The 110,919-nt window shown below is 73.6% G+C and carries 111 protein-coding genes and 1 pseudogene (2 of these 112 cut by a window edge); 54 read left to right on the plus strand and 58 right to left on the minus strand.

The genetic code is table 11. The annotated features are described in order from the left end of the window. The 5 genes from crtI to IO29_RS07745 all read left to right on the plus strand — a co-directional run. On the plus strand, positions 1-283 hold the final stretch of the coding sequence (crtI, locus tag IO29_RS07725) for a phytoene desaturase family protein (RefSeq protein WP_234307402.1). Its footprint begins 1,286 nt before the window's first position; 283 of the gene's 1,569 nt are visible here — the last part of the coding sequence; the start codon falls outside the window, past its left edge; its stop codon occupies positions 281-283. After that, positions 280-1,308, plus strand: a complete 1,029-nt coding sequence (locus IO29_RS07730; RefSeq protein WP_030377971.1) for a phytoene/squalene synthase family protein — start codon at positions 280-282, stop codon at positions 1,306-1,308. Before crtI ends, IO29_RS07730 begins: the two co-directional genes overlap by 4 nt. Beyond that, a complete protein-coding gene (locus IO29_RS07735; protein ID WP_030377972.1) occupies positions 1,305-2,336 on the plus strand; it encodes a Rieske (2Fe-2S) protein in 1,032 nt (343 codons plus the stop codon). Before IO29_RS07730 ends, IO29_RS07735 begins: the two co-directional genes overlap by 4 nt. 145 nt (positions 2,337-2,481) lie before the next feature. Further along, the gene (locus IO29_RS07740; RefSeq protein WP_030377973.1) at positions 2,482-2,661 is read left to right on the plus strand and encodes a hypothetical protein; all 180 of its coding nucleotides are present in this window, start codon (positions 2,482-2,484) and stop codon (positions 2,659-2,661) included. A 128-nt stretch (positions 2,662-2,789) separates the two neighbouring features. Beyond that, positions 2,790-4,175 carry a phosphoinositide-specific phospholipase C-related protein gene (locus IO29_RS07745; RefSeq protein WP_030377974.1) on the plus strand — a complete coding sequence of 462 codons (1,386 nt, stop codon included), beginning with the start codon at positions 2,790-2,792 and terminating at the stop codon, positions 4,173-4,175. Positions 4,176-4,248: 73 nt separating this feature from the next. On the opposite strand, the gene IO29_RS07750 is transcribed toward IO29_RS07745, so the two are convergent. Beyond that, entirely contained in the window at positions 4,249-4,959 is a 711-nt protein-coding gene (locus IO29_RS07750) for a dienelactone hydrolase family protein (RefSeq protein WP_030377975.1), read from the minus strand. Positions 4,960-5,082: 123 nt separating this feature from the next. Here IO29_RS07750 and IO29_RS07755 point away from each other — a divergent pair, with 123 nt between their 5' ends. Both IO29_RS07755 and IO29_RS07760 read left to right on the plus strand, forming a co-directional pair. Then, entirely contained in the window at positions 5,083-5,487 is a 405-nt protein-coding gene (locus tag IO29_RS07755; protein ID WP_030377976.1) for a VOC family protein, read from the plus strand. Between the two features lie 57 nt (positions 5,488-5,544). Continuing rightward, positions 5,545-6,633, plus strand: a complete 1,089-nt coding sequence (locus IO29_RS07760; protein ID WP_030377977.1) for an adenosine deaminase — start codon at positions 5,545-5,547, stop codon at positions 6,631-6,633. A 9-nt stretch (positions 6,634-6,642) separates the two neighbouring features. Here the strand turns inward: IO29_RS07760 and IO29_RS07765 are convergent, their stop codons facing one another. Beyond that, entirely contained in the window at positions 6,643-7,158 is a 516-nt protein-coding gene (locus IO29_RS07765; RefSeq protein ID WP_030377978.1) for a mycothiol transferase, read from the minus strand. 186 nt (positions 7,159-7,344) lie between these two features. Then, positions 7,345-8,247, minus strand: a complete 903-nt coding sequence (locus tag IO29_RS07770; RefSeq protein WP_030377979.1) for a LysR family transcriptional regulator — start codon at positions 8,245-8,247, stop codon at positions 7,345-7,347. Positions 8,248-8,385: 138 nt separating this feature from the next. Between IO29_RS07770 and mgrA the strand changes: the two genes are divergently transcribed. Together mgrA and IO29_RS07780 are read left to right on the plus strand one after the other, a co-directional pair. Beyond that, positions 8,386-9,378, plus strand: coding sequence for an L-glyceraldehyde 3-phosphate reductase (gene mgrA / locus IO29_RS07775; protein WP_030377980.1), 993 nt, complete (start codon positions 8,386-8,388; stop codon positions 9,376-9,378). Between the two features lie 359 nt (positions 9,379-9,737). Then, a complete protein-coding gene (locus IO29_RS07780) occupies positions 9,738-10,148 on the plus strand; it encodes a hypothetical protein (protein WP_030377981.1) in 411 nt (136 codons plus the stop codon). A 15-nt stretch (positions 10,149-10,163) separates the two neighbouring features. Here IO29_RS07780 and IO29_RS07785 read toward each other — a convergent pair whose 3' ends face one another. The 4 genes from IO29_RS07785 to IO29_RS38830 all read right to left on the minus strand — a co-directional run bounded on the left by IO29_RS07785 (position 10,164) and on the right by IO29_RS38830 (position 12,710). Beyond that, positions 10,164-11,366: a streptophobe family protein gene (locus IO29_RS07785; protein WP_030377982.1), complete on the minus strand. Its 1,203-nt coding sequence runs from the start codon at positions 11,364-11,366 to the stop codon at positions 10,164-10,166. 194 nt (positions 11,367-11,560) lie between these two features. Next, positions 11,561-11,980 (minus strand): PRC-barrel domain-containing protein, encoded by a 420-nt coding sequence (locus IO29_RS38450; protein ID WP_051707381.1) that lies wholly within the window; start codon positions 11,978-11,980, stop codon positions 11,561-11,563. Beyond that, a complete protein-coding gene (locus IO29_RS07795; protein WP_030377984.1) occupies positions 11,980-12,567 on the minus strand; it encodes a PRC-barrel domain-containing protein in 588 nt (195 codons plus the stop codon). Before IO29_RS07795 ends, IO29_RS38450 begins: the two co-directional genes overlap by 1 nt. After that, positions 12,564-12,710: a hypothetical protein gene (locus IO29_RS38830; RefSeq protein ID WP_199806840.1), complete on the minus strand. Its 147-nt coding sequence runs from the start codon at positions 12,708-12,710 to the stop codon at positions 12,564-12,566. Before IO29_RS38830 ends, IO29_RS07795 begins: the two co-directional genes overlap by 4 nt. A 230-nt stretch (positions 12,711-12,940) precedes the next feature. On the opposite strand from IO29_RS38830, the gene IO29_RS07800 reads away from it, so the two are divergent. The 3 genes from IO29_RS07800 to IO29_RS07810 all read left to right on the plus strand — a co-directional run bounded on the left by IO29_RS07800 (position 12,941) and on the right by IO29_RS07810 (position 15,155). Next, positions 12,941-13,393, plus strand: a complete 453-nt coding sequence (locus IO29_RS07800; protein ID WP_030377985.1) for an ATP-binding protein — start codon at positions 12,941-12,943, stop codon at positions 13,391-13,393. Positions 13,394-13,479: 86 nt separating this feature from the next. Further along, positions 13,480-14,718, plus strand: coding sequence for a PP2C family protein-serine/threonine phosphatase (locus IO29_RS07805; RefSeq protein WP_033224726.1), 1,239 nt, complete (start codon positions 13,480-13,482; stop codon positions 14,716-14,718). Further along, positions 14,715-15,155, plus strand: a complete 441-nt coding sequence (locus IO29_RS07810; RefSeq protein WP_030377987.1) for a response regulator — start codon at positions 14,715-14,717, stop codon at positions 15,153-15,155. The genes IO29_RS07805 and IO29_RS07810 overlap by 4 nt, the downstream gene beginning before the upstream one ends. Positions 15,156-15,286: 131 nt before the next feature. On the opposite strand, the gene IO29_RS07815 is transcribed toward IO29_RS07810, so the two are convergent. Both IO29_RS07815 and IO29_RS07820 read right to left on the minus strand, forming a co-directional pair. Further along, positions 15,287-16,174: an RNA polymerase sigma factor SigF gene (locus IO29_RS07815; protein WP_030377988.1), complete on the minus strand. Its 888-nt coding sequence runs from the start codon at positions 16,172-16,174 to the stop codon at positions 15,287-15,289. 137 nt (positions 16,175-16,311) lie between these two features. Further along, on the minus strand, positions 16,312-16,692 hold the full coding sequence (locus IO29_RS07820; protein ID WP_158709291.1) for a hypothetical protein: 381 nt from the start codon (positions 16,690-16,692) through the stop codon (positions 16,312-16,314). A gap of 216 nt (positions 16,693-16,908) precedes the next feature. On the opposite strand from IO29_RS07820, the gene IO29_RS07825 reads away from it, so the two are divergent. Then, the gene (locus IO29_RS07825) at positions 16,909-17,292 is read left to right on the plus strand and encodes a helix-turn-helix domain-containing protein (protein ID WP_030377990.1); all 384 of its coding nucleotides are present in this window, start codon (positions 16,909-16,911) and stop codon (positions 17,290-17,292) included. A 65-nt stretch (positions 17,293-17,357) separates the two neighbouring features. On the opposite strand, the gene IO29_RS07830 is transcribed toward IO29_RS07825, so the two are convergent. Together IO29_RS07830 and IO29_RS07835 are read right to left on the minus strand one after the other, a co-directional pair. Further along, the gene (locus IO29_RS07830) at positions 17,358-17,960 is read right to left on the minus strand and encodes a ClpP family protease (RefSeq protein WP_030377991.1); all 603 of its coding nucleotides are present in this window, start codon (positions 17,958-17,960) and stop codon (positions 17,358-17,360) included. 2 nt (positions 17,961-17,962) lie between these two features. Beyond that, on the minus strand, positions 17,963-18,601 hold the full coding sequence (locus tag IO29_RS07835) for an ATP-dependent Clp protease proteolytic subunit (RefSeq protein WP_030377992.1): 639 nt from the start codon (positions 18,599-18,601) through the stop codon (positions 17,963-17,965). Between the two features lie 309 nt (positions 18,602-18,910). Between IO29_RS07835 and IO29_RS07845 the strand changes: the two genes are divergently transcribed. The 6 genes from IO29_RS07845 to IO29_RS07870 all read left to right on the plus strand — a co-directional run bounded on the left by IO29_RS07845 (position 18,911) and on the right by IO29_RS07870 (position 24,752). After that, positions 18,911-19,393 carry a VOC family protein gene (locus tag IO29_RS07845; RefSeq protein ID WP_030377994.1) on the plus strand — a complete coding sequence of 161 codons (483 nt, stop codon included), beginning with the start codon at positions 18,911-18,913 and terminating at the stop codon, positions 19,391-19,393. A 137-nt stretch (positions 19,394-19,530) separates the two neighbouring features. After that, entirely contained in the window at positions 19,531-20,334 is an 804-nt protein-coding gene (locus IO29_RS07850) for a VOC family protein (protein ID WP_030377995.1), read from the plus strand. A 74-nt stretch (positions 20,335-20,408) separates the two neighbouring features. Then, entirely contained in the window at positions 20,409-21,083 is a 675-nt protein-coding gene (locus IO29_RS07855) for a ribonuclease H family protein (protein WP_030377996.1), read from the plus strand. A gap of 231 nt (positions 21,084-21,314) precedes the next feature. Continuing rightward, a complete protein-coding gene (locus IO29_RS07860; protein WP_030377997.1) occupies positions 21,315-22,541 on the plus strand; it encodes an FAD-dependent monooxygenase in 1,227 nt (408 codons plus the stop codon). Between the two features lie 196 nt (positions 22,542-22,737). Then, complete coding sequence (locus IO29_RS07865; RefSeq protein ID WP_051707372.1) at positions 22,738-24,168, plus strand: MFS transporter; 1,431 nt, start codon at positions 22,738-22,740, stop codon at positions 24,166-24,168. Positions 24,169-24,173: 5 nt separating this feature from the next. Then, positions 24,174-24,752, plus strand: a complete 579-nt coding sequence (locus IO29_RS07870; RefSeq protein ID WP_030377999.1) for a TetR/AcrR family transcriptional regulator — start codon at positions 24,174-24,176, stop codon at positions 24,750-24,752. Between the two features lie 18 nt (positions 24,753-24,770). On the opposite strand, the gene IO29_RS07875 is transcribed toward IO29_RS07870, so the two are convergent. The 3 genes from IO29_RS07875 to IO29_RS07885 form a co-directional block, all read right to left on the minus strand. Beyond that, positions 24,771-25,397, minus strand: a complete 627-nt coding sequence (locus IO29_RS07875) for an alpha-ketoglutarate-dependent dioxygenase AlkB (RefSeq protein WP_030378000.1) — start codon at positions 25,395-25,397, stop codon at positions 24,771-24,773. Between the two features lie 114 nt (positions 25,398-25,511). After that, positions 25,512-26,183 carry an AIM24 family protein gene (locus IO29_RS07880; RefSeq protein WP_030378001.1) on the minus strand — a complete coding sequence of 224 codons (672 nt, stop codon included), beginning with the start codon at positions 26,181-26,183 and terminating at the stop codon, positions 25,512-25,514. Positions 26,184-26,291: 108 nt separating this feature from the next. Then, the gene (locus IO29_RS07885; protein WP_051707373.1) at positions 26,292-27,281 is read right to left on the minus strand and encodes a LysR family transcriptional regulator ArgP; all 990 of its coding nucleotides are present in this window, start codon (positions 27,279-27,281) and stop codon (positions 26,292-26,294) included. Between the two features lie 66 nt (positions 27,282-27,347). Between IO29_RS07885 and IO29_RS07890 the strand changes: the two genes are divergently transcribed. The 3 genes from IO29_RS07890 to IO29_RS07900 all read left to right on the plus strand — a co-directional run bounded on the left by IO29_RS07890 (position 27,348) and on the right by IO29_RS07900 (position 29,866). Further along, positions 27,348-27,962, plus strand: coding sequence for a LysE/ArgO family amino acid transporter (locus IO29_RS07890; RefSeq protein WP_030378003.1), 615 nt, complete (start codon positions 27,348-27,350; stop codon positions 27,960-27,962). Positions 27,963-28,034: 72 nt separating this feature from the next. Beyond that, positions 28,035-29,411: an MFS transporter gene (locus tag IO29_RS07895; RefSeq protein ID WP_106969715.1), complete on the plus strand. Its 1,377-nt coding sequence runs from the start codon at positions 28,035-28,037 to the stop codon at positions 29,409-29,411. An 83-nt stretch (positions 29,412-29,494) separates the two neighbouring features. Continuing rightward, positions 29,495-29,866: a DUF6479 family protein gene (locus IO29_RS07900; RefSeq protein ID WP_030378005.1), complete on the plus strand. Its 372-nt coding sequence runs from the start codon at positions 29,495-29,497 to the stop codon at positions 29,864-29,866. Positions 29,867-30,005: 139 nt separating this feature from the next. On the opposite strand, the gene IO29_RS07905 is transcribed toward IO29_RS07900, so the two are convergent. From IO29_RS07905 to IO29_RS07915, 3 genes and pseudogenes are all read right to left on the minus strand, one after another. Beyond that, complete coding sequence (locus IO29_RS07905) at positions 30,006-30,977, minus strand: ATP-dependent DNA ligase (protein WP_037840527.1); 972 nt, start codon at positions 30,975-30,977, stop codon at positions 30,006-30,008. Between the two features lie 70 nt (positions 30,978-31,047). Then, a pseudogene (locus IO29_RS36390) lies at positions 31,048-32,685 on the minus strand (ArnT family glycosyltransferase); the annotation flags it as partial. Positions 32,686-32,742: 57 nt separating this feature from the next. Continuing rightward, positions 32,743-33,243: a hypothetical protein gene (locus IO29_RS07915; RefSeq protein WP_030378008.1), complete on the minus strand. Its 501-nt coding sequence runs from the start codon at positions 33,241-33,243 to the stop codon at positions 32,743-32,745. A 281-nt stretch (positions 33,244-33,524) separates the two neighbouring features. Between IO29_RS07915 and IO29_RS07920 the strand changes: the two genes are divergently transcribed. Then, positions 33,525-34,055, plus strand: coding sequence for a hypothetical protein (locus IO29_RS07920; RefSeq protein ID WP_030378009.1), 531 nt, complete (start codon positions 33,525-33,527; stop codon positions 34,053-34,055). 43 nt (positions 34,056-34,098) lie between these two features. Here IO29_RS07920 and IO29_RS07925 read toward each other — a convergent pair whose 3' ends face one another. Then, positions 34,099-35,067 carry a TauD/TfdA dioxygenase family protein gene (locus IO29_RS07925; protein ID WP_030378010.1) on the minus strand — a complete coding sequence of 323 codons (969 nt, stop codon included), beginning with the start codon at positions 35,065-35,067 and terminating at the stop codon, positions 34,099-34,101. 121 nt (positions 35,068-35,188) lie between these two features. Then, the gene (locus IO29_RS07930; protein WP_030378011.1) at positions 35,189-37,120 is read right to left on the minus strand and encodes an AMP-dependent synthetase/ligase; all 1,932 of its coding nucleotides are present in this window, start codon (positions 37,118-37,120) and stop codon (positions 35,189-35,191) included. Positions 37,121-37,405: 285 nt separating this feature from the next. Between IO29_RS07930 and IO29_RS07935 the strand changes: the two genes are divergently transcribed. The 3 genes from IO29_RS07935 to IO29_RS07945 all read left to right on the plus strand — a co-directional run bounded on the left by IO29_RS07935 (position 37,406) and on the right by IO29_RS07945 (position 38,666). Beyond that, positions 37,406-37,891 carry an ATP-binding protein gene (locus tag IO29_RS07935; protein ID WP_030378012.1) on the plus strand — a complete coding sequence of 162 codons (486 nt, stop codon included), beginning with the start codon at positions 37,406-37,408 and terminating at the stop codon, positions 37,889-37,891. Between the two features lie 90 nt (positions 37,892-37,981). Beyond that, complete coding sequence (locus IO29_RS07940; RefSeq protein WP_033225648.1) at positions 37,982-38,230, plus strand: DUF5133 domain-containing protein; 249 nt, start codon at positions 37,982-37,984, stop codon at positions 38,228-38,230. Between the two features lie 70 nt (positions 38,231-38,300). Continuing rightward, positions 38,301-38,666 carry a hypothetical protein gene (locus IO29_RS07945; RefSeq protein WP_030378014.1) on the plus strand — a complete coding sequence of 122 codons (366 nt, stop codon included), beginning with the start codon at positions 38,301-38,303 and terminating at the stop codon, positions 38,664-38,666. A gap of 73 nt (positions 38,667-38,739) precedes the next feature. Here IO29_RS07945 and IO29_RS07950 read toward each other — a convergent pair whose 3' ends face one another. The 11 genes from IO29_RS07950 to IO29_RS08000 form a co-directional block, all read right to left on the minus strand. Continuing rightward, entirely contained in the window at positions 38,740-39,174 is a 435-nt protein-coding gene (locus tag IO29_RS07950) for an ATP-binding protein (RefSeq protein ID WP_030378015.1), read from the minus strand. A gap of 103 nt (positions 39,175-39,277) precedes the next feature. Beyond that, positions 39,278-41,104, minus strand: a complete 1,827-nt coding sequence (locus IO29_RS07955; protein ID WP_030378016.1) for a PP2C family protein-serine/threonine phosphatase — start codon at positions 41,102-41,104, stop codon at positions 39,278-39,280. A 7-nt stretch (positions 41,105-41,111) separates the two neighbouring features. Further along, entirely contained in the window at positions 41,112-42,227 is a 1,116-nt protein-coding gene (locus IO29_RS07960; protein ID WP_030378017.1) for an ATP-binding SpoIIE family protein phosphatase, read from the minus strand. After that, entirely contained in the window at positions 42,224-42,619 is a 396-nt protein-coding gene (locus tag IO29_RS07965; RefSeq protein WP_051707646.1) for an anti-sigma regulatory factor, read from the minus strand. Before IO29_RS07965 ends, IO29_RS07960 begins: the two co-directional genes overlap by 4 nt. A 47-nt stretch (positions 42,620-42,666) precedes the next feature. Next, positions 42,667-43,086, minus strand: a complete 420-nt coding sequence (locus IO29_RS07970; protein WP_030378019.1) for an STAS domain-containing protein — start codon at positions 43,084-43,086, stop codon at positions 42,667-42,669. Next, the gene (locus IO29_RS07975) at positions 43,083-43,988 is read right to left on the minus strand and encodes an STAS domain-containing protein (RefSeq protein ID WP_078618101.1); all 906 of its coding nucleotides are present in this window, start codon (positions 43,986-43,988) and stop codon (positions 43,083-43,085) included. The genes IO29_RS07970 and IO29_RS07975 overlap by 4 nt, the downstream gene beginning before the upstream one ends. Before the next feature lie 150 nt (positions 43,989-44,138). Further along, positions 44,139-44,534 carry an STAS domain-containing protein gene (locus IO29_RS07980; RefSeq protein WP_051707645.1) on the minus strand — a complete coding sequence of 132 codons (396 nt, stop codon included), beginning with the start codon at positions 44,532-44,534 and terminating at the stop codon, positions 44,139-44,141. A 303-nt stretch (positions 44,535-44,837) separates the two neighbouring features. Continuing rightward, complete coding sequence (locus IO29_RS07985; protein WP_030378022.1) at positions 44,838-45,086, minus strand: hypothetical protein; 249 nt, start codon at positions 45,084-45,086, stop codon at positions 44,838-44,840. 204 nt (positions 45,087-45,290) lie between these two features. Then, entirely contained in the window at positions 45,291-46,151 is an 861-nt protein-coding gene (locus IO29_RS07990; protein ID WP_030378023.1) for an RNA polymerase sigma factor SigF, read from the minus strand. A 111-nt stretch (positions 46,152-46,262) separates the two neighbouring features. Continuing rightward, positions 46,263-48,704, minus strand: a complete 2,442-nt coding sequence (locus IO29_RS07995; protein WP_051707644.1) for a SpoIIE family protein phosphatase — start codon at positions 48,702-48,704, stop codon at positions 46,263-46,265. A 1,131-nt stretch (positions 48,705-49,835) separates the two neighbouring features. After that, positions 49,836-54,101 carry a HAMP domain-containing protein gene (locus tag IO29_RS08000; RefSeq protein ID WP_030378025.1) on the minus strand — a complete coding sequence of 1,422 codons (4,266 nt, stop codon included), beginning with the start codon at positions 54,099-54,101 and terminating at the stop codon, positions 49,836-49,838. 293 nt (positions 54,102-54,394) lie between these two features. Here IO29_RS08000 and IO29_RS08005 point away from each other — a divergent pair, with 293 nt between their 5' ends. Together IO29_RS08005 and IO29_RS08010 are read left to right on the plus strand one after the other, a co-directional pair. After that, the gene (locus IO29_RS08005; protein ID WP_030378026.1) at positions 54,395-55,486 is read left to right on the plus strand and encodes a glutamate--cysteine ligase 2; all 1,092 of its coding nucleotides are present in this window, start codon (positions 54,395-54,397) and stop codon (positions 55,484-55,486) included. 320 nt (positions 55,487-55,806) lie between these two features. Then, on the plus strand, positions 55,807-56,457 hold the full coding sequence (locus tag IO29_RS08010) for a GAF and ANTAR domain-containing protein (protein ID WP_051707643.1): 651 nt from the start codon (positions 55,807-55,809) through the stop codon (positions 56,455-56,457). Between the two features lie 70 nt (positions 56,458-56,527). On the opposite strand, the gene IO29_RS08015 is transcribed toward IO29_RS08010, so the two are convergent. Next, entirely contained in the window at positions 56,528-57,343 is an 816-nt protein-coding gene (locus tag IO29_RS08015) for an MIP/aquaporin family protein (RefSeq protein WP_030378028.1), read from the minus strand. A 149-nt stretch (positions 57,344-57,492) separates the two neighbouring features. Between IO29_RS08015 and IO29_RS08020 the strand changes: the two genes are divergently transcribed. The 7 genes from IO29_RS08020 (at position 57,493) to lhgO (ending at position 64,698) form a co-directional block, all read left to right on the plus strand. Further along, positions 57,493-57,855 carry a DoxX family protein gene (locus IO29_RS08020; RefSeq protein WP_030378029.1) on the plus strand — a complete coding sequence of 121 codons (363 nt, stop codon included), beginning with the start codon at positions 57,493-57,495 and terminating at the stop codon, positions 57,853-57,855. 84 nt (positions 57,856-57,939) lie between these two features. Continuing rightward, positions 57,940-58,593, plus strand: coding sequence for a GntR family transcriptional regulator (locus IO29_RS08025; protein ID WP_030378030.1), 654 nt, complete (start codon positions 57,940-57,942; stop codon positions 58,591-58,593). 125 nt (positions 58,594-58,718) lie between these two features. Next, positions 58,719-59,429: a 4-carboxy-4-hydroxy-2-oxoadipate aldolase/oxaloacetate decarboxylase gene (locus IO29_RS08030; RefSeq protein ID WP_030378031.1), complete on the plus strand. Its 711-nt coding sequence runs from the start codon at positions 58,719-58,721 to the stop codon at positions 59,427-59,429. Then, on the plus strand, positions 59,426-60,532 hold the full coding sequence (locus IO29_RS08035; RefSeq protein ID WP_030378032.1) for a 4-oxalomesaconate tautomerase: 1,107 nt from the start codon (positions 59,426-59,428) through the stop codon (positions 60,530-60,532). The genes IO29_RS08030 and IO29_RS08035 overlap by 4 nt, the downstream gene beginning before the upstream one ends. Next, positions 60,529-61,479 (plus strand): catechol 2,3-dioxygenase, encoded by a 951-nt coding sequence (locus IO29_RS08040; RefSeq protein WP_030378033.1) that lies wholly within the window; start codon positions 60,529-60,531, stop codon positions 61,477-61,479. Before IO29_RS08035 ends, IO29_RS08040 begins: the two co-directional genes overlap by 4 nt. A gap of 280 nt (positions 61,480-61,759) precedes the next feature. Continuing rightward, a complete protein-coding gene (locus IO29_RS08045; protein WP_030378034.1) occupies positions 61,760-63,088 on the plus strand; it encodes an MFS transporter in 1,329 nt (442 codons plus the stop codon). A 410-nt stretch (positions 63,089-63,498) separates the two neighbouring features. After that, entirely contained in the window at positions 63,499-64,698 is a 1,200-nt protein-coding gene (gene lhgO, locus IO29_RS08050; RefSeq protein WP_030378035.1) for an L-2-hydroxyglutarate oxidase, read from the plus strand. Positions 64,699-65,038: 340 nt separating this feature from the next. Here lhgO and IO29_RS08055 read toward each other — a convergent pair whose 3' ends face one another. Together IO29_RS08055 and IO29_RS08060 are read right to left on the minus strand one after the other, a co-directional pair. Next, complete coding sequence (locus IO29_RS08055) at positions 65,039-65,533, minus strand: DUF1360 domain-containing protein (protein WP_030378036.1); 495 nt, start codon at positions 65,531-65,533, stop codon at positions 65,039-65,041. A 463-nt stretch (positions 65,534-65,996) separates the two neighbouring features. Next, entirely contained in the window at positions 65,997-67,439 is a 1,443-nt protein-coding gene (locus IO29_RS08060) for a helix-turn-helix domain-containing protein (protein WP_051707641.1), read from the minus strand. A gap of 392 nt (positions 67,440-67,831) precedes the next feature. Here IO29_RS08060 and IO29_RS08065 point away from each other — a divergent pair, with 392 nt between their 5' ends. The 3 genes from IO29_RS08065 to IO29_RS08075 all read left to right on the plus strand — a co-directional run bounded on the left by IO29_RS08065 (position 67,832) and on the right by IO29_RS08075 (position 70,381). Beyond that, entirely contained in the window at positions 67,832-68,800 is a 969-nt protein-coding gene (locus tag IO29_RS08065) for an aldo/keto reductase (protein WP_030378038.1), read from the plus strand. Positions 68,801-68,918: 118 nt separating this feature from the next. Next, positions 68,919-69,470 (plus strand): cysteine hydrolase family protein, encoded by a 552-nt coding sequence (locus tag IO29_RS08070; RefSeq protein ID WP_030378039.1) that lies wholly within the window; start codon positions 68,919-68,921, stop codon positions 69,468-69,470. After that, positions 69,467-70,381, plus strand: a complete 915-nt coding sequence (locus tag IO29_RS08075) for a GlxA family transcriptional regulator (RefSeq protein WP_030378040.1) — start codon at positions 69,467-69,469, stop codon at positions 70,379-70,381. Before IO29_RS08070 ends, IO29_RS08075 begins: the two co-directional genes overlap by 4 nt. 18 nt (positions 70,382-70,399) lie before the next feature. Here IO29_RS08075 and IO29_RS08080 read toward each other — a convergent pair whose 3' ends face one another. The 10 genes from IO29_RS08080 to IO29_RS08125 all read right to left on the minus strand — a co-directional run bounded on the left by IO29_RS08080 (position 70,400) and on the right by IO29_RS08125 (position 80,321). After that, the gene (locus IO29_RS08080) at positions 70,400-71,002 is read right to left on the minus strand and encodes a GTP-binding protein (protein ID WP_030378041.1); all 603 of its coding nucleotides are present in this window, start codon (positions 71,000-71,002) and stop codon (positions 70,400-70,402) included. Beyond that, on the minus strand, positions 70,989-71,345 hold the full coding sequence (locus IO29_RS08085; protein WP_030378042.1) for a DUF742 domain-containing protein: 357 nt from the start codon (positions 71,343-71,345) through the stop codon (positions 70,989-70,991). The genes IO29_RS08080 and IO29_RS08085 overlap by 14 nt, the downstream gene beginning before the upstream one ends. A 1-nt stretch (position 71,346) precedes the next feature. Continuing rightward, positions 71,347-71,778 (minus strand): roadblock/LC7 domain-containing protein, encoded by a 432-nt coding sequence (locus tag IO29_RS08090; protein ID WP_030378043.1) that lies wholly within the window; start codon positions 71,776-71,778, stop codon positions 71,347-71,349. 92 nt (positions 71,779-71,870) lie between these two features. Next, the gene (locus IO29_RS08095) at positions 71,871-74,582 is read right to left on the minus strand and encodes a sensor histidine kinase (RefSeq protein WP_234307403.1); all 2,712 of its coding nucleotides are present in this window, start codon (positions 74,580-74,582) and stop codon (positions 71,871-71,873) included. 209 nt (positions 74,583-74,791) lie between these two features. Next, positions 74,792-75,805, minus strand: coding sequence for a substrate-binding domain-containing protein (locus IO29_RS08100; RefSeq protein ID WP_030378045.1), 1,014 nt, complete (start codon positions 75,803-75,805; stop codon positions 74,792-74,794). Positions 75,806-76,035: 230 nt separating this feature from the next. Beyond that, positions 76,036-76,251, minus strand: a complete 216-nt coding sequence (locus IO29_RS08105) for a hypothetical protein (RefSeq protein ID WP_030378046.1) — start codon at positions 76,249-76,251, stop codon at positions 76,036-76,038. 142 nt (positions 76,252-76,393) lie between these two features. Beyond that, positions 76,394-76,693 carry a DUF5133 domain-containing protein gene (locus tag IO29_RS08110; protein WP_030378047.1) on the minus strand — a complete coding sequence of 100 codons (300 nt, stop codon included), beginning with the start codon at positions 76,691-76,693 and terminating at the stop codon, positions 76,394-76,396. A gap of 136 nt (positions 76,694-76,829) precedes the next feature. Beyond that, the gene (locus IO29_RS08115) at positions 76,830-77,690 is read right to left on the minus strand and encodes a SigB/SigF/SigG family RNA polymerase sigma factor (RefSeq protein ID WP_030378048.1); all 861 of its coding nucleotides are present in this window, start codon (positions 77,688-77,690) and stop codon (positions 76,830-76,832) included. An 873-nt stretch (positions 77,691-78,563) separates the two neighbouring features. After that, a complete protein-coding gene (locus IO29_RS08120; RefSeq protein WP_030378049.1) occupies positions 78,564-79,184 on the minus strand; it encodes an L-threonylcarbamoyladenylate synthase in 621 nt (206 codons plus the stop codon). 9 nt (positions 79,185-79,193) lie between these two features. After that, on the minus strand, positions 79,194-80,321 hold the full coding sequence (locus IO29_RS08125; protein ID WP_030378050.1) for a PP2C family protein-serine/threonine phosphatase: 1,128 nt from the start codon (positions 80,319-80,321) through the stop codon (positions 79,194-79,196). Between the two features lie 191 nt (positions 80,322-80,512). On the opposite strand from IO29_RS08125, the gene IO29_RS08130 reads away from it, so the two are divergent. Further along, positions 80,513-81,331, plus strand: a complete 819-nt coding sequence (locus IO29_RS08130; RefSeq protein ID WP_030378051.1) for an SAM-dependent methyltransferase — start codon at positions 80,513-80,515, stop codon at positions 81,329-81,331. 75 nt (positions 81,332-81,406) lie between these two features. Here the strand turns inward: IO29_RS08130 and IO29_RS08135 are convergent, their stop codons facing one another. Together IO29_RS08135 and IO29_RS08140 are read right to left on the minus strand one after the other, a co-directional pair. Next, positions 81,407-82,327, minus strand: coding sequence for a helix-turn-helix domain-containing protein (locus IO29_RS08135; protein WP_030378052.1), 921 nt, complete (start codon positions 82,325-82,327; stop codon positions 81,407-81,409). A gap of 190 nt (positions 82,328-82,517) precedes the next feature. After that, on the minus strand, positions 82,518-82,748 hold the full coding sequence (locus IO29_RS08140) for a DUF397 domain-containing protein (protein ID WP_033225643.1): 231 nt from the start codon (positions 82,746-82,748) through the stop codon (positions 82,518-82,520). Positions 82,749-83,074: 326 nt separating this feature from the next. Between IO29_RS08140 and IO29_RS08145 the strand changes: the two genes are divergently transcribed. From IO29_RS08145 to IO29_RS08160, 4 genes are all read left to right on the plus strand, one after another. Then, positions 83,075-83,614, plus strand: a complete 540-nt coding sequence (locus IO29_RS08145) for a hypothetical protein (protein ID WP_030378054.1) — start codon at positions 83,075-83,077, stop codon at positions 83,612-83,614. Positions 83,615-83,831: 217 nt separating this feature from the next. Continuing rightward, positions 83,832-84,110, plus strand: a complete 279-nt coding sequence (locus tag IO29_RS08150) for a GlsB/YeaQ/YmgE family stress response membrane protein (RefSeq protein WP_030378055.1) — start codon at positions 83,832-83,834, stop codon at positions 84,108-84,110. A gap of 536 nt (positions 84,111-84,646) precedes the next feature. Next, entirely contained in the window at positions 84,647-85,942 is a 1,296-nt protein-coding gene (locus tag IO29_RS08155; protein ID WP_030378056.1) for a glycoside hydrolase family 16 protein, read from the plus strand. 140 nt (positions 85,943-86,082) lie between these two features. Then, on the plus strand, positions 86,083-87,285 hold the full coding sequence (locus IO29_RS08160; RefSeq protein ID WP_030378057.1) for a glycoside hydrolase family 64 protein: 1,203 nt from the start codon (positions 86,083-86,085) through the stop codon (positions 87,283-87,285). Positions 87,286-87,340: 55 nt separating this feature from the next. Here the strand turns inward: IO29_RS08160 and IO29_RS08165 are convergent, their stop codons facing one another. Further along, positions 87,341-89,395: a SpoIIE family protein phosphatase gene (locus tag IO29_RS08165; RefSeq protein WP_030378058.1), complete on the minus strand. Its 2,055-nt coding sequence runs from the start codon at positions 89,393-89,395 to the stop codon at positions 87,341-87,343. Positions 89,396-89,619: 224 nt separating this feature from the next. Between IO29_RS08165 and IO29_RS38835 the strand changes: the two genes are divergently transcribed. From IO29_RS38835 to IO29_RS08185, 4 genes are all read left to right on the plus strand, one after another. Beyond that, the gene (locus tag IO29_RS38835) at positions 89,620-90,081 is read left to right on the plus strand and encodes a hypothetical protein (protein WP_199806841.1); all 462 of its coding nucleotides are present in this window, start codon (positions 89,620-89,622) and stop codon (positions 90,079-90,081) included. 91 nt (positions 90,082-90,172) lie between these two features. Further along, a complete protein-coding gene (locus tag IO29_RS08175) occupies positions 90,173-91,045 on the plus strand; it encodes an SDR family oxidoreductase (RefSeq protein WP_030378060.1) in 873 nt (290 codons plus the stop codon). Between the two features lie 94 nt (positions 91,046-91,139). Next, positions 91,140-91,616, plus strand: coding sequence for an SRPBCC family protein (locus IO29_RS08180; protein WP_030378061.1), 477 nt, complete (start codon positions 91,140-91,142; stop codon positions 91,614-91,616). Positions 91,617-91,662: 46 nt separating this feature from the next. Then, positions 91,663-93,291 (plus strand): phytoene desaturase family protein, encoded by a 1,629-nt coding sequence (locus IO29_RS08185; RefSeq protein ID WP_030378062.1) that lies wholly within the window; start codon positions 91,663-91,665, stop codon positions 93,289-93,291. Positions 93,292-93,467: 176 nt separating this feature from the next. Here IO29_RS08185 and IO29_RS08190 read toward each other — a convergent pair whose 3' ends face one another. The 3 genes from IO29_RS08190 to IO29_RS08200 all read right to left on the minus strand — a co-directional run bounded on the left by IO29_RS08190 (position 93,468) and on the right by IO29_RS08200 (position 96,069). Continuing rightward, on the minus strand, positions 93,468-93,842 hold the full coding sequence (locus IO29_RS08190; protein WP_030378063.1) for a hypothetical protein: 375 nt from the start codon (positions 93,840-93,842) through the stop codon (positions 93,468-93,470). Next, complete coding sequence (ctaD, locus tag IO29_RS08195) at positions 93,835-95,532, minus strand: aa3-type cytochrome oxidase subunit I (RefSeq protein ID WP_078618103.1); 1,698 nt, start codon at positions 95,530-95,532, stop codon at positions 93,835-93,837. The genes IO29_RS08190 and ctaD overlap by 8 nt, the downstream gene beginning before the upstream one ends. Before the next feature lie 180 nt (positions 95,533-95,712). Next, complete coding sequence (locus IO29_RS08200) at positions 95,713-96,069, minus strand: hypothetical protein (protein WP_030378065.1); 357 nt, start codon at positions 96,067-96,069, stop codon at positions 95,713-95,715. Between the two features lie 138 nt (positions 96,070-96,207). Here IO29_RS08200 and IO29_RS08205 point away from each other — a divergent pair, with 138 nt between their 5' ends. Both IO29_RS08205 and IO29_RS08210 read left to right on the plus strand, forming a co-directional pair. Then, positions 96,208-97,395, plus strand: a complete 1,188-nt coding sequence (locus tag IO29_RS08205) for a spore photoproduct lyase family protein (protein ID WP_030378066.1) — start codon at positions 96,208-96,210, stop codon at positions 97,393-97,395. A gap of 99 nt (positions 97,396-97,494) precedes the next feature. Then, positions 97,495-97,986 (plus strand): flavin reductase family protein, encoded by a 492-nt coding sequence (locus tag IO29_RS08210; RefSeq protein ID WP_030378067.1) that lies wholly within the window; start codon positions 97,495-97,497, stop codon positions 97,984-97,986. Here the strand turns inward: IO29_RS08210 and IO29_RS08215 are convergent. From IO29_RS08215 to IO29_RS08230, 4 genes are all read right to left on the minus strand, one after another. After that, positions 97,961-98,359, minus strand: a complete 399-nt coding sequence (locus IO29_RS08215; RefSeq protein WP_106969819.1) for a YkvA family protein — start codon at positions 98,357-98,359, stop codon at positions 97,961-97,963. The genes IO29_RS08210 and IO29_RS08215 overlap by 26 nt on opposite strands. Before the next feature lie 117 nt (positions 98,360-98,476). Then, positions 98,477-100,945, minus strand: a complete 2,469-nt coding sequence (locus tag IO29_RS08220) for a SpoIIE family protein phosphatase (protein WP_051707640.1) — start codon at positions 100,943-100,945, stop codon at positions 98,477-98,479. Between the two features lie 122 nt (positions 100,946-101,067). Next, complete coding sequence (locus tag IO29_RS08225; RefSeq protein ID WP_030378070.1) at positions 101,068-101,448, minus strand: hypothetical protein; 381 nt, start codon at positions 101,446-101,448, stop codon at positions 101,068-101,070. 80 nt (positions 101,449-101,528) lie between these two features. Next, positions 101,529-102,455 carry a MurR/RpiR family transcriptional regulator gene (locus tag IO29_RS08230; RefSeq protein ID WP_030378071.1) on the minus strand — a complete coding sequence of 309 codons (927 nt, stop codon included), beginning with the start codon at positions 102,453-102,455 and terminating at the stop codon, positions 101,529-101,531. A 217-nt stretch (positions 102,456-102,672) separates the two neighbouring features. Between IO29_RS08230 and IO29_RS38840 the strand changes: the two genes are divergently transcribed. The 5 genes from IO29_RS38840 (at position 102,673) to IO29_RS08250 (ending at position 105,799) form a co-directional block, all read left to right on the plus strand. Continuing rightward, complete coding sequence (locus IO29_RS38840; protein WP_199806842.1) at positions 102,673-102,834, plus strand: hypothetical protein; 162 nt, start codon at positions 102,673-102,675, stop codon at positions 102,832-102,834. A gap of 15 nt (positions 102,835-102,849) precedes the next feature. Beyond that, on the plus strand, positions 102,850-103,266 hold the full coding sequence (locus IO29_RS08235; RefSeq protein WP_051707639.1) for a DUF3662 domain-containing protein: 417 nt from the start codon (positions 102,850-102,852) through the stop codon (positions 103,264-103,266). A 68-nt stretch (positions 103,267-103,334) separates the two neighbouring features. After that, positions 103,335-103,718: a hypothetical protein gene (locus tag IO29_RS08240; protein WP_030378073.1), complete on the plus strand. Its 384-nt coding sequence runs from the start codon at positions 103,335-103,337 to the stop codon at positions 103,716-103,718. Positions 103,719-103,919: 201 nt separating this feature from the next. Then, the gene (locus IO29_RS08245; protein ID WP_030378074.1) at positions 103,920-104,756 is read left to right on the plus strand and encodes a DUF1206 domain-containing protein; all 837 of its coding nucleotides are present in this window, start codon (positions 103,920-103,922) and stop codon (positions 104,754-104,756) included. A gap of 59 nt (positions 104,757-104,815) precedes the next feature. Continuing rightward, positions 104,816-105,799 (plus strand): aldo/keto reductase, encoded by a 984-nt coding sequence (locus IO29_RS08250; RefSeq protein ID WP_030378075.1) that lies wholly within the window; start codon positions 104,816-104,818, stop codon positions 105,797-105,799. 191 nt (positions 105,800-105,990) lie between these two features. On the opposite strand, the gene IO29_RS08255 is transcribed toward IO29_RS08250, so the two are convergent. The 5 genes from IO29_RS08255 to IO29_RS08275 all read right to left on the minus strand — a co-directional run. Then, on the minus strand, positions 105,991-106,380 hold the full coding sequence (locus tag IO29_RS08255; protein ID WP_234307413.1) for a hypothetical protein: 390 nt from the start codon (positions 106,378-106,380) through the stop codon (positions 105,991-105,993). A 140-nt stretch (positions 106,381-106,520) separates the two neighbouring features. Further along, a complete protein-coding gene (locus tag IO29_RS08260) occupies positions 106,521-106,946 on the minus strand; it encodes an SsgA family sporulation/cell division regulator (protein WP_030378077.1) in 426 nt (141 codons plus the stop codon). 109 nt (positions 106,947-107,055) lie between these two features. Beyond that, on the minus strand, positions 107,056-108,741 hold the full coding sequence (locus tag IO29_RS08265; RefSeq protein ID WP_234307404.1) for a protein kinase domain-containing protein: 1,686 nt from the start codon (positions 108,739-108,741) through the stop codon (positions 107,056-107,058). A gap of 164 nt (positions 108,742-108,905) precedes the next feature. Then, a complete protein-coding gene (locus tag IO29_RS08270; protein ID WP_030378079.1) occupies positions 108,906-110,153 on the minus strand; it encodes a 4-hydroxybenzoate 3-monooxygenase in 1,248 nt (415 codons plus the stop codon). Positions 110,154-110,235: 82 nt separating this feature from the next. Next, a protein-coding gene (locus IO29_RS08275) for an LLM class F420-dependent oxidoreductase (protein WP_030378080.1) crosses the window boundary here: on the minus strand, positions 110,236-110,919 show its 3' portion. Its footprint extends 288 nt past the window's final position; 684 of the gene's 972 nt are visible here — the last part of the coding sequence; the start codon falls outside the window, past its right edge — the gene reads right to left on this strand; its stop codon occupies positions 110,236-110,238.

The following is a 110,919-nucleotide window of genomic DNA, read 5'->3' on the forward strand; positions in this document are numbered from 1 at the left end:
CGACTGGGCGGCCGGCGGGCACGCGGCCGGCACGCCCTTCTCCGCCGCGCACACCTTCGCCCAGACCGGCCCGTTCCGGCCCCGCAACCTCGTGCGCGGCACCGACAACGCCGTCCTCGCCGGCTGCGGCACGACCCCCGGCGTCGGCGTCCCGACGGTCCTCGTCTCCGGCCGCCTCGCCGCCGAACGCGTCACGGGCGTCACCGCCGGGCGCCGCACGGGCGGCCGCACCGTCCCGGCCCGCCGACGTCCGCGCCCCGCCGGACAGGGGACCGCCCCGTGACCCGGCGCGAGCTGGACGCGGCCGGCATCACCGACCCCGCGCTGCGCGCCGCGTACGCCACCTGCCGGGAGCTCAACGCCCGCCACGGCCGTACGTACTTCCTCGCCACGCGGCTGCTCCCCGCCGAGCGCCGGCCCGCCGTGCACGCGCTGTACGGGTTCGCCCGCTGGGCCGACGACCTCGTCGACCTCCCCGACCCGGCCACCGGCCCGGCGGGCAGCGCGGCCGCCCTGGACCGGCTCGAACAGCGTCTGACGGCCGGGCTGCGCGGCGGCGGCAGCGACGAACCCGTGGTCCGCGCCCTCGCCGACACCGCCGAGCGCTACGCCATCGACCACCGGCACTTCACCGACTTCATGGCGTCCATGCGCAGCGACCTGACCGTCACCGACTACCCCACCTACGACGACCTGCGCGGTTACATGCACGGCTCGGCGGCCGTGATCGGGTTGCAGATGGTGCCGGTCCTCGGCACCGTCGTCCCGCGCGCGGAGGCCGAGCCCTACGCCGCCGCGCTCGGCCTCGCCTTCCAGCTCACCAACTTCCTGCGCGACGTGGGCGAGGACCTCGACCGGGGCCGGATCTACCTCCCCGCCGACCTGCTGGCCGCCCACGGCGTCGACCGCGCCCTGCTGCGCTGGAGCAGGGACACCGGCCGCCGCGACCCCCGCATCACCGCGGCCCTGCGCGCCGCCGAGGACCTCACCCGGGGCGTCTACCGGCAGGCGGTGCCCGGGCTGGCCCTGCTCGACCCCGTGGCCCGGCCGTGCATCAGGACCGCGTGCGTGCTCTACGGCGGCATCCTGGACGCCGTCGCCCAGGACGGTCACGCCGTGCTGCACCGCCGGGCCGTCGTCCCCCGGCGCCGCCGGCTCGCCGTGGCCGTCGACGGCCTGACCCGGGTGACGAGCGCCCGGCTGCACGCCCGCCGTGCCCGCCGCACCGGCACCGGCTTCGACGGCATCCCGCACGCCGCCCTCGTGGCCCCCGCACCCGAGGAGCCCAGAGAGAAGGAGACCGTATGAACCCCGCCCCGGGCGGCGGGAGCCGTCCGCCCCGCGCCGCCCGGCTTCCGCTGCGGCTGCGGCGCCACGCACCCGCCTGGGCAGCACAGCGCCCCACCTGGCAGGAGGCCAAACCCGCCCTGATCGGCGGACTGTTGAAGCAGGCGCTCGCCCGCCCCGCCGGCAACTGGTTCGTCGTCGGCGCCACCCGGGACGTCCCCGCCGACCGGCCCCTCGCCCGTACCGTCGCCGGACGCGAGGTGGTCCTGTGGCGCGACGCCGAGGGCACCCTCGTGGGCGGCCCCGGCAGCTGCCCGCACCTGGGCGCCCCGTTGCGCGAGGGCCCCGTCCGCTGCGGCACCCTGGTGTGCCGCTGGCACGGTCTGGCCCTGGACGGCACCGCCCGCGCGGGCTGGCGGCCGTACCCGGTGCACGACGACGGCGTCCTGGTCTGGGTGCGCCTGGACGACGCCGGAGGCGAGGACCCGCTGCCCGCCCCGCTCGTGCCGCCCCGCCCCGCCGCCGCCCGCGCACTGGCCGCCGTCCATGTCGCCGCCGGCACCTGCGAGCCGGAGGACGTCGTCGCCAACCGGCTCGACCCCTGGCACGGGGCCTGGTTCCACCCCTACTCGTTCGTCGACCTCACCGTCGTCTCCGTGCCCGACGCCAGGAGCGGGGACCCGGAGGACGGACTGGTCGTGGACGTGGCGTTCAAGGTGGCCGGACGGCTCGTCGTGCCGGTCCGCGCCGTGTTCACCGCGCCCGGACCCCGCACCGTCGTCATGCGCATCACCGAGGGGGAGGGCGCGGGTTCCGTCGTCGAGACGCACGCCACCCCGCTCGGCACCGACGCCCGGGGCCGCCCGCGCACCGCCGTCGTGGAGGCCGTCGTCGCCGTCTCCGACCGGCCGGGCTTCGCCCTCGCCCGCCGCGCCGCCCCCGTCGTACGGCCGCTGATGCGCGCCGCCTCCGGACGGCTGTGGCGCGACGACCTCGCCTACGCGGAGCGCCGCTGGGAGCTGCGCGCCACGGGCCGCTTCCCGGGCTGAGGCCCGGCCCCGCGTCCGACCCTCCGTCAGCATCCGGGGACGAAGGGCGTCGTGACCCGCACATGTCCAGGCGGAACCGGGGCAAGCGCATGAATACGACGGTGGACGGCAGGAAACGGAAGTCGAATCGGAGGTGGCATCCGCGATGAGCGCGAAGGTGCTGGAGTGTTTCCCCGCAGGGGCCCCGCGCGGATCGTGGCCGGCGGAGGAGTTCGCCGCCCAGCGCCGCGCCGAGGGCGAGGCGGCGACCGTGGTGATGGACCTCGAACAGGACGCGTTCCTCGTGGTGGTCCCCGCGGCGGAGGACGAGCAGCGACCGGCGTGACCCCGGGCAGGGGGAGGGGCGTTCGTACCGCTGACGGACGCCCCTTCCGCATGGTGTCATGTACCTGATCTGATCCTGTTCCACCGATCCGATTCACTGTCGTGCACCGCCCCGCCGAAGGGCCCGCCATGCGTACCCCCCGCACCGTCGCGCTCGCCGCGACCTCCGGCGCCGCCGCACTGGCCGCGCTGCTCACCGCCCCCGCCCCCGCCGCCGCCCTGCCCGCCGGCACCGTCCCCGCCGACGGCACCTACTACGTCCAGAGCGTCACCACCGGACTCGCCGCCGCCGACGCCTCCGGCACCGTCGCACAGCACAACCCACGCGGCGACGAGGACCACCAGCAGTGGACCCTGCGCGCCGACGGCTCCGCGTACCGCCTCGAAAGCACCGACACCGCGGGCAGCTGTCTGGGCCGCGCGGGCGACGCGGCGAGAACCGTCGCCTGTACGAGCCCCGACGCCGCCTGGGAGATCACCCCGGCCGGCGACGACACGTACACCCTCGAGGTACCCGGCACCGAGCGGTACCTCACCGTCGCCGCCAAGCCCTCCGGCGCGAACTACCCGGCCCCGCTCGCCGTCGGCGCCCCGGGTGACCTGGCCTCCTGGTACCTGACCCCGGTCACCTCACCCACCCGCCCCATGCCGCCCGCCGACCAGCGCACCCTGGACCAGGTCACCTTCCTCACCGCGCACAACGCCTACGCCAACGGCGTCGACGGCGGCTTCGCCCCGCCCTTCGTCAATCTCGTGCCCAACCAGACCCGCGGCATCGACCAGCAACTCGCCGACGGGGTACGGGGGTTCATGCTCGACCTGCACCAGACACCGGACGGCGCGATCCTCTGCCACGACAGCTGCACCCTGGTCAGCCGGCCGGTCGCCCTCTGGGTGGACCTCCAACGCATGGTCGACTTCCTCGCCGCCCACCCCGACCAGTTCGTCACCGTCTTCATGGAGGACTACGTCGACCCCGGCGTCCTGCGCGCCGAACTCGCCCGCGTCCAGGGCCTGTCCGACGTCCTCTACCGCCCCGACCGCACGGGTGTGAGGGAGAACGGCTGGCCCCGCATGGCCGACCTCGTCGCCGCGGGCCACCGGCTGCTGCTCTTCACCGACCACAGCCGCGCCGCCGACGAGTCCGCCGGACTCACCCGGGACAGCTTCGGCGTGATGTACCAGCGCGAGTGGACGGTGGAGAACTACTGGTCCATGGGGTCCGGCATCGGCTCCTCCGACTGGTCCTGCTACAGCCGCTGGTACGACGCCGGCACCACCCTCCCGCTCACCCGCACCGAACCCGGCTTCCGCCCGCTGTTCGTCATGAACCACTTCCGGGACGCCACGATCACCTCCACCGCCCGCACCGACAACACCAAACTCGCCGACCGCGCCCGGCGGTTCTGCCAGCCGGCCGCCCGCAAGAAGCCCACGTATCTCGCCGTCGACCGCTACGACCTCGGCGACCCGGCCGCCGCGGTGAACACCCTGAACACGTACGTGTATCCGTGACGCGGGCGTGACGGGCGGGCGGTCAGGCACGACCGCCCGCCCGTGACCTCCTCGTGCGGGAGACCGCCGGGGGCTATCCCAGCCGGCGTCGGAGGAACGCGAGCGTGCTCTCCCATGCCGCCGCCGACGCCTCCGCGTCGTACGCCTCCGGCCGGCCGTCGTTGAAGAACGCGTGACCCGCGGGATACACCCGCAGATCCGGCTCGACGCCCGCGCCCCGCCGGATCGCCTCCGCCAGTTCCTCCAGCCGCTCCTGCGGAATGCTCTCGTCCCGCTCCCCGTAGTGCCCCAGCACCTCCGCCCGCAGCCCGGAGAAGTCCGGCATCTCCCCCTGGATGACGCCGTAGAACGGCACCGCCGCGCTCACCCGCGGGTCCGCCGCCGCCTGGTACAGCACGAACCCGCCGCCCATGCAGAACCCGACCGACCCGACCGTCTCGGAGGTCACCTCCGGCAGCCCCAGCAGATGGTCGACCGCCCCGGACAGCAGCTCCACCCCGCGCGCCACCGGCAGCGCCCGCATCATCCGCAGGGCTTCGTCACTGTCGTGGGCGACATTGCCGCCGTACAGATCGGGGGCGAGGGCCACGAACCCCTCCGCGGCCAGCCGACGGGTGACGTCGGCGATGTGGTCGGTCAGCCCCCACCACTCCTGGATGACGACGACCCCGGGCCCCCGCCCGGACGGCGGGAGCGCCAGATACCCGTGGGCCGTCGTACCGGCGCTCGGGAAGGTCACGTTCTGGTGGGCGGGGGCACCGGTGGACTTCGGCAGTTCGGACAACGTGCTCAACTCCTGTGGGGGAGGCGGTGAAGAACGCCTTCGCTGCGGGCGCCGGGACCGCACGCCCGGCGTGATCTTCAACCATGCCACGCACCCGCCCCGTGTTACGTATAACCTACGCCCATGAACCGCATCGCCCTGGTCACCCTCGTCGTCGCCGACTACGACGAGGCGATCCGCTTCTACACCGACGCCCTCGGCTTCCGGCTCGTCGAGGACGCGCCCCGCCCCGACGGCTCCCGCTGGGTCGTCGTCGAACCCGCCGGGACGCCCGCCGGCGGCACCGGGCTGCTGCTCGCCCGCGCGAAGAACGACCCCCAGCGCGCCCGCGTCGGCGACCAGACCGGCGGCCGCGTGGGCCTCTTCCTGCACACCGACGACTTCGCCGGCGCCCACGCCCGGATGCGCGCCGCCGGCGTCACCTTCCTGGAGGAGCCCCGGCACGAGCCGTACGGCACGGTCGCCGTCTTCCAGGACCTCTACGGCAACCGCTGGGACCTCCTCCAGCCCGCCACCCCCGCCACCTGAACGACGACAACCTCACCGACCACCGAAACCACCCAGAGACAGGCAGCACCGACCGGCATGACCACCACCCTCGAACCCCGCACCCTCGACACCGACACCCTCCGCCGGCTCCCCAAGGCCGTCCTGCACGACCACCTCGACGGCGGACTGCGCCCCGCGACCCTCGTCGAACTGGCCGCACGCGTCGGCCACCCCCTCCCCGCCACCGACCCGGCGGCCCTGGCCGACTGGTTCCGCGCGGCCGCGGGCTCCGGCGACCTCGTGCGGTACATAGCCACCTTCGAACACACCCTCGCCGTCCTGCGGACCCGCGAGGGCCTGCTGCGCGTGGCCGAGGAATACGTCCTCGACCTCGCCGCGGACGGCGTCGTCTACGGCGAGGTCCGCTACGCCCCGGAGCTGATGGTCGACGGGGGACTGGGCCTCGCGGAGGTCGTGGAGACCGTGCAGGAGGGCCTCGCCGCCGGCATGGCGAAGGCGGCGGCCGACGGCACCCCGGTCCGCGTGGGCACCCTGCTCTGCGGGATGCGCATGTTCGACCGCTGCCGCGAGGTGGCCGAACTGGCGGTGGCCTACCGCGACGCGGGCGTCGTCGGCTTCGACATCGCCGGCGCCGAGGACGGCTTCCCGCCCGCCGACCATCTCGACGCCTTCGCCCACCTGCGCCGCGAGAACATGCCGTTCACCATCCACGCCGGCGAGGCCCACGGACTGCCCAGCATCCACCAGGCGCTCCAGGTGTGCGGCGCCCAGCGCATCGGCCACGGCGTCCGCATCATGGACGACATCGTGGACGGCCGGCCCGGCCGCCTCGCGAGCTGGATCCGCGACCGCCGCGTCGCCCTGGAGATGTGCCCCACCTCCAACCTCCAGACCGGCGCGGCCGGCTCGATCGCCGGGCACCCGATCACGGCCCTGCGCGACCTCGGTTTCCGGGTCACCGTCAACACCGACAACCGGCTGGTGTCGGGCACGACGATGACCCGGGAGATGGAACTCCTCGTCCGGGAGGCCGGCTGGACGGCCGCGGACCTGCGGACGGTCACGGTCGACGCGCTCGAGAGCGCGTTCCTGCCGTACGACGAGCGGCGCGCGCTCATCGAGGACGTGGTGCTGCCGGGGTACGCGGCCGTGCTCCGCTCCTGACCGCGTCCGTCAGCCGGCCGAGGCCTCCAGCAGCCCCCGTACGTAGGCGGCCTGGCCGGCGTGCTGGAGGTCGTCGGAGACCACGCTCACCAGGCGCGCGCCCAGCGTGACGGGCGGGTCCCAGCGCTCGTCCACGATCCGGTCCAGGTCCTGCGCGCCGATCCCGCGGAGGTGGGCCAGGGTCTGTTCGTGGACGGCGTCGTAGTACCCGGTGAGCAGGTCGGCCGAGTCGACGCGCACCTCGGCGACCTTCGCCGGGGTGTGGCCGTAGCCGGTGTCCTCGGCGGGCAGGTCGAGGGCGAACCGCTTCCGCCAGCCCCCGGAGAGCCAGACCTGGTCGCGCCCGGCGACCTCGGCGATGTGGTCGTCCTGGACGCGGGTGAGGTGCCAGACGAGCCAGGCGATGGAGTTGGTGCCGTCGGCGGGGGGCGCGTTCAGGGTGTCGGGGGAGAGGCCGTCGACGGCGGCGTGGACCTCTTCCCGGATGCGGCTGTACGCGTCGATGAGGATGTCCTTCGCATGCATACGTCCACCATGACCCATCCGAGTGCGCACCGCGACCACCGACGGGTTCGCGGCCGGCAAGGGGCGCGGGGAACTGCGCGAGAAGCCCCACCCACGCGCACGTACGGGGTCCAAGGGGCAGCGCCCCTCGAAGGGACGGGAAGGGTAGGGGCGGCGGGGGCGAAAAACCCCGTCCCGCACTCCCACTCAGCCTCCCGCACCCCCACCCCCGTCCGCCTCCAGCAATCCCATCAGCGCCCGCGCGGCGGGACTCGTCGCCGCCTCCGCCGGCAGCAGCGCCACCGTCTCGTACGCCCGCTCACCCACCCCCTTCAACGCCAACGACACAAGCCCCCCGGCCTCCCGCTTCACCCCGAAGTGCCGCGGCACCACCGCCACCCCCAGCCCCTCCTGCACCAACTCCAGCAGACTGTGCACGTCGCTCACCTCCAGCGCCACCGTCCGCCGCACCCCCGCCTCCCCGAACACCGCGTCCGTCGTCCGCCGCGGTCCCCAGTCCGGGTGGAAGTCCACGAACTCCTCCCCGCCCAGTTCCTCCGGCGTCACCGGCCCGCCCCCCGCCAGCCGGTGCGCCGGATGGCACAGCACCGTCATCGGCTCCGCCGCCAACGGCACCGACCGCAGCTGGTCCCCGGCCACCGGCGTCCGTACCGCGAACGCCAGATCGACCCCGCCCGCCGCGACCTCCTCCGCCAGCGCCCCCGACCCCGCTTGCCGCAGCCGTATCTCCACGTCCGGATGGCGCCGCCGGAACCCGGCGAGCAGCCGCGCCACCCGCACCCCCGCTATGCACTGCTCGGTCCCCACGCACAGCGTGCCGCGCAGCACGCCCTGCACCGCCGCCACCGCCTCCTGGGCCGCCCGTACCCGGTCCAGGATGCGGACCGCCTCGGCGTACAGCGCCCGCCCCGCCTCGGTGAGCGTCACACTGCGGGTGGTGCGCACGAACAGCGGCGCCTGCAACTCACGCTCCAGCGCCCGTACGGAGGCGGACAGACCCGACTGCGAGACCAGCAGCCGGTCCGCCGCGCGGGTGAAGTGCCGGTCCTCGGCGACGGCCACGAAGTGCCGCAGATGGCGCAGTTCCATGATTGAGAAGCGTAACCGCTGAGTTCCATCCGATTCTTCTGTTGGACCGCTGGCGGTCGGCGGACGAGAGTGGAGCGCGCGCCGGTGACCACCCCGCGCCGGCCCCATGACGAGACAGACAGCCTTCCTGGAGTGCACGTGTACACGGCAGATCCCGCACGCTACGAGGCCATGCCCTACCGCCGCACCGGGCGCAGCGGCCTGAAGCTGCCCGCGCTCTCGCTCGGCCTGTGGCACAACTTCGGCCCCGACCGGCCCGCCGAGACCCAGCGGCAGATCCTGCGCCGCGCCTTCGACCTCGGCGTCACGCACTTCGACCTCGCCAACAACTACGGCCCGCCGCCCGGTGCCGCCGAGTCCGCGCTCGGCGAGGCCCTGACGGCGGACTTCACGCCGTACCGCGACGAGCTGGTGATCTCCACCAAGGCCGGCTATCTGATGTGGCCGGGCCCGTACGGCGAATGGGGCTCGCGCAAGTACCTGCTGTCCTCGCTCGACCAGAGCCTCACGCGGATGGGCCTGGAGTACGTCGACATCTTCTACTCGCACCGCCCCGACCCGGAGACTCCCCTCGAGGAGACGATGGGCGCGCTGCACTCCGCCGTGCAGCAGGGCAAGGCGCTCTACGTCGGCGTCTCCAACTACTCCCCGGAGCAGACCCGCGAGGCCGCCCGCATCCTCGGCGAGCTGGGCACCCCGCTCCTCATCCACCAGCCGCGCTACTCGATGCTCGACCGGCGCCCCGAGGACGAGGGGCTCCTGGACGCGCTGGACGAGCTGGGCGTCGGCTCCATCGCCTACTCGCCGCTGGAGCAGGGCCTGCTCACCAGCCGCTACCTCGACGGCATCCCGGAGGACTCCCGGGCCGCGAGCGACAGCCCGTTCCTCACCGCCGACAAGGTCACCGAGGACCTGGTGAGCCGGCTGCGCGCACTCAACGGCCTCGCCCGCGACCGCGGCCAGAGCCTCGCGCAGCTCGCGCTCGCGTGGGTGCTGCGCGGCGGCCGCGTCACCTCGGCGCTGGTCGGCGCGAGCAGCGCACGGCAGCTCGAGGACAGCGTGGCGGCCACGCGCGCGCTCGACTTCGACACGGAGGAACTCGCCCGGATCGACGAGCTCGTCAAGGGCTGAGGGGCTGAAGGGCCGGAGGCGTCAAGGGACTGAGAAGGCTGCAAGGTCCGACGGGCCGGAAGGGGCTCAACAGGCCCCGTGGGCCGACGAGTTGACCAGCGGTGGGAGGGGGCGGCGCCCCTCCCGCCGCTTTTCGGCCATCGCCGCCGCGGAATATGTCAGGAGACTGGCCGAAACCGCATGGTGACAGTGAGTCAGGAGTGACGATACTCGAACTCAGGGCAATTCGGCGACGATCGGAACGCGCTGCGGCATTTCACCGTCGGCCCGCACAGGCCCTGGGTGCACAGCGACAGCGAGCGAAGACGAGGGAACGACGGGTCCGACCCGGCAGTGAGCGCCGCACTGGGGGAACGAACGTGCACGACGAATTCCTGTGCCATGTGACCGCCTACGGCATCTGCGGCGGCAGGCGGGTCGGAGTGCCGCTGGGCACCTACCGGGCCCCCACCCTGGCGCTCGCCCTGTGGTGGATGCGCGACCGGGCGTTATGGATCGCCGAACGCCTCGACCCGCACCCCGACAACCCCCTCTATCCGCCCAACGCCATCGCCCCGGTCGGCGAGACCGTCCCCGACGTCCCGACCCTGCTGCGCGGCTGGTGCGGCGACGACGGCCAGCAGGAACTGGCCGCCGACGAACTGGCCGCCGGGCGCCTCGTCCGGATCGCCACCAGCGACGACACCACCGAGTACGAACTGCTGGCCGAGTCCGTCGACGCCCTGCGCATCCAGCGCTTCGCCTCCGCGCTGTCGACGCCGGCGGCCTGACCGGGGACGCTCCGCTCACGTGGAGCGGTGCCCGCGCACCCGCCGGGCCGCGAGCCCGCCCAGCAGGCCCGCGACCAGCCCCCACCCCAGCGCGAGCCCCACCGCCGACCAGGGCTCCGGGCGCAGGAACAGGACACCGGAGAGCCCGCCGCCGAGGTCGCCGATGCCGATCAGTGACAGCCCGTAGTGCGCCGAGATCCGGGCCGTCAGACAGACGGCGAGGACCGTGAGCGCCAGCGCGACCGCCGTCCGTACCGCGTGCCGCCACAGCGGGGTCCGGGCGGGGGAGCGGACGGCGGCCACGTACGCGGCGGACAGCACCAGCACCGCGTCCACCGCGACCAGCCACCAGACCCGCCCGTCGTGCCGGGCCAGGGTGGTGAGGTTCAGGGTGGAGACGTCGGGGGCGCGCAGCACCTCGTCGAGGAGGTGCGGCATCGGCAGTCCGAAGGGGCCGTCCACCCTGCCGTGCCAGGTCGCGCCGAGGCCGAGAGTGAAGACCGGCCACACGACGTTCGGCAGCCCCAGCAGGACGACGGCGAGGGTGCGGGCGGGCTGACCGCGGGTGCCGGCCACGACCAGTGCGATCACGGCGCCGATCGCGACGTACGCGAGCAGCAGCCCCACCATGGCGTACGCCGCCGGGCGCGCCCCTTCGAGGGGGCGCGGCAGCGGCACCGTGCGGGACACGGCGACGGCGAGGGCGAGGACGCCCGCGAGCCAGAGCATCCCGAAGAGCACGGTCACCGGCACGTCCGTGGTGAAGCCGACCTCGGGAGTGAGGCCGAACAGCTCGCCCAGGTCGCCGAGGGTGCCCTCGCCGAGGGGGACCTCGAAGGTGTGGTGCGCGGTGAGGGCGAGGGCGAGCAGAGCGGGCAGCCAGAGGACGGCGATACGGGCGGCGTGGGCGGCGGGGCGCACCGTACGGGCGTGGCGGCGGAAGGCGGCGCCGAGGACGAGGGCGCCGACGAGGGTGACCGACAGCGGCATCAGGGTGAGCCCGGCGCGGGAGCCGGCGAGGTCGCCGGCGTGGCCGTCGAGGGTGAGGGCGCCGCCCACCGCCGCCACCACGGCGGCCTCGACGACGCGCGGGTAGGCGCCGGCGGGCAGCCCGGTCGCACCGGCCGCCGCGAGACCGAGGGCGGCGGTGACGGCCATGGCGAGGAGTGTGCCGAGGACGGCGGTGAGGGCGTGCAGCCAGTTACGGAAAGTGCGCACCTTTTCACGTTATGCATGCGGAAGGGGTGGCGCGCGTCGGGTCTTCTCGCCCCCGCCGCCCCTGATAGGGGCGCGGGGCTGTGTCACCATGCGGCTCCGCCGCGTGGGCGCGAAACGGGGCGAAGCCCCGTGTCGGGGTCCAAGGGGCGGAGCCCCTTGAAGGGATGGGAAGGGCAGGGGCGGCGGGGGCGGAATCAACCGGCCGTCACCACCCACGCGTAGTCGCCCAGCCCCCGCACCGCCCCCGCCGGAATCTCGCCCAGGTCCGTGAGGAGCTTCTCCAGGCGGCCGGTCACCGCGTCGAACGCTACGTCCGTCACCACGCCCCGTTCCTCCCCCTCCTCCGACAGCACCCGCAGCCCCACCACCTTCGGCACGGCCCCGCGCCGCCGCTCACCCTCCGCGCCCGCCCCCGACTCCACGAGCACCGCGTCCGCCCCCACCGCGTGCAACGCCGCCCACGGCAGCACCGTCGTCCCCCGCCCGCGCCCCGAGACCCGCACCCCCGCGATCCCGCTCCGCGCCACGTCCACCTCGAGCCCCGCCACCGTGCCGAGCTCCGCCGCCTCGCCCAGTGTGACCACCGGCAGCCCGACCACCCCGGAGTACAGCATCACGGATGGATCTCCTTCCCGTCCCGCACCCGGTACGCGGCCACCTGGTCCGCGAACTCCGCGAGGTCGTCCGCGACGAAGCGGGTGGCGTCGGCCGGGATCACCAGCGCGCGCCCGGACACCGCGAGGGTCTCCCCGCGCGGCAGATACACCTTGCGCCGGCGCCGCCGCGACCCCGGCACCACCGCGTCCCGCGCCGAGACCCGGAAGCCCACGACCCGTCCGCCGACCCCGCCCTCGACCACCACGTCCAGCACCACCCCGACCTCCGCGCCGGTGTCCGTGAGGACCCGCGCGCCCAGCACCCGCCCGCGTGCCGCCTCCTTGCGCGCCACCACCGCGGCCGGCTCGGCGAGCACCTCCCGGCCGCGGATCATCACCGCGTGCGGGCCGAGCGCGTGCACCGCCGTCCACGGCAGACTCTGCCGCAGCGGCCCCGCCAGCAGCCCCCGGCCGCTGAGCGTGAACCCCGTGACCCGTCCGGCCGGGCCGTCGAAGACCGTGTCCTTCACCTGGGCGACGACGTCCCCGCCCAGCGTCACCACCGGGCGCCCGGACAGCCGTCCCGCCTCCATCAGCGCGCTCATCGCACGCCCCACCTCCCGCCCCGGCGCCCCCGCTGCACGGCGATGACGGTCCCCGACCGCCGGCTCGCCTGCAACCACAGGAGGAGCCCGGAGAGCACCGCCACGGCCACGACCGCGACGACCAGCCACACCCACCAGCCCATCGCGCACCTTCCTCACCCCGGCCCGGCACCCGCCGGCCGGACGCGTCACAGTGCGTCTGCCCCGCCCGGGCCGCCCGATGCGCCACGGGCGCGGCACGCCGTGCCAGGACGTGACGTACGCGGCATTTCCGGTGGGACTGCACCGCCGATCGCTGGGTACGAGCACTCGTGCGGCGCCTGTGGACGCGGGTGCCGCACGGCACGGAACAGGCCCGGCGAGAGAGAACCGAATGACCGAGTACCTGGACGGAGCGGTGATACCGACTGACTTCGACATGCCCGTCGAGCCGCTGCGACGGGCCGCGCACTACTCGGGAGAACCGGGCTCCATCGCCGAGGCCCGGACCTTCGCGGAACAGTTCCTCGGACAGCTCCGCTCCGAATGGTGCGCACCGGTCGACAAACGGGCGGTCGGCGACCTGCTCCTGGTGGTGAGCGAGCTCGTCACCAACGCGGACCGGCACAGCCACGGCCCGTACATCCTCGAACTGGAGGGCACCGACTCCGACGTGACCGTCGCGGTCTACGACAGCAGCGCCGCCCTGCCCCGCCGCTTCCCCCGGGACCCCGCACGCGTGGGCATGCACGGACTGGAGATCGTGCACGCCGTCGCCGCCCGGGTGACCGCGGAACGGGTCCCGGTCGGAAAGTGCGTCAGGGCCGTCGTCGCACTGCGCCGTTGATCGGACCACCCGACCGTCCGACCAGTATGCTCACGTCGTCGACACGAGGCGCCGGCACAGGGCGCCGGCCGTCCGAGGGAGTGAGCGTGGCGGACCGTCCGCTGCCGCACGGCGGATTACGGGTGGGCACGGCGGATCCCGTGTGGGTACTGGACCCCACAGCCGCCCTGCTGCTGGTCGAGGACGACGCCGGGGACGCCTTGCTGGTGCGCGAGACGCTCGCCGACAGCGGGCTGTCGATGGACGTCACCTGGTGCAGGACCCTCGCCGAGGCGCGCGCCTTCCTCGAACGTCGCCGTCCCGCGCCCGTGTGCGTCCTGCTCGACCTGCACCTGCCGGACACCCAGGGCCTGGACGCCGTACGGCTCGTGCGCGAGGACCACCCCGCGGCCGCCGTCGTGGTGCTCACCGGGCTCGCCGAGAACGAGGCCGGGCTCGCCGCGGTCGCCGCGGGCGCCCAGGACTTCCTCGCCAAGGACGGCCTCGGCCCGGAGGCCCTCGGCCGCGCCGTGCGCTACGCCCTGCAACGCAAACAGGTCGAACGCTCCGCCGCCGAGGTCCAGGCCGGCCGGCTGCTCGCCCGGGAGAACGCCCGGCTGGAGCGCGGGCTGCTGCCCGTCCCGCTGCTCCGCTCCGACCGGCTGAAGGTCTTCTCCCGCTACAGCCCCGGCCGAGACCACGCGCTGCTCGGCGGGGACTTCTTCGACGTCGTGGAGACCGCCGACGGCACCCTGCACGCCGTCATCGGAGACGTCTCCGGGCACGGCGCCGTCGAGGCCGCCCTCGGGGTGTGCCTGCGCGTGGCCTGGCGGGCCGCCGTGCTCACCGGCTGCGTCGGCATCGAACTGGTCCGGCTCCTGGAGGAGATCCTGTGCGCCGAGCGCGGCCAGGAGTACCTCTTCGCCACGGTGACCGTGCTGCGGCTCGACGCGGACCACCGCCGGCTGCACACCCTCCGCGCCGGACACCCCGGGCTGCTGGTGCGCACCGGCACCGGCATGGAACTCCACGAACCGGCGCCGGGCCCCGCGCTCGGCGTGGTCCCCGGGTACGTCCACTGGCCGGAGACGGCCCGGCCCGCCGCGGACATCGAGGCGGTGACGCTGTTCACCGACGGCCTCTTCGAGGGCGTCGTCGCCCCCGGCCGGCGGCTGGGCGAGGACGGGCTGCTCGCCGTGGCCCGCTCCCACGCCGGGCTGCGCGGCCGCGCCTTCGTCGACGCCGTCGTCGAAGAGGTCGCCACCCGCACCGCCGACCACGGCGGCCTCGCCGACGACGTGGCCGTCCTGCATCTGACGAAGAGCACCGAAGGAGCACGTCCGTGACCGCACCCGTCGAACCCATCCAGGTCCTGCTCGTCGAGGACGACCCCGGCGACGAGCTGATGACCCGTGAGGCGTTCGAGGACAACAAGATCAACAACACGCTGCACGTCGTCCGGGACGGCCAGGAGGCACTCGACTTCCTCTACCGCGACGGCGCGTACGGCGACGCGCCCCGCCCGGACCTCATCCTGCTCGACCTCAACCTGCCCAAGTACGACGGCCGGCAGGTGCTCCAGCGGATCAAGTCCGACGAGGAGCTCGCCCACATCCCCGTCGTGGTCCTCACCACCTCCTCCGCCGAGGAGGACATCCTGCGCAGCTACCGGCTGCACGCCAACGCCTACGTCACCAAGCCGGTCGACCTCAACCAGTTCATCGCGGCGGTGCGGCAGATCGACGAGTTCTTCGTGTCGGTGGTGAAGCTGCCGCGGAACTGACGTCGGCGGACGCGCATGCGCACGCGGGTGGTGCCGGCCCCTCACCTCGACGATCGGTGAGGAACCGGCACCACCCGCGCGTAACGGCGTCCCTGTGAGCGCTCCCCGTCGGACGGACTCGAACGCCTCCGTCAGGCGGACTCGACCCGCTCGACGTCGGCCAGCATCCCGGTGCGCAGCTGCTCGATGATCCGCTTGATCAGCCGCGAGACGTGCATCTGCGAGCAGCCCAGCTGCGCGCCGATGTCGGCCTGCGTGGCCTCCTCGACGAACCGCATGTGGATGATCCGGCGGTCGCGCTCGCTCAGCTCCGCGACCAGCGGGGCCAGCGTGTGGAAGTCCTCGACGAGGCCCATCGCCTCGTCCTCCTCGCCGATGAAGTCCGCCAGCACGGCCTCGCCGTCCTGGTCCTCACCGGAGAGGGCGGCGTCCAGCGAGGAGGAGTTGTAGCCGTTGGCCGCGATCTGGGCCTCGACGACATCCTTCTCGGGCAGGTTCATCAGCGTGGCCAGCTCGGCGACGGTCGGGTCGCGGTCCAGCCGGCTGGACAGCTCCTCGCGCGCCTTGGCCAGCTCCACGCGCAGCTCCTGGAGCCGGCGCGGCACGTGCACGGCCCATGTCGTGTCGCGGAAGAACCGCTTGATCTCGCCGACGATGTACGGCAGCGCGAACGAGGTGAACTCCACCTCGCGGGAGATCTCGAACCGGTCGATCGCCTTGATCAGACCGATCATGCCGACCTGGACGATGTCCTCCATGTCGTCACCGCGGTTGCGGAAGCGCCCCGCCGCGAACCGCACGAGCGACATGTTCATCTCGATCAGCGTGTTGCGCGCGTACTGGTACTCGTGCGTGCCCTCCTCCAGCGTGTGCAGGCGCTGGAAGAACTGGCGGGACAGCTCCCGTGCGTCACGGGGGGCCACCGCACGCGGTTCGACGACGGTGGGCAGCGGGTCCTCACCAGTCGCGGTGCCGATCGTGCTCGCGGCGACCGTCGGCCTGCTCATGGCGGTTTCCATTACTACCTCTCCCACGGAACTCGAACTTTCGGCTCTGACCGGGCGTGTCCAAAGCGTCGTGTCAGCGCGAATACCCGGGATCCCGGATCGCATGTCCCCCACGCGAAAAATTTTTCCGGCGCGCTCTCGGCAGCGGGCTACGCGCTCTCCAGAGCCTTGATCACGCGGTCCAGATCCTCCGGCATGACCGCGATCAGGATCTCCCCGTCGGACGACACGCACCGCACGATCCGGGACCCCGGATTGATACTGACCGCCTCCCGCAGCGAGGGCGTGCGGACCCCGGCCTGCCGCAGCCCGCCCGGCAACGCCACCTCCCGGCTGCCGAACGCGGGCTTCCAGACGAGAGGACCGACGCCTCCCACGGCCAGCCGCCCCGCCTTCCACCGAGCCCTCCGGCCCGGCCACCTCACCATGCACGGCACCCCGACGGACTCCCCACCGGCCACCGCGTCCGCCCGCCGCCGCTTCCGGCGCACCAGCCACCCGACGAGAACCGCGGCTCCGACAGAAAGCACGATGTCGATCACCCGGGCATTCAAGCATCTTCCCGAGCCGCACCGGCGGGGGCGATGCACAACGGCTGGTGGGCTTCGGGCCGGCAGCACGTCCCGCCCGGGCCCGTCTCCGCTCCCGGGCGGAACCGGGCTTTCGCGTCGGTCGACTTCTCCCAGGGCGGAACGCCGCCGGGTTCCCTCGGCGGCGGGCGTCCCTAGGGTGGGAGGATGCAGCCGATGAGCCCTCGTGCCGCCCAACAGGTCCGTGTTCTTCCCCTTCGTTCCGTGCCCGCCTCGGTGGCGCCGGATGCCCCGGTGCGGGCGCCCGGCGGGCGGGAGCCGTTGTGGCGGGATCTCGTCGGGGGTGTGCTGCGGCGGGAGCGGCTCGCACAGGAGCGGACGCTCAAGGACGTGGCCGAGGCGGCGCGGATCTCGATGCCGTACCTGTCCGAGCTGGAGCGCGGCCGCAAGGAGGCCTCCTCGGAGGTGCTCGCGGCCGCCGCCCGGGCCCTCGGGCTCGGGCTCGGTGACCTGCTCTCCCTGGCGCAGAGCGAGCTGAACCGGTACCCCCGGTCCGCGGCGCCGACCGCCTCCCACGGCGGTCTCTGCCTGGCCGCCTGAGCCGACGCACGGCAGCGCCCCCGCCCGGACGGCGTCCGGTGGCGGGGGCGCTGCCGCGAGGGCCGTCAGACGGAGACCAGCCTGCGGCTCAGTACCTCGTCGGCCAGCCCGTAGGCGACCGCCTCTTCCGCGGTGAAGATCTTGTCCCGGTCCATGTCCGCCCGCAGCGTCGCGACGTCGTGGTGAGTGTGCCGGGAGAGCACCTCCTCCACCTGGGAGCGGATCCGCACCATCTCCTTGGCCCGCACGGAGAGGTCCGAGACCGTGCCCTGCGACCCGCCCGAGGCCGGCTGCCCCAGCAGCACCCGCGCGTGTTCCAGGACGAACCGCCGCCCCGGATCGCCGCCCGCGAGCAGCACCGCCGCCGTCGACGCCGCCTGCCCGACGCAGAACGTGGAGATCGGCGCCCGCACGAACGTCATCGTGTCGTAGATCGCCATGAGGGAGGTGAAGGAGCCGCCGGGGGAGTTGAGGTAGACCGAGATCTCCTGCTCCGGGTTGGCGGACTCCAGGTGCAGCAGCTGCGCGATCACCACATTGGCGACCCCGTCGTCGATCTCCGTGCCCAGGAAGACGATCCGCTCGCTGAGCAGCCGGCTGAAGACGTCGTACGAGCGCTCGCCCTGCGCGGTCCGCTCGACGACGTACGGCACCGTGTACGAACCCATGATCACAACCCCATCTTCCGGCGCGAGGCGGCCGGGCGGACGTCGGCGAGCGACTCCACCACCCGGTCCACGATTCCGTACTCCCTGGCCTGCTCGGCGGTGAACCAGCGGTCCCGGTCGCCGTCGCGGGAGATCGTCTCCTCGCTCTGGCCGGTGTGCTCGGCGGTGATCCGCTCGATGGCCTTCTTGGTGAACTCCAGGTTCTCCGCCTGGATCTCGATGTCCGCCGTGGTCCCGCCGATCCCGGCCGACGGCTGGTGCATCATGATCCGCGCGTTCGGCAGCGCCAGCCGCTTGCCGGGCGCGCCGACGGTCAGCAGGAACTGGCCCATGCTGGCCGCGAAGCCCATCACCAGCGTCGAGACGTCGTTGGGGATCAGCCGCATGGTGTCGTAGATGGCCAGCCCGGCCGTGACCGAGCCGCCCGGGCTGTTGATGTAGAGACCGATGTCGGTGCGCGGGTCCTCCGCGGACAGCAGGAGCAGCTGCGCGCAGATCCGGTTGGCGGAGACCTCGTCGACCTGGGTCCCCAGGAAGACGATCCGCTGGTTGAGCAGCTGCGCGGCGAGCTGGTCGTCGAAGCGGTTCGGCGGGGTGTCGCCCTCCCCGGCGCGGGGCGCGAACGTGAGCGGTGGAGCCATGGGTCCTCCTCGGTGCGGCGTGCTCGTACTGCCTTCACTGTCGGCCGCGCGGGGCCGTCGCAGTCGCGTTCTCGGCCGTCGGCGAATTCGCCAGGGGCAGAGCGGAGGCCGCCAGCCCCCTCGTGCGGCGGGCCACCGAGGAGTCGCGGCGGGCCACCGAGGAGTCGTGGCGGGCCACCGAAAAGTCGTGGCGGGCCGCCACCGATGAGTTTCCGGGCCGGGATCGGTCGTAGGGGGTGACGGTCCTCGTGCACGGCGAGGACGGGACGAGAACCGAAGCGCGACGGAGCGCGACCCGAGGAGGAACCCATGGCCGGCGACGGATTCATCACATGTCTGTGGTTCGACGGCAAAGCGGAGGAGGCGGCCGGCTTCTACGTGTCGGTGTTCAAGAACTCCCGGCTCGGCCGCACGGTCACCTGCACCGAGAACGGCCCCGGACCCACCGGCTCGGTCCTGACCGTGGAGTTCACGGCCAACGGCCAGGAGTTCGTGGCGCTCAACGGCGGGCCGCAGTTCACCTTCAACGAGGCGGTCTCCTTCCAGGTCATGTGCGACGACCAGGAGGACGTCGACCACTACTGGAACCGGCTCACCGAGGGCGGCGGGGAGCACGGCCCCTGCGGCTGGCTCAAGGACCGGTTCGGCGTCTCCTGGCAGGTCGTCCCGCGCCGGCTCCTCGACATGGCCGCCGACCAGGACCGGGAGAGGGCCGACCGGGTCGTACAGGTGATGCTCTCGATGTCCAAGCTGGACATCGCGCCGCTGGAGAGGGCGTACGCGGGGGAGTGAGCGAACCCGGCCGCCGCGGTGCCGGCGGCCCACCAAGAGCGGTGCGGGCCGCTCGGGGGGCGGCCCGCACCCACCCTGACTAGCGTGGGACATGAGCGACGGGACCCGTCCGACACGAACCGGGAAAGGTGATCGACATGGCCGCACCACCCGAGGGAACGCCCGTCTGGGCGGACGCGATGTTCAGTGACGTGGAGGGAGCCAAGAGCTTCTACGGCGATGTACTCGGCTGGACCTTCGGCGAGACGTCCAGCGAGTACGGCAACTACACGCAGGCGTACTCCGACGGCAAGGCGGTCGCCGCCGTCGTACCGCCGATGCCGGGGCAGGAGGGGCACTCCGCGTGGTGCCTGTACCTGGCCTCGTCCGACGCCGCCGCGACCGCCGGCCGGATCCGGGACAACGGCGGCGAGATACTGCTGGAGCCGATGCGTGTGGGCGACTTCGGCACCATGGCGCTCGCCCGCGATCCGAGCGGCGCCGTCTTCGGCGTCTGGCAGGGCGGCACCCACGAGGGCTTCGAGGCCACCGGTGTGCCCGGGGCGTACTGCTGGGCCGAGGTCTTCACCCGCGCACCGGAGAAGTCCGACCCCTTCTTCACCGCCGTCTTCCCCTACCGCGCGCAGCGGATGGCGGACGACGCCGTCGACTTCCTGGTCTTCCGCCACGGCGAGGGCGGCGATCCGGTGCTCGGCCGGATGCGGATGACCGACGACTTCCCGCCGGAGGTCCCCTCGTACGTCAACATCTACTTCGCGGTGGACGACTGCGACGAGGCGGTCCGGCGCGCCACCGGGCGCGGGGGCGTGCTGCGGTTCGGCCCGATGGACAGCCCGTTCGGGCGGTTCGCCGCGCTGAGCGACCCGCAGGGGGCGGCGTTCACCGTGATCGACATGACGAAGCGCGAGGGGGAGATGCCGGAGCTGTCGGACGTGTCGTAACGCCGGGCGCCGCGCCGTGGCGCCGCCCGCCCGGGGGAGTGGCCGGCCGTACGGGGCGGCCGGCCGGGCGTGGCATGATCGGGGGCATGCTGGAACGTGTGGTGGCCGCCTGTGACGGGGCGTCGAAGGGAAACCCCGGACCCGCGGGCTGGGCCTGGGTCGTCGCGGACGACGCCGAGATCCCGGCCCGCTGGGAAGCCGGGCCGCTGGGGAAGGCGACCAACAACGTCGCCGAACTGACCGCCCTGGAGCGGCTGTTGTCGGCGGTGGACCCGGACGTGCCGCTGGAGATCCGGATGGACTCCCAGTACGCGATGAACGCGGTCACCAAGTGGCTGCCGGGGTGGAAGCGCAAGGGCTGGAAGACGGCGGCGGGCAAGCCGGTCGCCAACCAGGAACTGGTCGAGCGGATCGACGCGTTGCTCGACGGCCGCGAGGTCGAGTTCCGGTATGTGCCGGCCCACCAGGTGGACGGCGACCGGCTCAACGACTTCGCGGACCGGGCGGCGAGCCAGGCGGCGGTGGTGCAGGAGCCGGCGGGCAGCGAGCTGGGGTCCCCGGAGCCGGCGCCGTCGTCCGCGCCGGTGGCCACGGCTCCCCGGAAGCGAACGGCCTCCCGCGGTGCCGCCCGCACGATCAAGGCGAAGTTCCCCGGCCGGTGCGTGTGCGGCCGCTCCTACGGAGCGGGCGAGGACATCGCCAAGAACGACAAGGGCTGGGGCCACCCGGAGTGCCGCACCGCGACGTGACCTCGGGGCCCCGCCCCGAGGCGGGACGCCGGGGCCGCTGACGGCCCGTGGCGGCTTGTCGCGCGGTTCCCCGCGCCCCTCGAGGGGCGCGGGGAACCGCGCGATCTTTTCGCGGGGGGTCCGGGGGCGGGAAGGGCAGGGGCGGCGGGGCGGAAAAGGGTCTCGACGCGCACCCCGACTGCTACGCTCCGCAACCGATCGCACCCGTACCGCAACCCCAGAAGGACCCGCGTGAAGATCACGTGCATCGGCGGCGGCCCCGCGAACCTCTACTTCGCGATCCTGATGAAACTCCAGGACCCGTCCCACCACGTCACCGTCCACGAACGCGACCCCGCCGGCTCCACCTACGGCTGGGGCGTCACCTACTGGTCCCCCCTCCTCGACCGCCTCCGCACCCACGACCCCGCCTCCGCCGACACCCTCCGCGCCCACTCCGTCCGCTGGAGCGACGGCACCGCCCACCTCCGCGGCCGCACCACCGTCCACCACGGCGACGAGGGCTTCGGCATCGGCCGCCACCGCCTCCTCGACCTCCTCGCCGCCCGTGCCACCGCCCTCGGCGTCACGATCGCCTACGAGGACGAGATCCCCGCCGACGGCCCGCTCCCCGACGCCGACCTCGTCGTCGCGGGCGACGGCGTCCACAGCGCCGTCCGCACCCGCCACCCCGACCACTACGGCAGCGACCTCACCCACGGCCGCAACCGCTACATCTGGCTCGGCACCACCAAGGTCTTCGACTCCTTCACCTTCGCCTTCGTCGAGACCGACCACGGCTGGATCTGGTGCTACGGCTACGCCTACGCCGCCGACCGCAGCACCGTCGTCGTCGAGTGCGCCCCCGAGACCTGGGCCGGACTCGGCCTGGACCGGGCGACCGAGGCCGACGGCCGCGCCCTGCTGGAGAAGCTGTTCGCCGACGTGCTCGACGGCCACCCGCTCCTGAGCCGCCCCCGGCCCGACGGCGCCGCCCAGTGGCTCACCTTCCGCACCCTCACCAACCGCACCTGGCACCGCGGCAACACCGTCCTGCTCGGCGACGCCGCCCACACCACCCACTACTCGATCGGCGCCGGCACCACCCTCGCACTGGAGGACGCCTGCGCCCTGGCCGAGTCGCTGCACACGCACGGCGCCGGCGGCGACCGCACCGCGCTGCCCGCCGCGCTCGCCGGGTACGAACGCCGGCGCCGGAGCGAGCTGCTGCATGTGCAGAGCGCCGCCCGGCACAGCGCCCAGTGGTACGAGAACCTCACGCGCTACATCGATCTGCCGCCCGAGCGGATGTTCGCCCTGCTCGGCCAGCGGCACTCCCCGCTGCTGCCGTACGTGCCGCCGCAGCTCTACTACCACCTGGACCGGGCGGCGGGACAGGTCGAGGCGCTGCGCCGGCTGAAGCGCTGGCTCGGCCCGCGGCTGGCCCGCACCGTGCACGCCGCCCGAACGCCGCGCTGAGGCGGGCCGGTTGCCGGGTGACCGAGAGGGGTGAATGGCGATTCACCCGGTAAGGTGAATAACCATTCACCCGCTTTCCGCGCGGCCCCGCCGCGCCGCACCGCCCTCTGGAGCATCCGTGGCCCCGATACCCACCCCGTCCACCGGCCCCGGCACACCCCCGGAGCCCGGCGGACGGGCGGGGCTGCGGGAGCGGATGACGATTCCGGCGCTGGCCTACGGCGGCATCCTCATGGCGGTGATGCAGACGGTCGTCGTGCCGCTGCTGCCCGACCTGCCCCGGCTCACCGGCTCCTCGCCGGGCGCCGTCTCCTGGACGGTCACCGCCACCCTGCTGTCCGGCGCGGTCCTCACCCCCGTGCTGGGCCGCGCCGGTGACATGTACGGCAAGCGGCGGGTACTGCTCGGCGCCCTCGCGCTGATGACGCTCGGCTCCGTGATGTGCGCCCTGACCTCCACGATCGGTGTCCTCATCGCGGCCCGGGCGTTGCAGGGCGCGGCCGCCGCCGTCGTCCCGCTGTCGATCAGCATCCTGCGGGACGAACTGCCGCCGGAGCGGACCGGTTCGGCGGTGGCGCTGATGAGTTCCACCGTCGGCATCGGCGCCGCGCTCGGGCTGCCGCTCACCGCGCTGATCGTGCAGTACGCCGACTGGCACGTGATGTTCTGGGTGACCAGCGCGCTGGGCGCGAGCGGCGTCGCGCTGGCCTGGTGGGCGGTGCGCGAGTCGCCGGTGCGCGAGCCCGGACGCTTCGACGTGCTCGGCGCGCTCGGCCTGGCCGCGGGGCTCGTCGCGCTGCTCCTCGCGGTGTCGCAGGGCGGCACCTGGGGCTGGACGAGCCCGCGCGTCCTCGGCCTGTTCGGCGCCGCCGTGCTGGTGATGAGCGCGTGGTGGGTCCAGCAGCGGCGTGCCGCGCGGCCGCTGGTCGATCTGCGCCTCGCCGTCCGGCCGCGCGTGGCGCTGCCGCACCTCACCGCGCTCCTCGTCGGCTTCGGCTTCTACGCCAACTCGCTCGTCACCGCCCAGCTCGTCCAGGCGCCGAAGGCCACCGGATACGGGCTCGGGCTGTCCATCGTGGCCAGCGGCCTGTGCCTGCTGCCCAGCGGGGTGATCATGCTGCTGTTCTCGCCGGTCTCGGCCCGGATCTCCACCGCGCGCGGCCCCCGCGTGACACTCGCCCTCGGCGCCGGCGTCATCGTCGCCGGCTATGTCATGCGGATCGCGGACAGCACCGACCTGTGGATGATCATCACGGGGTCGGCGGTGGTGTCCCTCGGCACCACGCTCTCCTACTCGGCCCTGCCCACGCTGATCCTGCGGGCGGTGCCGGCCGGGCAGACGGCGTCCGCGAACGGCGTCAACGTCCTGATGCGCACGATCGGGCAGGCCACGTGCAGCGCGGCCGTCGCCGCCGTACTCGTCCACCACACCCGTGGCATCGGCGGCGCCCCGGTGCCCACGCTGCACGGCTATCTGCTGTCGTTCGCGATGGCGGGTACCGTCGCCCTGGTGGCCTGCGTCGTCGCCCTCGCCATCCCCGGCTCGCCCGCCGGCCGCCGCGACGGGGGCGGGAGCAGGACCGTACGGGAGCGGGTCCCCGAGGACGGGGCGCTGGAAGGAGCGTGACGCCGGTGACCACGCAGCGCACGCCCGCGCCGCCCGCCCGGCGGGACGCCCGGGCCACCCGGGCGGAGATCCTGCGGGCCGCCCGCTACCTGCTGGCCCGGCACGCGCACGCCGACATCACCCTCAAGGCGGTCGCCGACCGGGCCGGGGTCAGCGCGCCGCTGATCCTGAAGTACTTCGGCAACAAGGACACCCTCTTCTCGCAGGTGATGTCCTTCGAGGCCGACGCCGACGCGCTGCTGGACGCGCCGCTCGCCGGACTGGGCCGGCACATGGTCCGCCATCTGCTGGTCAGCCAGTCCGAGCGCGGCGCCGACCCGCTGCTGCGCCTCGTCTTCGCCCCGCTCCAGGGTGCACAGGGCGACATCCTGCGCGCCAACTTCCGCACCCAGGTCGCCGGCCGGCTCGCCGCCCGGCTGACCGGCCCCGACGCCGGACTCCGCGCCGAACTGGCCGTCGGCATGCTGCTCGGGCTCGGCGTGATCTACGGCATCGCCCGCGGGGTGCGGGTGCGCGGCGCCGACATCGAGGAGATCGTCGACCGGTACGCCCCGGCGGTGCAGGCGCAGCTGGATCCCCGCTGAGCCGGGCGGACCACTGCCTCAGCGCACCCCGCGTGTCCGGAACTGGACGCTGATCCGGGGCCCCGCCGCCCGGCCGGACTTGGGGATCGCGTGCTCCCAGGTCCGCTGGCAGGAGCCGCCCATCACGATCAGGTCGCCGTGCCCGAGCGGACGGCGCAGGACCGGCCCGCCGCCGCGCGGCCGCAGCGCCAGATCGCGGGGTGCGCCCACCGAGAGGATGGCGATCATCGTGTCCTCGTGCGCGCTCCGTCCGATCCGGTCGCCGTGCCAGGCCACACTGTCCCGGCCGTCCCGGTAGTAGCAGAGCCCCGCCGTGACGAACGGCTCGCCCAGCTCGTCGGCGTAGTGCGCGGACAGCGCCTCGCGCGCCTCGGCGAGCAGCGGATGGGGGAGCGGGACGCCGGCGCCGTAGAAGCGGAGCAACCGGGGTACGTCGACGGTCTGGTCGTACATCCGGCGCCGCTCGGCCCGCCACGGGACGTCGACGGCGAGGCGTTCGAACAGGATGTCGGCCCCGGTGAGCCAGCCCGGCAGCAGATCGATCCAGGCACCGTCGTCCAGCCGGGTACGGCGCAGCCCCTCCAGCGGGCCGAGCCGGAGGTCGTCGGTCTGGTCGAACAGGGAGCCCTGGAGGTGCGTGGCCATACGACCAGCGTACCCGGCATTCGAACATATGTGCAGAAGGGGCTGCGGGCACGCCCTACGCACGGCGAGGGGCCCGCCGCACCCGCGACGGGCCCCTTGTTCCCCGCGAAAGCGTCAGTGGTCCTGCTGCGGCTTCTGCTCGCTCGGCCGGACCACCACGAACCCCTCGCCGTCCAGCCGCAGTTGGACCGCCTCGCCGGAGCCGCCGCGCAGCATCGAGCCCACCGACTGCGAGCGGTGCAGCGAGGTCGCCAGGTGGGCGCTCCAGCCGACCACCGCGTCCGTGTCCACGAACACCGGCTGCTGCGAGGAGACCGGGATGACCAGCGGGTTGCCCTCGCACACCAGCCCGAGCCTGCCGTGTCCGGAGAAGACGCTGTTGAACAGGCCGCCGCCCGCGATGCCGGACCCCTTCACCGTCTTGATCTCGTACTGGAGCGTCGAGTCGAAGCACAGCACATTGCGCCCGTTGACGGTGAACAGGTCACCGGGCTCGACGTCCACCACGAAACAGTTCTGCGCCTCGTGCGCGAACCAGGCCTCGCCCTGCCCACGCACGGTCATCAGCGGCAGCCCCTCCCCGGTGACCGCCCGCTTGAGCATGCCGCCGACACCCTGGCCCTTGCGCTCGAACTGCAAATTGCCGCGGTAGGCCACCATGGCGCCCTGCCGCGCGAGCATGTCGCCGTTCACCACATAGCGCAGGCACTTGGCGTTCTCCACGCTCATCCCGGGCGCGACGGCGGGCTGTACGACGTGGTCACTGGAAAAGAGGTCACCCTTCATGTGCGCATCGTGGCCCGGAACCAATCCTTCCGCCAACATCGCGGAGGTACGCGTACGGCAACGATCCCGCCCGCGCCCACCCGCCGCGTCGTCCCGCCCGGCCCCGGCTCACCCCGCGCCCCGGAGCGCCCGGGCCGCACCCGCGAGCACGGCCTCCGCGACCGCCGCGAGCGCGGGGGAGTCCAGCTTCCACTGCTGCCAGTACAGCGGCACGTCCAGCGGCCGGCCCGGCGCCAGTTCCGTCAGCACACCGGTCCGCAGCAGTTCCCCGGCCTGCGTCACCGGCACCATGCCCCACCCCAGGCCGGCGGCCACCGCGTCGAGGAACCCCTCCGACGTCGGCACGTAGTGCCGCCAGGCGCCGGCGCCCCGGCCGCCGAGGCGCCGTACGAACATGTCCTGGAAGTCGTCCCGCCGGTCGAAGACGATCACCGGAGCGGCGGCGAAGGCCGCCGCCGAGGCCCGCCCCGTGCCCGTTCCCCGCGCGTCCCCGTCACCGGGCCCCCGCCCGTCCCCGTCACCGAACCACCGCGCCGCGAACTCCGGCGCGGCCGCCGCCACGTACCGCATCCGCCCGAGCGCGCGCACCGAGCAGCCCGTCACCGCGTCCGGCGACGACGTCACCGCCGCCATCACCCGCCCCTCCCGCAGCAGCGTGGCGGTGTGGCTCTCGTCCTCCCGGCGCAGTTCGTAGCTGAGCCGCAGCTCCCCGGGCACCTGTTCGAGCGCGGGCAGGAACCAGGTGGCCAGCGAGTCGGCGTTCACCGCGACCGACACCCGGGTCGGCTCGGCGTCGGCGGTCATCCCCAGCTCGTCGCGCGCGTCCTTCTCCAGCCGGGCGAGCTGCCGGGCGAACCGCACCACCACCTCGCCGGACTCGGTGGCCCGCACCGGCTTGGTGCGCGTCAGCAGCACCCGCCCGGTGCGCCGCTCCAGCGCCTTCACCCGCTGGCTGACCGCCGACGGCGTCACATGCAGGACGGCGGCGGCCGCGTCGAACGTGCCCTCGTCGACCACCGCGAGCAGTGTCCGCACCTGGTCCAGGGGCAGCTCCGCCAGCCCGCGCCCGCCCGCCTCTCCGCCGTCGCTCATCTTCATATCAGCTAAAGGTACCTAAGAATCATTAGCTGTACTGCTGATCCGATTCTTCTTACGGTCTGCCGTATGAACCACACGCAGGCCCTGACCGCCGCCGCCGGATTCGGCACCGGCCTCTCCCTCATCGTCGCCATCGGCGCCCAGAACGCCTTCGTCCTGCGCCAGGGCATCCGCCGGGAGGCCGTGCTCACCGTCGTCGGCATCTGCGCCCTCTCCGACGCGGTGCTCATCGCGCTCGGGGTGGGCGGCATGGGCGCGGTCGTGGTCGCCCGGCCCGGCGTGCTCACCGCGGTCGGCGTGGTCGGCGGACTGTTCCTGCTCGGCTACGGAGCCCTGGCCGCCCGCCGGGTACTGCGCCCCGGGGTGATGAAGGTGGAGGGCGCACCGGAGCGCTCACGGCGGCGCGCGGTCCTCACCTGCCTGGCGATGACCTGGCTCAACCCGCACGTCTACCTCGACACCGTCTTCCTGCTCGGCTCGGTCGCCGCCCACCGCGGCGACCTCCGCTGGAGCTTCGGGGCCGGCGCGGCCCTCGCCAGCCTGTGCTGGTTCGCCGCGCTCGGCTTCGGGGCGCGTCCGCTCGGCCGGTTCCTGACCCGGCCGTCCGCCTGGCGGGTGCTCGACGGCCTGGTCGCGGCGACCATGCTCACCATGGGCACCCTGCTCCTCGTCGGTGCGTGACCTTGCTCGCGTTCGGTCACCGTCCGGCGGGGGTATCGCCCGGATGAGCGATAGTGAACCCTGACCAAAAAGATGTACCGAGCATCCAGGGATTCCGTGGACACCAGCGAGAGCAGTACGGCAGAACCGGAGAACGACAGCTCCACGGCGGCCCCCGGCCCCGGGGCCGCCGCACCACCCGCCACCTCCGCGGACGCGGACGGCCCCCGCCGGGGCTGGCGCCGCTTCGCCATGGACACCCGGCCGCTGCGCCACCTCGCGTTCCGCCGGCTGTGGTCCTCCACCATCGTCACGGCGGTCGGCAGCCAGCTCACCGCGGTCGCCGTGCCCAAACAGATCTACGACATCACCGGCTCCTCCGCCTGGGTCGGCTACGCCAGCCTCGCCGGACTCCTCCCGCTGATCGTCTTCGCGCTGTGGGGCGGCGCGATCGCCGACAGCATGGACCGCCGCAGACTGCTGCTGCTCACCAACTCCGGCATCGCCGTCACCTCCGTGCTGTTCTGGGCGCAGGCGGTCACCGGGCTCGACTCGGTGGCCGTACTGATGGTGCTGCTCGCCCTCCAGCAGGCCTTCTTCGGCCTCAACTCCCCGGCCCGCAACGCCTCCATCGCCCGGCTGGTGCCCGAGGAGGAACTGCCCGCGGCCAACGCGCTGGGCTCCACCGTGATGCAGACCGGCCTCGTGGTCGGCCCATTGCTGGCCGGCGTGCTCATCCCGGTCATCGGCCTCTCGGAGCTGTACCTCATCGACGCGCTCGCCCTGTGCGTCACCGTGTGGGCGGTCGTACGGCTCCCCGCGCTGCCCCCGCTGACGGCGACCGCGAAGGCCGCCGGACGCGCGGGCCTGGGCGCGATAGCGGAGGGCTTCCGCTACATCTCGCTCCACAAGGTGCTGCTGCTGTCGTTCCTCGCCGACATCATCGCCATGGTCTTCGGCATGCCCCGGGCCCTCTTCCCGCAGCTCGCCGCGGAGACCTACGGGAGCTACGGGGAGGGGCTGGCGCTGGGGCTGCTGTTCGCGGCCATCCCCATCGGCGCGGTGCTCGGCGGACTGATGTCCGGCACGTTCTCCCGCGCCCGCCGGCACGGCCTCATGGTGATCGTCGCCGTCGTGGCCTGGGGCGCGGCCGTCACCGGCTTCGGGCTCAGCGGCAACCTGTGGGTCGCGGTGGCCTGCCTCGCGGTGGCCGGCGTCGCCGACATGGTCTCCATGGTCTTCCGCGGCGCCATCCTGCTCTCCGCGGCCACGGACGAGATGCGCGGGCGCATGCAGGGCGTCTTCACGGTGGTCGTCGCGGGCGGCCCCCGCCTGGCCGACGTACTGCACGGCACGGGCGGCTCCCTCCTCGGCGCGCGGGCGGCCGTCGCGGGCGGCGGCCTGCTGGTCGTGGCGGCGACGCTGGTGCTGGCGGCGGTGACACCGGCGCTGCGGAACTACCGCGTCTGACGGGGCCGACGGGTCGGAAGGGTCGGAAGGGAAGGGGTACTTCATCCCTCGAATTCCGTTTTGGACCGGAGTACGGTCAATGTATGGGTACGGAAAACATCCTTCTGCTGGCCGCATCGAGCCACGCGTTCAATCTCGTCGGCGCCTTCGTCGGCGGTCTCGTCATCGCGGGGCTGCTGATCTGGGCCGTCACCTTCGGCATCACGGTGCGCACCCGGGAACCGGGCCCGCCGCAGCCGGACGAACAACCACATCTCCCGGACGGCGGGGCCATCCGTGAGGAGAGCGAGATGAGGGAGGCGGACGAGGTCCACCGCTGCGGCGAGGGCGAGGACCGCATCCTTCCGCACGACATGCACCGCGCCTCGACGCGGCACGCGGAGGACCAGCACCGGAGGCGCTGGGACCCGGGGTCCAGCGGGTCGTTCGGGAGTGGGGGCCTGGGCCACGTGTGAGCGGCTGCCCGGCGGGGTGGTGCGTGTGCGGTGCCGAGTGCGGGTGAGCCGTGGCTGATCGCGCAGTTCCCCGCGCCCCTTCCAGGGCGCGGGGCTGCGAGTTCCAGGGCGCGGGGCTGCGAGGGTGTAGAAACGCCCGTCACAGCAGCCGCGCCGCCGACTCCTCCGGTGTCAGGTCCGGCCGCAGCCGGCCCCACGCCGGCTGCCGCAGCATCCCCGCCCGCGTCCGCTCCCCGTACCGCACTTCCCCCACCACCCCCGGCACCACCCACCGCGCCCCCGCCACCCGCGGAGCGGGATCGAACGGGCACACCCCGGATGCCCCGGCCGCCAGCAACCCCGCCAACTCCCGCCGCTCCGCCTCGCTCCACCCCGTCCCCACACTCCCCACGTACCGCAGCCGCCCCTCCTCGTCCCACTGCCCCACGAGGACCGCCCCCGGCAGCCCCGTCAGCCGCCCCCGGCCCGGCAGCCATCCCCCGACGATCACGTCCACCACCCGCAGGTTGCGGATCTTGATCCAGGCCCGCGACCGCACCCCCGGCTCGTACACCGAGTCGAGCCGCTTGCACACCAGCCCCTCGAGCCCGCTCTCCCGGGTCGCGGCCAGCGCCCGCTCCCCGTGGCCCACCAGCGCGGCCGGCGTCGACCAGTGCGTCCCGGACAGCCCGAGCCCCTCCAGCAGGGTCCGCCGCCGCGCGTACGGCAGGCCGGTCAGCGACTCGCCGCCGAGATGCATGACGTCGAACAGCACCAGATGCGCGGGCGCACGCGCCGCCCGCCGGGCCGCCTGTGCCGGCGCGTGCGCCAGCCCCATCCGCGACTGCAACAGCTGGAAGTCGCCGCGCCCCCGCTCGTCCAGGACCACCACCTCCCCGTCGAGCACGGCCGGGGTGCCGCCGAGCGCCGCACCCAGCGGCGCCAGCTCCGGATAGGCCCCGGTGATGACCTGCCCCGAGCGGGCCCGCAGCTCGATCCGGCCGTCGCCGGGCAAATAGAGCACGACACGCTGGCCGTCCTGCTTGGTCTCGTACGCCCACCGCGCGTCCTGCCGGGCGGGCGGCAGGGAGCCGGGGGTGGCGAGCATCGGGGCGATCAGCGGCAGCTCCACGGCACAGATGTCGACACCCCCGCCCGCCCCCCCGCCCCCCCACCCCCCCAACCCCCCCAACGAGCGAACCGCGCCCCCGTGCCTTCGCGATCGACGAGTCGGACACCACCAGCAGCCCCCGCACCCGCGCCGGCCGCACCCTCAGCGGATCGGCGGCGTCGATGCCGTACCAGGACGGCACCCCGCTGCCCTTGTAGACCAGCCACACCTTCTCGCCGGGATACCGCTCCCGCAGCCGGTCGGCCAGCCGTCCCAGGTCCTGCCCCCAGTCGACGTTCGCGTCGTGCAGCCGGAGACGCGTCTTCGCCGGGCCCCCGAACGCCTCGTTGGAGTACGGCAGATAGAAGGGGTACGTCCGCAGCGAGCTGACCGCCACGAAGGCGACCAGCGCCGCCACCGCCCCGTACGCCCACCGCCGCCGCGGCGCGAGCACGCACGCCCCCGCGACGGCCAGGAAGAGCGGCATGAACAGCGCGTAGCGGGTGCCGAAGTCCCGCGCCCCGTCCATCGCCACCACCAGCAGCACGGCCGGGGGCAGCAGGACGTACGGCGCCGCCGCGCGCAGCCGGGGGACCACGAGCATCGCCGCCGCGCCCGGCAGCCACAGGGCGAGCATGCCGAGCGGTGTCTTCACCAGCAGCGCGGCCGGCAGGTAGTACCAGCGGTTGCCGGTGTAGACGTGCCCGAACAGGAACCCCTGCCAGGGCTTGTTCTCGAAGCCGAACTGGAGCCGCATCCCGTCCCGGTACGGCTCCGGGAACGGCAGGAGCCGCACCAGGAGCCCGCGGGGACCGTGCACCTCCGGCACCCCGTGGGCCGCCGCCGACCAGCGCAGCCCGGGGTCGACCGCGAGGTAGGCCGCCCACACGACGGCCACCGCGAGCAGTCCCACCCCCGCCGCCGTCCCGGCCGCCCGCAGCAGCGGCCGCAGCCGGGCCCGACGGCCGGTGGCCGGGGGAGCCTGGTCCGAGGAGCGCCGGGCCGTGGCGTACGACCACGCCGCTAGGCCCAGCACCACCGGGATCGCGGGCAGCGTGTTCATCTTCGTCGCCGACGCCGCGCCCAACGCCAGCCCGGCGACGGGCAGATACGGCAGCGGGCGGGTCCGCGCCCGCCACACCGCCCACACCGACACCAGCACGAAGCCCACCGCAGGCACGTCCAGTGTGGCGAGCGAACCGTGGGCGATCAGGTCCGGCGAGAACGCGTACAGCGCCAGCGCCGCGAGCCCGCCGACGGAGCCGGTGAGATCACGGGCGAAGGCGAACACGACCAGGCCGAACAGCAGCGTCAGCACGATCACCGGCAGCCGCGCCCAGAACATCACCCGCCACGCGTCGTTCCCCGACTCGTACAGGAGCCGCCGTCCGAGGGCGCCCTGGTCCCCGTCGAAACCGGGCGTCAGACGGGGCCGGGCGAACACCTCGCCGCCCGCGACGATCAGCTTGCCCAGGGGAGGGTGCTCGGGGTTGAAGCGCAGGCTGTGCTCGCGCACGTAGACCAGGGCGGTGCCGGCGTAGACGGGCTCGTCGATGGTGGGGGTCTGCTGCGCGGCGGCGGTGAGCATGCCGACGGCCATCTGGACCAGCAGGGCGAGCACGGCGGCAGCCGTCAGCCGACGGCGGTGCCGTACGGCCACCGTGCGGCCCCGCGGCGCCGGGGGAGGGGCGGCCTCGCGCGGGCGGCGGACGGGCAGGAAGGTGGGCATGTCCTGGCTTACGGCTGTGGTGGGCCGGGCGCTCAACGGGGCGGGCCCCGCACCCCTTCATGGCCGCGCGTACTCCTGCCGTACCAGCGCCGCCAGGCGGGCCAGGGCGTCCTGTGCGGCGGGGCGGTCGGCCTCGTCGAGTACGGCGAGCGCGTCGGCGGCGGCCTCGCGGACCGGTTGCGGTACCTCGTCCAGCGCGGCCGTGCGGTAGGCGACGGTCCGGCGGGCCTCCCGCTCCTGGGCGGTGACCCCGCCAGGGCCCGTGCACGGGAAGACGGCGGCCTCGTACGCCGTGATGTGGGCGAGTACGCCGTGGGCGATGCCCTCGGCGTACCCCTGGGCGCCTGCCCGGCGTTGGGCGGCGGCGAAGTGGGTGAGGGCGCGGTGGCGGGCGAAGAGGGCGGCGGTCAGGCCGACGGTGCCCGCGCAGGCGGCGGTGACGAGGGTGGCGGCCGGGCCGCCGAAGAGGGCGCCGATCAGGGCGCCGCTCGCTGTCGTCAGGCAGACGAGGCCGGTGACGAGCAGGAGGAGGGCGCGGGTGGGGGTGAACGGGGCCATGGCGTGCAGTTTGCCAGGGGGTGGCGGGGGCGGGGGAGTCTTTCGCCCCCGCCGCCCCTGCCCTCCCGGGCACAGCCCCCCGCGCCCCATGTCGGCCCTCCTGTGCGTGATGTGTGCCACGTGTGAAGGACGTGCCGTGCCTGCGCGGGGGCGGATCGTGGCTGGGCACGGCTTGATCAGTGATCAAGTGGGGCAAAGGGGCAGGCCGTAACGGGTTGCGTGCATTTGACACTCTGTTCCGCGCGCGGATAGGAAGCTTCGCGGAAGTGGAGAGGTGAAACGTGCGCGAGCCCAATGTGATCGGGGACTGGCAGGAGTACGACCAGGACCGGAGCGGTCTGCGCGTGCGCGTCCACGGGCTGGAGAAGGCGGAACCCCCACGGGGCCGTGAGGACGCCGCCGAGGGGCTCACCTACTTCCGGTTCCGGGTGACCGTCGAGAACCGCGGCGGCGCCCCGGTCGGTGTCTCCCTCGAGGACGGGCAGCTCGACGTGCGTACCGGTGCCGACGGCGAGAGCGCCTTCCTGGACTGGCGGAACTCGCAGTTCATCGAGGGGTACGACGTCTATCCGCTGCGGCGGGCCACGGCCGTGCTCTACGCGGCCGCCGCGGACGCCTCCCTGAACCGGGTCGACATCCAGGTGCAGGTGCGGATGGACGAGGAGTGGACCGACCGGCACCTGTGGTCGGCCGACCTGACCCTGCCCGCGGGCCCGGCCGACTCCGCCGCCCGCGCCGACGCCGGCGCGGCCGACCTCGCCGGACAGGTCAGCAACTTCCTGCGTCAGGAGGCGGAGAGGGGGCAGGGCTGAGTCCGAAGGGTCGCGAAGGGGCTCGCGGGTCACGCCCGTCCGCTCACCAGCGGCCCGGTTCCGTCCCCGTGAGCGGTGTCGACGGGCGGCCGTCGACACCGACCGGCACCTCGCCCTCCAGCATCACCCGGTGCATCACACGCGGATGCCCGAGGTGGGCGGTGTCGCCGGGGGCGAGATGGATGGTGGCCCGGTTGTCCCAGAACGCCACGCTGCCCGGCTCCCAGCGGAACCGCACGGTGTACTCGGGCCGTACCGCCTGCTCCAGGAGCATCTCGAGCAGCGCCGCGCTCTCCGCCCGCGAGACGTCGCTGATCTGCTCGACGTAGTAGCCGTTGACGTACAGCAGCCGCTCCCCGCTCTCCGGGTGCACCCGGACCAGTGGGTGCTCGGTGGCGACCTGATGGTCCAGCAGATGGCGCAGGTAGGCGTCGTCCCCGGGGCGCGGCTGGTAGCCCACGCCGAGCCGGTGCTCGGCCCGCAGCCCGTCGACGAACTCCCGCACCGGCCGGGAGAGTCCGGCGTACACGGCGGCCAGGTTGGACCAGGTGGTGTCGCCGCCGTACGGCGGTACGGTCTCGGCGCGCAGGATGGTCGCCGCGGGCGGGTCGATCCGGGCGCCGTGGTCGCAGTGCCAGCCGCGCAGCAGCGAGTGCCGGCGCCGGCGCAGCCACTCCTCGTGCTCCATCCCGAACCGTCCGCCCAGCTCCAGCCGGTCGGCGGTCGTCTCCACCTCGGGCACGTCCTTGGGCGAGGCGCTGCCGCGGCGGCCGAGCCGTACGGGCGTGCCGAAGCGGCGGGCGAGGGCCACGTGGCCGGCGTGGTCCAGGCGCTGGCCGCGGAAGAAGAGGACCTTCCAGCGCAGCAGCGCCGCGCGGATCGCCGCGACCACCGTGTCGTCGAGCGGCGCGGCCAGGTCCACGCCGTGGATCTCGGCCCCGGTGTGCCCCGCGGCCGGCCGTATCTCGAAGTCCCGGGTGTCGCGCTCCGTCCGGTCCGTCTGCGTCGTCATGTGTTCCGGCCTCCCGGTGATCGTCCGACGTCCGGGCCCAGCATGGCCGTTCGACGCGGGACGGGACAGACCGCCCGGGGCCGCGCGCACGAGGGCGTGCGGGGTGGCGGCCGCGTGTGTGTCAGCGCACGCGGCGGAAGACGTCGTCCTCCGCCTCCTCCCAGCCGGCCGCCGCCTCCGGGGCGGGGGCCGGGTCACGGGGGTGCGGCGGGGCGTCGTACGAGGACTGGTACATCGCCTCGATCTCCGTGGCGTACCGGCGGGTGATCTCGTCCCTGCGCAGCTTCATGGACGGGGTGAGCAGGCCGTTGGCCTGGTCGAAGGGTTCGGGCAGGACGCGGAAGACGCGGATGGACTCCGAGCGTGAGACGGCGCTGTTGGCCGCGGCGACCGCCCGGGTCACCTCCTGCCGCAGCGCGTTCTCCTCCCGTGCCTCGCGGGACTGCCCCTCGCCCTGGCCGGCCAGCACCGTACGCCAGTGCGGCAGGTACTCCGGGTCCAGGGTGATCAGCGCGCCCACGCACGGGCGGTTGTCGCCGACCACCACGGCCTGGTGGATCAGCGGGTGCATCCGCAGCCGCTCCTCCAGGGCCGCCGGGGCCACGCTCTTGCCGCCGCTGGTGACGATGATGTCCTTCTTGCGGCCGGTGAGCGTCAGATAGCCCTCGGAGTCGAGCCTGCCGAGGTCGCCGGTGGCGAGCCAGCCCTCCTGGAGCACCTCCTGGGTGCCGGCCTCGTCGTTGATGTACCCCTGGAACAGGGACGGGCCGCGGACCAGGATCTCGCCGTCCTGGGCGACGTGGACGTCGATGCCGGGCAGCGGTCTGCCCACCGTGCCGAACTTCTCCCGGCCCAGCGGCTGCATGGTGACCCCGCCGCTGGTCTCGGTCAGCCCGTAGCCGTCGTGCACGAGGATGCCGATGCCGGCGAAGAAGAGGGCGAGTTCACGGTTGAGCGAGGAGCCGCCGGAGACGGCGCCGCACAGCCGACCGCCGAGCGACTCACGGAGTTTGCGGTAGACGCTCTTCTCGTACAGGGCGTGCTGGAGCCGCAGATCGAGTCCGGGCCCGGAGCCGGTGCCCAGCCGCTGCCGTTCCACGGCCTCGGCGTGGTCCCGGGCTGTCCGCGCCGCGCGTTCGAACAGCGCGCCCCGGCCGGCCCGCTCGGCCGAGGCCAGGAAGCTCTTGTAGACCCGCTCGAAGACCGAGGGCACCCCGTGCAGATAAGTGGGGCGGAAGGAGAGCAGAGCGGCGGCCAGGGTCTCCGAGTGCAGATCGGGTTCGTGCGCCATCAGGAAGCCGCCGCGCAGGCACAGCGCCTGGATCATCAGCCCGTACACGTGGGAGAACGGCAGGAAGACCAGGACGGCCGGCTGCTCCCCGGGCGGGGCCGCGGTGTGGCGCCAGCCCTCGAGCAGGGTGTCGCAGGGGCTGGCCAGGCTGCGGTGGGAGAGCGCGCAGCCGCGGGGCCGGCCGCTGGTGCCGGAGGTGTAGGCGACGACGGCGGTGGAGTCGGGCAGCACGATCCGGCGCAGTGAGTCGACCGTCGCCGTCGGCACCGGGCGGCCGCGTTCGACCAGTTGCTCAAGACCGCCCGCGTCCAACTGCCACACGTGCCGCAGCCGGGGGAGCCGGGCGCAGACCGAGCCGACGGTCATGATGCCCTGCTCGTCCTCGACCACGACGCCCACGCAGTCGGCGTCCCGCAGGATCCACTCGACCTGCTCGTGCGAGGACGTCGGGTAGAGGGGGACGACCTCGGCGCCCAGCGTCCACAGGGCGCAGCTGAGGACCGTCCACTCGTACCGGGTGCGGGCCATGATGGCGATCCGGTTGCCGGGCGAGATCCCGGAGGCGACCAGCCCCCGGGCCACGTCGACGACCTCGTCGCGCAGCTCGGCCGCGCTGACGTGGATCCATCCGCCGGGGGCGTCCGGCGCGCGGCGGGCGAGCTGTGGCCGGCCGGGATCACGCGCGGCCAGCTCGAAGACACTTTCGCCGAGACCGCCGGTCATGACGGGGGCGTCCCATGGAGCGAGCCCGGAGTTGTGCATGCGCCGCCCCCCGACGTGCTTGCTTGTTGCCGGCGCCGATCAAGAGGGGACCGGCGGGGGCTCGAATCTAGCCGACGCGGACCACCGTTGGCCATGAATCCGGCGGCAATTCCCTTTCGTTGAGCGACACCGGCGACACGGTGGGTGCACCCGTGGGGGTACCGCCCGATTCGGGCACACGAAGGGAGGAAGGAGCTCTCATACTCTTCGGGGCGGAGGGTAGTCGGAAGAAGTATCGATCGGGACAGAAAGTAACAAATCCTACCGCGTAAGGCTTATCATCCCATGGTCATTCCGCTGAGGCAGCAGCTGTCGGAGGGAACCGGCCCGGGCGCGCGAGCGGCACGGCTGCGACACGTCACCTGGGAAGCCGGCTCGGTGACCGCCGCCCAGGCCCGCGAGGCCGCCCTCGCCTTCCTGACCGAGGTCGGCGACGGACGCACCCCCCTCCCGGACCGTACCCGCGACGACGTCCAGCTCGTCGTGAGCGAGCTGGTCACCAACGTCCTCCGGCACGCCCCGGGCGCCTGCGGGCTGCGGGTGGAGATGCCGCCGGACGGCCACGCCGTGCGCGTCGCCGTGTGGGACACCTCGGCCGACGTCCCCGTGGCCCAGCCTCGCAACGGCGGCCGGGTCGGCGGGCACGGACTGGAGATCGTCGAGGCGGTCAGCCGGGCGCTGACCGTGGAGTCGCTCACGGCGGGCCGCGGCAAGGAGGTCACCGCCGAGATCGAGATTCCCCGCGCCGCCCGCACCGGACCCGCCTGCTGAACACCGCACAGGGTCTCCGTCGCCGCGTGGTCGGGGTGTGCGCGCGGCGAAACGGGATATGAGCAGGACAGCCCGCAAAGGAGCCCTGCCGTGACGACGCCCAGCCCCACGCGCCTGCGTGAACTGCTCACCCACTACGCGACCGTGCGCATCGCACTCGCCGAACGGGACACCCAGGAACTACGAAGAACCCTGCGGGAGGTCAGCCGCCAACTGTGCGCGGCGACCGGCACCGAGGGCATACGCGAGGCCATCGAGGCCGCCGACGCCGCACTGGCCAGGGCCTGCTGCGCCCGGCGGACCGCCCGCCTCGCCCGCGAGACCCGCCTGGCGGCCTGACCCGCCCACCCACACGGTCACGTGGAACGACACAGCACCACACAGCACGCGGAACGAAGGGGGAAGCGCCATGACCATCGACAGACCATGGGCGTACGCACCGGACAGCGGCCACACGGAGGGACAGGTGCTCACGGGGTTCTCCGTCGCCGCGGCCGACGGGACCATCGGGCACGTGGACCGGCAGGTCGAACGGGACGGCATGCGGCATCTGATCGTGGACACCGGGGTGTGGGTGTTCGGCAAGAGCATGCTGATACCGGCCGGCCTGGTCACCGCCATCGACGGCGAGGCCCGGCGGGTGACCCTGGCCTGCACCAAGGACGAGGTGAAGTCCGCGCCCGTGTTCCGCACGGACAGCGAGACCCTCGACCCCGCGTACCTCGACCGCGTCGACGCGTACTACCGGGGTCTGCCGGCCCGCTCCCCGGAGTAGCCGCCACCGGCAGCGAAACGGCCGCCACCACCGCGGGAACGGTGGGGGCGGCCGTCGCGGTGTGCGGGGCCGGTCACCACGGCAGGAAGACGTGCACGTCCTTGCCGTCCGACTGCGTCACCACGCTCACCTGGTGGCACAGGGTGTGCACCAGATGCCACCCGATGCCGCCCCCGCCCGTGCTGGGACGGAACGGCCGCGGGGCCGGCGGCGTGGGATTGGTGTCGTGCAGCGTCACATGGACGCCGTCGAAGGTCGGGCGCATCCGCAGCTCGAACGGGCCCGGCGCGTACTGGACGGCGTTGGCGGCCAGCTCGTTGACCACCAGCAGGATGTCGTTCCAGCACTCCGGACTCCGGGGAGGGGAGACGTCCGCCAGAGTGCGCAGGAAGTCCTCCGCGGCGAACCGTGCGTCCGTCACGTTGTGCAGCTCGCCCTCGAAAGTGGCGGTGAGGTTATCGACCATGTCTATGGAAAGCCTGTCGTCCCAACGCTGCCCGGTTGCCATCTCACCCCGTTCTCGCCTGCGGTGTCACCGCTTCCGGTTTCCCTTCCTGCCCGGCCTCTCACCTCCTGAGCCACGGCTGCCCGTCGGCGCGTGCGCCTACGCATCACGTCCGGCCCCCGTCCGTCGTCGTACGTCCGGACGATCCGCCGCGCGCCACGACGGGGTCCGGCGCCGCCGCGTCCCCCGTGCGGCAGAGCAGCAGACACACGTCGTCGTCGCGCTCGGAGTCGTGCAGCATGGGCGTGAGGATCCGGTCGGCGGCGCCCGTCAGATCCCCCTCCGCCCCGTTCAGCGCGCTCTCCGGCAGCGCCGCCAGCGCCTCGGCCAGCCGCCCGATCCCCGGGTCGATGCCGAGCGCCCGCCGCTCCACCAGACCGTCGGTGTACAGCGCGAGCGTCGACCCGGGCGGCAGCTCCAGCGTGTGGTCGGCGATGTCCTGGCGCAGCGGGATGCCGAGCATCGCGCCCGGCTTGGCGTCCAGGGTGCGCACCGCACCGTCCGGGGTGCGCAGCACCGGCGGGGGATGCCCGGCGGCGGCCCAGGTCAGCACCGGCTCGTCCGGGCGGAACCGGGCGATCACGGCGGTGGCGTACAGATCGGGCTGGAGGTGGTGCAGGAACACGTGCAGCCGGGTCAGCAACTGCCCGGGGCTGCCGCCGTCCACCGCGTACGCCCGCAGCGCGGTGCGCAGCTGACTCATCATCACCGCCGCGTGCAACCCGTGGCCCGTCACGTCGCCGACCACCGTGATCAGACTGCCGTCGGGCTGCCGGAACGCGTCGTACCAGTCGCCGCCGATGTTCAGCCCGTGTGTGGCCGGCAGATAGCGGGCGGCCAGCCGCAGCCCGGGTGTCGTGGGCAGCTCGGTCAGCAGCGCCCGTTGCAGCGTCTCCGCGATGTCCCGGTTGTGCTCGAAGCGCTGCGCGTTGTCGATGGCCGTGCCCGCCCGGCGGGCCAGCTCGATCAGCATCACCGCGTCGTCCGGGTCCCAGCGCTCCCCGGGCGGTGTCAGGGTCAGCACCCCCAGCGTCGAACGCCGGGAGACCAGCGGCACGCACAGCAGCGGCCGGTCCGGGCACAGCGCGGACGCCGGCCGGTCGTCGACCCCCGGCAGCCCGCCCGGATGGTCCGCCGCGTACTGCGGACGGCCGGTGCGGGCGGCGACCACCGCGGCCGCGGGCCGCGCCGCCCGCCGCCGCTCCCGCTCCCCGTTGGTGAACAGCCACACATCGGCGCTGCCCGCGTACGCCGGGACCAGCAGCCCGGTCAGCAGCCGCAGGATCTCCTCGTGGTTGAGGGAGGAGGTCAGCGCCGCGCTCGCGTCCGCCAGGAACGTCAGCCGGCGGCGCGCCTCCTCCGCCTCCGTGCGGGCCGCCCGCTCGGCCGCGAACAGCTCGCGCTGCGCCTGCCCGGCGGCGTCCAGCTCCGCGTGCAGCGCCAGCACGCCCTGATTGGTCTGGTGCAGCTCCTCGCGGTGGAAGGCGACCAGCGCCTCCTGCTCGGCCAGCCGGTCCAGGAGGTGCGAGGTGTCCTCGTCGGCGCCGAGCAGCGCCTCGGCGAACTCGTCGGGCCCCGGCCGCACGGACGACGGGCCGACGCCCCCGGAGGCGCACCCGCCGTCCGCGGGCCCGGGCAGGTCGACGGAGGTCTGCCAGGCCGGCGGCTCCCCGGTGCCGGTCCCGCCGCCCGCGTCGGGTACGACGACGGCCCACAGCCGGGCGCGCCCCGTGCCGTCGGCGGGCACCTCGGTCTTCAGGACCAGCCGGCACGTGGCGCCCTTGGTCAGGCACTGTCGCAGCTGCGCCGAGAGCGCGCCGACCAGCCGGGCCCGCTCGACGACGGGCACGCCGTGCGCGGCCGCGGCGCGGGCGGCGGCCGTCCGGGCCCGGGCGGCGTCGACGGCGTCGGTGATCTGCCAGGTGTCGGTCATGAAGGGCTCACGGTCCCTCGGGCGGCGGGCCGGTCAGCACCGCCACCGTGGTGTCGTCGCGCGCGGGCCGCGCGGAGCTGCTGGCGTCGCGCACGAGCACGGCCGCGGTCACCGCGGGGTCCTGCGCGGGGGAGACGGCGTCGGCGGCGGGCGCCCAGCGGCTGGGCAGGCCGTCGCTGTGCAGCACCAGCACGCTGCCGGACGTCCACGGCAGCCGGTGGTGCGGCAGCCGGGCGGGGGAGTGCACGCCGGCTATCCCGGGGTGCGACAGCAGCGGCCGCCAGTCGTCCCCGGAGCGCAGCCGGGCGCCGATGTTGCCGAGCCCCGAGAAGCCCAGCTCCCCGGCGGCCAGGTCCAGTTGGGCGACGGCGACGGCGGCACCGCGGGTGCGGCGCAGCGCGGTGTGGAGCTGCCCGAGCAGCTCCGGCGGCGGCAGATGCGCGCACTCGCGCAGCCGCCGCACGGCCGCGTCCGAGGCCAGGGCGGCACCGGCGCCGTGTCCGAGACCGTCGGCCAGGAGCAGGGTGACCCGGTCGGCGGCGCGCACGCACGCCCACGCGTCCCCGGACTGCTCGGCCGCCGCGAAGGGGATGTTGACCCCGCCGGCCCGGACCGCCGCCGGACGGGCGCCGGGCGCCGGGCCCCGGCCCCGGGCGACCGCGCCGATCCGGGCGAGCGCCACCGTGCCCCGCCCGGGCGCGCTGTGCACGTCGAAGTCGTGGGCGACGCGCAGACAGGTGCCGAGCCCGGCGCCCAGCGAGTGCGTCGTCGACCAGCCGTCGCCGAGGGCGGCCGGCAGATCGGGGATGCCGGGGCCGTGGTCGAGCGCGACGATCTGCACCAGCCGGTTCCGCTCCCCGGCCGGGAGCGGTCCCCGGACGCCGGGGGCCGCTCCCGGGCCGGGCGCCGCCGGCGCGGTGTCGGCGGCGTCCACCGTGTCGACCAGGATCTGGCCGCCGCCCGCGTGCTTGAGCAGATTGGTGGCCAGCTCGGTGGCGACCAGCGCCGCCACCGCCCGGCGGGCCTCGTCGAAGCCCAGCAGGCCGGCCGCGCTCTCGGCGGCCACCCGGGCGTCCCGCACCCGGGTCGAGTCGTGCACCGGCACGTCCCAGACGCGGGTCATCGGACGCCCCCGCGCGGGTGCGGCGGGGCCGCGGCCCAGCAGATGACCGTCACCGAGGTGCCCTCGCCCGGCCGGCTGTCCAGGGAGAACTCGTGCACCAGCCGGCGCGCTCCGCCCAGGCCCAGGCCGAGCCCGCCGCCGGAGGTGTAGCCGTCGCTCAGCGCCAGCTCCACGTCGGGGATGCCCGGGCCCTCGTCGGAGAACGTCAGCTTCAGGCCCCGGGTCCGGCCGTCGTCGAGCGGGACGCAGTCGACGTGTCCGCCCCCGCCGTGGACCAGGGTGTTGCGGGCCAGTTCGCTGGCCGCGGTGACCAGTTTGGTCTGCTCCACCAGGCCGAAGCCGAGCTCGGCGGCGGCCTGCCGCACATGCTGCCGTACCCACGCCAGATCCATGTCCGAGCGGATCGGCAGCCGGGCGGCCACCCGGCCGGAGGTCTCGGTCACGCGCTCTCCCGGCGTTCGGCCCCGCGCGGGAGGGCGGCGGACGCCTCCGTCAGCATGCGCAGCGCTTCCTGGGTGTCGAGCGCCGTGCGCAGCCCGGGCAGGGTGAGCCCCAGCTCGACCAGGGTGATCGCCACCGCGGGCCGCATCCCGGCCACGACGGTCTGCGCCGCCAGCAGCCGGGCGTTGGCGGCGATCTCCGCGAACACCCGGCCGAGGAACGAGTCGACGATCTCCACGCCCGAGACGTCGAGGACGACACCGGTGACCGAACTGCGCGCGATCGCCTCGACGATGTCCCGCTGCAACTTCTCGGCCGCGTGGTCGTGGAGATCGCCCTGCAACGTCACCAGCAGGACGTCGCCGAGCTTGAGGACGGGCACATGGCTGCCCAGCGGGTCCGGGCCACCGCCGGTCACCGCGGGTCGCCCCCCGCGCTCGGCTGGTCGACGATCATGGCGCCCTGGCGGTGCAGGGCGTACCCGAGGGCGTCCGCCAGGGTCGCCCGGGTCACCACCGAACCGAGGTCGATCCCCAGGTGGACGATGGTCTGCGCGATCGCCGGCCGGATGCCCGAGACGATGCACTCCGCGCCCATCAGCCGGGCCGCCGCGACCGTCTTCATCAGATGCTGGGCGACCAGCGAGTCGACCGTCGGCACCCCGGTGATGTCCAGGATGGCGAACCGGGCCCGCTGCGCGACGACGGCCTCGAGGAGGCTCTCCATCACCACCTGGCTGCGGGCGCTGTCGAGCGTGCCGATCAGCGGGACGGCGACGATGCCGCTCCACAGCTTGATCACCGGCGTGGCCACCTCCAGGAGCTGCATGCGCTGCCGCTCCAGGAGCTCCTCGCCCGCGGTGAGGGCCGTCTCCATGACCAGGACGCGCAGGGTCCCGAGCAGCACGGTGAGCGTCACCATGCACTCCTCGCGGGCCGCGCCGTCCGCCTCCGCCAGGTCCGCCGTCAGCTGCTCGACGACGGAGGGGCGCAGGGCCGCGACCTCGCCGGCGATGCCCGCGGCCGTGGCCCCCGAGCGCGCCCGGGACGACGCCATGCGGCCGATCTGCTCACGCACCCCGGCGAAGCCGGCCGCGCCCAGGCTCTCCACCTGGCCGGAGGCGGCCACCGCGGCGAGCGCCTCGACGACGTTCCTGGCCATCTCCACGGCCTCGTCGCGGGAGACCGTGAAGACCGTGCGGAACAAGGTCTCGTCCGCCCAGCGCTGGGCGATCTGTTCCCGGCGGCGCAACAGGAACTCACCGACGGCTCGTGCCGCTGCGCCCTTGTCCACGGCCACTGCCGGCTCCTGGTCCGTCACGTTTCCTGTCTCCTTCGAGGTCACGGGCTGTCGGCGGGGCTTGCGGGCGGGCTTCCCGCCGAAATGGTACGACCGGGTCTTCCCGCGCACGGCGGAAGGGGCCTCCTGCCGTCGGAGACCGGAACCGTGCGCGGGCGGGGGCGGTGGTCGTCAGCCGCCGGCGGCGGTCGTGCCGCCGGGTGTCGTGCCGTTCAGGTCGGCGAGCGCGTCGTCCACGGTCTTGGCGGACGGGACGGTCAGGCTCACGCCGGTCAAATCCAGGATGCGCTGGACGGCGGGGGCCGGGTCCACCAGGCGCACGCTGCCGTCGACCCGCCGCGTCTCCTTGTACGCCTTGAGAATGATGTTGATGCCGGAGGAGTCCATGAACGGCACGGCGGACAGGTCGAGCAGCAGATGGTGCCGGCCGTGGTGCACCTGGTTGGCCAGGTGGTGGTGCAGCTCGGTCGCCGTGTCGACGTCGAGGAATCCCTTCACGGTGACCAGCGCGACATCCTCCCGGGGCAGGGTCACGTCGATGGAAAGGGGGGCTTGTTCAGTCGACACATCGTCCTCCACGAAGCACTTCCTACGAGAGCCTGCCTACCCCGGGGTGGCGTCCGGATGCGCCGCGGACGCGTCCCTTGGCAGTGATCAACGTCTCGCCGCGGGGCGTGCGGGCCGTGGCGAGCAGAGCCCGCCTACCCGGAGCGGGGCGGGGCATGCCTCGCCGGCGCGGAACCCGGACGCCGCCTCCGCAGGCCGCTGCGGCGGGGTCGCCGGGCCGGGACGTGGAAGCGCCCGGGCCCGGCGCACGTGGTGCGTGTGCGGCGGGCCCGGGGCGGGTGGGTGCGGTGTGGCGCGGTGCGGTCAGTCCGTGCCCCTGACGGGCTGGGCGTCCTCGGGGCCGCGGAGTTCGCCGAGGAAGCGGTGGCACTGGGCGGCGCGCTCGGAGTCCTGCTCCATGACGGAGCGGAAGAAGTCGGCGATGTCCTTCTTGCCGGCGTTCTCCGCGTCGCGGACGTACTGGCCGTAGTCGTGGCCGGCCTTCAGGGAGTGGTACTGGACGGAGATGAGGTCGAAGACGACGTCGCTGAAGCCGGTCTCTCCGGTGGCCATGGGGACTCTCCTGTCTGTGCGTCTCGGTCTGCCCCTGGGCGGGGCGGGCGGTGACTGCCGGGTGCCACGGGAGGATCGCGCGAAACGCGGGGGTGGGGCGGGGGCGGGGGGGGTTTTCGCCCCCGCCGCCCCTGCCCTTCCCGTCCCCCGGGGGCTGCCCTCAGACCCCGCCCAAAAGACCGCGCGGTTCCCCGCGCCCCTTCTTCAGGAGGTGCCCAGCAATCCCTGGCGCAGGGTGGTGACGATGCGGTTGAGGAGGCGGGAGACATGCATCTGGGAGATGCCCAGCCGGTCGCCGATCTGGGCCTGGGTGAGCTCCTCCACGAAGCGCAGGTGCAGGATCGTGCGGTCGCGTTCGGGGAGGCCGGCGACCAGGGGGGCCAGGGAGTGCAGATCCTCGACCAGCTCCAGGCCGCGCTCCTCCACGCCGATGAAGTCCGCGAGGGCGGTCTCGCCGTCCAGCGCGCCGTCCCCGCTCAGTGACGCGTCCAGCGACGAACTGCGGTACGCGTTCGACGCCTTGCGCGCCTCGATGACCTCCTCCTCCGGCAGCGACATCAGCGCCGACAGCTCCCGCACCGTCGGCTGTCTGCCGGTGCGGCGGCTCAACTCCTCCGTCGCCCGGGCCAGTTCGACCCGCGCCTCCTGGAGCCGGCGCGGCACGTGCACGGCCCAGCTGGTGTCCCGGAAGAAACGCTTGATCTCACCCACGATGTACGGCACCGCGAACGAGGTGAACTCCACCTCCCGCGTCAGCTCGAACCGGTCGATCGCCTTGATCAGACCGATCGTGCCGACCTGGACGATGTCCTCCATCTCGTCCGCGCCCCGGCTGCGGAACCGCGAGGCCGCGTACCGGACGAGCGAGAGGTTCATCTCGATCAGGGTGTTGCGCACGTACTGGAAGTCGGGCGTGCCCTCCTCCAGCGTGGCCAGCCGGGCGAAGAAGTGCCGGGACAGCTCCCGCGCGTCCTTGGGGCTGACGCTCTGGGGATCGGCGACGGTGTCCGGAGCTGGGGTCACATGCGTCGTACGGGCTGCGGCGTGGGCGGCCACGGCTGTCATCTCATTCACCCTCATTCAATGGGGTTGGCATGGGCCACGCTTCAGTACCCCCCTTGCCGATCTTCACACCGCCCTTTTCGCTCTCTCGTACGAAGGGTTCCCCGTCGCCGGTCACAGCACGCGTATGCCCACGATGCAGGTGTCGTCGTCGGTGTCCGATCTGCTGTACGTCAGCAGCCGGTCCAGCTGCTGCGGCAGCGGCGAGGCGGGGGTGCCGGCCGTGGTCAGCAGATGCGCCAGCGACTCCTCCACCGGCAGGTCGCGGCGCTCGATCAGGCCGTCGGTGTACATCAGCAGCGTGTCGTCCGGGGCGAGCCGCACCTCGGCCTCCTCGTACGTCGTCTCCGACACCGCGCCGAGCAGCAGGCCCCGTACCAGCGGCAGAGCGGTGGCCTCCGCGTTCCGCACCAGTACGGGCGGGAGGTGGCCCGCCCTGGCCCAGCGCAGGGAGCGGGTGACGGGGTCGTACAGGCCGCACACGGCGGTGGCGGTGACGGCGCCGGTGAGGTGGTGCGCCACTATGTTCAGCCAGGACAGCAGCTGGGCCGGGCCCGCGCCGGTGACCGCGAGGCCCCGCAGCGCGTTGCGCAGCACGACCATGCTGGTCGCCGCGTCGATGCCGTGCCCGGCGACGTCGCCCACGCACAGCAGCACCTTCTTCGACGGCAGCACGACCGCGTCGTACCAGTCGCCGCCGACCAGCTGCTCGGTCTCGGCGGGCCGGTAGCGCACGGCGAGCCGCAACTGGGGAATCTCCAGCGGCGCCTGGGTGGGCGGCATGATCGCGTGCTGCAATTGCAGCGCCAGCCGGTTGCGTTCGGCGGACTGCTGCTCGCTGTGGGCGAGCTGGTCGCGGGTGGCGGCCAGTGCGACCTCCGTCCAGTGCTGGGCGGAGATGTCCTGGTACGCCCCGCGCACGGCGAGCAGCCCGTCGTCGGCGTCCAGCACCGGCTCGGCCACCACCCGCATGTGCCGGGTGACGCCGTCCGGGCGCTGTAGCCGGAAGGCGACGGAGGCGGGGCGCAGGTTGTGCAGCACGGTCCGCAGAAAGCGGCCGAGGGCCACGGCGTCGTCGGGGTGGGCGTGCGCGGGCAGGTCCTGGAGCCGGACCGGGACGCCGTAGGAGGGGCGGCCGAAGAGCCCGTAGAGCTGGCTGTTCCAGGTGACGCCGTCGGTGAGGAGGTTCTCCTCGAAGCCGCCGATCCGGCCGAGCCGCTGGGCGTGCTGGAGCAGGCTGGCCAGCCGGGCCGCCTCGTCCTCGATCCGCCAGATGAACAGCAGGCTGCTGCCGTGCCGGCTGATGTGCACGTCCGCCACGGCGGACAGCGCCACCTCCTCGACCAGCGCGGTGAGCGTCATCCGCTGGGCGCGGAACGGCTCGCCCGTGGCGTACACCCGCTCGATCCGCTGGAACAGCTCGCTCTCCCCGGCGGCCATCGGATAGGCCTCCAGGAGCAGCGCCCCGTTGACGGCACCGCGCGGCCGGCCGGCCGGGTCGAGGAAGCGGGAGTTGACGTAGTGGATGCGGAAGTCGACGAGGTGGCCGTCGTCGTCGAAGCAGGGGACGAGCACCAGCGCCGGGTCGTGCAGGCCCTCGGCGAGGTGGACGAGTTCGGAGACACCGGGCTGGGCGGGCGGCTCGCCGGGGGTGACGACGGGCGGGGTGTGGGTCTCCAGGGTGTGCGCGCACAGCTCGGCCAGTGCCTCGACCTGGCGGACGATCTGCGGGGGCTGCGGGGCGAGCGGGGAGGCCCAGCCGATCTCCAGGACGCCGTGGATGCGGCCGCCGGTGCCGGCGGGTACGGCGACCCGGCCGCCGTGCGGGAACTCGGTGTGGCCGATGCTGGGGACGCCGGCCTCGTCGAGGGAGGAGTACCACTGGGTGCCGCGCTCGGTGAGCGCGCAGCGGGCGACGGTGGCGACGCCCGGCGGGACGTAGCACCAGCGCTCCGCCTCCGCGGCGGAGAAGCCGGCGCTGCCGGCCAGCGCGAGGGAGCCGTCGGAGCGGGCCGCCCACACGGCGACCGCGCAGGCGCCCAGCGGGGCGAGGGCGTGCTGGAGGAGGGAGTCGGCGACGGCCTGGGCGTCGGCGGCGGCCAGCGCGCCGCTCTCCGCCGTGCGCAGCCGGACCACCGCGGAGGAGGCCGCACGGGGGCCGGCCGGGGTGCCGGGTGCCTCGGTGGCCTCGGCGACGAACTCCGCGGCGACCTCGGAGAGGCGGTCGCGGGCCGCCTGGTTGATGACGTCGACGGCCAGTTCCAGGGGCGCCACGCCGGCCTGCTCGGCGAGGGCGGTGAGATGCCGGGCGGCTTCGACGGGGCCGAGGCCGAGCCGCTCGATGAGGATGCCGCGCGCCAGGTCGACCAGGGCCCGCCCGTCGGCGGCCGCCTGCGCGGCCCACACCTCCTGCCGCAACCGCCGCACGGTCGCCGCGAGCCGCCCCACGGCCGACCGCGCGTCGCCGTCGCCGGTCCCGGCGGCGAGGCCGGCATCGCCGTCGGCGCCCTCGACGACGGACGGCGCCCGGCGCCCGCCACCGTCCGCACCCGACACGGCATCCGCCTCCGGCGCGCCACCGGCTCCGCCCGGCAGCGGGCCGGGGCCCGTGGCGGAGCCGGCACCGGCTGCCGGGGCGTCGGCGCCCCCCGGTCGCGGGGCGCGGCTCGTCCCGGGGGCGGCCGCCGGCCGGCCGGGGCCGTCGGGCCGTACCGCCGGGTCCGCGCCGGAGCCGACGGCGTCCGTCGGCGCCGCGGCGGCGCCTGCCGGGACGGGGCTCGCCGGGGCGGCGCCTGCCGGGACGGGGCTCGCCGGGGCGGCGACCGCCGGGACGGGGCCTGCCGGGACGGGGCTCGCCGGGACGGGGCCCGCTGGGACGGGGCCCGCTGGGACGGGGCCGTCGGCCCCGGCCCCGGCGGTGGCACCGGATGCGGCTTCGCCGCCGGGGGCGGACCCGGCGGGGGCCGTGGCGGGTGTGGTCCCGTCGGCCTGGCGTGCCGTCGTGTGGGGCGCGGTCGTGCCGGCCGGTTCGGGGGCCGTACCGGGTGTGGTCCCGTCGGCTCGGTGTGCCGTCGTGTGGGGCGCGGTCGTGTCGGCCGGTACGGGGCCCGTGCCGGGTGTGGTTCCGTCGGCCTGGCGTGCCGCCGTGCGGGGCGCGGTCGTGCTGGCCGGTACGGGGCCCGTGCCGACGGGGCCCGTGCCGAGTGTGGTTCCGTCGGCCTGGCGTGCCGTCGTGCCGGGCGCGGTCGTGTCGGCCGGTTCGGCGGCCGTGCCGGGTGTGGTTCCGTCGGCCTGGCGTGCCGCCGTGCGGGGCGCGGTCGTGCTGGCCGGTACGGGGCCCGTGCCGGGTGTGGTTCCGTCGGCCTGGTTCCGTCGGCCTGGCCTGCCGTCGTGCGGGGCGCGGTCGCGTCGGCCGGTACCGGGGCCGTGTCAGGTGACGGGGTGTCGGCCGGTACGCGGGCCGTGCCGGGTGAGTGGGCGTCGGACGGTTCGGCGGCGGGGGGTTGGGCGTCGGGGTGCCCGGTGGCGTCCGCCGACGGGGTGTCCGCCGTGGGAGGCGGGGGCTGCGGTGGGTCCTCGGCCGGGGGCCCGTCGGGTCCGTGGGGTGTGGTCACTGCGGTCGTGCTCCTCGGCTGGCGGTCGGAGAGGTCCGTGCGGCGGGCGGGGCGGTGCGGGCACCGCCCGGCCTCAGCCGGTCAGCCAGCGGCGGACGCAGGCGATCAGATCGTTGGCGTCGACCGGTTTGGTCACGTAGTCGCTCGCGCCGGACAGCAGGCTCTTCTCCCGGTCGCCGGGCATCGCCTTCGCGGTGACCGCGATGATCGGCAGATCGGCGTAGCGCGGCAGGCCGCGGATCTCCGCGGTGGCCGCGTAGCCGTCCATCTCCGGCATCATCACGTCCATCAGGACCAGGCAGACCTCCGGGTGGGCGAGCAGCGCGTCCACCCCCTTGCGGCCGTTCTCCGCGTGCAGCACCCGGAAGCCGTGCAGCTCCAGGATGCCGCTCAGGGCGAACAGATTGCGGGCGTCGTCGTCGACGACGAGGACCGTACGGCCGGCGAACGAGCCGTCCACCACCGGCGACTCCGGCTGCGGCTTCTCCGTGCGCACCAGCGGCAGTACGTCGCCCGGCTCCTCGGCCGACAGGTGCAGGGCGATGCGCTCGCGCAGCTCGTCCAGGCTGGAGAGGATCTCCAGGGCACCGCTCTCGGTGCGTCCGCGCAGCACCGGGTCCCGGTCGACGTCGACGCGCCGGCCGTTGTGGACCAGCACCGGCACGGAGGCGGGCGCCGGGTCCCCGTCGAGCGCGTCCAGGAAGCGGGAGGCCTCGTCGTCGCCCATGCCGAGGTCGAGCACCACGCAGTGGCACGGCTCGGCGGCCAGTGCCCCGGCCGCCTCCTGCGCGTCGACGGTGGTGATGATGTCGATGACCTCGCGCGGATCGGTCCCGCCGTGCCCCCGCGACAGATTGGCGACGGTGCTCTCGGCGACCAGCGTGAGCAGCCCGCGCGGCCGCTCCTCCAGGATGAGCAGCCGGCGGCGCCGCGCGGCCGGCGGCGTGGCCGTGGCCGGGGCGGGCGGCGCCTCGGACGCCTCGCCGGACCCGGCCGGCAGCGCCGCCGGCTGCGGCGCCCGGTTCAGCTCCTCGAAGTCGGCCCGGGCGACCGGCAGATACAGGGTGAACGTGCTGCCCTGCCCCGGCGTGCTCTCCACCGTCACCGCGCCGCCCAGCAGATGGGCGATCTCCCGGGTGATGGACAGACCGAGGCCCGTGCCGCCGTACTTGCGGCTGGTGGTGCCGTCCGCCTGCTGGAACGCGCCGAAGATGGTCTCCAGCTGGTGCGCGGCGATGCCGATGCCGGAGTCCTTGACGTGGAACGCCACCACGGCGCCCTCGCGGTGCACGGCGGCCGGCACGTCCTGGGCCTGCGCCGGTTCGATGCGCAGCTCCACGCTGCCCCGCTCGGTGAACTTCACCGCGTTGGACAGCAGATTGCGCAGCACCTGCCGCAGCCGGGAGTCGTCGGTGAGCAGGTCCACCGGCACACCGGGCGCGGTGGAGACCGTGAACTCCAGGCTCTTCTGGCTCGTCATCGGGCGGAACGTGGCCTCGACGTAGTCGAGCAGCCGGCGCAGCGGCACCCGCTCGGGGCTGATGTCCATCTTGCCCGCCTCGACCTTGGACAGATCGAGGATGTCGTTGATCAGTTGCAGCAGGTCCGAACCGGCGGAGTGGATGATCCCGGCGTACTCCACCTGCTTCGGCGTGAGGTTGTGCGAGGGGTTCTGCGCCAGCAACTGGGCGAGGATCAGCAGGCTGTTGAGGGGGGTGCGCAGCTCGTGGCTCATGTTGGCCAGGAACTCCGACTTGTACTTCGAGGCGAGGGAGAGCTCCTGCGCGCGGGTCTCCAGCTCCTGCCGGGCCTGCTCGATCTCCAGGTTCTTCGTCTCGATGTCCCGGTTCTGCTCGGCCAGCAGCGTGGCCTTCTCCTCCAGCTCCGCGTTGGAGCGCTGCAATTCGTCCTGCTGGACCTGCAACTCCTCGGAGCGGGCCTGGAGTTCGGTGGTGAGCCGCTGCGACTCCAGAAGCAGTTCGTCCGTACGGGCGTTGGCGACGATCGTGTTGACGTTGACGCCGACCGTCTCCATGAGCTGTTCGAGGAAGTCCTCGTGGATCTGCGTGAACCGGGTCACCGAGGCCAGTTCGATGACACCGAGCACCTGCTCCTCCACCACGATCGGCAGCACCCGCAGCGCGGTCGGCTCGGTCCGGCCGAGCCCGGAGGAGATCGTCACGTAGGCGGACGGCAGCGCGTCCACGGTGATCGCACGCCGGTTGCGCGCGGCCTGCCCGACCAGGGACCGCCCGAGGGGGATCCGCTCGGGGCGCCCGTCGTCGGCCGGGTAGCCGTAGGAGCCGATGAGTCGCAGCTCGGTGCCGCGGCCCGTCTCCTCCGCGAGGTAGAACGCGCCGTACTGGGCGGAGACCAGCGGCGTCAGCTCGTCCATGATCAGCTCGGCGACGACGGCGAGGTCCCGGTGGCCCTGCATGAGCCCCGAGATCCGGGCCAGGTTGGTCTTGAGCCAGTCCTGCTCCTGGTTGGCCCGCGTGGTCTCGCGCAGCGAGCCGACCATCGAGTTGATGTTGTCCTTGAGGTCGGCGACCTCGCCGGAGGCGTCCACGGTGATCGACCGGGTCAGATCGCCCTCGGCGACCGCGCTGGTCACCTCGGCGATGGCCCGCACCTGACGGGTGAGGTTGCCCGCCAGCTCGTTGACGTTCTCGGTGAGCCGCTTCCATGTGCCGGAGACGCCCTCCACCTCGGCCTGCCCGCCGAGCCGGCCCTCGCTGCCCACCTCGCGGGCGACCCGGGTGACCTCGGCGGCGAACGAGGAGAGCTGGTCGACCATCGTGTTGATGGTCGTCTTCAGCTCCAGGATCTCGCCCCGCGCGTCCACGTCGATCTTCTTCGACAGGTCGCCGTTGGCCACGGCGGTCGTCACCAGGGCGATGTTGCGGACCTGACCGGTCAGGTTGTTCGCCATGGAGTTGACGTTGTCGGTGAGGTCCTTCCAGGTGCCGGCCACGTTCGGGACGTGCGCCTGCCCGCCGAGCCGGCCCTCGGTGCCGACCTCGCGGGCGACCCGGGTGACCTCACCGGCGAACGCGGAGAGCGTGTCCACCATCGTGTTGATGGTGTCCGCGAGCGCCGCGACCTCGCCCTTGGCCTCCACCGTGATCTTCTGCGACAGATCGCCCTTGGCGACCGCGGTGGCCACCTGGGCGATCGAGCGGACCTGACCGGTGAGGTTCGACGCCATCACGTTGACGTTGTCGGTGAGGTCCTTCCACGTCCCCGACACCCCCCGCACCTGCGCCTGACCGCCCAGGTTGCCGGCCGTGCCGACCTCGCGGGCGACGCGGGTGACCTCGTCGGCGAAGGCCGAGAGCTGCTCGACCATCGTGTTGATGGTGTCCTTCAGGGCCAGGATCTCGCCCCGCGCGTCCACGGTGATCTTCTGCGACAGATCGCCCTTGGCGACGGCCGTGGCGACCTGGGCGATCGAGCGCACCTGGTCGGTCAGGTTCCCGGCCATGGAGTTCACCGAGTCGGTGAGGTCCCGCCAGGTGCCCCGTACGTCCTTGACGTCCGCCTGGCCGCCGAGCCGTCCGTCGGTGCCGACCTCGCGGGCGACCCGGGTGACCTCGGCGGCGAACGAGGAGAGCTGGTCGACCATCGTGTTGATGGTGCTCTTCAGCTCCAGGATCTCGCCCCGCGCGTCCACGTCGATCTTCTTCGACAGATCGCCGCGTGCCACCGCCGTCGTCACCTGGGCGATCGAACGCACCTGCGAGGTGAGGTTGCCGGCCATGTGGTTGACGGAGTCGGTCAGGTCCCGCCACACCCCGCCGACCCCGGGCACCTGCGCCTGGCCGCCGAGGCGGCCCTCGCTGCCGACCTCGCGGGCGACGCGGGTGACCTCGTCGGCGAAGGCGGAGAGCTGGTCGACCATCGTGTTGACGGTCTCCTTCAGCTCCAGGATCTCCCCGCGGGCCGGCACGTCGATCTTCTGCGACAGGTCACCCCTGGCCACCGCCGTGGCGACCTGGGCGATGTCACGGACCTGGGTGGTGAGGTTGCCGGCCATCGCGTTCACGGAGTCGGTCAGGTCCGCCCATGTGCCCGAGACGCCGGGGACCTCCGCCTGGCCGCCGAGCGTGCCCTCGGTGCCCACCTCGCGGGCCACCCTGGTGACCTCGGAGGTGAACAGGGACAGCTGGTCCACCATCCCGTTGAAGACGGTGGCGATCTCGCCGAGCAGCCCCCCGCCGTCGTCCGGCAGCCGGGTGCCGAAGTCGCCGTCCCGGACCGCCGTCAGACCGGCGAGGAGCCGGCGCAGCTCCTGGTCGCCCGAGCCACGGCTCGTGGTCTCGTCCGTCGCCCTGCTCATGCCCACCCTCGTCCCGCTCTCCAGGAGCCGCCGGCCATGGCGTACGAACGCAGCGGGGCCGGGGTGGGGATCGCCCGTCCGGCTCCGAGGGTTCCCCGCCGTACCGGCGATCCGCCTCATGAGAAATACGCGGCAGGCTAACCCACTTTCCCGAAGGGCAACAAAGTGTTCGCGGGGAGCACGCGCCGACCCGGGCGCCGGTTTCCGCGGGGGGCGGCGGGGCACTCGCGGGACAGGCCGTGGGGACGGCGCGGGCCGTCGCGTGACCCGGTGCAGGGAGGGAGAACAGCGACGTGCGTACGGTCGGCGTGGAGGAGGAGCTTCTCCTGGTGGATCCGGAGAGCGGGGAGCCGCGCGCCCTGGCGGCCGCGGTGCTGGCCCGCGCCGCGCACGACGCCGGGGGCGGGGACGACGTCTTCGAGAAGGAACTCCAGTCCCAGATGCTGGAGTTCGCCACGCACCCGCAGTCGGACATGGAGGCGCTCGGCGCGGAGATCCTGCGCTGCCGCAAGGAGGCGGCCCGGCATGCCGGGGACGTGGGCGCGGTGGTCGCCGCGCTGGCGACGTCACCGCTGCCGGTCACCCCGCAGCTCACCGTGAACAGCCGCTACCAGTGGATGGCGGAGGAGTTCGGGCTGCTGCCCCGGGAACAGCTCGTGTGCGGCTGCCATGTTCATGTGGCGGTCGACTCGGACGACGAGGCGGTCGCGGTCCTCGACCGCGTCCGGCCGTGGCTGCCCGTGCTGACCGCGCTCAGCGCCAACTCGCCCTTCTGGCAGGGCAGGGACAGCCGCTACGCCAGCTATCGCAGCCGGGTGTGGGCACGCTGGCCCATGGCGGGGCCCACCGCGCTGTTCGGCTCCGCCGAGGGGTACCACCGGCTGGTCGGCGACATGGTCGCCACCGGGGTGCTGCGGGACGAGGGGATGGTCTACTTCGACGCCCGGCTCTCCCGGACGTACCCCACGGTGGAGATCCGGGTCTCGGACGTCTGCCTGGACCCGTCCACGACCGTGCTCGTCGCCACGCTGGCGCGCGGGCTGGTCGAGACGGCGGCGCGGGAGGCGGCCGCGGGGGTCGAGCCGGTGCCGCACGACGTGAGCCTGATGCGGCTGGCGGCGTGGCGGGCCGCGCGGTCGGGCGCCGAGGGCGAGCTCCTCGACCCGGTGACGATGCGGCCGCGGCCGGTAGCGGACGTGGTGGGGGCGCTGCTGGACCACGTGGGCGCGGCCCTGGAGGAGACGGGCGACGCGGAACGGGCGCGCGAGGCGGCGGCGGGGGTGCTGCGGGAGGGGAACGGCGCGGTGGTGCAGCGGAGGCTGCTGGAGGAGAGGGGCAGCCTGGGCGACGTGGTCGCGGAGTGCGTACGGCGGACGCAGGGCTGAAGGGACGCCCGCACGGGCGGAAAACGCCCGCACGGGCGGAAAAAAAAGGGGGGAGCCTCGGCTGGACGGGGGAGACCAGCCGAGGCCGTTCGTGGTGGCCGGGGGCCACATGTTGGTGAACGGTAAAGCATTGGCCAGGGTTCCGGTATCCGGGAAGAGCGCGGTGTGACCTGTGCCACGTTTCGCACGCGGCTTCGCCGCCGGGGCCGGTGCAGTAGTGTGACCGGAGAAGTTACGTCCAGGGAGGTCATGGCGTGGGCGATGTCTCCCCTCAGGCGGCGGACGGCGGCTGGCCGAAGCTCGCCGACCGGCTCGCGGCGATGGCACGGGACCTGCTGGCGCAGGAGTCCGTGCAGGACACCGTCGACCGCATCTCCGCCCACGCGGTCGCGCTGATCGACGGCTGCGACGTGGCCGGGATCCTCACCCTGCGGCGCAGGGCCGTACGGACGATCTCCGCCACCGACGACGTGGTGCGCGCCTCGGACGCCGTGCAGGGTGAGCTGCGGGAGGGGCCCTGCTTCGACGCGGTCACCCTCGAGGGGGCGGTGCAGCACATCCCCGATCTGCGGGACGCGGGGGAGTCCTGGCCGCGCTTCGCGCCGCGCGCCGTCGAACTCGGACTGCGCAGTGCCATGGGGTTCCGGCTGTTCGACCGGCACAACACGCTGGGTGCGCTGAACGTGTACTCGTACAAGCCGAACGCCTTCACCCACCAGGACGAACACGTGGGCTGGCTGCTCGCCTCGCACGCCGCGGTCGCCTTCGCGCACGCCCGTACCGAGGACCAGTTGCAGACGGCGCTGCAATCGCGGGACGAGATCGGCCAGGCGATCGGCATCGTGCGGGAGCGGTTCAACCTGGGGCAGGACCAGGCGTTCTCCGTGCTGAAGCGGACCTCCCAGGACCTCAACATCAAGCTGCGGGAGATCGCCGAGAAGATCATCCGGGGCGAGGAACTGCCGCGCTGAGCGCCCCCGGCGGGCGGCGCACCGAGGTGTGGCGGGCGGGGCCGCCTCCGGCGGGCCCCGCCCGGTTCCCTCACTCCTCCGGTGCCGGCACCCGGCCGGGTTCCTGTTCCTCCTCCGAGGGCAGGAACGGCGTGATCATGTACCGGTAGACGGCGGCGCCCAGGATGCCGCCGATCAGCGGCCCGACGATGGGCACCCAGAAATAGAGATCGCCGTACTGATCCCGCCAGGCCGAGCCGTAGCCGGTGAGGTAGCTGGCCAGGCGGGGGCCCAGGTCACGGGCGGGGTTGATGGCGTATCCGGCGTCGGTGCCCCAGGCCATGCCGATCGCCACGACCACGAGACCGATGATGAACGGGGCCATGTTGGCGCCCGGGGGCGTGTTCAGCAGGTCGGTGATGGCGAAGATCAGGAGCAGCAGGATGGCCGTGCCGATGATCTGGTCCCGCAGCGCCCCCCACTCGCTCACCGGGAACGTGCCGTTGCCGGGCAGGGTGGAGAACACGATCTGCGTCTTGAGGGTGTGGCCGGGGTCGGCCTTGCCGAGGACCTCCGTGTAGTTCCACCGCACGAGCAGCGCGGCGATGAAGGCACCCAGCGTCTGGGCGAGGGAGTAGGGGATGACCTTGCGCCAGGAGAAGCCCTTGAAGCAGGCCAGGGCCACTGTCACGGCCGGGTTGAGATGGGCACCGCTGAGCCTGGCGGCCACGTAGACGCCCAGCGTGACGCCGAGGCCCCACGCCCAGGCGATGCTGTCGTGATCGCCGACTCCCGCGGCCACGACCTGCGCGACCACGCCGCAGCCGAAGAGGATGAGGATCAGGGTGCCCAGGAACTCCGCGGCCAGTTCACCCGCCAGTCCCCGCCCGGATGTTCGCTGTGCCATAGGGGCGCCGCCTTTCGCCGGAAACCATGGTCTTGTTCTGTGTCAGTGTCCGCTCAACTCCCCGGTGGTGCATCCGCGTATGCGGCGACCAATTCGCCTCGACCGCTCCTTTACTCTCGGGTAACCACTCGCGTCCCGTAGGAGGAACCGTGTCCCACCGCTCGCCCCTGCTGCTCGCCGGCCTGCTGGCCACCGCCGGAGCCGCCCACTTCGCCCGGCCCCGGAGCTTCGACGCGATCGTCCCCCGCGCCCTGCCGGGGCCGGCCCGGGCCTGGACGTACGCCAGTGGTGTGGCGGAGCTGGCACTGGCGGCCGGGGTGGCGCTGCCCAGGACCCGGCGGCGTGCGGCGCTGGCGACGGCCGCGTTCTTCGTGGGGGTGTTCCCGGCCAACGTGAAGATGGCCGTCGACTGGCGCGACAAGCCGGGGCCGCTGCGGGCCGCGGCCCTCGGCCGGCTGCCGGTGCAGGTGCCGTTGGTGTGGTGGGCGCGGGGGGTCGCGAAGGGCGCCTGAGCGGGCGCAATCTGTCGAACAAAATTGTTGACAATCTTGTTTGGATAGATTTACGTTCGACAGGCACTCATTCAGGGAGGGCACATGCCGAACGAGGCCCGGCCGGGCACCGGGGAGCAGGCCAAACAGCTCGCGCTGACGAAGCTGCGGCAGGCGATCCTGCGCGGCGAGATGGCTCCGGCACAGCGGCTGGTGGAGAACGAACTGGCCGAGGAGTTCGGGGTCACCCGGGCCAGCATCCGGGCGGCACTGATCGATCTGGCCTCGGAGGGCCTCGTCGAACGGATCCGCAACCGCGGGTCCCGGGTGCGGGTGGTGTCGGTGGAGGAGGCCGTCGCCATCACCGAGTGCCGGATGGTGCTGGAGGGGCTGTGCGCGGCCAAGGCGGCCGTCATGGCCACCGACGAGCAGCTCGGTGAACTGGCCGAGCTGGGCGAGGCGATGACCAAGGCCGTCGCCGCCGGCGAGCCCCTGACCTACTCGGAGCTCAACGCCGAACTGCACAGCCGCATCCGGCAGATCTCCGGCCAGCAGGTGGCCGTCGAACTGCTGGACAGGCTCAACGCCCAGCTGGTGCGGCACCGCTTCCAGCTGGCGCTGCGCCCAGGGCGTCCGCAGCAGTCCCTGAACGAGCACCTGGCCATGGTCGAGGCGATCCGGGCCAGGGACCCGAAGGCGGCCGACGCGGCCGTCCGCGCCCACCTCAGCAGCGTGATCGAGGCCTACCGCCACGACTGACGCCGGGGGGCGCGCCCATCTGTCCACCGAGGAGATCGCAGCATGACCCACGGCAACGCGCCCGCCGTTCCCCCCTCCACCGCCCCCGCCGGGGCGGTCCCCGCCCGTGGCACGGGGGAGGCGGCATGAGCGGAGTGATCGTCACCGGGCCGCCGAAGGCCGCGGCGAAGGACGTCGACGCGCTCGCCGGGTACGGCGTGGCCACCGTGCACGAGGCGATGGGCCGCACCGGTCTGCTCGGCACCCACCTGCGCCCCGTCCAGCAGGACACCCGGGTCGCGGGCACCGCCGTGACGGTGCTCTCGTGGCCCGGCGACAATCTCATGATCCACGCGGCGGTCGAACAGTGCGGCGAGGGCGACCTGCTGGTCGTCACCACCACCTCGCCCTCCACCGACGGCATGTTCGGCGAGCTGTTCGCCACCGCGCTCCAGCGGCGCGGGGTGCGCGGCCTGGTCATCAACGCCGGCATCCGCGACACCGCCGAACTGCGCGCCATGGACTTCCCCGCCTGGGCCGCCGCCGTCAGCCCGCAGGGCACCGTCAAGGCCACCGGCGGCTCCGTCAACGTCCCCGTCGCCATCGGCGGCCAGGTGGTGCGTCCCGGCGACGTGATCCTCGCCGACGACGACGGCGTGGTGTGCGTACCGCGCGAGCGCGCCCGGCAGGCCGCCGAGGCGTCCGAGGCCCGCGAACGCAAGGAGGCCGCCTCCCGCGCCGCCTTCCAGGAAGGACAGCTCGGGCTCGACCGCTACGGACTGCGCGAGACCCTCTCGCGGCTCGGGGTGCGCTACCAGTCCCACGAGGAGTACGCCCGTACGGGGGAGGAGGCATGACCGGCCACGACGAACTCCGCTGCATGCTCATGCGCGGCGGCACCTCCAAGGGCGCCTACTTCCTCGCCGGCGACCTCCCCGCCGACCCGGCCGCGCGGGACGACCTGCTGCTGCGCGTCATGGGCAGCCCCGACCCCCGGCAGATCGACGGCCTGGGCGGCGCACATCCACTGACCAGCAAGGTCGCCGTCGTCTCCGCCTCCGAGCACCCCGGGGCGGACGTCGACTACCTGTTCCTCCAGGTCGGCGTGGACGCCCCCGAGGTGTCCGACCGGCAGAACTGCGGCAACCTGCTCGCCGGGGTCGGCCCCTTCGCCGTCGAACGCGGACTCGTGCCCGCCGGGGAGACGGAGACCTCGGTCCGCATCCGCATGGTCAACAGCGACGACCTCGCCACCGCGACCTTCCCGACCCCCGGCGGCCGCGTCGACTACACCGGCGACGCCGAGATCTCCGGCGTCCCCGGCACCGCGGCGGCCGTGGTGATCGAGTTCCCGCCGGGCGGCAGCCCCCTGCTGCCCACCGGCAACGTCCGGGACACGATCGCCGGCACCGAGGTCACCTGCGTCGACAACGGCATGCCGACGGTCCTGCTCGCCGCCTCCGATCTGAAGATCACCGGCTACGAGGCACCCGAGGAGCTGGAGGAGGACCTCGCCCTCACCGACCGGCTGCGGGAGATCCGCCTGGCAGCGGGCCGGCTGATGGGGCTCGGCGACGTGGAGCACACCACCGTGCCCAAGCTGACGCTGCTCGCCCCGCCCCGCGACGGCGGCGCCGTGACCACCCGGACCTTCATCCCCGTGCGCTGCCACACCTCCATCGGTGTGCTCGGCGCCGCCAGCGTCGGCGCCGGACTGCGCATCGGGGGCGCCGTCGGCCACGACCTGGCCCGGCTGCCCGACGGGGACCGGCTGCGCATCGAGCACCCCACCGGTTTCCTCGACATCGAGACCAGCGTCGCCGACGGCGCCGGGGGAGCCCTCCCGGTGGCCCGGCGCACCGCCGTCGTCCGCACCGCCCGCAAGCTCTTCGACGGCACGGTGTTCCCCCGGTCCGCCGGCACCGCCCCCGTCCGCCACGCACAAGGAGAAGACGGATGACTCCGCCGCTGGGAGACATCGCCCACCTCGGGCATGTCGAACTGCTCACCCCCGACCTCGACGCCAGCCTCGCCTTCTTCACCGACTACCTCGGGCTGACCGTCAACGGGCAGGAGGGCGACAAGGTCTACCTGCGCACCTTCGACGACTACGAGCACCACAGCCTGGTCCTCGTCGCCCACGAGAAGGCGGGCATGCGCCGCACCGCCCTGCGCACCTCCAGCGAGGAGGCGCTGCACCGCCGGGTGAAGGAACTGGAGGCGGCCGGTCACCAGGGCCGCTGGACCGAGGACGAACCCGGCCTCGGCCGGATCTACGTCACCGCCGACCCCGACGGCCACGAGATCGCCCTCTACTGGGAGTCCGAGTACTACCGGGCCCCCGAGCACCTCACCCCCGGCCTCAAGAACCAGCCGCAGGCCAAGCCGGGGCACGGGGTGGGCGTACGGCGCCTGGACCACGTCAACTTCCTCGGCGCCGACGTGGCCGCCAACGCCGACTTCCACCAACACGTGCTCGGCGCCCGGCCCACCGAGCAGATCCGCCTCGACAACGGCCGGATCGCCGCGAAGTGGCTGACGTACACCAACAAGTCGTACGACGTCGTCTACACCGAGGACTGGACCGGCTCGCAGGGCAGGCTGCACCACATCGCGTTCGCCACCGACACCCGCGAGGACATCCTGCGCGCGGCCGATCTCGCCCTGGACACCGGGGTGTTCATCGAGACCGGCCCGCACAAGCACGCCATCCAGCAGACGTTCTTCCTCTACGTCTACGAGCCCGGCGGCAACCGGATCGAGCTGTGCAACCCGCTCACCCGCCTCGTGCTGGCCCCCGACTGGCCGCTGATCACCTGGACCGAGGCCGAGCGCGGGAAGGGCCAGGCCTGGGGCCTGAAGACCATCGAGTCCTTCCACACCCACGGCACGCCGGTCGTCGACTGAGCGGACCGGCGGGGGTTGCGGGGACGGTCGAGGCCGCGGGAGACGGCCGAGGGGGTGGGGCGCGCCACGGGGGCGCCCCACCCCCTCGGCCGTGCGTCGTCCGGGGCTGGTCGAGGAAATCGGCACCCAGGTCGTTGCTGTGATTGTTGACGAAAACGTTGACACTTTCTGACGGTCAACTTAGCGTCTAGCCACCAACGGGTCGGCCGCTGTCAGCCGCAACGATCCGCGTCAGATCCCCTCCAGGGGCGCTCGCCCCCTGGACGAGAGGAAAACAACGATGTCCTCCTCACCCACCGCCGTGTCGTCCCGCGGGAGCAGACTGGCCCTCCTCGTCGTCGGCCTGTGCTGGGTGGCCGTCCTCTTCGACGGCCTCGACATGTTCATCTACGGCTCGGTGCTGCCGCACATGCTCGACGAGCACGCCCTCGGCCTCACCTCCGGCCAGGCCGGTGACCTGGGCAGCTACGCCACGTTCGGCATGCTCGTCGGCGCCCTCGCGGCCGGTACGGTCTCCGACCGGGTCGGCCGAAGGAAGCTGATGATCGGCTGCGTCACGCTCTTCTCGCTCGCCTCCGGCCTGTGCGCGGTCTCCGGCGGCGTCGCCGTCTTCGGCCTCGGCCGCACCCTGGCCGGCATCGGCCTCGGCGGGCTGCTGCCGACCGCGATCAGCATGGTCTCCGACTACGCCCCGCGCGGCCGGGGCGCCCTCACCATCGGCCTGCTGATGACCGCCCACCACGCCGGCGGCATCCTCTCCGCCTACGTGGCCCTGTGGATCGTCGAACCGCTCGGCTGGCGTGCGGCGTTCTGGGTCTGCGTGGTGCCGCTGCTCTTCGTGCCGGTGCTCGCCAAGGTCATGCCGGAGTCGCTGAGCTTCCTCGTCGCCCAGGGCCGCACCGAGGAGGCCGGGGCGCTGGCCCGCCGCTTCGAGGTCGAGCTGCCCGCCGCCGCGTCCGGCCGCTCGGTCGCCGGCGAGCGCTGGGCCGCCTTCTTCAACCTCTTCCGCGGTGGCGAGTGGATCCAGACGCTGCTGTACTGGCTCGCCTCCTTCGGCGGGCTGCTGCTCGTCTACGGTGTCGCCACCTGGCTGCCCACCCTGATGCGGAGCGAGGGGTACGAGCTGGGGTCCGCGCTGACGTTCGTGGTGCTGTTCAACCTCGGCGGGATCGTCGGCATGCTGGTGGCGGGGCGGGCCTCCGACCGGTTCGGGGCGCCGCGCGTCTCCGCACTCTGGTTCGCGCTGACCGCGGCGGGGGTGTTCCTGCTCAGCGTCCACATGCCGCTGGCGCTGACGTTCGTGGTGGTCTTCCTGACCGGGGTGTTCCTCAACAGCGCCCAGACGATGATCTACGCGACGGTGTCGATCCGGTCCAGTGCGGCGAACCGGGCCACCGCGGTGGGGTGGACGTCGGGGATGGGGCGGTTCGGGGCGGTGTTCGGGCCCTGGCTGGGCGGGCAGCTGCTCGCGGCGGACCGCGGCGACTGGGGCTTCACGGCGTTCGCCCTGGCGGGCGCGGCGTCGATGGTGTTCATCGGGGCGGCGGCGCTGCGGAGCGCCAGGCCGACGCGCCCCGACACGGCGAGGCCCCTGGCGACCACGGCCTGAGTTCTCCGCCCCCGCCGCCTTTCGACCCCATTGCGCAGTTCCCCGCATCCCTGATCCAGCGGCGCGGGGAACTGCGCAATCCTTTCGGGGGTTTGGGGGCTTGCCCCCGGGGAGGGAAGGGGAAGGGGCGGCGGGGGCGGAAGAAATCCCCCCGCCCCGCACCACCTCCGCGGTCCACGTACCACTCGTACAGCACGAGACTCCCCGGCACCCCCACCTCCGCATGCGTGCTCGCCGACGTCACCCCCGAGTCGTCCACCTGCCCTCCGGAGGGTTCCGGGACGCCGGGACGGCGTACAACGAGCAGGGAGAGGAAGTCCCGCGCTTCTCCACCCGCGTCAAGACGGTCGCCGTCCACTCCGGCGTCCGGGACCGCGGCGGGAGCGGCACCAACAGAGAGGAGGCTGCCGATGGCTGACGAGACGATCGGCATCGTCGGCGCCGGCATCGTGGGTCTGGCCACCGGACGCCACATCGCCCTGAGCCGCCCCGGCACCCGTGTGGTCGTCCTGGAGAAGGAGTCGCAGGTCGCCGTCCACCAGACCGGCCACAACTCCGGTGTGGTGCACGCCGGTATCTACTACGCGCCCGGCAGCCTCAAGGCCGGCCTGACCGTGCGGGGCGTGGCCCTGCTGCGCGAGTACTGCCAGGACCGGAAGCTGCCGTACGAGGAGATCGGCAAGCTCGTCATGGCGGTCCGCCAGGACGAACTGGGCCGGATGGAGAACCTCTACGAGCGGGCCAGGAACAACCACGTGCCCGAGCTGCGCAAGGTCTCCAGGGAGGAGATCAAGGAGATCGAGCCGCACGCCGGCGGTCTCGCCGCCCTGCACTCCCCGCGCACCGCCATCACCGACTACCCGGCGGTCGCACGGGAGTTCGCCAGGGACATCGAGGCGGCGGGCGGCGAGGTACGGCTCGGCTTCCCGGTCACGTCGCTCACCCACGTCCCCGGCGGCATCGAGGTGGCCTCCGGACAGGAGAGGGTGCGCGTCGACCGGCTGGTGCTCTGCGCCGGGCTGCATTCCGACTCCGTCGCCCGGCTCGCGCAGGACAGGAAGGAGCCGCGGATCATCCCGTTCCGGGGCGAGTACATGCTCCTCAGACCCGAGCGGGCGCACCTCGTGCGCGGGCTCATCTACCCGGTGCCCGACCCCCGTTACCCGTTCCTCGGCGTGCACTTCACCCCGCGCGTCGACGGCTCGGTCGAGGTCGGCCCCAACGCGGTCCTCGCGCTGGCCCGGGAGGGCTACAAGCTCTCCCAGGTCTCCCCGCGGGACCTGGCGCGGCTCGCGGCCTACCCGGGGTCCTGGCGGATGGCCGCCCGGCACTGGCGGACCGGCATCAAGGAGTACCGCGGCTCGCTGTCCCGGACGGCCTTCATGAGGGACGCGGGCCACTACGTGCCCGGGGTCGGCGTCGCCGACGTCGTCCGCGGCGGCGCCGGCGTGCGCGCCCAGGCGCTGGACCCCGACGGCACCCTCGTGGACGACTTCCGCATCCACCGGGTGGGCCGGATCACCGCTGTGCGCAACGCGCCCTCGCCCGCCGCGACGGCCTCCATGGCGATCGCCGAGCACCTCACCGAGGCCGTCTTCACCGACGCCTGACGACGTCCCGGACGAGGCCGGACCGGGACCTCCTGACAGCTCCGGCCGAGGGGGACCGGAGGACCGGCGGTCGTGGCGCCAGCGGCCGGCCGGCCCGGGGCGGAGGCCGCGGCGGGGGCCGGCCGCCTCGGCCGTGAGGTCGGCCGCGCACAGGGTGCCCGTCCGCTCGTCGGCGGCCGGTCCGGAGCCCTCGCAGACGGCGCGCCCTCTGGGGGCGGGCCGTGTCACTGTGCGGCTCCGCCGCGCGGGCGCGGCCCGCCACACTCCATCCGCACCCGCCGACGGACCAACTCCCCCCGAGCCCCGAAGCGAACCCCCCGCCCGACCCCGGAGGGGACCGTCACCCCTCCACCTTCTCCTGCGTCCACGTCCACGCGTACTGCAACCAGTCCGCCAGCGTCATCGCCCCGAAGCCCGCGCACACCAGCCGCGCGGCGCGCGGCGCCACCGCGTACGTCGCCACCAGGCTGCCCGCCGTCCACGCCCCCGCGCAGAACGGGCAGGACAGCAGGTCCCCCACCGCCAGCCGCAGCCCACTGCCGCGGGGCTCGTCCATCACCTCGCCCGCGGTGGTGTCCTCCTCGCGGCGGGTGAACGGGGCGCGCAGAAAGCTGGTGATCTTGTCCTTGGTGAGCAGCCGGGACGTCTTGTACGTCGCCGCGCCCAGGAGCAGCAGGTCCCACGGTGGTACGCGCTCCGGCAGGGTCACGCCGCGTCGGTTGACGACGACGGCGAACGCCGCGAGGGAGGCGCCGAAGGCACCGGCGACGGTGGCGTAACCGGCGAGGGGAACCCTCTCCTGTGCGTCGTAGTCGTGTGCGGCGATGTCGGTCATGGCGCCTCCGTCCGGGCACGGGTGTGTGCGAGCGGCGTCCGGGTGCCCCGGTCACCCACGGTCACACCAGGGCGGCGCCCACAGAGGCCCACGCTGTTCTCGCGCCCGCGCGGCGGAGCCGCGATGCGGCACGGCCCGCGGTGTTCGCAGAAGCGCGAGGAACCGCGCGACCCGCCACAACCCGCCCGCACCCGCCCACGAAAACGACCCCGCGCACCCTCACGCGCCCGGGGGTCGCAAGGGGAACCCCCCCTCCGCACGCCCCCGGGAGCGCTTCGCGCGACCGGACCCCCGTGCCGGTCGCGTCCGTCGCATCCCGGGAGCGGCGTTCCTGCAAACTAAGCCGCCCCCCGCCTGTTCGGCCATCGCACGGATGCCCGCCCCCGTCCGTCACGCACTCAGCCGTGCACAGCCCCATCCGGGATGCCCCGTTTCGCCCGGCCCGGTGGTGGCCCTCCCGAGGTCACCCGAGGGCCGGTGCCTCCAGTTCCCGTACCGCGAGATGGGCGAGGACGACCTCGTACAGATCGCTGCCCCCGGCCAGCAGCCGGCGCTCCAGCGCCTTCTCACCCGCGCGCACATGCTCGCGGACCGTCTGCACATGCACCCCGAGATCCTGCGCCGCCCGCTCGGCGTTCGCCCCCGCGGCGATCCACGCGCGTAGCGTGCCGCGCAGATCCCGGGAGTCCTCCGCGAGCCGGTCCAGGAGCTCCTGCGCCCAGGAGCGCAGATGCGGGGCGCGCAGCAGCTCCGCCAGGCCCGGGGCGGCCGCGCCGTCGGGGGTGGGACCGGTGAGCCCCGGCCCGTCCGCCAGCGCGGACAGCGCGAGGTGGACCACGGCCCGGGTGCGCAGGTCGCCGAGGTCGGCGCCCAGCAGCTGCCCGGTGCGGTCCATCCGGGCCCGTACCGTGTTGCGGCTGACGCCGAGCACCTTCGCCGCCTTCACCGCCGTGAACTCCAGGCCCAGCCGGGTCGTCGCCTGAAGTTCCGCGTGCGTGGCCAGCGGGAGCCTGCCGAGCGGCAGCAGCAGCCGGTCGGCCCAGCCGTGCAGGGCGCCCGGCGGTATCAGCCGCTGGGGATGCGTGCGCTCGGCGTACATCGCCGCCGCCTCCGGGCGGAACCGGGCGACGACCAGAGCGCTGACGGCCTGCCCGTACGCCAGTGCCGTCTCGCCGAGCTCCTGGCGGACGCTGCCGCCGAGGAACACCCCGGAGATGCCGTCGGCGAGCGTGCGCAGCTCCTCCTGGAGCTCCTCGGCGGCCTCGGTGCCCCACGCGTGCGGCGCGACCATGATCAGGTGGCGTTCCTCGGCGGGGCAGCGCACCACCAGCGCCCGGCCGTCGGTGACCTCGGCGCAGCGCCGGGCCAGTGCCTCGCGGTCGCCCGCCGGGCCCTCCAGGACGTACACGCACAGCCCGTCCGCGTCGAGCAGCCCGGGCCACATGCCCGCGGCGACCCGGCGGGCCGCGACCGTGTCCCCGACCATGAGCAGTTGCAGCACCGCCAGCCCGAGGTCGGCCGTGGCCCGGGTCAGCCGGCGGCGCTCCGCGCCGCGCTCGCGCTCCTCCAGCAGGACGTCGAGGACCCAGGCCGTGGCCGCCACGATCTCCCCCGCGCGTTGGTCGAACGGCCGGTCGCGCCAGACCGCCAGCACATGCGCCGCCGGCGGGCGGCCGACCGCGACCAGCCGTGTGTGCTGCCCCTCGTCGTCCACGGCCGCCGACGCGAGGCGGCCCGTGGCGAGGTCCGCCACCAGCCGCTCGTCGGGCAGCGCCCGCCGCCCGGCCGGCAGCCGGCCGTGCCGGTCGCCCAGCGCGGCCGTGCCGTCGACCGCCTCGCCGAGCCACGCCACCACCCGGGCCGGGTCGCGCGCCGCGGGCCGCAGGTGTTCGAGCAGGTCACGCATCCACGGCGCACCGCCACCACCACGGCCGGCACCGCCACCACCACGACCGGCACCCGCACCGGCCGGCCGGTCGGCCTCGCCCGGAAGGCCTGGAAACTCACCCGAAGCACCGGGAGACCCGCCCGGAGCAGCACCGGGGAACTCACCCGGAGCACCGCCGGGAAACTCGCCCGAAGCACCGGGAAACTCGCCCGAAGCACCGGGAAACTCGCCCGGAGGACCGGGGGACACATCTGCCATGTCCACCACTTTCCCCCAGACTTCCGGCCCGCGACACCGCCCCGGCCAGACCTCGGGGATCATTCAGGGGATTCCTCGGGGATCTCTCAGGGAACCCCCTCGGGGGCAGGTCCGCCCACCCTCGTGGGACGCACGGCGAACAGGAGTGATCGATGCAGTACGCGAAACTCGGCACGACGGGTCTCGAAGTGTCCCGGATATGCCTGGGCTGCATGAGTTTCGGCGTGCCCGCGCGCGGCAACCACGAGTGGACCCTCGACGAGGACGCCGCCCGGCCGCTGATCCGCCAGGCCCTGGAGGCCGGGATCAATTTCCTCGACACCGCCAACGTCTACTCCGACGGGACCAGCGAGGAGATCGTCGGCCGCGCCCTCAAGGACTATGCCCGGCGCGACGAGATCGTCCTCGCCACCAAGGTGCACGGCCGGATGCACGAGGGCCCCAACGGCGGCGGACTCTCCCGCAAGGCGATCATGACGGAGATCGACCAGAGCCTGCGCCGCCTCGGCACGGACTACGTCGACCTCTACCAGATCCACCGCTTCGATCCGCAGGTCCCCGTCGAGGAGACCATGGAGGCCCTCCACGACGTGGTGAAGGCGGGCAAGGCCCGGTACATCGGGGCCAGTTCGATGTACGCCTGGCAGTTCTCCAAGGCCCAGTACACGGCCCGGCTGAACGGCTGGACCCGGTTCGTGTCCATGCAGAACCACTACAACCTCCTCTACCGTGAGGAGGAGCGCGAGATGCTGCCGCTCTGCGCCGACCAGGGCGTCGGCGTCCTGCCGTGGAGCCCGCTGGCGCGCGGCCGGCTCACCCGCGACTGGGACGAGGACACCGCCCGCAGCCGCACCGACGACTTCGGCCGCACCCTGTACCCCGAGAGCGACCGCCGCATCGCCGAGGCCGTCGCCGCGATCGCCGCCGAACGCGAGCTGCCCCGGGCCCGGATCGCGCTGGCCTGGCTGCTGCACCGCCCCGGGGTGACCGCCCCCATCGTCGGCGCCACCAAGCCCGCGCACGTCGAGGACGCCGTCGCCGCGCTCGACGTCGAGCTGACCGACAAGGACCTCGAACGCCTGGAGCAGCCGTACGAGCCCCATGCGATCAGCGGTCACTGACACCGCACCTCCGCACCACCGCCCCCCGCCCGGGGGCCCGGGCCCGTGACCGGATCGTTCCGGCACGGGCCCGGATCGGGTCTGCGGAACCGGCGTACGCGCAGGTCACACTGGACGCATGAAGCGAGCACTCGTCGTCGTCGACGTCCAGGAATCGTTCCGCGCCCGTCCGCTGTGGGACGTCATCAACAACCCGGGCATCGCGGGCCCGGTCAACCGGCTGGCCGCTCTGGCCCGCGAGCGAGGCGACCTCGTCGTCTGGGTCCTGCACACCGAACCCGGCAGCGGGGACGTGTTCGACCCGGACTCCGGGCACGTACGGCTCCTGGCGGAACTGGACGGGCCCCGGCCGGACGAACCGGTGCTGCGCAAGACCTCCCACAACGCCTTCACCACCACCAACCTCCAGCAGCTGCTCACCGGGGCGGGCGTGGGGGAGCTGTGGGTCTGCGGCATCCGCACCGAGCAGTGCGTGGAGACCACCACCCGCCTCGGCAGCGACCTCGGCTACCGCATGGTCCTCGTCCCCGAGGCCACCGCCACCAACCCGATCGGCGATCTCTCCGCCGAGGCGATCACCGAGCGCACCGTCGCCGTCCTGCGCGACCGGTTCGCCCGCATCGCCACCGTCGCCGAGTACGCGTCCGACGTGGCAGCATCCACGGCGTGAGCCGCGTCGTCTTCGTCCTGCTGCCCGAGGTCCATCTGCTCGACCTGGCCGGACCCGTCCAGGTGTTCGACAGTGCGGCGGGCCTCGGGCGGCCGTACACGCTGCACTACGTCGCCGAACACCCCCAGGTGCGCAGCGCCCAAGGGCTGCCGCTGACCGCCCGCACCGACTGGCCCGCGCTCGACGCCGACGATCTGGTGGTGGTGCCGGGCTGGCGGGCGCCCACCCTGCGCACGGGCTCCACACCGGGCGAGGACGTGCTCCGCAGGCTGCGCGCCCACCACGCGGCGGGCGGCACCGTCGCCAGCGTCTGCGCCGGCGCGGACGCCCTCGGCCTGGCCGGACTGCTCGACGGGCGGCGCTGCACCACCCACCACGAACTCCAGGACGAACTGGCCGCCCGGCACCCGAGGGCCACCGTCGTCCGTGACGTGCTGTTCACCACCGACGACCGGGTGGTCACCTCCGCCGGGATCGCCAGCGGCATCGACCTCGCCCTGCACCTGGTGGCGCTGCGGCACGGCCCCGCCCTGGCCGCACGGGTCGCCCGCACCATGGTCGTCCACGCCCGCCGCAACGGCGACCAGCCGCAGGCCAGCGCCATGCTGCGGCACCGCTCGCACCTGGACGACACCGTGCACCGGGTGCAGGACCTGATCGACACGCGGTTCGCCGAACCGCTGCCGCTGGCCGGCCTCGCCTCCTACGCCCGGGTCAGCGAACGCACCCTGACCCGACTGTTCACCCGCGCCACCGGCGGCCTCACCCCGCTGCGCTACCAGCAGACCCTGCGCCTGGAACGCGCCGAGCACCTCCTCGGCCTGGGCGCGACGGCCGAGTCGGCGGCACGCGAGGTCGGCTTCGAGGACGCGCGCATGCTCCGCCGGCTGCGCTCCCGGGCCGCCCGGTAGCGCAGCGGCGCGCACGCGCTACGAGGCGTCGGAGGGCGCGGAGCCGGCGGAGGACGCGATCACCCGGTCCACCAGCGCGATCAGCACGTCCCGGCAGGAGCCCCGCTCCCGTGCGTCGCACAGCAGCACCGGCACGCCCTCCGGCAGCGCCAGCGACTCCCGCACCTCCTCCGCCCCGTACGGATGCTCGCCGTAGAAGCCGTTGACGCCGACGACGAAAGGTATCTGCCGCCGCTCGAAGAAGTCGATCGCCGCGAAACTCGTCTCCGGCCGGCGCACATCGACGAGCACCACGGCCCCGAGCGCCCCTATGGCCAGGTCGTTCCACATGAACCAGAAGCGCTGCTGCCCCGGCGTACCGAACAGATACAGCACCAGCTCGGCGCTGATGGTGATGCGCCCGAAGTCCAGCGCCACGGTGGTGACACGTTTCTCCTCGATCCCGGCGAGGTCGTCGACCCCGAGTCCGGCGGAGGTCAGCAGTTCCTCGGTGCGCAACGGCACGATCTCGCTCACCGAGCCGACCATCGTGGTCTTCCCGACGCCGAAACCGCCGGCGACGAGGATCTTGACCGTGTCGGGCGGAGCGACCACGGGAGCGGTGCGGTCAGAGCCGGCCAAGGCCGTCCCTCACTTTCTGCAGCAGGTCCAGGTCCGGTTTACGGGTGACGGAACGCGGCGGATGCATGGTGATCCGGCCCGCCTCCAGCAGATCGCAGAGCAGGATCGCGACCACGCTGACCGGCAGGTCCAGCAGGGTGGCGAGCTCCGCCACCACGATCGGCCGGGCGCACAGCCGCAGGATGCGGGAGTGCTCCGGCTGCGGCCGCGGCGCCCCGGCGGGCTGCGGGTCCACCGCGGTCACCGAGGTGATCAGGGTGAAGTCGGCACGGCTGGGCCGGGTCCGGCCGCCGGTCAGCGTGAACGGCCGTACCAGACGGCCCGCCGCGTCGCCTTCGCTCACCTCACTCGCCGCGGTCGGCCGCGGGCCCGGCGGTGGCGCGCGGGGCCGCGCTGAGGTGCTCGCCGATCTTCTTCACCAGCATGTTCATCTGGTACGCGACCACGCCCACGTCGGCGCCCTTGTGCGTGAGCACCGCGAGGTGCGCGCCGGGCCCGGCGGCGGTGATGATCAGGTAGCTGTGCGCCATCTCGATCAGCGCCTGGCGCACCGGACCGCCGCGGAAGTCCATGCTGGCGCCCCGGCTCAGGCTCATCAGACCGGACGCGGTGGCCGCGAGCCGCTCGGCGTCGTCGCGGACGAACGCGGTGGACTTGCTGACCACCAGTCCGTCCTCGGAGAGCACGACGGCGTGGTTCACCTCGGCGACGCGCTCCACCATTCCGGTGAGCAGCTGATCGAGCTGGCTGTGTGTGGCGGGGGCGGGGCGTGTCATCTCTTCAGTCCTTCATGAGCGATCGGGCAGCGGAGTCGGGGCGGGCGGCGGAGTCGGGCGGGCGGCGGCGGAAGGGGCCGGGCCGTCGGGGGCTACGTTTCTGCGGAGGCGGTCTCCCCCTCGCGGTCGCCGTCGGCGTGGCCGCCGGCCGCGTCGTCGAAGGGCGTGTCGTCGAAGGGCGTGTCGTCCAGGGCCGCTCGGGTGCCGCGCTGGAACCCGGCGAGGGAGGAGGCGGCCTCCTCGGCGGTGAACTCCTCACCGGCGTCCGCACCGGACCCCGGCGGGGGATCCGCCAGCAGCTCGGCCGCCAGACTGCTCTGCGGCACCCGGCGCGGCAGCGGGGCGGGCCGGCCTCCGCCGGACGAGCGCCCATCGGACGAGCGCCCATCGGACGAGCGCCCATCGGACGAGCGCCCATCGGACGAGCGCCCATCGGACGAGCGCCCATCGGACGAGCGCCCACCGGACGGGCCCCCGGCGGACGGGCCCGTACCGGACGAGCCCTCACCGGAAGCACCCGAACCGGACGTGCCCGAACCGGACGGACGGCCCGCGCCGGACTCGCCCGCACCGGACGCGCCCGCGCCGGACAGGTCGTCGGCCGCGCCCCGGCCGCCCCGGCCGGAACCGGCCGCGCCCCCGGCGCCCACCGCCGCACCGCCCGCCGCACCCGGTCCGGCGGGCGTGGAACCGTCGCCCGCCGGGCTCCCGGAACCTTCGGCCACCCCGGCGGCCTCGCCGTCCGTGCCGTCGGCGGGCTCCGCCGCCCGGTCCCGGCCGGCGGGCCGGGGGCCCGGCACCCCGCCGGGGGAGGAGGCCCCGGCGACGCGGCCCGCGGTGCGCCCGGCCGCGCCCCCGCCCGCGTGCGCGGCGAGGTCGCGCACCACGATGTCGTCCGGGATCAGCACGATCGCCGTCGTCCCGCCGTACGGCGAGGACCGCAGCGTGACGGCGATCCCGTGCCGGACGGCCAGCCGGGCGACGACGAACATGCCGAGCCGCAGGTCGTCGGCGAGCGCGACGACGTCGAACTGCGGGGCCTCGGCGAGCTGCGCGTTGAACGCCGTGTACTCCTCCTCGGACATGCCGAGCCCGCGGTCCTCGATCTCGATCGCCAGCCCCTTGGCCACCGTCGCGGCCCGCACCCCGACCGGGCTCGGCGCGGGCGAGTACGCCGTCGCGTTGTCGATCAGCTCCGCGAGCAGGTGGATCACGTCGGCCACCGCGGGCGGCGCCAGGTACAGCTCCTCGTCGGTGTGCACCTCCACCCGCTGGTACTGGGCGATCTCGCCGACGGCGCTGCGCAGGATGTCGATCAGGGCGACCGGCTCGGTCCAGCTGCGGCGGGGCTGCTCGCCGCTGATGATCACGAGGTTCTCCTCGTAGCGGCGCAGCTGACTCGCGGTGGAGTCCAGCGCGTACAGCCCGGCGAGCACCTTGGGGTCCTCGTGCTCGCGCTCCAGCGCGTCGAGCTTGCTGAGCTGGAGGTTGACCAGGTTCTGGCTCTGCCGCGCGATGCCCAGGATGACCTTCTGGAAGCCGCGCCGGGTGTCGGCGAGCTCCACCGCGGTGTGCACGGCCGTGCGCTGCGCGGTGTTGAACGCCTGTGCCACCTGGCCGAGTTCGTCGCGCCCGTAGTCCAGCGGCGGGGCGGCCGCGTCGACGTCCACCTTCTCGCCCCGGTCGAGCCGGGCCACCACCTCGGGCAGCCGCTTCTGCGCCAGGCTCAGGGTGGCCTCGCGCAGCCCGCGCAGCCGCCGGGAGAGCGAGCGGGTGATGCGCCAGGACAGGACGACGCAGACCAGCAGCGCGAGCAGCCCGCCGGCGCTCAGCCAGGCCGCCTTCAGCAGCAGCGCGTCGGCGTTGTCCGCGCTGCGGTCGAGCAGTTGGCCGGTCTGCTGCCGGATCAGCTGCGCGTACTGCGCGGAGAGCCGGTCGAGGGCGTGGTCCCACCGCTGGTGGCTGTCCGGCAGCCGGACGTCACGGTCCTTCGTCCGGCCGGTGACCCCGGCCTGGAACACCTCGTCCTCGACGTGCCGCAGCGTCGCCCAGTCCGTGCCCTGCATGATCTCCTCGGCACGGGCCTTGGCCGCCCCGCGCAGCGACGGCACGACCTGGTCCTGCACCACCCACCGCTGCGCGCCGACGAGTTGGGTGAACTCCGTCCACGAGGCGTCGTCCAGCTTCCCGGACGGCCAGGCGAGGGTCAGCTGCGCGTCCTCCTGCGAGACCAGCTCCGCCGCGTGCTCCAGGGCGACCAGCGGTCCGGCCTGCGAGGTGAGGTCGCCGTCGTCGACCTGGGACAGTTCCTGGAAGGCGTGGATCTGGTCGTCGATGATCGAGGTGTACTGGTCCAGCGCCTGGGCCGCGGTGATGTCGGTGAGGTGGTCCACCTGGCCGCGGTAGTACTCCAGGCTCTTCGTCGAGGCGATCACGGAGTACATCCGATCCGAGATCCGCGTGGGGGCGCTGCGAATCGCCTCCGAACGCCCCACCAGCTTGGCGATGGCCGCGTCCGTCTCACGGCGCTGGGCGTCCAGGGCGGTGCGGGAGCCGTGCGGGGAGGCCAGCCACGCGGCGGAGAGCCCGCGTTCGCGCTGGAGCGCGAGCGTGGCGTCGGTGCCCATCGCGCCGGTCGACCGGCTGAGCTCCGTCTGGTTCCGCAGCCGCAGCCCCTCGGCGAACATCTGCGTCGTCGTCACGCCCCAGATCGCGGCGAGCGTGATGCTGGGCACCAGGGCCAGCAGGATCAGCGAGAGACGTATGGAGCCGAGCCGGCGTCGGGCGGCTGTCCGTGGAGACATCGTCGTCCTAGGGGGAGCAGCGGGGCAGGAACGGAGGGCGGATGCGGAACAGGGAGGGGGAACAGGGACGGGAGTGCGGGCGGTGGGACGGGCGCGAGGGGGTGGTCGCGGGCGTCCCGCACGCGGCGGGGTGCGCCGATGCTATCCGTACCGGTGCTCGCACGCACCGTGAGCCCCCGTCCGGGCCGGCCGGGCGGCGGCCCGGCGGCTCAACGGGTGCCGCCCGCCGCGTACTTGGCGACCTCGGCGGCATTCTCCTTGGTCACGAAGGCGGGCCCGGTGAGCACCGGTGCCGCACCGCCGCCGCTGAGGTTGCCGTTGGTGCGGTACAACCACAGCCCGTCCACGGCGAGATAGCCCTGTAGATAGGGCTGCTGGTCCACGGCGAACCGCACGTCGCCGCTGCGCACCGCCCTCACCAGGTCGGCGTTGAGGTCGAAGGTGGAGACGTCGGCGCGACTGCCCGCCGCCTTCACGGCCTTGACCGAGGCCAGCGCGAACTGTGCCCCGTTGGCGACGACTTCGTCGACGGTCGGGTCCTGGCGCAGCCGGGAGGTGACGGCGGCGGTGAGCGCCGGGACGTCCGTGCCGTCCACGTAGAGGATGTCCGTGCGGCCGTCGAACGTCTTCTTCACCCCGGCGCAGCGCGCCTCCAGCGCCACATTGCCCTGCTCGTGGATGACGCACAGCGCGTGCTTGGCCTTGAGGCTGTCCAGCTTGTCGCCGACGGCACGGCCCGCGACGCTCTCGTCCTGGCCGTAGTACTCCAGCAGACCGTCCGACTTCCAGGCGTCGATGCCGGAGTTGAGGCCGACCACCGGGATCTTGGCGGACCGCGCCTCGGCGACCACCGCCCGCATGGCCTCGGGCTTGGCCAGCGTCACCGCGATGCCGTCCACCCGGTCGCGCACGGCGTCCCGCACCAGCTCCGCCTGGGCGGCGGCGTCCGGGTCGCTCGCGTACGTCAGGTCGATGTGGTCCTTCGCGGCGGCGGCGTCGGCGCCCGCGCGCACCCGCTCCCAGAAGGCGTCGCCCTCGGCGCCGTGCGTGATCAGGGCGATCCGCATCCGCCCGTCGCCGGCCTTCCCCGCCGCGTCGGCGTCCGCCCCCGCGTCCGAGCCGGAGCAGGCCGCCGCGAGCAGGACGACGGCGACGGCTCCCGCGGCGAGGGCGGTGCGGCGCGCGGGCGCCGGGGAGCGACGGGACGGGGGAGTGGTCTTCATGGTGGTGCGGCACCTCGCTGTGCGGCCGAGCCGAAGGGAAGGCAGCGATGCCGGCGGCTGCACGGGGGCGTGCACCGGTGATCCGGGCTTGTCGCTCGCCCGGAGCCAATCGTGTGTGACAGGTGGTAGTCAAGCGGTCGTTGGGGACAGGTACCGGTTCGTTGCGGGTTGCTCGCGTCAGTTCCCCGCGTCCCTGGCCGGGAACGCGGGGAACCGGGTGAACGCGGGGGTCAGGGAAGGAGCTTGTCCAGCACCGCCGGACCCTCCGCCGCGAGCTTGCGCCTGGCCCAGTCCAGGTTGTGCTCGGTGATGTCCTTGCCCGAGGCGAGCACCACGTCCTCCGGGGAGACCTCGCCGTCGGAGCGGGCGTGCAGCAGGGCGTCCGGCGTGGCGCGCTCGCCGGTGGGCCCGGAGGGCTGGGACGGATCGGGTTGTGACGTCGTCATGGTGTCTCCTCTTGCTGCCCGTACGGACCCGGGGCCGGCCGCGGGGGCCGGGCCCCGGCTGCCCTCCGGGTGCCCGTCCGGCCACGGCTGTAACGAGGCGGTCCCGCCGCCGCGACGGGGCCGCCCGCGGGCCGCGGCCGGTTCAGAAACCGACGCCCTCGACGGGTTCCCGCACGGCCATCGCCCCGTCCCGGCGCACACCCGGGCGGTTACGCAGCGGGGTGACGGCCGGCACGACCTGCTCGCCGGCGGCGGCCAGATACCGCCGCGCGTAGTCCAGCGCCTGCTGCACGTCCCGCGTGCCGGTCGACACGCACAGCGTGTACGCGAGGTCCTGGACGCGCGCCCCGGACTTGGCGGCGCCGTCGGCGGCCTCCAGGGCGGCGAGCGCCTGGTACTCCTCGACCAGCTTGCGCAGCGTCGCGGGGTGGGGCATCAGCATGTGCACTCCTTGGTGGTCACAGGCGGAGAGTCCGTCGGCGGCCGAGCGGACCGGAAGGGGCGAGGAGGGTGAAGCGGACGGGGTGGGTGAGGCCGGTGCGGCCGGCGGAGATCCGGGGCGTGCGGGTACGGGGCGCTCACCCGGCGTCCGTACGCCCGGGCTCGCGGCGGTCGGCACCGCGCCCGATGGCCTCTTCCCGCACCCGCGCACAACTGCGGCTGATCAGCCGCGAGACATGCATCTGCGAGATGCCGAGGCGGTCCGCGATGCGGTTCTGGGTCATGTCCTGGAAGAACCGCATGTACAGGATGGCCCGCTCCCGCTCGGGCAGGCGCCGCAGCCCCTCCTTCGCGGCCTCGCGGTCGACGACGACGTCGTAGCTCGCCTCCGCCACCCCGAGGGTGTCGGCCAGGCTGTAGGCGTCGTCGTCGGCGGACATCGCCGCGTCCAGGGACAGGGTGCTGAAGCTCTCCAGCGCCTCCATCCCGGTGCCGACCTCCTCCTCCGTCAGCCCGGTGTGCCGGGCCACGTCGGCGGCGGACGGTTCGGGGGAGCCGGGGCTCTGCATCAGCTCGCGGCGGGCGACGCGCACCTTGTTGCGCAGTTCCTGCACCCGCCGGGGCACCCGCAGGGCCCACATGCGGTCACGGAAGTGCCGTTTGATCTCGCCGGTGATGGTCGGTACGGCGTAACTCTCGAACGCGCCGCGCTCGCAGTCGTACCGGTCGATGGCCTTGACCAGGCCGAGCGCCGCGACCTGGCGCAGGTCCTCGAGCGATTCGCCGCGGTCGCGGAAGCGGCCGGCGATGCGGTGGGCCATGGGCAGCCAGGCCGTCACCAGCTCGTCGCGCAGCGCCTCGCGCTCGGGGCCGTCCTCCAGGGCGGCGAGCCGGGCGAAGTCCGATGCCGTGTCGGGCGCGTCGTCGTGCGCTCGCGGTCCACGGGGGGTGGGACGAGCGGGGGCGCCGGGACGGCTTGTGGGGGTGTCAGTGAGCATGCGGAACAGCTCCTCCACGATGCTGTCAGGGATGACCGTGGGAGGCGGATCGCTCGGCTCGCCGGAAGTCCGGGAGAGCCGATGTACCGCTCCCGCTGGCGCGCCTCCGGTCCGAAGCACGAAATTCCGCTTGCCCTGCCACTCTGCGGCCAAACACCCCCTTTCCGCATCTCGGGAGAGATGGGGCACGGCTCACCTGGGGCTGTGCCCGTGCCCACGGGACACGGACCGCCCCTCCGGCGCGACGCGGAGCGCGGCCGGTGGGAGACTGACGGTGATCGTGCCCGCCCCGTACGGCCCGCCCCCGGCGGCCCCTTCCGCTTGCGCCTCCGGGCGCGGGCCGTGCGGCGGCGGGCCCACGACACGGCACCGGGGCGGTGAGACCGGCCACCGCCGGACGGCCCGACGCCCCTGTTCGGAGCCGCCCGCGCCGCCGCATGTGCCAGGCCCCCGCCCGTGACCTGCGCGACCGCGTGCCCCTGCCGCCGGAAAATGCCGGACGCACAGGCCGGATCGCGTCTGGCGCCCCGCCCCGGGGTGCAGGACGGTGGGTGTGCGGCCGGACGCGCTCCGCGCACCGGCCCCGAGGAACCGCCTCCCGTGGGCAGGGAGGCGACGGCAGCCGCCCGCCGTCGCGGGACCGCGGCGGCCGTCGGTGCCACCCGGCCGACCGTCACCCGGCCGCGCGGCCCGCGTTCCGCCACGCCCCGCGTGGACGGTCCCGCGGCACGCGGGCCGGTGGGGCCCCGCGCCGGTCCGCCCGGCAACGGCCCCACCGGCCGCAGACGTACGCGCCCCGCGAGCCCCGCCGGCCGCGGGCGGCCCCGCCTGTCTACCCGTGCCGGTGGTACGTCCGGCCGGCCCCGCCCGCCGTCACTCGAACCGGGACGGGTCCCCCGCGCCCCGGCGGACGATCTCCGCCTCGCCGCCCGAGAAGTCGACCACCGTCGTCGGCTCGGTGCCGCAGTCCCCGGAGTCGATCACCGCGTCGACGACGTGGTCGAGCCGCTCCTTGATCTCCCAGCCGACCGTCATCGGCTCCTCCTCGTCCGGCAGGAGCAGCGTGCTGGACAGCAGCGGCTCGCCCAGTTCGGCGAGGAGCGCCTGGGCGACCCGGTGGTCCGGGATGCGCACGCCGACCGTCCGCTTCTTCGGGTGCAGCAGCTTGCGCGGCACCTCGGGGGTGGCCGGCAGGATGAACGTGTAGCTGCCGGGCGTGGACGCCTTGACCGCGCGGAACACGTCGTTGTCGACCCGTACGAACTGGCCGAGCTGTGCGAAGTCCCGGCAGACCAGGGTGAAGTGGTGCCGGCTGTCGAGCTGCCGGATGGTCCGGATCCGCTCCATCCCGTCCCGGCTGCCCAGCCGGCAGCCGAGAGCGAAACAGGAGTCCGTCGGATACACCACGAGCGCACCGTCACGAATGCTGTCGGCAACCTGCCCGATGGTGCGCGCCTGGGGGTTGTCCGGATGAACGTCGAAGTACTTCGCCATCCACCGACCCTAAGCCTTCGCGCCCCCCGGACCCGGCGGCTCGGGCGTCAGCACCAGCATCGTCACGTCGTCGTCGAGCCGTGCGGCGAACCGGCCGAGGTCCGCCCACACCCGCCGGACCGCCGTCGCGGGCGCGATCCCCGCCCCCGCAAGGCCCGCGAGCCGTTCCTCCAGCGGATAGAACCGCCCCGCCGCGTCCCGGGCCTCGGTCACCCCGTCGGTGACCACGAACAGCCGGTCGCCGGGGCGCAGCGGCACCCGTACCCCCTCGGGCACCGGCGCCCCCTCGTCCAGTCCGAGACCGAGCGGCGGCGCCTCCGGCACGTCGAGCACGACCGCCCGCCCGTCGCGCAGCAGCAGGGGCGGCGGCTGCCCGCAGCACATCACGCACACCTCGCGCGCCCCCGCGGAGAACTCCAGCAGCACCGCCGTCGCGAACAGCTCGGCGTGCTCGGTGCCCGCCGTGTCGGTCACCAGCCGGCGGTCCAGCCGGGCCACGACGTCCCGCAGGTCGGGCCGGTCGAGCACCGCCTCCCGGAACGCGCCGAGGAGCGAGACCACCGTGCCGACGGCCGAAAGACCGTGTCCCTGGACGTCGCCCACCACCGCCCGGATCCCGTACGGGCTGTCCCGGATGTCGAAGAAGTCGCCCCCGACCAGCGCCTCTCGCTCGGCCGCCCGGTACAGACCCGCGCACCGCACCGGACCGACCCGCTCCGGCAGCGGCGGCAGCACGGCGAACTGCGCGGCCTCCGCGACCGTGCGCACGGTGACGAGGTGGGCGTCGCGGCGGCTGCGCACCAGCGAGGCGAAGACGCTGAGGACGCCGACGAAGCAGATGGTCAGCAGATCGGTGTTGCCCGGGTGATCGAGCCGTACGGCCGGGACGTACAGCAGCGCGACGGCCACCCCGCCGAGGGCCGCGGTCGCCAGCGGTCCGTAGGACAGGACGGCGAGGGGCGGAATCGCGCCGAGGAGGAAACCGATGTCCAGCGGATGCCCGCTGACCAGCCCCGCCAGGCAGATGCCCAGCAGCAGGGCGAACGGGAGCAGACGCACGGACCGGGGCGGCGGGGCGCCGCGCAGCCAGCCCCGCTCCTCCCGGCGGTCGCGGCGCAGCGCCACCCGCCCGTCCATGGCGTTCCCCTCTGCCGGCCCGGTTCCTCTTCCCCGCCTACGCTCCTACGCGCACGCCCCCGGCGCACCCCGGGCGCGCGGGGACCGTACGGGCCGGGACCGTTCCTCGCGGAACCGTCGAACAGCGGCTCCGGACGCGGTACTGTCTGTTGCTGCTGAGCGCGCACGCGGTACGGATTCTGGGGGAACCAATGCAGCCTGGCAGGGAGTTGTCCAGGGAGATCGACGCGACGGTGCCCACGGCCGCGCGCATGTACGACTACTACCTCGGGGGCAAGGACAACTACGCGGCGGACCGGGCGGCGGTCGAGGAACTCGACAAGGTCGTGCCCAGCACGCGCGTGCTGGCCGTGAACAACCGCCGCTTCCTCCAGCGCGTGGTCCGCGTGCTCGCCGAGGACTACGGCATCCGGCAGTTCCTCGACCACGGCTCCGGCCTGCCCACCCAGGACAACGTCCACCAGGTCGCCCAGCGCATCGACCCCGAGTCCCGGGTGGTGTACGTCGACAACGACCCGATGGTGCTGGTGCACGGCCGCGCCCTGCTCGACCAGAACGACCGCACCGCCGTCATCCAGGCGGACATGCGGGACACGGTGGGGATCTTCTCCCACCCGGACACCCGGCGTCTGATCGACTTCTCCAAGCCGGTGGGTGTGCTGTTCGTGTCGGTGATGCACTGCATCCCGGACAGCGACACCGACGGCCCGCTCGCCCTCGCCCGCCGGGTCCGGGAGCGGCTCGCGCCCGGCAGCCTCCTGGTCATGTGCCAGCTGGTGAGCGAGGACCCCGAGGTACGGAACTTCGTCACCGACTTCATGGACACCACGACGCAGGGCAACTGGGGCCGGGTGCGCCGGGAGCAGGACGTGGCCGAGCTGTTCGAGGGGCTGGAGATCCTGGAGCCGGGGCTGGTGGAGGTCTCCACCTGGCGCCCGGACACCGAGGTGGCGCCCCGGCAGCAGACACAGGAATGGATCGAGTTCGGCGGCGTGGCGCGCGTGCCCTGATCCGGGGCCGCCGGGAGGCCGGGAACCGGCCGCTCCGGTCCGGCGATCCGCCGGGTCGGGACGCGGTTCGCCGGGTCAGGACGCCGGGTACCGGCTCTCCACCGTCTCGCGCAGCAGTTCCAGGGACTGCCGGGGGTCGAGCGCCTCGTCGGCCAGCCGGTCGAGCGCGAGCCGGTACTCCTCCGTCTCGTCCCGGTCCTCGAGGTAGTTGGCGCTCTTGATGTGCTCCAGGTAGACGACGTCCGGCAGATGCGAGCCGCCGAAGCGCAGGTACGTCACGGGGATGGCCGGGGCGGAGGCCTGGGTGACGTCCAGCGGGATGATCTGCACCGTCACGTTCGGCAGCCCGGCCATCTCGATCAGATGCAGCAGCTGCTCCCGCATGATCTCCTTGCTGCCCAGCACACGCAGCACCACCGACTCGTCCAGGACCGCCCAGAACTGCGGTGCCTCCGGGCGCTCCAGCAGCCGCTTCCGGCGGGTCCGCAGCTCCACACGGCGCTCCACCTCGCTCGCCGGCGCGGTCGGCAGCCCGCGCTCGACGATCGCGCGGGTGTAGGCCGGGGTCTGCAACAGCCCCGGTACGTACTGGATCTCGAACGTACGGATGGCGGCGGCCGCCTCCTGGAGGCCGACCAGCCGGTCGAACCACTCGGGCATCAGCCGCTTGTCGTACCGCTGCCACCAGCCGGGCTCGCCCGCGCGCCGCAGCAGCTTCAACAGGACCGAGGCCTCGTACTCGTTGGCCTTGTACAGGTCGAGCAGTGCGCGCACGTCCGCCTCGGCGGGCGGGCGGCGGCCCTTGCCGGCCTCGATGCGGGAGAGCTTGGCGGGGCTGAACCCCAGGGCGCGCGCCGCCTGTTCCTGCGACAGGCGGGCGTCTTCCCGGAAGCCGGTGAGCTGCACGCCGACCAGCATCTTCAGCAGCGTCGGCGCGGGCTCGGTCCGGTCGAGATACGGTTCCAGACGGGAGGCGCGGTGCTGCGTGGAGGACATCTCGGCTCCCGGTCGACCGGCAGGGTACGGGACTGCATTATCGCATCCCGGGCGGCGACGGCAGCGGAGGACGCCGGAAGTGGCAGAGCCGGACTCCGCTTCGGCGGCTCCCGGAAGTGCGGGCGCACTCCCGGGAGTTGCGGCTCGGAGCCGTGCCGGACGCGTACCGGACCCGCACCGGGCCGGGCGCTCACACGAGGTGGTCGAACTCCCCCTCCTTCGCGCCGGCCAGGAACGCGGCGATCTCCGCGGGCGTGTAGACCAGGGCCGGACCGTGGGGATCACGGGAGTTGCGCATCGCGACGCCGCCGTCGGTCAGGGCGGCCACTTCGACGCAATTGCCCTCCGCGTTGCTGTGCCGGCTCTTGATCCACCGGGCGTCCAACGAGCTTGCCTGCACTCCATTGGCTACGTGGGGCACCGCACTCTCCTTGCTGATGTTCCGTCGTTCCGTGGAACGCGCGCGGGCACTGGCCCGTGGGCGGTCGCCGGCCGGGCGGTGGGGACCGCATCCGGCCAACTTCTATGAAATTTCCCGTGCAATTGCACGAAGTCACTCTCGGCATGGATAATAGCAGCGGCGTCAACCCCCGCCCTGGCGCCGTCATCTGACGTGACATCAGGCATGTGCCGTGTCGCAGCGGAGCGGAGCGCGCACCCCGTGCGGGTCCCCGACCCGCACGTACCGCCGCGTACGACCCGCTTCGCCGCACAACCGACGTGACTGCCGTGGAAGGGCCCGACATCATGAGTGCCGCTACAACCGAGCAGACCTCAGTGGAGCCCCGGCCGACGACACCGGCCGCGGCGGACGTGACGGCACCGCTCAGAAACGTCGCCCGGGTGCCCTGGGGCCGGATCCGGGACTCCCGGGGCTCCGCGGCGGCCATCCCGCCCCTGCTGAACCTCGTGGCCTGGGGCGACGACCCCGTGGCCCGCACCGCCCTGGCCGAGCTGCGCGAGCGGATCTGCCAGTACGGCTTCGTGGTCGAACAGGCCACCGCGCCCACGGTGCCCTTCCTCTGGGAGATCGCCCGCCTCCCGCACGTCACGTGCCGGGCCGGCGTCGTCGAACTGCTCAGGAACATCGCCGAGGCCCGCCAGTGGGAGCTGACGGCCGCCTCGTACCCGAAACTGCTCCACCAGGGCGAGGACTGGGTCGGCTGGGAGCGGCAGGCACGCCGGGCGGTCCGGGCCGACCGGCACCTCCTCGGCCCGCTGCTCACCGAGAACGACCCGGAACTCACCACCGCGGCCACGGCGCTCGCCCGCACGCTCCGGGCGTGACCCCGGGCGGCGCCGCCACCGCTCCGGCCGGGCCCCGCGGGGGAGGGCCCCCGGAGCACCCCGGCGCCGGGTTCCCGTACGAAGCCCTCGGGGGAAGGAGCTTCCGGGAACCCGGCGTCGGCACAGATGGTTGGTTTGCGACGGCCTTCACGGCGCAGACGGATGAGGAACGCACATGCGACGGCATGTACATCCCATTCAGGAAGTGGAGGACTCCATGGGCATCATCGCGTGGATCCTGATCGGTCTCATCGCCGGCGCCATCGCCAAGCTGCTGCTGCCGGGCAAGGACCCGGGCGGCATCATCATCACCATGCTGATCGGCATCGCCGGCGGTCTGCTGGGCGGCTGGCTCGGCAAGGTCATCTTCGGCGTCGACTCGATCGACGGCTTCTTCGAACTGTCGACGTGGATCGCCGCCATCGTCGGCTCGCTGATCCTGCTCGTGCTCTACCGCCTCGTCACCGGTGACCGCCGCTCGCACCGGCACGCCTGATCCGTCGGTGCCGCACCGGCCGAACGGGCCGGCCGCGCACCGCCGGCCTTGTCGACAAGGGGCCCCGCGTCAACGCCGCATGGTGACATGCGCGTTGCCGACGGGGCCCCTTGTAGGTGAGGGCGCGGGTGCGGGCGCTCGCGGAGTCGCGGGCGAACGGCTTCCTCGCCCGCCTCACCCCGCCCCGCCACGGCGGACGGCATCGTCTGCACGGAGGGGGCGCGCCGCGTGCGTCCGAAACCGCATCCTCCGGCGCACTCCGGACACCTCGCCCCCGGGCGGCCGGACGGCGCTTCTTAAGCGCGGCTTAAACGCCGGTTAAGCCCTCCTCGTCGGCCCTACCGTCCTCGCAAAGCCCCAGGTCAGAGCGGTTTGCGCTCCTCGCGGGGGAGTTGGCCCGCGCGGCCGTCCTGCGTAGCATCGGGAACCCGCCGACGGCTTCCGGCCGTGCTGAGAGCGCTCTCACCCCATGGGCGCGCCACACCGGACCGGACCCCGCGGCACCCGACTCCCCACAAGACAAGGTGTGTTCAGCCATGGCTGCTCATCGCGCACGCCGATGGTCGCTCGGAGGACTGCTCGTCCTGACCGCGGCCGCCCTCGTGACCACGCTCGTCATCATGACGACGACCTCCGGTGCCAACAGGGCCGACGCCGCCCCCGCCGCGGTCTCCTGGTCCGACGACTTCGACGGCGCGGCCGGCAAGGCCCCCGACTCCTCCAAGTGGACGCTCGAGACCGGCGGTTCGGGCAACGGCAACCACGAGTTGCAGTACTACACGAACAGCACGAGCAACGCGTCCCTGGACGGCGACGGCCACCTGGTCATCACCGCCCGCAAGAACAGCGACTCCGGATTGCAGTGCTGGTACGGCACCTGTCAGTACACCTCGGCCCGGCTGAACACCGCCAAGACGTTCACGCAGGCGTACGGCCACTTCGAGGCCCGCATCAAGATCCCGCGCGGCCAGGGCATGTGGCCGGCCTTCTGGATGCTCGGTGACGACCTCGGCAGCGCGGGCTGGCCGGGCAGTGGCGAGATCGACATCATGGAGAACATCGGCAAGGAGCCGGGCACGGTCCACGGCACCATCCACGGCCCCGGCTACTCCGGCGCGGGCGGCATCGGCGCCGGCTACACCCTCCCCGACGGCAAGGCCTTCGCCGACGACTTCCACACCTTCGCCGTCGACTGGAAGCCGGACAGCATCGCCTGGTCGGTGGACGGCAAGGTCTACGAGACCCGCACCCCGGCCGACGTCAACGGCAACAAGTGGGTCTACGACCACCCGTTCTTCATGATCCTCAACCTCGCCGTCGGCGGTGACTGGCCCGGCAGCCCGGACGGCAACACCTCGCTCCCGCAGACCATGGTGATCGACTACGTCCACGTCAGCGCCTCCGACAGCGGCAGCACCACGGGCGGCGGCAGCGGCGGCGGGACCGGCACGAAGACCGGCGCCATCAAGGGAATCGGCGGTATGTGCGTCGACGTGGCCGGCGGCTCCAGCGCCGACAGCACCCCCATCCAGCTGCACAACTGCACCGGCGTCGACGCCCAGAAGTGGACCCTCGGCAGCGACGGCACCGTCCGCGCCCTGGGCAAGTGCCTGGACGTCCGCGGCGGCGGCACCGCCGACGGCACCCCCGTGCAGCTCTACACCTGCAACGGCACCAAGGCCCAGCAGTGGACGTACACCTCCGCCAAGGACCTCACCAACGTGGGCGCGAACAAGTGCCTGGACGCCACCGGCAACTCCTCCGCCGACGGCACCCGGCTACAGATCTGGACCTGCGCCGGCACCGCCAACCAGAAGTGGACGGTGGCCTGACCGGGCCGGTGGCCTGACCGGGCCGATCGCCCGACCGGCCGGAAGGCCCGGGCACCCACCCGCACCCACGCCCACACCCACCCCTCCGCTCACACCCCCACGCACGTCCCCACCCCCACCCGCACCGAGGAGCACCGCACATGAGCCCCCGCCACCAGCGCAACCTCACCCGCCGCAAGATCCTTTTCGGTATCGGCGGCGCCGCCGTCGGCATCCCGGCGATCGCCGCCGTCGCCCCGTACGCCCTGGCCGGGCCGGCCGACGAGAAGGCGAGGACCACCGCGGCCGGCGCGCTGCCGCTGACGATCGTCAACAGCACCGGCGAGTACTCCAACGTCTCCGTGCACGTGTACATCGTCGGCAACCAGGACGGGAAGCAGGTCCGTGTCACCCCGGACGGCACGCTCGCCCCGATCGCGCTCTCCGACAACGGCGCCGACGGCTTCACCGACTACGCCATCACCCTGGCGAGCAGCGGCGAGACCAAGCTGTCCCTGCCGTACATGTCCGGCCGCATCTACGTCGCGCTCGGTGAGAAGCTGAAGTTCAAGGCCGTCGCCGACGGCAACGGCAACCCGGCCCTGCAATACCCGGCCGGCTGGGTCACCTCCGACCCCAACTACAAGGTGCTGCACGACTGCGCGGAGTTCACGTACAACGCCTCCGGCATGTTCTGCAACACCACCATGGTCGACATGTTCAGCGTGCCGATGAGCATCCGGCTCACCGGCGCCAAGGACCAGACGACCGGCACCGTGCGCAGCGGCGGGCGGGCCGCCGCGTTCGCCGCCGTCAAGCAGGTGGCCGAGTTCTCCAAGCTGGTCGTGGACGACACCCGGATCATCGCTCCGGGCCACGGCCTGGACGCGGGGCTGTTCGCCAAGGACTACTTCGCGCCCTACATCGACCAGGCGTGGAGCCTGTACACCGGCAAGGACCTGAAGGTCACCACCAACGCGGGCACGTTCACCGGCCGGGTCCGCGGCGACCAGCTCACCTTCAGCGGGCCCGCCCCGGTCTCCTTCGCCAAGCCGTCCACGCGTGACGTGCTGTTCTGCGACGGCGCCCTGGCCGCCCCCAACGACGGCACCACCGGCCCCGTGGCCGCCGTCCTCGGTGCCGCGTTCAACCGCTCCACGCTGGTCAGCACGGCCGCCCAGCCGACGACGAGCGCCGCCGACTTCTACCAGGGCGACCTGACCAACCACTACTCCAAGGCGATCCACGCGGCCACGGAGGACGGCAAGGCGTACGGCTTCGCCTTCGACGACGTCGCCGACTTCGCCTCGTACATCCAGGACACGGCGCCCACCGGGATCCGGCTGACCCTGACCGGTCTGTAGGAGCAGCTCCCCGGGGACAGCCGGCACGTGAGGGGCCCGAGGTGCGTCGGGCCCCTCACGCGCGCGTACGCACCAGCACCAGGGCCACGTCGTCGTCCGGTTCGGGGCGCAGCGCACCGAGCAGCATGTCCCCGATCCGCTCCAGGGGCAGCCGGCAGCCCCGCAGCAGCCGGGTCAGGGCCGTCAGACCCGCGTCGATCGGCTCGCCCCGGTTCTCCACCAGCCCGTCGGTGTAGAGGGCGAGCAGGGCCCCCGGCGCCAGTTCGACCTCCACGGTGCCGAAGCCGACCCCGCCGACGCCGCCGACCCCGAGCGGCACCCCGGGCGGCACGTCCACGAGTTCGGCCTCCCCGTCGGGCAGCAGCAGCACCGGCGGCAGATGGCCGGCGCTGGACAGCACGCACCGGCCCCGGCGCAGATCGCACACCGCGTACAGACAGGTGGCGATGGTGTCGCCGAGCGAGCCCATGATGTCGTCGAGGTGGCCGAGGAGTTCGGCGGGCGGCAGATCCAGGCGGGCCAGCGCCCGGGTGGCCGTGCTCAACTGCCCCATGATCGCCGCCGCCTGCACGCCCTTGCCCATCACGTCGCCGACGACGAGCGCGGTCCGCCCCGGGCCGAGCGGCAGGACGTCGTACCAGTCGCCGCCGACCTCGCTGAGGGCCGGCAGATAGCGGGCCGCGATGTCGAGTCCCTCGTGCCGGGCGGGCGCGGTCGGCAGCAGGCTGCGCTGGAGCGTGAGCGCGGCGGTGCGCTCCCGCCCGTACAGCCGCGCGTTGTCGATGCACATGGCGGCGCGGGCGGCGAGTTCGCAGGCGAGGACCTGGTCGCCGTCGTCGAACGGCCGCTCGTTGCGGGTGCGCAGCAGGCTCAGCGTGCCCAGCACCTCGCCGCGGGCCCGCAGCGGCACCGCCAGATAGCTGTGCACCCCGGCCTCGCGCAGGGCCTGGGCGGCGTGCGCGTCCCGGGCGATGCGCCGCATCACCGCCGCGTCGACGTGCTCGACCCGGCACGGCTCCGCCTCGCGCACGCACTCGGTGATCAGCCGCGAGGGACTGTAGACGGCCAGCTGCCCGACCGGGTCGGCGGCCCGGATCGCGTCGGTGGCGTACCCGGAGGCGACGGCCAGCGCCCGGAACTCGACATGCGTGTCCGCCATGACGGGCGCGACGATCCCGTGCGCGACCACCGACTCCAGGACGTCCACGGCGGCCAGGTCCGCCAGATGCGGCACCGTCACATCGGCCAGCTCCCGGGCCGTCTGCCACAGATCGAGCGTGCTGCCGATCCGCGCCCCCGCGTCCGCGATCACCGCGAGCTGCTCCCGCGCCCGCACCACCTCGGAGGCCGCCTGCTGCCGCTCGGTCACGTCGATGATCGCCATGGCGATCCCCAGCACCCGGCCGCGCGCGTCCGCGATGCGGTGGTACGACTCCGAGAACGCGCGCTCGCCGGTGCCGGCCGCCGTGAACCCGATCGTCTGCTGGTCGAGCAGCGGCTCGCCCGTCTCCAGCACGCGCCGCATCCGGGCCTCGATGGTCCGCGCGTCGAGCCCCGGCAGCACGTCGGCGACCCTGCGGCCCACCACCGCCGCCTCGGACAGTCCGTTGAGCCGTTCGAGCGCCGGGTTGCACCCCACCCACCGCAGCCGGGTGTCGAACACCGCGATCCCGACCGGGGTCTGGTTGACGAGGATGTGGGAGAGCGCCAGGTCCCGCTCCACGCCCCGCACGGTACGGGCGTCGGTGGCCAGGCCCAGCATGTGGACCTGGCCCCGGCTGTCGTCCAGCCGCATGGTGCGGAACTCCACCGGATGCTCGGTGCCGTCCTTGTGGCACAGCGGGAACACGCCCGCCCAGCGGTCGCCGGAGCGGACCTGCGCGAACAGCGCACGGCCCCGGTCGCGCTGCGCGGCCGACACCAGGAAGTGGTCGGCGCGCTGCCCCAGGGCCTCCTCCGCCGTGTACCCGAGCAGGCGTTCGGCCTCCGGGCTCCACAGCACGATGTGCCCCTCGGCGTCCAGCACGACCGCCGCGACCCGCAGCAGATCGAGCAGCGCGCCCGGCGCCGCGGGCATCTCGTCGCCGGCCGAGTCCGGATACACACGCATCTCCGCCGCTCCTTCCGGCGCGGCAAGGGCACCGCCAAGATCTCCCGTGCGGGTCATCCGATTACGTCACAGGACGGCCGCCGGGGCAACACCGGGGAGCGAAGCCCGGCGGGTCGGGAGGCAGGAACCGGTGTCCGGGCGGGTAGGGATATCAGTGCGCCCTGACCGAGGCGCCCGCCGTCCCCACGGCAGCAGCCCCCCACACACACGAAGGAAACCCGCCCGTGGCACTCGCACATCCAGAGGTCCCCGCAGCCCGCCGTCCCGGACGGATCTGGACGGTCCGGGTCACCGGCCACAGCGACCGGTCCGCCTCCGTCGTATGCAGCGCCGCCTGCCGGATGCCGCCCCGCTCCCGCGACGTCACCGCCCTGCGCCGCTTCGCCGAGGCCCACGCCGCCGCCCACGCCAAGGCGGCGACGGTACGCGGCGACGCGTCCTGCCAGTGCCGGGTCCAGCAGTGCTCCGCCCACCAGGGCACGAAGGTCCTGTGCGGCGGCACGGTCCTGCTGGTACTGCGCCACAACCCCGCGGTCGGCCGTGTCTGGACGCTGGCCGAGGTCTGCGAACGCTGCGCCCCCCTGATGACCCACGCGAGGGTGGTCGGCCGCGCGGCCACGCGGGGCGCCAGGACAGGGCCGGCACCCAGCGGCTTCGCCGCGCCGGGAACACCGCGCACGACGTAAGCGCGGCCTCCCCGCTCGGCCTCGCCGACGTTACCCCCACCCGTACCCGGACACCCGGAGGGCCGACGACACCGGCCCTCCGGGAGACACCGTGCCAGACAGCCCCCTCACCGACCGCACCGTCGTGGTCACCGGCGCCGCCCGCGGCATCGGCGCCGAACTCGCCCGCGAGCTCGCCCACCGCGGCGCCCGCCTCGCCCTCCTCGGCCACGAGCGCGCCGCACTGGAGCGGCTGGCCGCCGAACTCCCCACCCCCGCCCTGGCCCGCGAGACGGACGTCACCGACACCGCGGCCCTGGTCACCGCCGCGGAGGAGATCCGCCGCAGCCTCGGCCCACCCTCCGCCGTCGTCGCCAACGCCGCCGTCGCCGAGGCCGGCGCCTTCCTCGACACCGACCCCGCCCACTGGCGCCGCATCATCGACGTCAACCTCACCGGCAGCGCCAACACCGCCCACGCCTTCCTCCCCGACCTGCTGCGCACCGCCGGCTACCACCTCCAGATCGGCTCGCTCGCCTCGATCGGCGCGGCCCCCATGATGAGCGCCTACTGCGCCTCGAAGGCCGGCGCCGAGGCCCTCGCCCACTCCCTGGGTGCGGAACTGGCCCGCCACGGCGTGGCGGTGGGCATCGCCTACCTCGGCTGGACCGACACCGACATGATCCGCGACGGCGAGCACTACGCCGCCCTGCACGAGCTGCGCACCCACATGCCCCCGCCGGCCCACCGGATCACCCCGGCCCGGACGGTCGCCGTCCGGCTGGCCGACGCCGTCGAGCGCCGGCGCACCGCCGTGTACGTACCGGGCTGGCTGCGCGCGGTGCAGCTGGTGCGCGCGGCGGTGCCCCCGGTCGTGCTCCGCGCCACACGCCGGCAACTGCCCCGGACGGCCGCCCGCCAGGACCTGCGCCCGACGGGCCTGCTCGGCGGTGGCGGCCGCGCCGACCGCACCGCCGCCGAGTGAGGCCCGACCGCGCACGGTTCAACGACGGCCGCGCGGGAACCCGGCGTCCGACCACCGTGTGCCACCGGCACACCCGAGCCTCGCGGAGGTGTCCGTGGCCGTACGCCACCGGCTGATCAAGACCGCACCGGAGCACGTCTGGACCGTGCTGGCCGACGGCGCCCGGTACGCCGAATGGGTCGTCGGGACGTCGTCCTCCACACCCGTGCGTGGCGACTGGCCCGAGCTGGACTCCGCGCTCAGGTACGAGGTCCGCCTCGGCCCGCTGACGTTCACCAACGAGACGGTGGTTCGGCGGTGCGTCGAGGGCAGCGTCCTGGAACTGGAGGCGCACGCCGGACCGCTCGGCACCGCCCGCATCGCCATCGAGCTGCGCTCCTGGGGCGAGTACACCCTGGTGATCGTCGACGAACACCCCCTCCAGGGCGCCGGCCGTGCCGTGCACAACATGGCCGTCGAGACGGTCATCCAGCTGCGCCACCGCCCGATGCTGGCCAGGCTCGCGAAGGTCTGCGAGCAGACGGGCGACGAGATCGACGGGGCCCGCGCCGAGAGGACGACGGCCTCATGAGCCGCACGGGGAACGGCCGGGCGACGCGGCGGACGAGGAGGCGGTCATGCCGGACGCCGTGGTGATCGGCGCGGGCCCCAACGGCCTGGTCGCCGCCAATCTGCTCGCCGACGCCGGCTGGAGCGTGGAGGTCCTGGAGGAGCAGGACGAACCCGGCGGTGCCGTCCGGCACGACCGGAACGTGCACCCCGACTTCGTCAACGACCTGTTCAGCTCCTTCTACCCGCTGGCCGCCGCCTCGCCGGTCATCGCCGGCCTGGAACTGGAGCGTCACGGGCTGCGCTGGGCGCACGCGCCCCGCGTACTGGCCCACCCGCGCAGCGACGGCAGGTGCGCCGTGCTGGGCCGCAACGTCGACGACACCGCCGCCTCCCTGGACACCTTCGCCGACGGCGACGGGGACGCCTGGCGCGAGCTGACCTCCGTGTGGGAACGCGTCCGACCCGATCTGCTGGACGCCCTGTTCACCCCGTTCCCGCCGGTCCGCGCGGGCGCCAGGCTGGCGCTGCGGCTGCGCGGGGCGGGCGGACTGCGGCTGGCCCGCTCCCTGGTGCTGCCGGTGCGCCGGCTGGGGGAGGAGGAGTTCCGCGGCGAGGGCGGCGGACTGCTGCTGGCGGGCAACGCCCTGCACGCCGACCTCGCCCCCGAGTCCGCGGGCAGCGGCGGCTTCGGCTGGCTGATGACGATGCTCGGCCAGACGTACGGCTTCCCCGTGCCCGCCGGTGGTTCGGGCGCCCTCACCGACGCGCTGGTGCGCAGGCTGCGGCAGCACGGCGGCACCCTGCGGTGCGGAGAGCGCGTCGAACGGATCGTCGTCCGCGGCGGCCGGGCGGTCGCGGTGCGTACGGCCGGCGGCGAGACGGTGGGGGCCCACCGTGCCGTACTGGCCGATGTGGCGGCCCCCGCCCTCTACGGCGGACTGGTGGAGCCCGAGCACCTTCCCGCGCAGCTCATGGACGATCTGCGGCGGTTCCAGTGGGACTTCGCCACCTTCAAGGTCGACTGGGCGCTGGACGGACCCGTGCCGTGGGCGCAGGAGGCGGCGTCCCTGGCGGGCACCGTGCATCTCGCGGACGGCATCGACGAGCTGACCCGGTTCGCCGCCCAGATCGCCAGGAAGCTGATCCCCGACCGGCCGTTCTGCGTGTTCGGCCAGATGACCACCAGCGATCCGCCGCGCTCCCCCCGGGGCACCGAGTCCGCCTGGGCCTACACCCATGTGCCGCACCTGGTCACGGGCGACGCCGGGGACGAGGGGTTGACGGGCGCCTGGGACGCCAGGGAACAGCAGCTCATGGCCGACCGCGTCGAACGGCGCGTGGAGCGCTTCGCCCCCGGTTTCCGGTCACTGATCCGCGCCCGGCGGATCCTGGCGCCGCCGACCCTTCAGTCGATGGACGCCAACCTCCAGGACGGCGCCATCAACGGCGGCACCACCGCCATGCACCAGCAGCTCGTCTTCCGCCCCATCCCCGGCACGGGCCGCGCGGAGACCCCGGTCGGGCGGCTCTATCTGGCCTCCGCGAGCGCCCACCCGGGCGGCGGGGTGCACGGCGCCCCCGGCGCGAACGCCGCCCGCGCCGCGCTGCGCCAGTACGCGCCCACGCCGCTGACCCGTCTCGAACGCGTCCTGACCCGGCGCAACCGCAAGGGGAGGGTCGAGCGCGCGGACTGAACCGCGCGCGGGGCGCGCGAGGCGCACCCGGGGTGTGAAACAGGTGACAGGAGCTTCCTTGCGCACCTCTTGCCCCGGACCGGTGCGACAAGGTCACAATGATCCCGGCGAACGGGGCCGGCCCACCATCCGCATCGGGGCCGGCCCTGTCCGTCCTGCGCGGCGGGGCCGCGCCGTCACGGCAGGCAGCGCAGGACGACGGCGGCGACCAGGGCGAGGGCCGCGAACGAGACCGCCGCGGCGACGCACCGCACCCGCAGCTGCCGGTAGCGCTCCTCGTACTCTTGACGGATGGCCGTGATCCGCCGGGCGATGCGCTGAAGATCGCCCCGGGCCCGGGCCAGGCAGTCGCCGGTGTACCGGTGCTCGATCTCGGTCCGCTGCGCCGTCGTCAGCCACTCCAGGGGCGCGGCGAAGACACGGGCGCGGTCCTCGGCCTCGGCCACCCGCGCCTGCCACAGCAGATACCCCTCCACCTGGTCGACGAGGCCGGGCCCGTCGTCGTGCGCCGGGCCCGGCCTCGTCTCCCCCTCCGTGTTCCGTTCAGACACGGGGGCGGCCGGTCTCGGGTTCGATCTCCTGCACCGCGATGTCCCGGTGGTGCAGATCGAAGGCCGGGGACTCGGAACGGATCAGCGGCAGGCACTCGAAGTTGTGCCGCGGCGGCGGACAGGAGGTCGCCCACTCCAGCGAACGGCCGTACCCCCACGGGTCGGGCACGCCCACCGGCTTGCCGTAGTGGGCCGTGCGCCAGACGTTGTAGAGGAACGGCAGCATCGACAGACCGAGCAGGAACGAGCCGATGGTGGAGATGGTGTTGAGCCAGGTGAAGCCGTCCGCCGCGAGATAGTCGGCGTACCGGCGCGGCATGCCCTCCACACCGAGCCAGTGCTGGATCAGGAACGTGGTGTGGAAGCCCACGAAGAGCATCCAGAACGACATCTTGCCCAGCCGCTCGTCCAGCATCTTGCCGGTGAACTTCGGCCACCAGAAGTGGAATCCGGCGAACATCGCGAAGACGACGGTGCCGAAGACGACGTAGTGGAAGTGCGCGACGACGAAGTAGGAGTCCGACACCTCGAAGTCCAGCGGGGGAGAGGCGAGCAGGACGCCGGTCAGGCCGCCGAAGAGGAAGGTGACGAGGAAGCCCGTCACCCACAGCATCGGTGTCTCGAAGGTGAGCGAGCCCTTCCACATCGTGCCGATCCAGTTGAAGAACTTCACCCCGGTCGGCACCGCGATCAGGAAGCTCATGAACGAGAAGAACGGCAGCAGCACCCCGCCGGTGACGAACATGTGGTGCGCCCAGACGCTGACGGACAGCCCGGTGATGGAGATGGTCGCGCCGACCAGGCCCATGTAGCCGAAGATCGGCTTGCGGGCGAAGACCGGGATCACCTCCGTCACGATGCCGAAGAACGGCAGCGCGATGATGTACACCTCCGGATGCCCGAAGAACCAGAACAGGTGCTGCCACAGCAGTGGTCCGCCGTTGGCGGCCTCGAAGACGTGTGCCCCGAACTTGCGGTCGACCTCCAGGGTGAGCAGCGCGGCGGCCAGCACCGGGAAGGCGAACAGCACCAGCACGCTGGTCAGCAGGATGTTCCAGGTGAAGATCGGCATCCGGAACATCGTCATGCCGGGGGCGCGCATGCAGATGATCGTGGTGATGAAGTTGACCGCGCCGAGGATGGTGCCGAAGCCGGACAGCCCCAGGCCCATGATCCACATGTCGTGGCCGACGCCCGGCGAGTGCACCATGTCGGTCAGCGGGCTGTAGGCGAACCAGCCGAACGAAGCGGCGCCGTCCGGGGTCAGGAAGCCGCCGACCGCGATGAGCGAACCGAACAGATAGAACCAGTAGGCCAGCATGTTCAGCCGGGGGAACGCCACGTCGGGCGCGCCGATCTGAAGCGGCATGATCCAGTTGGTGAAGCCGGCGAAGAGCGGGGTCGCGAACATCAGCAGCATCACGGTGCCGTGCATCGTGAACGCCTGGTTGTACTGCTCGTTGGACAGGAGTTGCAGCCCGGGGCGGGCCAGTTCGATGCGGAGGAAGAGGGCCATCACCCCGCCGAGCAGGAAGAACGCGAACGACGTGATCAGGTAGAGGGAGCCGATGGTCTTGTGGTCGGTCGTCGTCAGCCACTTCACCACCACCGCGCCGGCACGCGGGCGGGGAGGGGATGCGGACTCGCCCGGGACAGACGTGACCTGCCCGGCTTGCTCGGTGTGTGTCATCGGCGGCTTGCTCTCGTGGGACGCCAGGGAGACCTGCGCGGGCGCCGGGGCGAAGCCCCGGGCACCACAAGTCGCATCCTCTCCGTGCGTCCGGGGGCGCCGGGCCGTTCATTGCCCCCAATGGGCGCCCCGCCGCCGCTAATCCACCCGAAAGGCCCAACGGACGGGGCCGGGGACCTCCTAGGACTCGTCCGTCGCCCGCGACAGCCGCAGCGCCAGGTCCTGGAGCAGCGACGCCGTCGTGACGTCCGTCCGGCCCGCGTCATGGACCTCCGCCAGTTCGGAGAACAGAAAGGCGAACGCCCCCACCAGCGAGATGGCCGCCGGCAGATACGCGTCCGCGACCGCCTGCCCGGCCTCCGTGGGCCCCGCGTCCGCGGGCACCTCCACCGTCGGGAAGACCTCCGTCACCAGCGAGCCGAGCTGGCTCTCCGCCGGGTCCAGCTCCGCGTCCTGGTCCTGGGCGATCCGGCGCGTCAGCGCGTTCGTCTCGGTCAGCACGCCGATGGCCCGCAGGATGATCTCCGTCTGCTTCATGGGGAGAGCGTAGGGGCAGGGCGCCGCACGGGGGACGGGGCCCCTCGTACCCTGGAGGCGATGGAGTCGACATGTCGACCCTGCCCTTCCGCTGTCCGCCCTGCCCTTCCGCTGTCCACCCGGTTCCGGAGCCCGACGATGAGCACCCCCGCACCCCGGCCGTCCGCCGGAGAGGCCGACGCCCTGTTCGGCCTCGACGAACTGCCGGCGCCTTGGGCGTCCCCCTCGGCTCCGGCGGGCGCCGCCCCGTTCCGGGACTCGCCCGAGGCCCGCCGCATGCTCGCCGTCCGGGAGATCCACGCCGAGCCCGCCGCGGCCGCCTCCCCGCGCGGCCGGCAGATCCTGGCCCGCTTCCCCGACGCCCGGGTGACCGAGGTCGACTCGCACTGGCGCATCCCGGACCTGCACGGCAACGCGGGCAACGTCGAACGGTGGGTGCGCCTCAAGCGCGAGACGCTCGTCCTCGGCGTACGGAAGAAGCTGGTGACGCGGCCCAACGGCCGCTCGGCCGACTGGATCGCCCCCGGCCCGTCCAACGGCTGCGCCATGGCCTGCGCCTACTGCTACGTGCCGCGCCGCAAGGGATACGCCAACCCCATCACCGTCTTCACCGACATCGAGCGGACCGTCGCCCATCTCGGCCGCCACGTCGCCGCGCGGGGCCGCAAGACGGAACCGAACCAGTGCGACCCCGAGGCGTGGGTCTACGACATCGGGGAGAACGGCGACTGCGCGGTCGACGCCCTCGTCTGCGACAACACCGCCGACCTCGTCGCCGCCTTCCGCCGCTGGCCCACCGCCAAGGCCTCCTTCGCCACCAAGTTCGTCAACCCCGACCTGCTGGCGCTGGACCCGCGCGGACGGACCCGGATCCGCTTCTCGGTGATGCCGGCGGAGGACTCCCGGGTGCTCGACGTACGCACCAGCCCCGTCGCCCGGCGGATCGCCGCCGCCGGGGACTTCCTCGACGCCGGGTACGAGGTCCACTTCAACCTCTCGCCGGTGGTGATCCGCCCCGGCTGGCGGCAGGCCTGGGCGGAGCTCCTCGAGCACATGGACGACGTCCTCCCGGCCCGGGTCAAGGAACAGGCCCGCGCCGAGGTGATCATGCTCACGCACAACGCGCCCCTGCACGAGGTCAACCTCGGCTGGCACCCGCGCGCCGAGGAACTCCTCTGGACGCCCGCCGTCCAGCAGCCCAAGCGGTCACAGAACGGCGACACCAACGTGCGGTACCGCAACGACGTGAAGCGCGACGCGGTGGACACCCTTCGCTCGCTCGTCGCCCGGCACGCGCCCTGGCTGGACGTCCGCTACGCGTTCTGAGCGCTTTTCGGGAACGGGCCGGGAGCGTGTCGGGTCCGGCCGGCGACTGAGTTCGCGGGGGCGGTTCCCGGGCAGGGGGGAGGCGAGAGGGAGGGGATCGTGGTGGACCTCGACGCGTTCATCGGCCGACTGGACCCCGAGATGTACGTGGTGACCGCCGTCGCCGCCGGGGAGCGGGCGGGCTGCCTGGTGGGGTTCGCCTCCCAGACCTCGATCGAACCGGTGCGGTTCATGGTCTGGCTGTCGAAGCGGAACCGCACCTGCCAGGTGGCCCGGTCGGCCGACCGGCTCGCCGTCCACCTGCTCGGCCGCGGCCAGCGCGCGCTCGCCGAGCTGTTCGGGGGCGAGACCGGGGACGACACGGACAAGTTCGCCCGCACCGGCTGGGACCCCGGCCCGGACGGCACCGTCGTCCTGCGGGAGCCGGTCGCGTGGTGCGTCGGCGCCGTCGAGCGGCGCGTCGACGGGGGAGACCACGTCGGTCATCTGCTGACCCCGCTGTGGGGTGGCGGGCGGCCGGCGGGGGAGGGGGAACGGGTGTTCCGGCTGTCGGACGCGGCGGGTATCACGCCCGGGCATCGGGCGGACTGATCCGCTCGGCCGCCGCCCGCCCGGTCTCGTGCCCGTTCTCCCGTTCGGTCCCGCGTCCGGCGGACCGCCCGGTCTCCTGCCCGGGGAGCCGCCCGGTGCGCCGCGCCGCCCTCAGCGGCGCGCTCACCGAGCGCAGGGCGAGGAGCAGGACGCCGATGTCGTCCAGGTAGACCGGGTCCGGCAGCACGTCGGTCGGCAGGACCAGATAGAGCACGGCGCCCCAGAAGACCCAGCGCGGCCCGGTCGGCAGCCCCGCCCGCCGCAGATCGCGGCGCGTGCGCACCAGTCGCAGCAGCAGCGCGACGGCGACACCGAGAACGGCCGCGCAGACGAGCGCGACCACGACGATCAGCGTCCAGGTGCTGGAATCCATGCGCCCTTCCCGGGGTCCGTCTCCTGCGGAGGATCTCCGCGGCCCGTCCGTACGGCCCGCTCTCCTCGCGCCTTCCCCGCCGGGCGCCGGTTATCGCTCGCGGAGGGGCCACAAGGGTCAGCCGGCGTCCGGCGGCAGATGGATGTCCAGCACGCAGACGTCGTCGCGCAGTTCGCCCTCCAGCATGGCGTCGAGCAGCGGCCGCAGCGGGCCGGGGCCCTCCGGATGCAGGGGCGCGGCGGCCCTGGCGAGCCGGTCGAAGCCCACGTCCAGCCCCTCCCCGGGCCGTTCGACCAGACCGTCGGTGTAGAACAGCAGATGGTCACCGGGCTCCAGACGGAACTCCGCCTCGGCGAACGACGGATCGTGCTGCGCCCCGAGCAGCACCCCGGCCGGCCGGTCCAGATAACCGGCCGCGCCCTGACGCAGCAGCAGCGGCGGCGGATGGCCCGCCTGCGCCCAGACCAGCCGGCGCCGCCCGGGCTCGTAGCGGGCCAGCACCAGCGTCGCCGTCGTCTTGGCGTCGCGCGTGTGCAGCAGCAGCGCGTTGAGCCGGACCAGCGCGCCCGTCAGCGTCGAACCCGTGATGATCATGCCCTTGGCGGTGAACCTCAGCTGGGCCATGGTGGCGACCGCGTCTATGCCGTGTCCGGCCACGTCACCGACCACGAACAGGGCGGAACCGTCGGGCAGTTCGATGGCGCTGAACCAGTCGCCGCCGACATGGATGCCGGACTGCGCCGGCCGGTACGCCACGTCGACCCGCAGCCCGGCCAGGGACAGCGGCCGGCGCGGCAGCGGCAGCAGCGTGTGCTGCAGCCGGTCGGCGAGCGTGCGCTCCGCCAGCAGCGCGCCGTGCTGGGTCAGCATCGCGCGTTCGCTCTCCACCAGGGCGAGTTCGGCGCTGCGCTGCGCGGTGTGGTCCTGGAGGAAGCCGTGCACCTCCAGCGGGGTGCCGTCGGCGTCCGTCACCGGCTCGGCGACGAGCCGCAGGTGCCGCACGCCCCGGACCGTGTGGACACGGAACGGGATGTCGAGCGGCCGGCCCTTCGCCAGCAGCTCGCCCACCGCATGCCGCAGAACGGGCGCGTCGTCGGGCGCGACATGCTCCGGGAGGTCGGTGAGCGCGAGCGTGCCGCGGGCCGGTTCGCGGGCGAGGATGGCGAAGACCTGCGGGGACCAGGTGGCCCGGCCGCCGACCAGGTCCCAGTCCGCCCACCCCAGGTTGCCCAGCCGCTGCAACTCCGCCAGCCGCTGCTCCTCGCGGTCCGAGGAGTCGTGCCGGACCCAGGTCACCACCAGCGCGTCGCCGGAGCGGACGGCCCGTACGGAGTACGTCGAGTTCTCCGGGACGCCCGCCACGACCTCCTGGTACACGAAGGGCTCGCCCTCGTACGGCTCCCCGGTGGCGAGCGCCCGGTGGTACCCCTCCCACAGCGGCTCGCCGACGATGGTGGGGTAGCACTCCAGGACCCGCAGCCCGACCAGCTCCCGCCCCCGCCGTCCGGCGACGTCGACCGCGCGCGGGGCCGCGGCGGCGATGCGGAAGTCCTCCACCTGGCCCGCGGCCGAGCGCAGCGGGACGAGGAGGACGGCCGGACCGGGCAGCGCGTCGAACACCTGCTGGACGGTGTCCCGCAGCGGGTCGGCGGCCGCCCGGTCGGACGCCGAGAGGAAGCCGCGCAGCCGGTCGGCGCAGAGCAGCGCCGTCGCCCGCAGCAGCGCCTTGGCGGCCGGGGTGAACGCCGACGGCGTGGCCCGCAGTATCCCCAGGGAGGCGGTGGTCCCGCCCTCGGTGAGCACCGGCAGCCAGGCGCGGGTCGGCCAGCGCTCCGGTGCGCCGATCAGCGACCAGCTCTTCTCGTCGCGCCCGGGGGCGTCCAGCCAGTAGGGCCGCCGGGTGCGTATCGCCTCCAGGGCCGCGATGCCGCTGAGCGGCGGCACGTGCCGCCACTGGGCGGCGACGGTCTCGGTGACGCCGGCGTGGGCGGCCAGCCGCAGCCCGCCCGCGGGCAGCCCGGCGTAGATCAGCACGCCGTCCGCCGCGACGGCGTCGGCGAGGTGCTCCCGCAGACGGTGGGCCAGCTCCTCGGGGCCGGACACGCCGACGAGGGCCTTGGCGATGCCCGCGAGAACGGCGGCCCCGGCCGAGTCGACGTCACCGGCGGCGTCTGATTCGGCGGTGGGCACGGTCTCGGGGGTGGCCGCGGCCCCGGCGGCCCCGGTTCCGGCGGCGCTCGCGGCGTGTACGGCCGGGACGTGCGCGGCCGGTTCCGTGACCGGGCAGGGCGCGGTCCTCGCCCGCTCCGGCCCGCACCCCGCCGTACCGCCGAGTGTGATCCAGCACTCCTCGACGAGCGTGCGGCCCGCGGCCTCGGCGCGGCGGAGCAGTTCCTCGTGGGCGGCGTCCGCGGAGCGGCCGGTGAGGGCCATCACCGCACCCTTGGCCCGTTCGAGGACGGCCGCCAGCGTCGTCGCGCTCCGCAGCCGGTCCAGTTCGGCCCGCTGTACGGCCACCACCTTGGCCAACGCGACCACATCGGGTTCGGCGCTCGACTCCTCGGGGAGCGCGGACTCGCTCGTCACGCGACGAGCATGTCACACCCCGGGCGTTCCGATCACGGCCCTGCGCTCCGGATTTCCTCCGCCGCGCGAGCCGTCCCCGGAGCGGTGCCCCGAGGCACCGCGGGCGGGAGGGCGGCGAGGGCTCAGCGAGGGCCGCCGGAGGCGTCGGCCAGGGCCTGGCTGACCGCGCGGACGCTGCGGGCGATGTGCTGAAGTTGCAGTACCTCGGCCGCGTACAGCTTGATCGTGTGTTCGATCACGGATTCCGGCAGACCCAGCGCCGGCAGCTCCGCCCGGGCCGTCTGCAACGCGGTGCGGGCCACCCGGATCTCGTGCCGGACCTGGATCTGCGCATGGCGGGCGAGGAGCACCGGGTGCCTCAGCAGCACCGGATAGCTGCCGTAGCGGGCCGGGACCAGCTCGCGCAGCCACTTGACCGCCGAGCGCTCCCAGTCGTAGCTGCCCGGGGTCTTCACCTGGCACGGCCAGTCGGTGCTGAGCGGCGAGTAGGTCATCAGGGCCATGGGGAGGAGTATTTATATATACCGCTGGTTATGCAAGAACATGAAAAAATTCACACCCGTTTATCAGTCTTCAGGACTCATCAGTCCTTCAAGAAGAACTGGTGCTCCTCCGCGACCTGCTCGTACTCCTCCAGACGGGCCTGGGTCCGCTCGGGATCCGCGTCCGTCATGGCTTGCAGCAGTGCCGCCGCCACCATCCCGGGTGCGGCGTAGGTGTCGAACACGAGCCGCGAACCGGTGCCGGTGGCGAAGACGGCGTCGGCCGCCTCCGCCAGCGGCCCGAGCGCCAGATCGGTCACGAGCGCCACCCGCAGCCCCGCCCCACGCGCCACCCGCAGCGCGGCGAGCGTCTCCTGGGCGTGCCGGGGCAGCGAGAAGGCCAGCAGCCAGTCGCCGCCGGCCTCCCGCGATTGCAGCAGGGCGTCGTACGCGACACTGCCGCCCCGGGTCACCAGCCGGACGTCGGGATGGATCCGCCGGGCGGCGTAGGCGAAGTACTCCGCGAGCGAGACCGAGATCCGCAGGCCGAGCACGGTCAGCGGGGCCGACCGCGACAGGGCCCGGCCGACCTCGATCACCCGCCCCGGGTCCGCGAGGTCGCGGCGCAGGTTCTCCAGGTTCTCGATCTCGGCGTCCACCGCCGCCTGGAGTTCGTTGCCGTGCTGTTCGGCGGGCGCGCTCGGGGCGCCGCTGCCGAGGGAGCCGAGCGCGAGGGACTGCAACCGCTCGCGCAGTGCCGGGTAGCCGCTGAAGCCGACCGCGCCCGCGAACCGGGTCACCGAGGGCTGGCTCACCCCGACCCGCTCGGCGAGATCGGTGATCGACAGGAACGCCGCCTCCGTGAGGTGCTCGATCAGATACTGCGCGATCCGCCGGTGCGCCGGTGACAGCCCCGGTCCCTCGAAGAGTTCCCGCAGCCGTGAGGTCGGGGAGGCGTCCCCGGCCGGTGCCGTCCTGCCGGCAGTGATCGCGGATGCCTGAGCGCGAGCCTGCTGCGGCGATGGCACCGGTGCGCCTCCTTCACGTCCCACGGGTTCCCGTCCCACGGGGCCTCAACATAGCCCACCGGTGGTTCTGACCAGGGCGCTTGCGCCCACATGCCGGACAGGGCGGGGGAGCGGCCGACGGCGCGCGCGAGGCGTCGAACGCCGTCATCAGGGAACCCGCCGCACGGAGACAGGAAAACGCACGCACGCATACGACGACTGCGAGGAGCTGTACGCCATGACGGTCCCCGAGGAGAACCGGCCGAAGACCGACACCACCGACGAGGTGCTGGAGCGGCGGCGCCAGGAGAACCAGCAGGAGGCGACCGAGGGACGCACCATGCGCGAGGCCCTGGAGGACGCCGACGTGCGTCCCGAGGACTACGAGGGCGAGCGGTAGGGCGGGGTGCGAGCGGTGAGCGCAGAACCGCGGGCCGGGCTGACCGGCTGGGAGAGGGCCCTGGAACGGTTCCAGCGGACGCTGCTGGGGCACGTCTTCCCCAGGGAACCCGTCGAACTGCTCGACGCACTGCGCCGCGAGTGCGACAGCAACGTGGTCCGGTGCAGCGAGAACCGGATCCTGGCGCCCAACGCCTACGACATCGAACTGGACCCCGAGGTCCACGAGGAACTCGCCGGGGCCGACGGCAAGGTGGGCATGCTGCTCACCGACCGGCTGGCGCGGCACGGCGAACGCAACGGCTACGAATGGGCGGGGCCGCTCGCCGTGCACATCACGCGCGCCGAAAGCGTCCCCAACGGCCGCTACCGGGTGGCCGGCCGTGTCATGCCGCATGTCCGCGCCGACGGGTTCGCCCCCGTCACCGAGTAGCGGCCCGCCCCACGGGTACCCGCCCCCGCCCCAGCAGCCCCCCCCAGCACAGAGGGAGACGAACGACCGTGAACGCGCCCGCCCAGTCCGCCCCGCACGTCCAGGTGGTCCTCAGCGACTGCTCGGCCACGGACGCCGGACATCTGTTCACCGAGCTGTGCCGGCACTTCGACTCCGACCGCGGCGCCGACTCCGCACCGCACGACACGGAGGGTGCCCGCCCCACCATGTGGACCGGCACCTTCGACACCTCGGCCCCCGCCGCCGCCCCCGATGCCCCCCACGCACCCCCGCTCTCGGGCTCGGTGAGGGCCGAACTCCAGGGCGAGCCCAAAGCGGTGACCCGCCTGCGGGAAGTCCTGGAGGAAACCTTCAGCGTCCACGAACTGGGCTCGGCATCGGGCGACCAGGAGATAGAGCTGGAACTACGCCTGGACAACGCCGCTTCTTGAGGGGCGCGAGGCTGTGTCGATGTGCGGCTCCGCCGCGTGGGCGCGATCTTTCAGGGGAGTCCGGGGGCGCAGCCCCCGGGGACGGTAAGGGCAGGGGCGGCGGGGGCGAAAGCCAACGCCGGAGAAGGACGGCGGGGGCACCCGCGCCACCCGGGGTGTCGGAACCCCGACCCGGGGCATCCGACACCCCGGGAGGTCGAGATGAACGTCAGCACGCTCACCCGCCAGGGCGGACCCCGAGCCGGCCGCGAGGCCACCGGCACGGTCACGGAAGGCGCGGCACGCGCCGGCCTGGCCGCCCGCGGGGTGATCTATCTGCTCGTCGGCACACTGGCCCTGCAGATCGCCTTCGGCGAAGGCCACCGCCAGGCGGACCGGGGCGGAGCCCTCGCCGAGATAGCGGACAAACCGTTCGGCGCGGTCGTCCTGTGGGCCCTGGCCGCCGGCCTGGCGGGCATGGCCCTGTGGCGCCTCTCCGAGGCGGTCCTCGGCGCGGCCGGCCCCGACGGCCACAAGCCGCGCAAACGCCTCACCTCCGCCGCCCGCTTCGTCTTCTACGGCTTCGTCGCCTCCTCGGTCCTGCTCTTCGCCGCCGGGTCGCACGGCGGCGGTGGCTCCAGCGACAAGCAGTCCAAGGACATGACGGCCAAGGTGCTCCAGCTCCCCGGGGGCCAGTGGATCGTGGGCCTGGCGGGAGCCGGCATCGCGGTCGCCGGGGTCTGGATCGGGGCGCGCGCGGTGCTGCGCAAGTACCACGACAAGCTCAAGCTGGGGCAGATGTCCCGGCGGGCGCGGCAGGCGGTGGACGTCACCGGTGTGGGCGGCGGCGCGGCCCGCGGGCTGGTCTTCGCGGCCGCCGGTGTCTTCGCCGTACGGGCCGCCGTCGCGTACGAGCCGGACAAGGCCAAGGGTCTCGACGACACCCTGCGCTCCTTCGCCCACACCCCGGCCGGACCCTGGCTGCTGGTGTGCGTGGCGGTGGGGTTCGTGCTCTTCGGCCTCTTCTCGTTCGCCATGGCCCGCTGGCGCAAGGTGTGAGCCGAGCGGGGGAGGGGCCACGGATGCCGCCCGCCCGGGGCTGATGCGAGACTGACCCCATGGACGAGCGTGAATTTCGCAGGTCGGGTCAGCACGCGTCGGTCGTCGGGCTGGGTACGTGGCAGCTCGGCGCCGACTGGGGCGACGTCGACGACAAGGACGCCCACGAGGTGCTGGAGGCCGCCGCCGAGTCGGGCGTGACCTTCTTCGACACGGCCGACGTGTACGGCGACGGGCGCAGCGAGCAGACGATCGCCGCGTTCCTGCTGGGGCGGCCCGATCTGCATGTGCTGGTGGCCACCAAGATGGGCCGCCGCGTGGACCAGATCCCCGAGAACTACGTGCTCGACAACTTCCGCGCCTGGAACGACCGTTCCCGCCGCAACCTCGGCGTCGACTGCGTCGACCTGGTGCAGCTGCACTGCCCGCCGACGCCCGTCTACTCCTCGGACGAGGTGTTCGACGCGCTGGACACCCTCGTGGACGAGGGCCGGATCGCCGCGTACGGGGTGAGCGTCGAGACGTGCGAGGAGGCGCTGGCGGCGATCGCCCGGCCCAACGTGGCGAGTGTGCAGATCATCCTCAACCCGTTCCGCATGAAGCCGCTGCGGCAGGTGCTGCCCGCGGCCCGGGAGGCCGGCGTCGGCATCATCGCCCGCGTTCCGCTCGCCTCCGGACTGCTGTCGGGCCGGTACACGAAGGACACGGTCTTCGGCGAGAACGACCACCGGACGTTCAACCGGCACGGCGAGGCGTTCGACCAGGGCGAGACGTTCTCCGGCGTCGACTTCGCCACGGGCGTGGAGGCGGCGGCGGAGTTCGCGGCGCTGGCTCCCGAGGGGTTCACGCCCGCGCAGACGGCGCTGGCGTGGATCATCCAGCAGCCCGGCGTGACGACGGTCATCCCCGGTGCGCGCTCGGCGGACCAGGCCCGCGCGAACGCGGCCGTCGGCCACCTCCCGAAGCTGTCCGAGGACACGCTCCGGGCCATCGGCGAACTGTACGACCGGCGCATCAAGGACCAGGTCGAGGCCCGCTGGTAGAGCTCGGGGGCTTCTGTCGTACGGCGGCTGCGGGTGGTTCGTGGTCGCTCGCGCAGTTCCCCGCGCCCCTGAAGAGGGGCGCGGGGCTGTGTCAATCTGCGGCTCCGCCGCGTGGGCGCATCTTTCGGGGGTCCGGGGGCTTGCCCCCGGGGACGGGCAGGGTAGGGGCGGCGGGGGCGAGGAGAACGCCGTCAGGCCGTCAGCGCGGTGCGGCGGGTCGTGGTCACCGCGACCGCCGGAACCCTCGGCGGAGCCGGCATCGTCGGTACCACCGGTGCCGCGTACCGCCGCGGGCGCTCCACCGCCCGTACCGGGTACACCGTGCGCGACCGGTCCGCCACCGGCTCGCCCAGCGCTATCCGCCCCGCCGCGAGCAACGCCTCGCACTCCTCCGTCGGCAGCGCCACCTGGCACCCGCCCCGCCCCCCGGCATCCGTGACGGCACGCCAATACCCGTACCGCCGCCGCCCGTCCGCGTGCACGGTGAGCATGACGGGGGCGCGCTGCGTCGCGATCAGACGCAGGACGTCGGCGTCGCGAAGGCTGATCGGCGGGCGTGGACCGGGGACGACTCGGAGCATGATCACCATTCTGGCGGACGGCACTGACAACGGGGCCGCAAAGCTTCCCAGGGAAGGGTGTACCGCTCCGCCTACCCTGCGCTCCACCTTTGACGCACGAATGTTCGTCACACCTCTGTGACAACGCTTCTGACGCCCCGTCAGCTGTTGCCGATCACCTCGGCGAGGAAGTCGTCGACGCTCACCGTCTCGGAGCCGGGCTCCACCACCTCGTACGTCTCCTCCAGGAACGAGGCCACCGCCGGCGCCCAGGCCAGGATCACCGCGTGGTGCCGGCCCCCGTCGGGGTGGGCGTCGCCGAAGAGTTCCAGCCGCAACTCGTGCCACACGCCCGTGGACTGCGGCCGCAGCCGCACGTCGCCCTCGCCGACCGGCCCGAGCAGCCCCTCGGCCAGCATCTGCCGGTCGAGTCTCCACTGGGCGAGCAGCCGGCCCTCGTGGCTGAACGACGCGGTCACGGCGAACGGGTCCGAGGCGTCGTATTCCAGATGGGTCAGCACCGGGAACCGGCCGGACATGCCCGACATGAGTTCCATGACCAGGGTCTTGTGCACCGACGAGATCATGAAGCGCTCCAGCGACGAAGGGCGGTAGAGCGTCCTAGTACCCGCGATGGACGGGAGATGCTCAACCAGACGAGTGATTCGGTGCACGCGCGGTTTCCCCGGCCGTCGGTCAGCCGCCGGGGAAGCGGAAGGTGCGCAGGACGCGGTCCAGCGCACGCCTGTTGCCGGCCTCGTCGTACGCCGTGCGCGGCGTCGTCCAGCGCAGCGAGAAGCCGGAGCGGCCGTCGAGGAGGAAGCCGCGGCCGAAGGTGCGGGTGCGGGTGGTGCCGTCCGTCGCCAGCCACTGCATGTCGGCGCCCGGCAGCCCCCGGTAGGTCACCGCCCGGATCGCGCCGAGCCGCCGGTAGCCCGCGTACGAGCGGCGCAGGCCGGGCTCCAGGGCGGTCCAGTCGGCCGCCGGGTCCGGATCGAGCCGCAGGCTGTGCGTGACCACCAGGGTGCGCGGGTCCCCGCTCGCGCCGAAGGCGACGCGGTACGAGCCGTCGGTGCGCCGGTCCTCGAACACCCGCCGCCAGCCCCTCGGCAGGTCGACGGAGAACCCCTCGGGGGCGCTCTGCCGCGCGAACGACTCGGCCGTGGCCCGCGGTGGGCGGGCCGGGGGAGCGGCCGGGCCGGCCGTGGCCGGGGGCGAGGGGGAGGACGGGCCGGCCGTGGCGCCCGGGGCGGACGGTGCGGGGGAGGCCGCGCGGCCCGCCTTCCCGCCCGGGGCCACCGCCGACGGCCGGGACGCGGTGGGCGCGGCCCGTGAGACGGCGGCCCCCTCGTCGCCGGCACCGCCCCGCGCGGCGTACAGGGCTACGGCGGAGGCGGCCACGGCGAACGCCGCGCCGAGCAGCGCACGGCGCCGCGGGGAGCGTCCGCCCCCGGCCCGCCGTGCGCCCCGCGCACCGGACCGTCGTGCTTCCGCGCCCAGCCCACCGGACCGTGTCCCCGCCGGGCCCGCCTCCCCCTCGTCGGCCTCCGCGCCGAGGATGCGCTCCAGATTCTGGTGTACGACCTTCTCCGGCACCCGCTCCGACGGGCTGCGCCGCAGCAGTCCGGTGACCGCCGGGGCGAGCGGGCCGGCCTGCGCCGGGGGGCGCAGCGGCAGCAGCTCCACCCCGCGCAGCGTCGCCGCCGTCTCGCCCCGGTCACGGTAGGGCGGGCGGCCCTCCACCATCGCGTAGAGCAGCGCCCCCAGCGACCACTGGTCCGCCGACGGCCCCGCGCACTCCCCGCGCGCCTGCTCGGGAGCCGCGTAGGACGGTGCGGTGACCCGCGGGCCCGGTGCGGAGCCGATCAGTCCGAAGCCGGTCAGCACCACCCCGTCGTCCTCCCGCACGAACACCTGCCCGGGGCTCAGGTCCCCGTGGGTGAGGCCCCGCCGGTGCGCGGCCCGCAGGATCTCGAGGAGCCCCAGCCCGATGCGGGCGGCGCGCACGGGACGCAGCGGCCCCCGGGCGAGCAGCTCCCCGAGCGGCACGCCGTCGACCGGCCGCAGCACCGTCCACAGGGCGCCGTCGCGGCCGTCCTCCCCGGCCCCGCGCTCACTCCCGCTCCCGTTCTGCGCCTCGACGACGTCGATCACCCGGGCGATCCGGCCGGGGCAGGCCCGGGCCATCACCGTCGTCTCGCGCGCGATCCGGTCCGCCGTGCGGGGCGGGGTGCCGGCACGCGGGTGCGCCGCGGGGCGGGAGCGGACCAGCAGTACCTCGTGCCCGGTCCCCATGTCCTCGCCGCGCAGGACGAGGCGCCCCTCCTCGCGGTGGACGGCCTCGCCCCGCCGGTACCGCCCGGCGATCAACTCCTGTGCCAAGACCCGCTCGTGGCCCATCGCCATCCCTCACCGCACACCGGAGACCCGCGTCCCACGGTGGTACGGAGAGTGCGCCGCCGGGTGTTCAAAGTGACCGAAAGTCAAGGGAAGCGTAGGGAAGCGAAGGGAACCGGAGGGAAGCGGGGGAGTCCGCTCCGGGCGGGTCAGGGAAGGTGCCGCTCCGAGGCGGCGCCGATGTACGCCTCCGCGAACGAGGCCGCCGCCGCGGGGGAGTCGAACAGCCGGCTCAGCCGGGCCGCCGCCATCCCCGCCCGGAACGGGTCCCCCGACGAGGGGCCGTGCAGCAGCTCGCAGAACCACTCCGAGAACTCCTGGTACTCCCACACCCGCCGCAGACACGTTTCCGCATAGCGCCGCAGCCCGCCCGCGTCGCCCCGGCGCACATACGCCACCAGCGCGTCGGCAAGAACCAGCGCGTCGAACAGCGCCAGGTTCATGCCCTTCGCGGCGATCGGCGCCACCAGGTGCGCGGCGTCCCCGGCCAGGAACAGCCGGCCGTACGACACCGCCCGCGCCACCTGGTTGTGCATGTCCAGCACACGCTTCTCGATCAGCGTCCCCTCGGCCAGGGGCGGGGCACCGGCCGCGCCGAGCCGCTCGTGCAGCTCCGCCCAGACGCGGTCGAGGGTCCAGCCCTCCGGGTCGTCGCCCGGCGGGCACTGGAGGTAGTAGCGGGTCATCTCGGGCCCGCGCGCCATGTGGGCGGCGAAGCCGCGCGGGTGGATGCCGAAGACGACGGCGTCCGAGGACGGGGGTGCCTCGGCGAGCAGGGCGAGCCAGCCGACGCCGTAGTCGAGCCGGGCGGGCTCCCGGTACTCGGCGGGCAGGGCCGACCGGCTCACGCCCCGGGCGCCGTCGCACCCGGCGATCACCGCGCACTCCAGGCGGACGCGCGCGCCGCCGTCCGGGTCGGTGTACGTCACGGCGGGCGCGTCGGTGTCGATGCCGTGCAGCTCCACGTCCCGTACCCCGAAGCGGATGTCGCCGCCCTGGAGGTCGGCGTACCGGTGGACGAGGTCGGTGACCAGGCGGGGCTGCGGATAGACCACGTGGTGGTGGCCGGAGAGGTCCGCGTAACGGAAGCGGTGGCGTTCGCCGCCGACGCGGAACTCGCACTCGCCGTGCCGTTGCGCGTTCAGCAGGTCGGGCCCGGCCAGCCCGCGCCGCCACAGCGCCCGTACCGCCCACTCCTCCAGGAACCCGGCGCGCGGCCGGGTCTCGATGAACCGCCTGCTCTCCGCCTCCAGGACGACGCAGTCGACGGAGGCGTCCCGCAGCACACCGGCGAGGGCGAGCCCTGCGGGGCCCGCGCCGACGATGACGACGGGGACGCGGGTGGGAGGACCCGGAGGAGGCGTCGGCGAGGAGGCCGAGGGGATGTGCGCTGACATGCGGACAGTATCGCCGGTGCCCGCCAACTCCCCTGTGCGGCGGTTGTGTTGATCGGCTCCGGAGCGTGATGTGTCCGGCTGGTCAGTCGAAGGCGTCGTGCAGTGCCGGCAGCAGCTTCTTCGCCGACCAGTCCAGGAACGCGGGCTGGGAGTCGCCGCCGATCTGCACGAGCGCGATCTCGGTGAAACCGGCCTCCGCGTACGGGCGTACGGCCTCCACGAACGCCTCCGGGTCGTCGCCGCACGGGATCGACCCGGCGACGTCCTCCTCGGTCACGAACTGCGTCGCCGCGGAGAAGGAGTCCGGGTGCGGCAGCTCGGAGTTGACCTTCCAGCCGCTGCCGAACCAGCGGAACTGCGCGTGCGCCCGCCGCACGGCCGCGTCGCGGTCGGTGTCGTAGCAGACGGGGAGCTGGCCCACCCGGGGCTTGCCCGCGCCGCCGTGCCGCTCGAAGCCCTCGATCAGCTCGGGCTTGGGCTCGGTGGCGATGACGAGGTCCGCGAGGTGGCCGGCGAGCCGGCACGACTGCTCGCCGGAGACGGCGATGCCGATCGGCGGGGGCTCGTCGGGGAGATCCCACAGCTTGGCGGACTCCACGTCGAAGTGGGTGCCGTGGTGGGTGACGTGCTTGCCGCCGAAGAGGTCGCGGATGATGCCGACGGCCTCCTCCAGGCGTTCGTGGCGTACGTCGGCGGTGGGCCAGCCGCCGCCGACGACGTGTTCGTTGAGGTTCTCGCCGGCGCCGAGGCCGAGGCGGAAGCGGCC

The organism is Streptomyces sp. NRRL F-6676 (assembly GCF_000725625.1).
Lineage (GTDB): Bacteria > Actinomycetota > Actinomycetes > Streptomycetales > Streptomycetaceae > Streptomyces.

What these genes read in the sequence shown, in the direction of transcription:
- IO29_RS07890 (WP_030378003.1), top strand. Translation starts at nt 27,348, where the DNA reads ATGAACCACACGCAGGCCCTGACCGCCGCCGCCGGATTCGGCACCGGC.
- IO29_RS08245 (WP_030378074.1), top strand. Translation starts at nt 103,920, where the DNA reads ATGAACGTCAGCACGCTCACCCGCCAGGGCGGACCCCGAGCCGGCCGC.
- IO29_RS08270 (WP_030378079.1), bottom strand. Translation starts at nt 110,153, where the DNA reads ATGTCAGCGCACATCCCCTCGGCCTCCTCGCCGACGCCTCCTCCGGGT.
- IO29_RS08215 (WP_106969819.1), bottom strand. Translation starts at nt 98,359, where the DNA reads ATGGATTCCAGCACCTGGACGCTGATCGTCGTGGTCGCGCTCGTCTGC.
- IO29_RS08145 (WP_030378054.1), top strand. Translation starts at nt 83,075, where the DNA reads ATGAGTGCCGCTACAACCGAGCAGACCTCAGTGGAGCCCCGGCCGACG.
- IO29_RS07735 (WP_030377972.1), top strand. Translation starts at nt 1,305, where the DNA reads ATGAACCCCGCCCCGGGCGGCGGGAGCCGTCCGCCCCGCGCCGCCCGG.
- IO29_RS07865 (WP_051707372.1), top strand. Translation starts at nt 22,738, where the DNA reads ATGACGATTCCGGCGCTGGCCTACGGCGGCATCCTCATGGCGGTGATG.
- IO29_RS08105 (WP_030378046.1), bottom strand. Translation starts at nt 76,251, where the DNA reads ATGACGACGTCACAACCCGATCCGTCCCAGCCCTCCGGGCCCACCGGC.
- IO29_RS08130 (WP_030378051.1), top strand. Translation starts at nt 80,513, where the DNA reads ATGCAGCCTGGCAGGGAGTTGTCCAGGGAGATCGACGCGACGGTGCCC.
- IO29_RS07930 (WP_030378011.1), bottom strand. Translation starts at nt 37,120, where the DNA reads ATGCACAACTCCGGGCTCGCTCCATGGGACGCCCCCGTCATGACCGGC.
- IO29_RS07855 (WP_030377996.1), top strand. Translation starts at nt 20,409, where the DNA reads ATGATCGGGGGCATGCTGGAACGTGTGGTGGCCGCCTGTGACGGGGCG.
- IO29_RS07885 (WP_051707373.1), bottom strand. Translation starts at nt 27,281, where the DNA reads ATGAAGATGAGCGACGGCGGAGAGGCGGGCGGGCGCGGGCTGGCGGAG.
- IO29_RS07895 (WP_106969715.1), top strand. Translation starts at nt 28,035, where the DNA reads ATGTACCGAGCATCCAGGGATTCCGTGGACACCAGCGAGAGCAGTACG.
- IO29_RS08115 (WP_030378048.1), bottom strand. Translation starts at nt 77,690, where the DNA reads ATGCTCACTGACACCCCCACAAGCCGTCCCGGCGCCCCCGCTCGTCCC.
- IO29_RS08135 (WP_030378052.1), bottom strand. Translation starts at nt 82,327, where the DNA reads ATGTCCTCCACGCAGCACCGCGCCTCCCGTCTGGAACCGTATCTCGAC.
- IO29_RS07830 (WP_030377991.1), bottom strand. Translation starts at nt 17,960, where the DNA reads ATGGGTTCGTACACGGTGCCGTACGTCGTCGAGCGGACCGCGCAGGGC.
- IO29_RS38830 (WP_199806840.1), bottom strand. Translation starts at nt 12,710, where the DNA reads ATGGGCTGGTGGGTGTGGCTGGTCGTCGCGGTCGTGGCCGTGGCGGTG.
- IO29_RS08015 (WP_030378028.1), bottom strand. Translation starts at nt 57,343, where the DNA reads ATGGCACAGCGAACATCCGGGCGGGGACTGGCGGGTGAACTGGCCGCG.
- IO29_RS07825 (WP_030377990.1), top strand. Translation starts at nt 16,909, where the DNA reads ATGAGCCCTCGTGCCGCCCAACAGGTCCGTGTTCTTCCCCTTCGTTCC.
- IO29_RS07880 (WP_030378001.1), bottom strand. Translation starts at nt 26,183, where the DNA reads ATGAAGGGTGACCTCTTTTCCAGTGACCACGTCGTACAGCCCGCCGTC.
- IO29_RS07745 (WP_030377974.1), top strand. Translation starts at nt 2,790, where the DNA reads ATGCGTACCCCCCGCACCGTCGCGCTCGCCGCGACCTCCGGCGCCGCC.
- IO29_RS08010 (WP_051707643.1), top strand. Translation starts at nt 55,807, where the DNA reads ATGGCACGGGACCTGCTGGCGCAGGAGTCCGTGCAGGACACCGTCGAC.
- IO29_RS08095 (WP_234307403.1), bottom strand. Translation starts at nt 74,582, where the DNA reads ATGTCTCCACGGACAGCCGCCCGACGCCGGCTCGGCTCCATACGTCTC.
- IO29_RS08205 (WP_030378066.1), top strand. Translation starts at nt 96,208, where the DNA reads ATGAGCACCCCCGCACCCCGGCCGTCCGCCGGAGAGGCCGACGCCCTG.
- IO29_RS08045 (WP_030378034.1), top strand. Translation starts at nt 61,760, where the DNA reads ATGTCCTCCTCACCCACCGCCGTGTCGTCCCGCGGGAGCAGACTGGCC.
- IO29_RS07760 (WP_030377977.1), top strand. Translation starts at nt 5,545, where the DNA reads ATGACCACCACCCTCGAACCCCGCACCCTCGACACCGACACCCTCCGC.
- IO29_RS08185 (WP_030378062.1), top strand. Translation starts at nt 91,663, where the DNA reads ATGCCGGACGCCGTGGTGATCGGCGCGGGCCCCAACGGCCTGGTCGCC.
- IO29_RS08160 (WP_030378057.1), top strand. Translation starts at nt 86,083, where the DNA reads ATGAGCCCCCGCCACCAGCGCAACCTCACCCGCCGCAAGATCCTTTTC.
- IO29_RS07815 (WP_030377988.1), bottom strand. Translation starts at nt 16,174, where the DNA reads ATGGAAACCGCCATGAGCAGGCCGACGGTCGCCGCGAGCACGATCGGC.
- IO29_RS08065 (WP_030378038.1), top strand. Translation starts at nt 67,832, where the DNA reads ATGCAGTACGCGAAACTCGGCACGACGGGTCTCGAAGTGTCCCGGATA.
- IO29_RS08125 (WP_030378050.1), bottom strand. Translation starts at nt 80,321, where the DNA reads ATGGACGGGCGGGTGGCGCTGCGCCGCGACCGCCGGGAGGAGCGGGGC.
- IO29_RS38450 (WP_051707381.1), bottom strand. Translation starts at nt 11,980, where the DNA reads ATGCTGTACTCCGGGGTGGTCGGGCTGCCGGTGGTCACACTGGGCGAG.
- IO29_RS07800 (WP_030377985.1), top strand. Translation starts at nt 12,941, where the DNA reads ATGACCGAGTACCTGGACGGAGCGGTGATACCGACTGACTTCGACATG.
- IO29_RS07755 (WP_030377976.1), top strand. Translation starts at nt 5,083, where the DNA reads ATGAACCGCATCGCCCTGGTCACCCTCGTCGTCGCCGACTACGACGAG.
- IO29_RS07960 (WP_030378017.1), bottom strand. Translation starts at nt 42,227, where the DNA reads ATGACCCGCGTCTGGGACGTGCCGGTGCACGACTCGACCCGGGTGCGG.
- IO29_RS07950 (WP_030378015.1), bottom strand. Translation starts at nt 39,174, where the DNA reads ATGGCAACCGGGCAGCGTTGGGACGACAGGCTTTCCATAGACATGGTC.
- IO29_RS08060 (WP_051707641.1), bottom strand. Translation starts at nt 67,439, where the DNA reads ATGCGTGACCTGCTCGAACACCTGCGGCCCGCGGCGCGCGACCCGGCC.
- IO29_RS08035 (WP_030378032.1), top strand. Translation starts at nt 59,426, where the DNA reads ATGACCGGCCACGACGAACTCCGCTGCATGCTCATGCGCGGCGGCACC.
- IO29_RS07925 (WP_030378010.1), bottom strand. Translation starts at nt 35,067, where the DNA reads ATGACGACGCAGACGGACCGGACGGAGCGCGACACCCGGGACTTCGAG.
- lhgO (WP_030378035.1), top strand. Translation starts at nt 63,499, where the DNA reads ATGGCTGACGAGACGATCGGCATCGTCGGCGCCGGCATCGTGGGTCTG.
- IO29_RS07990 (WP_030378023.1), bottom strand. Translation starts at nt 46,151, where the DNA reads ATGACAGCCGTGGCCGCCCACGCCGCAGCCCGTACGACGCATGTGACC.
- IO29_RS08025 (WP_030378030.1), top strand. Translation starts at nt 57,940, where the DNA reads ATGCCGAACGAGGCCCGGCCGGGCACCGGGGAGCAGGCCAAACAGCTC.
- IO29_RS07835 (WP_030377992.1), bottom strand. Translation starts at nt 18,601, where the DNA reads ATGGCTCCACCGCTCACGTTCGCGCCCCGCGCCGGGGAGGGCGACACC.
- IO29_RS08040 (WP_030378033.1), top strand. Translation starts at nt 60,529, where the DNA reads ATGACTCCGCCGCTGGGAGACATCGCCCACCTCGGGCATGTCGAACTG.
- IO29_RS08090 (WP_030378043.1), bottom strand. Translation starts at nt 71,778, where the DNA reads ATGACACGCCCCGCCCCCGCCACACACAGCCAGCTCGATCAGCTGCTC.
- IO29_RS07765 (WP_030377978.1), bottom strand. Translation starts at nt 7,158, where the DNA reads ATGCATGCGAAGGACATCCTCATCGACGCGTACAGCCGCATCCGGGAA.
- IO29_RS07955 (WP_030378016.1), bottom strand. Translation starts at nt 41,104, where the DNA reads ATGACCGACACCTGGCAGATCACCGACGCCGTCGACGCCGCCCGGGCC.
- IO29_RS07985 (WP_030378022.1), bottom strand. Translation starts at nt 45,086, where the DNA reads ATGGCCACCGGAGAGACCGGCTTCAGCGACGTCGTCTTCGACCTCATC.
- IO29_RS08070 (WP_030378039.1), top strand. Translation starts at nt 68,919, where the DNA reads ATGAAGCGAGCACTCGTCGTCGTCGACGTCCAGGAATCGTTCCGCGCC.
- IO29_RS07935 (WP_030378012.1), top strand. Translation starts at nt 37,406, where the DNA reads ATGGTCATTCCGCTGAGGCAGCAGCTGTCGGAGGGAACCGGCCCGGGC.
- IO29_RS07965 (WP_051707646.1), bottom strand. Translation starts at nt 42,619, where the DNA reads ATGGATCTGGCGTGGGTACGGCAGCATGTGCGGCAGGCCGCCGCCGAG.
- IO29_RS08000 (WP_030378025.1), bottom strand. Translation starts at nt 54,101, where the DNA reads ATGAGCAGGGCGACGGACGAGACCACGAGCCGTGGCTCGGGCGACCAG.
- IO29_RS08225 (WP_030378070.1), bottom strand. Translation starts at nt 101,448, where the DNA reads ATGGCCCTGATGACCTACTCGCCGCTCAGCACCGACTGGCCGTGCCAG.
- IO29_RS07740 (WP_030377973.1), top strand. Translation starts at nt 2,482, where the DNA reads ATGAGCGCGAAGGTGCTGGAGTGTTTCCCCGCAGGGGCCCCGCGCGGA.
- IO29_RS08200 (WP_030378065.1), bottom strand. Translation starts at nt 96,069, where the DNA reads ATGAAGCAGACGGAGATCATCCTGCGGGCCATCGGCGTGCTGACCGAG.
- IO29_RS08165 (WP_030378058.1), bottom strand. Translation starts at nt 89,395, where the DNA reads ATGCGTGTGTATCCGGACTCGGCCGGCGACGAGATGCCCGCGGCGCCG.
- IO29_RS07900 (WP_030378005.1), top strand. Translation starts at nt 29,495, where the DNA reads ATGGGTACGGAAAACATCCTTCTGCTGGCCGCATCGAGCCACGCGTTC.
- IO29_RS38840 (WP_199806842.1), top strand. Translation starts at nt 102,673, where the DNA reads ATGACGGTCCCCGAGGAGAACCGGCCGAAGACCGACACCACCGACGAG.
- IO29_RS08260 (WP_030378077.1), bottom strand. Translation starts at nt 106,946, where the DNA reads ATGATCTCGTCGGTGCACAAGACCCTGGTCATGGAACTCATGTCGGGC.
- IO29_RS07915 (WP_030378008.1), bottom strand. Translation starts at nt 33,243, where the DNA reads ATGGCCCCGTTCACCCCCACCCGCGCCCTCCTCCTGCTCGTCACCGGC.
- IO29_RS08250 (WP_030378075.1), top strand. Translation starts at nt 104,816, where the DNA reads ATGGACGAGCGTGAATTTCGCAGGTCGGGTCAGCACGCGTCGGTCGTC.
- IO29_RS08030 (WP_030378031.1), top strand. Translation starts at nt 58,719, where the DNA reads ATGAGCGGAGTGATCGTCACCGGGCCGCCGAAGGCCGCGGCGAAGGAC.
- IO29_RS08055 (WP_030378036.1), bottom strand. Translation starts at nt 65,533, where the DNA reads ATGACCGACATCGCCGCACACGACTACGACGCACAGGAGAGGGTTCCC.
- IO29_RS07875 (WP_030378000.1), bottom strand. Translation starts at nt 25,397, where the DNA reads ATGGCCACGCACCTCCAGGGCTCCCTGTTCGACCAGACCGACGACCTC.
- IO29_RS08120 (WP_030378049.1), bottom strand. Translation starts at nt 79,184, where the DNA reads ATGGCGAAGTACTTCGACGTTCATCCGGACAACCCCCAGGCGCGCACC.
- IO29_RS08155 (WP_030378056.1), top strand. Translation starts at nt 84,647, where the DNA reads ATGGCTGCTCATCGCGCACGCCGATGGTCGCTCGGAGGACTGCTCGTC.
- IO29_RS08100 (WP_030378045.1), bottom strand. Translation starts at nt 75,805, where the DNA reads ATGAAGACCACTCCCCCGTCCCGTCGCTCCCCGGCGCCCGCGCGCCGC.
- ctaD (WP_078618103.1), bottom strand. Translation starts at nt 95,532, where the DNA reads ATGACACACACCGAGCAAGCCGGGCAGGTCACGTCTGTCCCGGGCGAG.
- IO29_RS07945 (WP_030378014.1), top strand. Translation starts at nt 38,301, where the DNA reads ATGACCATCGACAGACCATGGGCGTACGCACCGGACAGCGGCCACACG.
- IO29_RS08110 (WP_030378047.1), bottom strand. Translation starts at nt 76,693, where the DNA reads ATGCTGATGCCCCACCCCGCGACGCTGCGCAAGCTGGTCGAGGAGTAC.
- IO29_RS08255 (WP_234307413.1), bottom strand. Translation starts at nt 106,380, where the DNA reads ATGCTCCGAGTCGTCCCCGGTCCACGCCCGCCGATCAGCCTTCGCGAC.
- IO29_RS07795 (WP_030377984.1), bottom strand. Translation starts at nt 12,567, where the DNA reads ATGAGCGCGCTGATGGAGGCGGGACGGCTGTCCGGGCGCCCGGTGGTG.
- IO29_RS08150 (WP_030378055.1), top strand. Translation starts at nt 83,832, where the DNA reads ATGGGCATCATCGCGTGGATCCTGATCGGTCTCATCGCCGGCGCCATC.
- IO29_RS07770 (WP_030377979.1), bottom strand. Translation starts at nt 8,247, where the DNA reads ATGGAACTGCGCCATCTGCGGCACTTCGTGGCCGTCGCCGAGGACCGG.
- IO29_RS07845 (WP_030377994.1), top strand. Translation starts at nt 18,911, where the DNA reads ATGGCCGGCGACGGATTCATCACATGTCTGTGGTTCGACGGCAAAGCG.
- IO29_RS07850 (WP_030377995.1), top strand. Translation starts at nt 19,531, where the DNA reads ATGGCCGCACCACCCGAGGGAACGCCCGTCTGGGCGGACGCGATGTTC.